Raw genomic sequence first — 115,343 nt, 5'->3', positions numbered from 1 at the left:
CGTCCCCAGTGTCGCGGAGGCCGAGGCGACGGCGGCCAGCCTGGTCGACTTGCCGATCAGGCCCTCCCACTGCCACGTCGGGAGCTCACCGGTCTCGATGTCGATCTCGGCCCACTTGACCTTGGCGCCGTACCGGTGCGCCGCGCGCAGCCACGGGGCGATGTTGGCTTCGTCGTCCAGGCGGCTGACGATGACCTCGTAGCCCAGTCCGGCCCGCGACGACGACGCCTCGGCGAGCGCCGACAGCAGGATCGCCCGGTCGGCGCCCAGCACCACACCCGCGGGTTCGACGTTGAACAGATCGGCGACCGCGGCGCGCGCCGCCTCCAGAACGGCGGCACTGCGCTGCGACGACGGGTGCGCGCCCACGGTGCTGGGACCGGACCTGCGAAAGGCCGTCGAGACCGTGGTGGCGACGGAATCGGGGATCAGCATCCCGGCGGGGGCGTCGAAGTGCACCCACCCGTCACCCAGCGAGGGGTGCAGTCCGCGCACCCGGGCGACGTCATATGCCATGTGGGCCACCTTAGAGCTTCCGCTTTTCTGCGAAACTGTGACGGTAGCGGGTGCCACAGACGTTCCGGCCAGTCGGTGGCCTCCCGAGCCAGGGCACCCGGCCAGCCATACTAGTCGAGTGGGGCTCTGGTGCGGAACGCTCATTGCATTGTTTTTGCTGATAGCGCCCGGGGCGATCATCGCACGTATCAGTCAGCTGTCTTGGCCGGTCGCTGTCGCGGTCGGCCCGGCGCTGACCTACGGCACGGTCGCGCTAGCCATCATCCCGTTCGGTGCGGTCGGAATCCCGTGGAACGGTTGGACGGCGCTCGCAACGCTTGTGGTGGTGTGCCTGGTGATGACGGTTCTGCAGCTGCTGCTGGGGCGCTACCGCGACACCGACGCCGAGGCCCGCGGCATCGGCCGCTGGCCGGCGGTGCTGGTCGCCGCCGGGGTGCTGCTGGGCGCCCTGCTGATCATGTGGGCGGCCTATCGCGGCCTGGCCACCCGGTGGCAGACCATCCCGAGCACCTGGGACGCGGTGTGGCACGCCAACGAGGTGCGGTTCATCCTGGACACCGGTCAGGCGTCGTCCACCCACATGGGCGAGCTGCGCAACGTCGAGACCCACCAGACGCTGTACTACCCGTCGGTGTTCCACGCCCTGACAGCGGTGTTCTGTCAGCTCACCGGGGCGGCGCCCACCACCGGTTACACGTTGAGCTCGGTCGCGGCCTCGGTCTGGCTGTTTCCCAGCAGCGCGGCGATGCTGGCCTGGCAGCTGCTGCGCCCCGCCTGGGATCAGTGGCGTACCGCAGGGGTGGCGGCCACCACCGCCGCCCTGTCGGTGTCGTTCACGGCGCTGCCCTACGTCGAGTTCGGCGTCGCCGCGATGCCGAACCTGGCGGCCTACGGGGTGGTGGTGCCGACGTTCGTCTTGATCGCCTCGACGCTGCGGCACCGCGACCGCATCCCATTGGCGGTGCTGGCCTTCGTGGGGGTGATGTCGGTCCATCTGACCGGCGGCTTCATCGTCGTACTCTTTCTGGTGGCCTGGTGGTTGCTGGATGTGCTGTGGCATCCGGTGCGCGGCCGGGTCGCCGACGGCGTGACTCTCGCGGGTGTGGCGGTGGGCACCGCGGCGATCCTGTTGCCGCAGTTCATCAGTGTGCGTCAGCAGGAAGACATCATCGCCGGGCATTCTTTCCTCACCCACCTCAGCAAGAAACGAGGGCTCTTCGACGCCGTCTTCCAGCACTCGCGCCATCTCAACGACTTCCCCTACCAGTACGGGCTCATGGCGCTGGCGATCCTCGGCGGCGCCATGTTCGCCTACAAGAGGATTTGGTGGCCGCTGGCGGTCTGGCTGCTGCTGGTGGTCGTCGACGTCGACGCGGGAACACCGCTCGGCGGCCCGGTCGGCGCGATAGCCGGCGCGTTCGGCGAATTCTTCTATAAGGACCCTCGCCGGATCTCGGCCGCGATCACGCTGCTGTTGATGCCGATGGCGGGGCTGGCCCTCTTCGTGGTGGTGACGGCGGTCGTCGCCGCCATCAAGCGGGTGACCGAGCGGCGAAGACGGCTCCCCGCACCCGTCTGGGCGGGGGCCACAGCGTTATTACTGGTGGCGGCGACGGTATTGACCGCCCGCCACTACTTTTATCGACACCTGGTCCTGCTGGGTGACAAGTACGACTCCGTCATCATCGATCAGCGCGACCTGATGGCGATGGCATACCTGGCGACGCTGCCCGGTGCGCACACCACGGTGATCGGCAACGCCAACACCGACGGCACAGCCTGGATGTACGCCGTTGCCGACCTGCACCCGCTGTGGACCCACTATGACTACCCGCAGCAGATGGGCCCCGGCCCCAACCGGTATATCTTCTGGACCTCGGCCCGCAAAGGCGATTCCGATCCGCGGGTGCTCGAGGCGATTAAGGCGCTCAATATCCGGTACATCTATACCAGCACGCCGACTGTCCGGGGGTTCGCCGTTCCCGAAGGACTAGTGTCACTGGATAAGTCAAAGTCGTGGGCGTTGATCTACGACAACGGCGGTGCCCGGATTTACGAATGGCGCGGAAACGGCGCAACGCCACAGTCATAGTCAACAAAGGATGGTGAAGAGTTGAGTACCCGCAACGATGACGACGGCGTCGAAATCATCGGCGGCGTCGACCCGCAGATGATGGCGATGGCCGACGACGACGACGAGCGTTCCCTGACCGACCTGGTCGAGCAGCCTGCCAAGGTGATGCGCATCGGGACCATGATCAAGCAATTGCTCGAAGAGGTGCGGGCCGCACCTCTGGACGAGGCCAGCCGCAACCGGCTGCGAGAGATTCACGCGACCAGCATCCGGGAACTGGAAGAGGGCCTGGCACCGGAACTGCGTGAGGAACTGGACCGCCTCACCCTGCCCTTCAACGGGGACGCGGCGCCGTCGGACGCCGAATTACGCATCGCTCAGGCACAGCTGGTCGGCTGGCTGGAGGGGCTGTTCCACGGCATTCAGACCGCGCTGTTCGCCCAGCAGATGGCCGCCCGGGCGCAGCTGGAAAAGATGCGCCAAGGCGCGCTTCCCCCCGGCATGGGTAAGCCGGGCGGCGCGGCCGGGCACGGTCAGTACCTGTAAGCGCACTTGAGTAGTTGATGGTGTCCGGTCCGCACATCGAGACGCACGACGCGTGGGTGGAATTTCCCATTTTCGACGCCAAGTCGCGCTCGTTGAAGAAGGCCTTCTTGGGCAAGGCCGGCGGCACGATCGGCCGTAACAGCTCCAACGTGGTGGTGGTCGAAGCGTTACGTGACATCACCATGTCGCTCGAGTTGGGTGACCGGGTCGGTCTGGTGGGCCACAACGGTGCGGGCAAATCGACTCTGCTGCGCCTACTTTCGGGCATCTACGAACCCACCCGGGGCTGGGCCACGGTCACCGGCCGGGTCGCGCCGGTCTTCGACCTCGGCGTCGGCATGGACCCCGAGATCTCCGGCTACGAGAACATCATCATTCGCGGCCTGTTCCTGGGTCAGACGCGAAAGCAGATGCTGTCCAAGGTCGATGAGATCGCCGAGTTCACCGAGCTGGGCGACTACCTGTCGATGCCGCTGCGCACCTACTCCACCGGCATGCGGGTCCGGCTGGCGATGGGCGTGGTCACCAGCATCGACCCCGAGATCCTGCTGCTCGACGAGGGCATCGGCGCGGTGGACGCCGACTTCCTGAAGAAAGCGCAGTCGCGGTTGCAGAGTCTGGTGGAGCGCTCCGGAATCCTGGTGTTCGCCAGCCATTCCAACGAATTCCTGGCGCGGTTGTGCAAGACGGCGATGTGGATCGATCACGGCGCCATCCGCATGTCCGGCGGCATCGAAGACGTGGTGCGTGCCTACGAAGGGGAGGACGCGGCCCGGCACGTCCGCGAGGTGCTCGAGGAGAACGAGCAAGTGAGTCGGGTCGAGACACCCCTGGCCCAAAGAGCATCCGGGGATGAGTGAAACCGTCGTCGCCGTCGTCGTCACCCACCGGCGCCCCGACGAGCTGGCCAAGTCGCTCGATGTGCTGACCACCCAGACCCGGCTGCCCGATCACCTCATCGTGGTGGACAACGATGCTTCCGGTGAAGGCCCGGGCTCCGGCCGGGTCCGCGATCTGGTTGCCGGCCAACCGATTCCGACCACATACCTGGGATCCCGCCGAAACCTCGGCGGCGCAGGAGGTTTCGCGCTGGGTATGCTGCATGCCCTGGCGCAGGGCGCCGACTGGGTATGGCTGGCCGACGACGACGGACGCCCGCAGGACTCGAACGTTCTGGCCACCCTGCTGGGCTGCGCCGAAAAGCACGGCCTGGCCGAGGTATCGCCGATGGTCTGCAACTCCGACGACCCCGAACGGCTGGCCTTCCCGCTGCGGCGCGGCCTGGTATGGCGCAGGCGCGCAAGCGAATTGCGTACCGAGGCGGGCCAAGACCTGCTGCCCGGGATCGCGTCGCTGTTCAACGGCGCGTTGTTCCGGGCCGCCACCCTGGACGCGATCGGCGTCCCGGATCTGCGGCTGTTCATCCGCGGCGACGAGGTGGAGATGCACCGACGGTTGGTGCGATCCGGTCTGCCGTTCGGGACCTGCCTGGACACGATCTACTTGCACCCTTGCGGATCCGACGAATTCCGCCCCATTCTGGGCGGCCGGATGCACACCCAGTACCCCGACAACGACACCAAGCGGTTCTACACCTACCGCAACCGCGGCTACCTGCTGTCACAGCCCGGCCTGCGCAAGCTGCTGGTGCAGGAGTGGGTGCGGTTCGGCTGGTTCTTCCTGGTGACCCGTCGCGACCCGCGCGGCCTGCTGGAATGGATCCGGTTGCGGCGCTTGGGCCGTCGCGAGCGGTTCGGCAAGCACGATGCTGGAGGATCCCGATGACCTTCCTGGATGCGGCGGCACAGTCGCGGACGTTCACCCGCGCCCGGGGCGATCTCGTCGACGGCTTCCGCCGGCACGAACTGTGGCTGCACCTGGGCTGGCAGGACATCAAGCAACGCTACCGCCGCTCGGTGCTGGGGCCGTTCTGGATCACCATCGCGACCGGAACCACCGCCGTCGCGATGGGCGGGTTGTACTCCAAGCTGTTCCATCTCGAGCTCTCGGTGCATCTGCCGTATGTGACGCTGGGACTGATCATCTGGAACCTGATCAACGCCGCCATCCTGGAGGGCGCCGACGTCTTCGTCGCCAACGAGGGACTGATCAAGCAGCTCCCGACGCCGCTGAGCGTGCACGTCTACCGGCTGGTGTGGCGGCAGATGATCTTGTTCGCGCACAACATCGTCATCTATGTCGTCATCGCGATGATCTTCCCCAAATCCTGGTCGTGGGCGGATCTTTCGGTGATCCCGGCGCTGGCGCTGATCGTGCTCAATTGCATCTGGGTGTCACTGTGTTTCGGCATCCTGGCGACCCGCTACCGCGACATCGGCCCGCTGCTCTTTTCGATCGTGCAGTTGCTGTTCTTCATGACCCCGATCATCTGGAACGACGACACGCTGCGTCAGCAGGGCGCCGGGCGATGGTCGAACATCGTCGAACTCAATCCGCTGCTGCACTACCTGGATATCGTTCGCGCCCCGCTGCTCGGGTCACATCAGGAACTGCGGCACTGGGCCGTGGTGCTGGTGCTGACGGCCATCGGCTGGCTGCTGGCCGCCTTCGCGATGCGCCAGTACCGCGCCCGGGTGCCCTACTGGGTGTAGCCGGCTTTAGGGCCCGTCGAGCCGCCGCGCGATCACCACCCCACGGCCGGTTTTGACAGACGAAATCCCGCGGCGCACCTGTAAGGCTCAGCCCCACCGCGGCCGGGGCGGCGTGGGATTCGGGTGCTGGCGAGAAGACACGTGAACGGCGTGGACTCCCGGTTTCGTCGACAGCTGCGCAAGAAGGCCGTCGAGGTGCGTCTTATCGGTATGCCAGTGCTGCACCGACTCCGGGTCTGCCGATATCTCCGCGAGGACACGCGTAAGTTTCTCCGACGTCTTGCTCTCCTTACCGCCGCCCGCGCTGTCTTCACTGTCGGCTGATCTGGAACCCTCTTCTCTTGCAGGGGTTTTCACCGAAGCGCGGGCAGCGGCTCCGCCGGCAACGCCACCAGCCAGACCCGCCAGCGCCATCTGGCTGAACAAGTTGCCACTTTCCGCCGCAACCATCGGTACGGCTGCCTGCCCGGCGCCCTGCAACACCGTCGCGGCCAGTCTGATCGCCGGGGTGGCCGCAGCCCAGCTCAGTGGCACCGATAACGCTCCAACCACGCCCGCGCTTCCCACGTCCGCGGCCACCGCCGACGCCGCCGCAACCGGACCCGCCACCGGCGGATACAGCACCCCGGGCACGATCGGAACGGGGACCTCGCCGGTGTTGAATCCCCGCGCCAGCAGCCCGAAACCCAAGGTGCTGGTTACCAATGCGTTCCTGCCCGGCAGGCTCGCCGGGCTCACAAACTCATACAGCCTCAGGGCCGTCCCCAGCGGGGTCGTATTCAGGCTGGCCAGTGAACTCGCCGTCGTGGGCGGATCGGGCGCGGCGGGCGCCGCGAAGGCTTGCGGCGACGAGGGCGCCGCCAGCGGCTGTGACGTCAGCTGCGACAACATCGACTGCGCGCTGGTGCCGGCGGTTTGGCCGGCCGTGGCGGATTGGGCGGCCGGTCCGTCGGGGTTGGTGGTCCGCGGCGCCGGGGTGAACGGCGTCATCTGTGCGGCGCTCGCGGACTCGCCGGCATAGCCGTACATCGTGGCGGCGTCCTGGGCCCACATGTCCGCGTACTGCGCCTCGACGGCGGCGATCGCCGGAGTGTTCTGCCCGACAACGTTGGTCGCGACCAGCTGTGCCAGCTCGGCGCGGTTGGCCGCGATCACCGGCGGTGCCACGGTGCCCGCAAGCGCCGTCTCGTAGGCTGCGGCGGCCGCCCGGGCCTGGGCCGCGGTCTGCTCGGCTTGCGCCGCGGTGGTGCTCATCCACGCCGCGTACGGTGCGGCCGCGGCCGCCATCGCCGTCGATGACGGACCCAGCCAGCCGGCAGTCAACCCCGAGATCACCGACGAATAGGACGCCGCCGTCGCGCGCAGCTGGGCGGCCAGCCCGTCCCAGGCCGCCGCGGCGGCCAGCATCGGACCCGACCCGGGACCGGCATACATACGACCGGAATTGATCTCCGGCGGCAACACCCCGAAATCCATTGCCATGATCTTCAGCCTGCTGCTACCGCGTCGGCGGACCCGGTCGCCGCACACGACTTCTCGGTGGTGCCCGGAGTGGCTGCGAATGACATCTGCATCTCCTTTGGCTGGTAGGTGTGGACGGATGGGCGGCGCACGCCGCAACGGCGGTCAGTCTTCGGGGATCACGATGATGGTTGCGGTGGTGGCGGACCCGCCCGAAATGGCGCCCCCGCCTATCTGGCGGGCAACGGTCCCCCCGGTGCCGGCTGTGGCTTTTCCCGCCAAACCCGACAGGGCCATATTGCTGAACAAGCTTCCCTGGCCTTCAGTCGCGGCCGTCGCGGGCAGGGCATCGAGGCCGGTCTGCGGCAGTACCAGGGCGAGCGGCCTCATCGCCGGTGCGGCGCTGGCCCAGCCCTGCGGCACCGACAACCCTCCGACCAACCCGGCGTGACCCAGGCCCGCCGATACCGCTCCGCCCGTGGGGGCCACATTGATTGCGGGGACAGCCTCGGCGATAGGGGATGCCGCCCGGGCGAGGGCGCCTGCGTACGCCACTTGCATGTTGTAGTTGTTGAAGGGAGCGAGGAAGGACTGGACTCCGAGGTCGTACATGGAGCCGAAAGGCGAATATATGTGCATCGGATTGAAGGGCCCGAACCCAAAAGCCAAGAGGTCATCCAGCGATGAAATCGAGGGCGGATCAGCCGCCGCAGGGGCAGCTGCCGGCGTCGCAAGGCTTTGCAGCGTCTGGGGCACCGCCGAAGCCATCGGTGGGGAGGTCTGCGCCTGTGCGGCGTTGGCTAACCCGGCGGCTTGCGCGACGGCAACGGCCTGCGCCTGGGTGCCGGATGGGTCGGTGGTACGCGGCGACGGCCTGAACGGAGCCAACTGCGCGGCGCTCGCCGATGCACCGGCATAGCCGTACATCGCGGCGGCGTCCTGGGCCCACATTTCGGAGTACTGCGCCTCGGTCGCTGCGATGGCCGGCGTGTTCTGCCCGAACACGTTGGTCGCGATCAGCGACATCAGCAGGCTGCGGTTCGCCGCGATGACGGGCGGGGGAACCGTTGCCGCAAAAGCGGTTTCGTATGCGGCGACTGCCGCCCTGGCCTGGTTGGCGGTCTGCTCGGCCTGGGCAGCGGTAGTGCTCAGCCACCCGATGTACGGCGCGGCCGCCGTCGCCATCGTGGCCGATGACGGACCCTGCCACGCGGCGGTCAGCCCCGAAATCGCAGAAGAGTAGGAGGCTGCCGTGGAGTGCAACTCGGCGGCCAGAACGTCCCAGGCCGCAGCCGCGCCCAGCAGCGGCCCGGGTCCCGGACCTGCATACATGCGACCAGAATTGATTTCCGGTGGCACCAGACCGAAATCCACCGGTTATCCCTCCCCGTCACGGTGGTGTGACCTGCGCCACATGCATTATGGACCGCGTGGGTATACCCGCGCCTGCTGCTTGCAAACGATTTTCCCGCCGCTTCTGCCCCTCCACATCGAAACCGCCGCCTCGTGAGCGGTTCGGTGGACATCCGGATACATCCCGCCGGCCGCGTTCGCGAGGCGCTGATACCGGGCCGGGGTGCCCTACTGGGTGCAGCCCGGAGGTTATCCCACGGCCGGTGTTTTTCCGAGGCTCGGGCGGCACGAGAATGCGGTAGATCCGCCGCCTTTTCAGATGGTGGCGGCGGCCTCCTCGTGGTGTCACACTGGATCGCCACCTGAGCAACCGGTCGAAAGGTCCACCGAAGTGAGCAAAAACGTCCCATCAGCAGCGGACGCCGCGCGAAACAACCTCGAAGCGGAGCTGGACCGGCTACGCCAGCGGCGTGATCGGCTCGAGGCAGAGGTCAAGAACGACCGCGGCATGGTGGGCGACCACGGGGATGCGGCCGAGGCGATCCAGCGCGCCGAGGAGCTGGTGGTGCTCACCGACCGGATCACCGAGTTGGACCGGCGCTTCCGGGACGGACCGTCATACGCCGACGCCTCGGAGACGCTGCCCGGCGGCACCGAGGTGACACTGCGGTTCGCCGACGGCGAAGTCGTCACGATGCACGTGATCTCCATCGTCGAGGAGACACCCGTCGGCGGGGAGGCCGAGACGTTGACGGCGCGCAGCCCCCTGGCCCAGGCCCTGGCCGGGCACAAACCCGGCGACACGGTGACCTACTCGACGCCGCAGGGCGAGAACCAGGTCGAGTTGATCTCGGTCAAGCTGCCCCGCTAGCGATTGCCGGGGAGTGCCGCACCTGCCCGTTAGACTCCCCTCGATGGTTGCCCCACTACCCGAGTCAGCGGCTGAAGACTCCCCGGCGCGGCCGGACCTGAGGCTGACGACGCAGGTCCTCCGGTTCGTCGTCACCGGCGGCCTGGCCGGGATCGTCGACTTCGGGCTCTACCTGCTGCTGTGGAAGGTGGTGGGTGTCCAGGTCGACCTGTCCAAGGCCACCAGCTTCATCGTCGGCACCATCACGGCGTACCTGATCAACCGCCGCTGGACCTTCCAGGCGACCCCCAGCACCGCCCGGTTCGTCGCGGTCATGGTCCTCTACGCCATCACGTTCGCCGTGCAGGTCGGGCTCAACCACCTGTGCCTGGCGTTTCTGCACTACCGCGGCTGGGCGCCCCTCGTCGCGTTCGTGATAGCGCAGGGCACCGCGACGGTGATCAACTTCGTCGTGCAGCGGGCCGTAATCTTCCGCATCCGCTGAGCAGGCCAGGCTGGAATTGCCCGCCTCCTCAGCGGGACGCCCGCGTCCCGCATCGTCAGCAGGCCAGGCGGTACCCTCTTTGACGATGTCGAGCACCAATCCCCCGACCAAGCCCGCCCAGCTGATGGGCTTCGGGCGCACCGCGCCGTCGGTGGCTCAGGTGCTCTCTACCCGTGATCCCGAGGTGATCGCCACGGCGGTGGCCCGGGTGGCCGACTCGGGCGGTCCCAAGAGTCGCGGCGTGATCGCCCGCGGGCTGGGCCGGTCCTACGGTGACAACGCCCAAAACGGCGGCGGCCTGGTGATCGACATGACCGGGCTCAACCGCATCCACTCGATCAGCGCCGACACCAGGCTGGTCGACGTCGACGGTGGCGTCAGCCTGGACCAGTTGATGAAGGCGGCGCTGCCGTTCGGGCTGTGGGTTCCGGTGCTGCCGGGAACGCGCCAGGTCACCGTCGGCGGCGCGATCGCCTGCGACATCCACGGCAAGAACCACCACAGCGCGGGCAGCTTCGGCAACCACGTCCGGTCGATGGACCTCTTGATGGCCGACGGCACCGTCCGCACCATTACCCCGGACGGGGACGATGCCGAGCTGTTCTGGGCCACCGTCGGCGGCAACGGCCTGACCGGGATCGTGCTGCGCGCCACCATCGCCATGACGCCCACGGAGACGGCCTACTTCATCGCCGACGGCGTCGCCACCAGGGACCTCGACGAAACCGTCGCCGTTCACCTCGACGGCAGCGAGGCCAACTACACTTACTCCAGCGCCTGGTTCGACCTGATCAGCCCGCCGCCGAAGCTGGGCCGGGCCGCGGTCAGCCGGGGCAGCCTGGCCACGCTCGATCAGCTGCCGAAGAAGCTGGCCAAGAACCCGCTGAAATTCGATGCGCCGCAGCTGTTGACGGTGCCGGATGTGTTCCCGGTCAGCGCGATGAACAAGCTGTCGTTCATGGCGATCGGCGAGGTGTACTACCGGCTGGGCGGGACCTACAGCGGCAAGATCCAGAACCTGTCGCAGTTCTACCACATGCTCGACCTGGTCAGCGGCTGGAATAACGCTTATGGCCCAAGGGGTTTCGCCCAACACCAGTTCCTGGTCCCGCCGGACGCGATGGACGAATTCAAGGCCATCATCCGCTGGATCCAGACCAGCGGCCACTACTCGGCGCTGAACGTGTTCAAACTATTCGGGCCGGGCAACCGAGCCCCGCTGAGTTTCCCGATGGCCGGCTGGAACGTCGCCATGGACTTCCCCAACAAACCGGGGATCAACGAGTTCCTCAACGAACTCGACAGGCGCGTGCTGGAATTCGGCGGCCGGGTCTACACCGCCAAGGATTCCCGGGTCAGCGCCGAAACCTTCCACGCCATGTACCCGCGCATCGACGAATGGATCGCCGTGCGACGCAAGGTAGATCCGACGGGGGTCTTCGCCTCCGACATGGCCCGACGTTTGGAGCTGCTCTAAATGGTGCTCGATGCCGTAGGTAATCCGCAGACCATCCTGCTGCTCGGCGGCACCTCCGAGATCGGCCTGGCGATCTGCGAACGCTACCTGCAGAACGCGCATCCGCGGATTGTATTGGCCGCCATGCCCAGCGACCCTGGCCGCGACGCCGCGGTGACGCAGATGCGGGCCGCCGGCGCGCGCGCGGTCGAGCTGATCGATTTCGAAGCCACCGAGCCCGACACCCACCCGAAGATGATCGAGGCGGCCTTCGCCAACGGTGACGTCGACGTCGCCATCGTCGCGTTCGGCATCCTCGGCGACGCCGAGGAGCTGTGGCAGAACCAGCACAAAGCGGTGTTGGCCGCCGAAATCAACTACACCGCAGCGGTATCGGTGGGCGTCCTGCTGGGCGAGAAGATGCGCGCCCAGGGCTTCGGCCAGATCATCGCGATGAGCTCGGCCGCCGGCGAGCGGGTGCGGCGGTCCAACTTCGTCTACGGCTCTACCAAGGCCGGGTTGGACGGGTTCTACTTAGGTCTCGGAGAAGCGTTGCGCGAGTACGGGGTTCGTGTCCTGGTGATCCGGCCCGGCCAGGTGCGGACCCGGATGAGCGCGCACGTCAAGGAAGCGCCGCTGACCGTCGACAAGGAGTACGTCGCCAACCTCGCGGTGACCGCGGCCGCCAAAGGTAAGGAATTGGTTTGGGCACCAGCAGCATTCCGTTATGTGATGATGGTGTTGCGACACGTCCCGCGTCCCATCTTCCGCAAGCTTCCCATCTGACCATGCGTAACGCGCTGGCCACCCTCGGCCAGATGGCTTTAGCGGTGCTGGTCGCGGTCGCCGTCGCGGCGGTCTCGCTGGTCGCCATCTCCCGGGTGCAGTGGCCGGCGTTCCCGTCGTCCAATCAACTGCACGCTCTGACCACCGTCGGGCAGGTCGGTTGCCTGGCCGGGCTGGTCGCCGTCGGCGTCGTGTGGCGGCGCTGCTCGCGCCCCCGCGGCCGGCTGTTGACCCGACTGGCCGGTGTGGCCTTCGTGTCCGCGTTCACCGTCGTGACGCTGGGCATGCCGCTGGGGGCGACCAAGCTCTATTTGTTCGGCATCTCCGTCGACCAGCAGTTCCGCACCGAATACGTGACCCGGCTGGCGGACAGCCCCGCCCTGCACGACATGACCTACCTCGGGCTACCGCCGTATTACCCGCCGGGCTGGTTCTGGATCGGCGGGCGCGCCGCGGCGCTCGGCGGCACTCCGGCCTGGGAGATCTTCAAGCCGTGGGCCATCACCTCGATCACCATCGCGGTCGCGGTGGCGCTGGTGCTGTGGTGGCGGATGGTCCGGTTCGAATACGCGCTGATCGTGACCACCGCGACGGCCGCGGTCACGCTGGCCTACGCCTCTCCGGAGCCCTACTCGGCGATGATCACCATGCTGCTGCCGCCGATGCTGGTGCTGACCTGGTCGGGGCTGCGGGCCGGGGATCGCCCGGACGCCTCCGGCCGGCCGGGCTGGGGCGCGGTGATCGCCGCCGGGATCTTCCTGGGCTGGACGGCGACCTGGTACACGCTGCTGTTCGGGTTCAGCGCGTTCACCGTGGGGCTGATGGCCCTGTGGCTGGCCGGCGTGCGCTGGCGACGCGACCGCACGACCGGCGGCCTCAGGGCCGCCCTCGATCCGCTGCGGCGGCTGGCCGTCATCGCCGGCATCGCCGTGCTGATCGCCTGCACGACCTGGTTGCCGTTCCTGCTGCGGGCGGTGCACAGCCCGATCAGCAACTCCGGCAGCGCCATGCACTACCTGCCGGCCGACGGCGCCGAACTGACCTTCCCGATGCTGCAGTTCACGCTGTTGGGTGTGGTCTGCCTGATCGGCACGCTGTGGCTGGTGCTGCGGGCGCGATCGTCGGCGCGGGCGGGTGCCCTGGCCATCGGCGTGCTGGCGATCTACCTGTGGTCGCTGCTGTCGATGCTGACCACGCTGGCACGCACCACCCTGTTGTCGTTCCGGCTGCAGCCGACCTTGAGCGTGCTGCTGGTCGCCGCCGGGGCGTTCGGCTTCCTCGAACTCGCGCAGGCGGTCGCCGCCGCGGGCCGCGACCGCGGCTGGGGTCGCGGCGTGCAAAGCTCGATAGCCCCGGTGGCCGCCGCGGTGGGCCTGGCCGCCGCGATCGCGTTCAGCCAGGACATCCCCGACGTGCTGCGGCCCGACCTGACCATCGCCTACACCGACACCGACGGTCACGGGCAGCGCGGGGACCGACGGCCGCCCAGCGCCGAAAAGTTCTACGCCACCATCGACCACGCCATCACGCAGGTGACCGGCAAGCCGCGTGACCAGACCGTCGTGCTGACCGCCGACTACAGCTTCCTGTCCTTCTACCCCTACTGGGGATTTCAGAGCCTCACCTCGCACTACGCCAACCCGCTCGCGCAGTTCGACCTGCGGGCCGCGCAGATCAACAAGTGGTCCAACCTCAAGACCGCCGACGAGTTGATCCACGCCCTGGACAGCTGCCCCTGGCCGGCGCCGACGGTTTTTCTGATGCGCCGCGGCGCCGGAGGCAACTACACGCTGCGGCTGGCCCAGGACGTCTACCCCAACCAGCCCAACGTGCGGCGCTACACCGTCGATCTGCGCGGGTCGCTGTTCGACAACCCGCGTTTCGTCGTTCAAACCGTCGGCCCATTTGTGCTGGCCATCCGCAAGCCCGGGACGTAACCACTGATGAGCACCGACACCGCGCCTCAAACGGGGCCCCGTACCCCCGAAGAACTACCATCTAGCTCCGTGAACGACAGGGAAGCCAATCACCGGATCGCCCGGCTGGTTGCTTCCGTCGCCGGGTTGCTCGGCGTGCTGCTGGCGATCGCCACCCCGTTGCTTCCGGTCGACCAGACCACCGCCCAACTGAACTGGCCGCAGAACGGCACCTTCAGCAGTGTCGACGCGCCGCTGATCGGCTACGTCGCCACCGATTTGACCATCACCGTCCCGTGCGAGGCCGCCGCCGGGCTGGCCGGCGGCAAGACGGTGCTGTTGTCGACGGTTCCCAAGCAGGCGCCGAAAGCCGTCGACCGGGGACTGCTCATCGTGCGGGCCAACAACGACCTGGTGCTGGTGGTGCGCAACGTCCCGGTGGTGGACGCCCCGTTGAGCCAGGTGCTCAGTCCGGCCTGCGAGCGGTTGACCTTCACCGCGCACGCCGACCGGGTCACCGCCGAATTCGTCGGGCTGACCCAGGGCCCCACCGCCGAGCATCCCGGCTCACCGCTGCGCGGCGAGAAGAGCGGCTACGACTTCCGGCCGCAGATCGTCGGCGTCTTCACCGATCTGAGCGGGCCGGCGCCGTCCGGCCTGAAGTTCTCGGCGACCATCGACACCCGGTACAGCAGCAGCCCCACCCCGCTGAAAATGGCCGCGATGATCCTCGGGCTGGTAATGACGGCCGCCGCCCTGATCGCGTTGCACATCCTCGACACCGCCGACGGGACCCGGCACCGGCGCTTCCTGCCCGCCCGCTGGTGGTCGATCGGTGGGCTGGACGCCCTGGTCATCGGCGTCCTGGTGTGGTGGCACTTCGTCGGCGCCAACACCTCCGACGACGGTTACATCCTGACCATGGCCCGGGTGTCCGAGCACGCCGGCTACATGGCCAACTACTACCGCTGGTTCGGCACGCCCGAGGCGCCGTTCGGCTGGTACTACGACCTGCTGGCGCTGTGGGCGCACGTCAGCACCACCAGCATCTGGATGCGGTTGCCCACCCTGGCGATGGCGCTGACGTGCTGGTGGGTGATCAGCCGCGAAGTCATGCCGCGGCTGGGCCATGCCGTCAAACAGAACCGCGCCGCGGCCTGGACCGCGGCCGGCATGTTCCTGGCCGTCTGGCTGCCGCTGGACAACGGCCTGCGACCCGAGCCCATCATCGCCCTGGGCATCCTGCTGACCTGGTGCTCGGTGGAACGCGCGGTGGCCACCAGCCGGCTGCTGCCGGTTGCGATCGCCTGCATCATCGGCGCGCTGACGCTGTTCTCCGGGCCGACAGGCATCGCCTCCATCGGCGCGCTGCTGGTCGCAATCGGGCCGCTGCGGACCATCCTGCACCGTCGCTCCGCACGATTCGGTGCGCTACCGCTGATCGCGCCCCTGCTGGCCGCGGTCACCGTCACCGCCATCCTGATCTTCCGCGACCAGACCCTGGCCGGTGAGATCCAGGCCAGCATGCTCAAGCGCGCCGTCGGGCCCAGCCTCAGCTGGTTCGACGAACACCTCCGCTACGAGCGGCTGTTCATGGCCAGCCCGGACGGGTCGGTCGCCCGCCGCTTCGCCGTGCTGGCGCTGGTCCTCGCGCTCGGGATCACGGTCGCGATGTCGTTGCGCAAGGGCCGCATTCCGGGCACTGCCGCCGGGCCGAGCCGCCGCATCGTCGGGATCACCATCATCTCCTTCGTGGCGATGATGTTCACGCCCACCAAATGGACCCACCACTTCGGGGTGTTCGCGGGACTGGCCGGGCCGCTGGGTGCGCTGGCCGCGGTCGCGGTGACCGCTGCGGCGATGCGATCCCGGCGCAACCGCACGGTGTTCGCCGCGGTGGTGCTGTTCCTGGTGGCGTTGTCGTTCGCCAGCGTCAACGGCTGGTGGTACGTATCCAATTTCGGTGTGCCGTGGTCGAACGAGTTCCCCGCCTGGCATTACGCCTTCGCCACCGCGCTGCTCGGGTTGACCCTAGTGGTGCTGCTGCTGGCGGCGTGGTTTCACTTCGTCGCCCCGGACTCCGCCAGGTTCCACGGACCGCCCAAGACCCGGCTAGGGGCACGAGCGGCCGGAATCATCCAGGCGCCCTTGGCAATTGCGACGTGGGTGCTGGTGGTGTTCGAGGTGGCATCGTTGACCCTGGCGATGACCGACCAGTATCCGGCGTGGTCGGTCGGCCGCTCCAACCTGCAGGCGCTGACCGGGAAGTCGTGCGGACTGGCCGAGGACGTGCTGGTGGAGCAAGACCCCAACGCCGGGATGCTGACGCCGGTGAACGCATCGGTGGCCGACGCCCTGGGCGCGGGACTGTCGGAAGCCTTCACGGCCAACGGGATTCCCGCCGACGTGCGCGCCGACCCGGTGATGGAACGCCCGGGCGACCGCAGCTTCGTCAACGACGAAGAGAAGACCGGCAGCAACCAGGCCGGCACCGAGGGCGGCACCACCCCCGCACCCGGGATCAACGGCTCGTCGGCCCAACTACCCTTCAACCTCGACCCCGCGCGCACACCGGTGCTGGGCAGCTGGCGCTCCGGCATCCAGGTGCCGGCCCACCTGCGGTCCAGCTGGTATCGACTGCCCCCGCGTGACAAGGCCGGCCCCCTGCTGGTGGTGAGTGCCGCCGGGCGCTTCGATCCCCGCGAGGTCCAGGTGCAGTGGGCCACCGACGACCAGGCGACGGGCGGACACCCCGGCGGCTCGTTCCAGTTCGCGGACGTCGGCGCGTCGCCGGCGTGGCGCAACCTGCGGCTGCCGCTGTCGGCAATCCCGAACTCCGCCACGCAGATTCGGTTGGTCGCCGACGACGAAGACCTGGCACCGCAGCACTGGATCGCGCTGACGCCGCCGAGAATCCCGCGGCTGCGCACGCTGCAGGACGTGGTGGGCTCCGCCGACCCGGTGTTCTTGGACTGGCTCGTCGGGCTGGCCTTCCCCTGCCAGCGACCGTTCGGTCATCAAAACGGCGTCGACGAGACTCCGAAATGGCGCATCCTGCCCGACCGATTCGGCGCCGAGGCCAACTCACCGGTGATGGACAACAACGGAGGCGGCCCGCTGGGCGTCATCGAGCTGCTGACCAAGGCGACCACGATGGCCACCTATCTCAAGGACGACTGGTCTCGTGATTGGGGCTCGCTACAACGGCTGTCGCCCTACTATCCCGACGCCAAACCCGCCCACCTACTGCTGGGGACGGCGACGCGCAGCGGGCTGTGGGGCCCGGCCCCGCTGAGACACTAAGTCGCACAACGAATTCCGCCCCGCTTCCGGCAGCAGCCGAAAGCGGGGCGGATACCGACGTCAGATCATGGCAGGGCGGCGTTGAACGGGTGCGTCAGGGTCCAGCCCGGGTTCAGGAAGTTGGCGGCGTAGTGGCGCACCGGGTGCAAGTGTCCACTGTGCGGAACGTACGGGCTCGCGGAGGCGACGGCCGGCATCAGCGATCCGGCGATCGACAAACCGATGGCGCCCAACCCGACACCCGCGGCGATGCGCAGCTTCGAAACCTTCTTGGCCTTGACGTCGGTCTGGCTGTCCGCTCCGGCGATGTTGTGCTTCATGGTGGTGATTCCTATCTGCCGTACTGTGCGTATTCGCTTAGTTTCCTGGGCCGATCTGGATGACCGGCAACACCAGGTTGCGACAGACGGCTTGCCAACTGGTTCAGAGATTCTTGCGAAATTCTTGTGACTCGAGTTAACCTGCGGCGCAACCCTTGAGACTCGATATTGATGGGTCTAGATTTGCGGTTCGCGGCCCCCGGGTTCGGGGAGCAGCTTGGACATGCTGAGCGACGGTGATCCATGACCTCCGATCTGATGACCATGGCCCGCGCCGAGCGGAGCGACCTCGCGGAATTCCTTGCCACCCTCACTCCGCAGGACTGGGAAGCACCCACCCTGTGCACCCGGTGGAATGTCAAAGACGTTGTCGCGCATGTGATCAGCTACGAGGAGCTGGGCGCGCTGGGGTTGCTGAGACGATTCGGCAAGGGCTGGGTGGTGCGGGCCAACCAGGTCGGCGTCGACGAATTCGCGGCGCTGACCCCGCAGCAGCTACTGGAATTCCTGCGCGGTCATCTTCAACCACGGGGTCTGACAGCGGGTTTCGGCGGTATGATCGCGCTCGTCGATGGCGCCATCCATCACCAGGACATCCGCCGCTCGCTGGGCCGCCCGCGGGTGGTGCCGCCCGATCGACTCGAGCGGATCCTTCCCCTGGTGCCCAGCAATCCCAGGCTGGGTGCGGGGCGCCGGATCAGGGGATTGCGGCTGCGCGCCACCGATGTCGAGTGGACGCACGGCGACGGGCCCGAGGTGACCGGTCCCGGCGAGGCACTCCTGCTGGCCATGACCGGGCGTCCGGCGGCGCTGGCCGACCTGGACGGCCCCGGGCTGGCCACGCTGGCGGCGCGAGTCCGCGACTAGCATTCAGCCCGGGCGGATTTCGAAGATGAACTCGGAGCTGCCGATCCGGATGCGATCACCGTCTTGCAGGGTGGCGCTGCGCTGCACCCGCCGGCCCCGCACGTGCACACCGTTGGTGGACTTCATGTCGGTGATCAGGAAATCGGCGCCGGTATCGATGATCACGGCGTGGTGGCGGCTCACCTCGGTGTCGTCCAGGACGATTTCATTGTCGTCGAGACGTCCGATCCGGGTGGTCACTCCGTTGAGCTGATAGTGCCGCCCGTTCTTGTCGCGTAGCCGGGCGACCACCGGAGCGTCGACCAATGCGCCCGTCGACTCCGAGCGGAGGGTGCTCTGCTTGTGGGTGGTCATCACCGCCCGCTTGCCGGCCCGCTTGGGCTGACCGGGGCCCAGCGGCTCCTGGCGCAGGATGCGCTGCTGCAGCGCATTCACCGTCGGGCCCGGATCGATGCCCAGCCCGTCGGCCAGCGCCGTCTTCAGCCGGCGATACGCACCCAGGGCATCCGACTGGCGCTCGGTGACGTAGTAGGCGGTGATCAGCTGCGCCCACAGCGGCTCGCGAAACGGATGCCGTGCAACGAGCGCCTCCAGCTCACCGATGACGCCATCGGCGCGACCGCAGGCGATCTCGGCTTCGGCGCGCGCGGTATGGCTTGCCACCCGCTCCTCGAGCAGCATGCCGGCGAACGCGTCGACGAACGCGAAATTGTGCAGGTCGTCGAGCACCGGTCCGCGCCATTCGCTCAGCGCCGCCGAGAAGTGGCCGCTGGCCTCCTCGAAGCGTCCCACGGCGGCGGCCTGGACTGCCGCCGCCTTGTGGGCACGGAAGCGGCCCAGGTCGCAATCGGCGTCGGCGACATTCAGCTGATAACCGGGCGCGGCGCTGGCGAGCACCCCGGTCGGGTGGGCCACCACGCCTCGCAGCAGCCGGCGCAGCGTGGAGATATAGGACTGGATGCTGGTGCGCGCCGCCGGCACCGGAGCCTCACCCCACACCGCATCGATCAACGCGTCGACGGACACCGGCCGGTTGCGGTGGATCAGCAGCATGGCCAGCACCGCGCGCTGTTTCGGCGCGCCCAGCGGCAGCTGAGCGCCCTCGACCGTCATCGATAACGGTCCCAGGACACCAAATCCCAGACCTGCGCTCTTCACGCGCTGTCAGCCTCCCGGGGTCGGCGGGCCGCACTCGAGGCCTCAGCCCCCCCATTTTGAACGCAAAACCGCAACCAATGCTGAATCGGCAGGCGAGTTTTGCTGTGATTCGCGCCCGGTATTACGGCGTGACCAGCAGGTGCCGGGCGCTGCGCGGCCCCGCGTCCTCATCGGACAAAGGAGCGTCGCTTACGATCGAGCCTCGTGCCCCACGACGGTAAAGAGCGATCGCAGCGGATTCCCCGGTCGGTGGCTGCCGTCGCGGGAATTGTGGGCCTGCTGCTGTGCCTGTCCGTCCCGCTGCTTCCGGTGAAGCAGACCACCGCAACGGTCCTGTGGCCGCAGGGCAGCACGGACGGGCACGTCAGCCAGATCACCGCGCCCCTGGTCTCGGGAGCGCCCCGCGCGCTGGACATCTCCATCCCCTGCCCGGACATCGCCACGCTGCCCGCCAGCGGCGGGCTGGTGGTCGCGACCTTGCCGCCCGGCGGCATGGACGCCGGGAAGAACGGGCTGTTCGTGCGGGCCGACACGGACGTGGTCGTCGTCGCGTTCCGCGACACGGTGGCCGCGGTCGCGCAACGCTCGGCCGTGGCCGCCGGGGGCTGCAGCAGGCTGCACGTCTGGGCGAACGCCGGCGCGACGGGCGCCGACTTCGTCGGCATACCGGGCGCCTCCGGGGTCCTGTCCCCCGAAAAGAAGCCCCAGGTAGGCGGCGTCTTCACCGACCTGAAAGTGCCGGCGGGGCCGGGGTTGTCGGCCCGGATCGACATCGACACCCGCTTCATCACCGCGCCCACCGTCCTCAAGGAAATCGTGATGGTCCTGGGCGCCCTGGCCGTGCTGACGGCCATCATCGCGCTCGCGGTGCTGGATCGGCGCAGCCGCGGCGGCAGCACGCTGCTCAACTGGCGTTCGCCGATCGCCTGGCTCTCCAGGTACCGCCCGGGCACGCACCTGGCCAACTGGCGGCGGGTGGGCATCGCGACGTGGATCGCCGACGCCGGGGTGATCGCCACCCTGCTGTTCTGGCACATCATCGGCGCCACGTCGTCGGACGACGGCTACAACCTGACCATCGCCCGCGTCGCCCCCGGCGCCGGTTACATCGCCGACTATTACCGCTACTTCGGCACGACGGACGCTCCCTTCGACTGGTATCTGAGCCTGCTGGCCAAGATGGCCTCGGTAAGCACCGCCGGCGTGTGGATGCGGCTGCCCGCCACGCTGGCCGCGATCGGCTGCTGGCTGATCATCAGCCACTGGGTGCTGCGCCGGCTCGGACCGGGCCGCGGCGGCCTGGCCGCCAACCGGGTAGCGGTCTTCACCGCGGGCGCGGTGTTCGTGGCGGCGTGGCTGCCGTTCAACAACGGGCTGCGGCCCGAACCGCTGATCGCCCTCGGCGTGCTGGTCACCTGGATGCTGGTGGAACGCGCGATCGCGCTGCGGCGGTTGGCCCCGGCGGCGGTGGCCATCATCGTGGCGTTGCTGAGCGCGACGCTGGCACCGCAGGGCCTGATCGCCGTCGCCGCGCTGCTGACCGGCGCACGCGCCGTCGCCCAGACGATCCGGCGGCGCCGGGCGACCGACGGATTGCTGGCACCGCTGGCCGTGCTGGCGGCGTCGGCGTCGCTGATCCTGGTGGTGGTCTTCCGCAGTCAGACGCTCGCCACAGTCGCCGAATCGGCGCGCATCAAGTACAAGGTCGGCCCCACCATCGCCTGGTACCAGGACTGGCTGCGCTACTACTTCCTCACGGTGGAATCCAACCCCGACGGGTCGATGGCCCGGCGATTCGCGGTGCTGGTGCTGCTGCTGTGCATGTTCGGCATGCTGGTCACCCTGCTGCGCCGCGGCCGGATCCCCGGCGTGGCCAGCGGGCCTGCCTGGCGGTTGATCGGCACCACCGCCTTCGGTCTGCTGCTGCTGACGTTCACCCCCACCAAGTGGGCGATCCAGTTCGGTGCGTTCGCCGGGCTGGCCGGGGCGCTGGGTGCGGTGACCGCGTTCGCCCTGGCCCGGATCGGGCTGCACAACCGCCGCAACCTGACCCTGTACGTCACGGCCCTGCTGTTCGTCCTGGCGGTGGCCACTTCCGGCGTCAACGGCTGGTTCTACGTCGGCAACTACGGCGTGCCGTGGTGGGACATCCAGCCCGTCATCGCCAGCCACCCGGTGACGACGATATTTTTGAGCCTGTCGATCGCGACCGGCCTGCTGGCCGCCTGGCAGCACTTCCGGATGGATTACGCCGGGCACACCGAGGTCAAGGACAACCGGCGCAACCGGGTGCTGGCGTCGACGCCGCTGCTGGTGGTCGCGACCATCATGGTCGTCGGCGAGGTCGCCTCGCTGACCAAGGGCGCAGTGTTCCGCTATCCGCTCTACACCACCGGCAAGGCGAACCTCGCCGCGATCAGTTCGAGTCTGTCGAAGACCAGCTGCGCCATGGCCGACGACGTGCTGGTCGAGCCCGACCCCAACGCGGGCATGCTGCAGCCGGTGCCCGGACAGACCTTCGGCCCCGATGGCCCGCTCGGCGGCGTCAACCCGGTTGGCTTCAAACCCGACGGCGTGGGCGACGACCTGAGGTCGTACCCTGTGGTGACCAAGCCGGGCGTGGTGAATTCCACCGGGTCACCCAACAAACCCAACGCCACCATGACTGACTCCGCGGGCACGGCCGGCGGCAGAGGCGCGGTCGGCGTGAACGGGTCGCATGCCGCGCTGCCGTTCGGGCTGGACCCGGCCCGCACCCCGGTGATGGGCAGCTACGGCGAGAACACCCTGGCCGCGACGGCCACCTCGGCCTGGTACCAGCTGCCGCCGCGCACCAGCGACCGGCCGATCGTGGTGGTGACGGCGGCCGGCGCCATCTGGTCGTACAAAGAGGACGGCACCTTCACCTACGGCCAACAGCTGAAACTGCAGTGGGGCGTCACCCGTCCCGACGGCACCACCCAGCCGTTGGCAGAGGTCTATCCGATCGACATCGGGCCGGAGCCGGCGTGGCGCAACCTGCGGTTCCCGCTGACCTGGGCGCCACCGGAGGCGAACGTGGCGCGCATCGTCGCCTACGACCCAAACCTGAGTTCGGATCAGTGGTTCGCGGTCACACCGCCACGGGTCCCGGTGCTCGAGACCCTGCAACAGCTGATGGGTTCGCGAACCCCCGTGCTGATGGACATCGCCACAGCCGCCAACTTCCCGTGCCAGCATCCGTTCTCCGAGCACCTTGGCGTTGCCGAGCTTCCGCAGTACCGCATCCTGCCCGATCACAAACAAACGGCGGCGTCGTCGAACGGGTGGGAGGCCAGCGAGGACGGGGGTCCGTTCCTGATCACTCAGGCGATGCTGCGCACCTCGACGATCGCGACGTACCTGCGTGGCGACTGGCATCGCGACTGGGGATCCGTGGAGCAGTACTTCCGATTGGTGCCGGCTGATCAGGCGCCGGACGCCGCAATCGAACAGGGTGTGATGACAGTGCACGGCTGGAGCCGGCAGGGACCGATTCGGGCGCTGCCATGAGCGTCGCGACCATTGAGAACCGCGAAGACAAGGCGGCCGTCCGTCAGAACGTTCGGGTGACGCGCTGGGTCGCGACGATCGCCGGGCTGATCGGTTTCATCCTGTCGATCGCGACGCCGCTGCTGCCCGTCGTGCAGACCACCGCGACGCTGAACTGGCCGCAGAACGGCCAGCTGAGCAGCGTCACCGCGCCGCTGATTTCGCTCACACCGGTCGACGTGAAGGTAACCGTGCCGTGCTCGGTGGTGCGCGCCCTGCCGCCGCAGGGCGGGGTCGTGCTCAGTACGGCGCCCAAGAAGGGCAAGGACGCCGCCCTCAACGCGTTGTTCGTGGTCGTCAACGGCAAGCGCGTCGACGTCACCGACCGCAACGTGGTGATCGCGAGCGCGGCCCGCGATCAGGTGGAGTCGCCACAGTGTCAGCGCATCGAGATCAGCTCGACGAAGGCGGGCGCCTTCGCCACCTTCGTCGGGCTGACTGATCCGGCGGGCAAGCCGCTCGGCGGCGGCTTCCCCGATCCGAACCTGCGGCCGCAGATCGTCGGCGTGTTCACCGACCTGAGCGGCCCGGCCCCGGCGGGTTTGAAGCTCTCGGCGACCATCGACACCCGGTTCTCCACCACCCCAACGACGTTGAAGCTGGCCGCGATGGTGCTGGCCATCGTGTCCACCGTCGTCGCGCTCATCGCCTTGTGGCGGCTCGATCAGCTGGACGGTCACCGGATGCGCCGGCTCATTCCGGCGAACTGGCGCACGTTCACCCTGGCCGACGTCACGGTGATCTCCGGCTTCGTGCTGTGGCACGTGATCGGCGCGAACTCGTCGGACGACGGCTACATCCTGGGCATGGCCCGAGTCGCCGACCGCGCCGGCTACATGTCGAACTACTTCCGCTGGTTCGGTAGCCCGGAGGACCCCTTCGGCTGGTACTACAACCTGCTGGCGCTGATGACGCACGTCACCGACGCCAGCCTGTGGATGCGGTTGCCGGACCTGCTCGCCGGAATCGTGTGCTGGCTGCTGCTTTCGCGCGAGGTGCTGCCCCGGCTGGGGCCCGCGGTGGCCGGCAGCAAGGCGGCGAACTGGGCGGCGGGCATGGTGCTGTTGACGGCATGGATGCCGTTCGACAACGGCCTGCGCCCCGAGCCGATCATCGCCGTCGGGTCGCTGATCACCTACGTGCTGATCGAGCGCTCGATGCGCTACAGCCGGCTGACGCCCGCCGCGCTGGCCGTCGTCACCGCCGCGTTCACCCTCGGGGTACAGCCGACCGGGCTGATCGCCGTGGCCGCGCTGGTCGCCGGCGGCCGCCCGATCCTGCGGATCCTGGTGAAACGCCATCGGCTGGTCGGCACCTGGCCGCTGGTGGCGCCGATGCTGGCCGCCGGCACGGTCATCCTGACCGTGGTGTTCGCCGATCAGACGCTGTCAACGGTGTTGGAAGCCACCAGGATTCGCACCTCGATCGGCCCCAGCCAGGCCTGGTACACCGAGAACCTGCGCTACTACTACCTGATCCTGCCCACCGTCGACGGCTCGCTGTCACGCCGCTTCGGGTTCCTGGTCACGGCGCTGTGTCTGTTCACCGCCGTCTTTATCATGTTGCGGCGCAAGCGAATTCCCGGTGTCGCACGCGGGCCGGCCTGGCGGCTGATGGGTGTCATCTTCGGCACCATGTTCTTCCTGATGTTCACCCCCACCAAGTGGGTGCACCACTTCGGGTTGTTCGCCGCGGTGGGAGCGGCGATGGCCGCGCTGACGACGGTGCTGGTGTCGCGTGAGGTCTTGCGCTGGTCGCGCAACCGAATGGCGTTCGTGGCGGCGCTGCTGTTCGTGCTGGCGCTGTGTTTCGCCACCACCAACGGCTGGTGGTACGTGTCGAGCTTCGGTGTCCCGTTCAACAACGTGATGCCGAGGTTCCACGGAATCAGCGTGAGCACAGTCTTTTTCGCACTCTTTGTGATTGTCGCGCTGTGGGCGGCTTACCTGCACTTCGCACCCAGGGACCGCGGCGAAGGGCGGCTGGCGCGGGCGCTGACCGCCGCGCCCATCCCCGTCGCGGCCGGCTTCATGGCGCTGGTGTTCATCGCGTCGATGGTGGCCGGCATCGTTCGTCAGTACCCCACCTACTCCAACGCCTGGGACAACCTGCGGGAGTTCAGCGGCGGCTGCGGGCTGGCCGACGACGTGCTCGTCGAGCCGGACAGCAATGCCGGCTTCATGGCCGCCCTGCCAGGCGATTACGGTCCGCTGGGTCCGTTGGGTGGGGTCAACCCCACCGGATTCACGCCCAACGGGGTACCGGATCGCACCCTGGCCGAGTCGGTCAAGGAGACGGAGGTGCCGCAGCCCGGCACCGACTACGACTGGGACGCGCCGACCAAGCTGAAGACCCCGGGCGTCAACGGCTCGACGATGCCGCTGCCGTATGGACTCGACCCCAACCGGGTGCCGCTGGCCGGCAGCTACACCACCGGGGCGCAGCAGCAGAGCAGGCTGACCTCGGCGTGGTACCAGCTGCCCAAACGCGACGACGGGCACCCGCTGGTGGTGGTCACGGCCGCGGGCACGATCGCCGGCAACAGCATCCTGCACGGCCACACCAACGGGCAGACCGTGGAGCTGGAATTCGGCAGGCCCGGTCCCGGCGGCTCGGTGCAGCCGGCCGGTCGCCTGGTGCCCTACGACCTGTACGGCGAGCAGCCGAAGGTGTGGCGGAACCTGCGCTTCGCGCGCTCCCAGATGCCCGCCGACGCGGTTGCGGTGCGGGTGGTCGCCGAGGACCTGTCCCTGACGCCGGACGACTGGGTCGCGCTGACCCCGCCGCGGGTGCCGGAGCTGCGCTCGTTGCAGGAATACGTCGGTTCCAAGCGGCCGGTGCTGATGGACTGGGCGGTCGGATTGGCCTTCCCCTGCCAGCAGCCGATGCTGCATTCCAACGGAGTCACCGAGATCCCGGAGTTCCGCATCACCCCGGACTACAACGCCAAGAAGCAGGACACCGACACCTGGCAGGACGGCGTCAACGGCGGCCTGCTGGGCATCACCGACCTGTTACTGCGGGCCCACGTCATGTCGACGTACCTGTCCCATGACTGGGGCCGCGACTGGGGGTCGCTGCGCAAATTCGACACCATCGCCGACGCGCACCCGGCGCAGCTCGACCTGGGCACCGCCACCCGCACCGGATGGTGGTCGCCCGGGCCGATCCGCATCAAGCCGTAGCGTCCCCAAATGCGGCGCCCGGAAATGGCTTTGCGCCGTCATTATTCACCGGTTGAATAGTGCGCTGAATTTACGGTCAGGTAATTACCGGTCAAAGGTTTAGTGTCGCCATTTACGGGTCAATACTGATTTCGCTGTGATCCATTTCACATGACGGAATAGGTGGCCCTATGCACCCGCTGACACGCCTGGGCGGCTGTACGGCCGTTCTGACCGTTCTGATCGTTCCGGCGGCGAGTGCCGCCATCGGTACCGCCACCGCCGAAGGCGGCGGTACCACCGTCGTTTTCGACAACTATCTGCGGCGTTGCGATTTCAGCAAGGTCAGCATCGCCCCCAAGGTGCCCGGCCCGATGCTCGGTGACGCCTCGGCCGTCGTCCGTACCAGTGGGTCGCGTGCCGTCGCGGAGGTGCACCTGGTCGACGGCCCCGAACCGGGCACGCATTTCGACGTCGGCCTCATTGAAGAACCCCGTCCGTCCTCGTCGACGTGTGGGCCCGGGGATCCGGGCACCGCTTTTACCGGCATGGTCACCGACGGCGCGGGAACCGCAACGGCGACCGTTGCTGACGCCATTCGGCCGGGCACCACCGGCGTGTGGGTGATTATCGAACGGCCGAATGCAAACTCGCAGAACCCGGCGGAGTTCTACACGTCCGAGTTCGTGGTGCCGGTGAGGGCATAGCCATCGCCGGCACGCCGATTGACACGACCGCGGAGCCCAAGCAGGGGCTTCGGTCCCTATCTTGACGCTCACGTCACGTGCTGCGATGGAGGTAGCCACGAGGACCTGATGAAAGGGAGCGGTGTCGGCGCCATACGGGGAGACAAGCCAGCAACCAATCGCGCCGGATGAAGCCACCGGCGACATCGGTTCGGCACTGCGTGCCGACATCCGCGACGAAATCGACACCTCGTCGGCGGCCGCCGAAGCGGCGACCCTGGCCCGCGGCTCGGCGATGCTCGTGGTGAAGCGAGGCCCCAACGTCGGGGCGAAGTTCGTGTTGAACCAACCGGTGATGACCGCCGGGCGGCATCCCGACAGCGACATCTTCCTCGACGACATCACGGTCAGCCGCAGGCATGCCGAATTCCACGGCGACAACGGTGAATTCCGCGTCGTCGATCTCGGCAGCCTCAACGGCACCTACGTCAACCGCGCAGCCGTCGACGCCGCGGTGCTGGCCCACGGTGACGTGCTGCAGGTCGGCAATTTCCGGCTGATTTTCCTCACCGCCCAGCCGAGCTGACACACCTACGGACCGCCCGCTACGCGTTACCGCGGGACGATTCGCTCGGCGCGTACCGTCTGACCCATGAGCGACTACGCCGTAGAGGCGGTGGACCGGCTGCCGTTTTCCACTGACGAGAAGGCGCAGCGCTATGCGACGGAGAACTACCGCGGGGCCGTGGGGCTAAATTGGTACCTCACCGATCCCACGCTGCAGTTCACCATGGCCTACTACCTCAAGCCCGACGAACTGGAGCTGGCCGAACGCCACTTGACGCGCATCGGTGAGCTGATGGGCGGCCCGGTGGCGCGGTGGGCCGAAGAGACGGATCGCAACCCGCCGCAGTTGCACCGCTATGACCGGTGGGGTCACGACATCAGCGAGGTGGTCATGCCGGCCTCGTTCACGCAGTCCAAGCGGGCCGTCCTAGACGCCCAGCAGGCGCTGCGAACGGAGGCGCGCGAGGCGAAGATGAGCTCGTCGCTGCCCATGTTCGCGTCGAACTACCTGCTCAACCAGGCCGATATCGGCATGGGCTGCGCGCTGGGCACCGGCGGCGGCATGGTCCAGTCGCTGGTGGCCGCCTACGCGCCGCCCGACGTCGCCGAGCATGTGCTGGCCAAATTCGCCTCCGGCGAGTGGGCCGGCGAGACGGCGCAGCTGCTGACCGAACGCACCGGCGGCTCCGATCTGGGCGCGCTGGAGACCACCGCGACCCGCGATGGGGACGCGTGGTTGTTGAACGGCTTCAAGTGGTTCGCGTCCAACTGCGCCGGGGAGGCGTTCGTCGTCCTGGCGAAACCCGAAGGCGCACCGGACTCTTCGCGGGGCGTCGCCAACTTCCTGGTGCTGCGCACCCGTCGGGACGGCTCGCGCAACGGGGTGCGGGTCCGGCGGCTGAAGGACAAGCTGGGCACCCGGTCGGTGGCCTCGGGTGAGGTCGAATTCGTCGACGCCGAAGCGTTTCTGCTGTCCGGCGAGCCCACCGATGACACCGCGGGGCCGTCAGACGGCAAGGGGCTGGGACGCATGATGGAGCTGACCAACGCCGCCCGGCTGGGCATCGCCCTGTTCGGGCTGGGTAACGCCCGCCGCGCGCTCGTTGAATCGCTGTGTTATGCCCGGCAACGCCGGGCGTTCGGCGGTGCGCTCATCGACAAGCCGCTGATGCGGCGCAAGCTCGCCGAACTGATCGTCGACGTCGAGGCCGCGCAGGCGCTGGTATTCGACGGCACCGGGGCCACCAACCATCGTCAGCCGCGCAGCATGCGGCAACGCATCGCCGTGCCGGTGACCAAGCTCAAGGTGTGCCGGCTGGGGATCACCGCGGCCTCGGATGCGATCGAAATCCACGGTGGCAACGGCTATATCGAGACGTGGCCGGTGGCGCGGCTGCTGCGCGACGCGCAGGTGAACACCATCTGGGAGGGCCCGGACAACATCCTGTGCCTGGATGTACGACGGGGGATCGAGCAGACGCGCGCACACGAGACGCTCCTGGCGCGGCTGCGCGACGCGGTGTCGGTCGCCGACGACGGTGAAGCCACCCGGCTGGTCGCCGGCCGGATCGAGGATCTGGACACGGCGATCACCGCGTGGACCAAGCTCGACAGGGAGGTGGCCGAGGCGCGGCTGTTCCCGCTGGCCCAGTTCATGGGCGACGTCTATGCCGGTGCGTTGCTCATCGAGCAGGCGGCCTGGGAGCGGGCCGAGCGCGGTGGCGAGCGCAAGGCGCTCGTCGCGTCGCTCTACGCGCAGCGCCATCTCGCCGATCGCGGGGCGCTGCGCGGGATCGACGACGACTCCGACGAGGCGCTGGAGCGCTTCGAGGAGCTGGTCGACGGCGCGTTCACGGGCTAGGACTGACCGCGGGGTTCCACCGGCCGACATCCGGCCAACTGGGACGTCGCTGGGAATCTCCTGGAGAGCGCGGGCGGGCCGGCGGAGCGGGTACGCCTACGTCCAGATGCATGGCTGTCGGTCAGGTCTGGAGGGCTGAGCAATGTCGCCCATCACCAGGGGTCCCATGGGTAGTTCGACGTCCGGGCTGCGCCTGGTCAGCCGAAAGCCGAGCCATTTCCGCAGCGGCCGGTGGTACCTGTTGGCCGACGGCGTGCTGCTGATCGGCCTGGGTGTTGCCGGCTTCGTCTCCGCCGCATTCCATCCGCACGCCCCGCCCACCGGCGCCCCCGTCCTGTGGCTCGCGTTGACGCCTTGGCACAGCGCGCTGTTGGCGGGGCTCGGTGCGCTCGCCGTGATCGGGGTCGTCCAGCGGCACGCGGCGATCGCCGCGACCGCGCTCTGCACGGTGGTGTTCGCGGCCCTGGTGATCATCGGCGCGGTCGCCGCGGCACACCATGCGCCGGGCCCGCTCGGCTTCGAGGCGCGCGACATCGTGTTGCACGGCGTGCTGGCGGCGATCAGTTTCGCCGTGCTGTATTGGCTCCTCCCGGATGTTTTGGAAGGGCCGGATTGGGTCCCGCGAAAGCAAACCGGCAATCGGGCACGCCGACGGGATAGCGGCCGCACCTGATATCACGTGCGATAGCAGACGAACCTAGACCGGGATCAACCCGTGCTTGCGGGCGGTGCGGAACCACAGCTGCTTTTCCCGCAGCAGCTTCAGCGACTTGCGCAGCAGCAGCCGGGTCTCGTGCGGGTCGATGACCGCGTCGATGAAGCCGCGCTCTGCGGCGGTCCACGGGATCGCCATGTTGAGGTTGTAGCCCTCGATGAAGTCCTTCTTGATCTGCTGCGCCTCGGGCGTGGTGGGGTCGGGGAACCGCTTCATCAGCAGCTGCGCCGCCCCCTCGGCGCCGATCACCGCGATGCGCGCGGTCGGCCAGGCGAAGTTGAAGTCGGCGGTCAACTGCCGCGACCCCATCACGGCGTACGCGCCGCCGTAGGACTTGCGGACCGTGATGGTCACCTTCGGCACGTCGGCCTCGACGACCGAGTACAGGAACCGGCCGCCGCGCTTGATGATGCCGTTCTTCTCCTGCTCGGCGCCCGGCAGGAAGCCGGGCGTGTCCACCACGAAAACGAGTGGGGTGTTGAACGCGTCGCAGAACCGGATGAAGCGCGCCGCCTTGTCGGAGGCCTCGTTGTCGATCGACCCGGACAGGTGCATGGGCTGGTTGGCGATCACGCCGACCGGGCGCCCGTCGACGCGGGCGAACCCGGTGATGATGGCCGGCCCGTGCTGCGCGGCCACCTCGAGGAAGTCGCCGTCGTCGAAGATCCGCAGCAGGATCTCGTGCATGTCGTAGGCCATGTTGTCCGAATCCGGCACGATCGAATCGAGCTCCAGATCGGTCGGGGTCGTCTCGGGCTCCAGGCCGGGGTTGATGATCGGCGGCTCGCTGACGGCGCTCGACGGCAGGAACGACAGGAAGTCGCGCACGTACTGGAACGCCTCGGCCTCGGAGTTCACCACCTGGTGGATGTTGCCGTAGCGGGCCTGCGCGTCGGAGCCACCGAGCTCGTCGAGGGTGACGTCCTCGCCAGTGACCTCGCGGATCACGTCCGGCCCGGTGACGAAGAAGTAGCCCTGATCGCGCACCGAGACCAGCAGGTCGTCCTGGATCGGCGAATACACCGCTCCCCCAGCGCATTTGCCGAAGATCAGGGAGATCTGCGGCACCAGCCCGGACAGCGCCTCGTGGCGGCGGCCCAGTTCGGCGTACCACGCCAGCGAGGTCACGGCATCCTGGATCCGCGCGCCGCCCGAGTCCTGAATGCCGATGATCGGACAGCCGACCATCGCGCACCACTCCATCAGCCGGGCAACCTTGCGGCCGAACATCTCGCCCACCGTGCCCTGGAACACGGTCTGGTCGTGGGAGAACACCCCGACCGGCCGGCCGTCGATCATGCCGTGCCCGGTGACGCACCCGTCGCCGTAGAGCGCGTTCGGGTCGTTCGGCGTCTTGGCCAGCGCGCCGATCTCCAGGAAGGTGCCCGGGTCGACCAGCGCGTGGATGCGGGCGCGGGCGCTGGGGATGCCCTTCTTGTCGCGCTTGGCGACGGCCTTCTCACCGCCGGGCTCTTTAGCCAGTTCCAGGCGGCGGTACAGCTCCGCCAGTTTCTCGGCGGTGGTGTGCTGGATGGGGGCGGGCGCCATCTCCGTCACTACTTGCCTACCTCACTCGTCTGACTGGTTTCGGCCTCCACCTTATGCAGCACGTCGGAGAGGTGAGCACCGACCTTGCCGATGATCGGTTCGTCGATCGCCTGAATGTGCTCGCCACCGATCGGCACCACCTCGAGGTCGGCCACGTACTCACCCCAGCCGCCGTCGGGCTGGCGGATCGCGTATCGCGGCTCGAACTCGATGACGTCGTCGTGGTAGCGATCGGCCATGTAGAGGGTCACGTGGCCGTCGTACGGCTCGATCTGAACGGTTTCGAGGGCGCGGTTGTCCAGGTAGGACGTCCGCTGGTGCTCGACGATGCCGCCCGGGATCTGCACGCCGCTCTGCTGGACGATGTCCAGCACGAACTTGACCTGCCCCTCGTCGTCGAGCTCTTCGAGCTGCTCGTAGGGGATCGCGGGAATCTCCACATTGAAGGTCCGCTCGGCGAACCTCGCGTACCGGTCCCAGCGCTTGCGGGTCTCCTCCTGCGTCTGCGGGATCTCCTCGCCGGCGCGCACCGTGTCGATCATCCCGACGAAGCGCACGTCTTCACCCGCCCGCTTCAAACCGATCGCGCAGGCATAGGCCAGCGCGCCGCCCAGCGACCATCCGGCCAGGATGAACGGCTTGCCCGCGTTCATCTCCAGCAGCTTCGGCACGTACTGGGCGGCCCGTTCCTGAACGGTGCCCTCCACGCGCTCGAACCCGTACATCGGGGTGTCCGCCGGCAATCGTTTCAGCAGCGGCTCGTAGACCACGGTCGAACCGCCGGCCGGGTGGAACACGAACACCGCCGGTTTGGCGCTGCCCTCGGGGCGCGCCCGCAGGGTGCGGACGAAGCCGTCGATCTGCCCGGCCTCCAGGTACTGACGGACCTTCTCCGCCAGCGCCTCGATGGTGTCCGACGTCAGGACGTCCTCGGCGGTGACGGCGCCGTCGGCGCGCTCGGAGAGCCGCTCCGCCATCTTGGCCGCGGTGTCCTCGTCAAGCTTGGGCAGCGGGTTGAAGATGCCGCCCGGCGACTTGCCGGTGACGATCGCCCAGGTGGCGAAGGTGACCCGCTCGGCGGCATCACGCGGCGGCACATCGGAATTCAGCGCCTTGGCCACCGCCTCCTGGCTGAGCGCTCCGGCCAGATCCGGCTTGGCGCCGTTGGTCGCCGCGCCCTTCGGGCCGGACGGATCCGTCGGTGGCGGCGGGATCGCCGCGTCCGACGGCGTTGGTGACGGCTGAGTCTCGGGCTCGGCCTGCGGGTCCGGCGCGGGTGCGGCGGCCGTTGTCGGCGTTGCCCCGCTGAGCAGCTGGGCCTGCTCCTTGGCGATCTCCTCGGGCGTCAACGTCTTCTGGTGCTCGTGCAGCTGCTGGACCTCGTCGCGGTGCTCGATCGCGTACTCGATCAGCTTCTCGATGGCGTAAAGATTGGCGTCGCGCACGGCGGTCAACTGGATGGGCGGCAGGTCGAAGTCGTATTCGACGCGGTTCTTGATCCGCACCGCCATCAGCGAGTCCAGGCCGAGCTCGATCAGCGGCACCTCCCACGGCAGGTCCTCGGGCTCGTAACCCATTGCGGCCGAGACGATCAGGCCCAGCCGCTCGCCGACGGTCTCGCCGGAATCGGGTGTCCATCGGCCCACGCTGGACGGCAGGTAGCGGTTGGTCAGGCTGTCCGACAGCGTCTCGGCGTCGGCCTCCTCGGCCGGCGCCTCGGGCGCCTCAACCGCGGCGGTCGTGGTCGGCGCGGCAATGGCCACCCCGGCGCCCACCGCGGTCGGCAACGCGGCCACACTCTGGCCGGCCCGCGACACCAGCGCGTCGTAGACCAGGGTGAAGGACTCGTCGATGCGGGCGTGCACCTGCACCGAGGCGCCGCCGGGGTGCCGGGTCATCGTGGTGACCAGCCGGGCGCCCGCGCCGGGCACCGCGCGCTGTTCGGAGGCCACCAGTTGGGCATCCGAAAGCACCTGGGCCGCGGCCGATCTCACCAGTGCGGCCAGGTCCGTCTCGCCGTTGCGCGGCGCGTACTCCCAGACGTGGCGCCCGTCCGGCAACGCGACGTGGGTCCCCGGCATGATCACCGAGCCGTCGCCGGAGAAATGCACGTCCAGCCAGTGCTCTTTGCGCTTGAACTTCGTCAGCGGAATGTTCGCGTAATCGTCGGGCCCCTTGGCGCGGCTGAACAGGGTGCGGATGTCCAGGTCGTGGCCGTGCACGTAGAGCTGCGCCATCGCCGAGATCATCGACTCGACATCGTCCTGCTTTTTGGCCAGCGTCGGAATCAGTTGCGCGTCATGAAGACCCGCGGCGGCGGTGGTCAGCCCGATCTGCATCAGCGCCACGGGGTTGGGCGCGAGCTCCAGGAAGGTGGTGTAACCGCTGTCGACGGCGTTGCGCACGCCGTGGGTGAAGTAGACCGAATGCCGCATCCCCTTGACCCAGTAGGCGACATCGTGGATCGGCTCGCCACCGGGCTTGATGTAGCTGCCCTCGTGCACCGTGGAGAAGATGCCGACGGTCGGGCTCAGCGGCTGGATGCCCTGCAGCTCGGCGGCGAACTCACCGAGCAGCGGGTCCATCTGCGACGTGTGGCCAGCCCCCTTGGTCTGCAGCTTGCGGGCGAAGCGGCCCTCGGCCTCGGCACGGGCGACGATCGCGTCGATCTGCTCGGGCGGACCACCGATCACGGACTGGCTGGGCGCGGCGTAGACGCACACCTCCAGGCCCGGGAAGTCGGCGAACACCGTCTTGAGCTCGTCGGCGGAGTACTCGACGAGCGCCATGAACCGGATGTACTCGCCGAACAGCATCGCCTCGCCCTCGCCCATCAGGTGCGAGCGGGACGCGATCACGCGGGCCGCGTCGGCCAGCGACAGGCCGCCGGCGAAGTACGCCGATGCGGGCTCACCGAGCGACTGGCCAATCACCGCGGCGGGTTTGGCGCCGTGGTGTTTGAGCAGCTCGCCGAGCGCGATCTGGATCGCGAAGATGACGACGTTGCTGGTTTCGATGCCGTACTCGTGCGAGTCGTCGAGGATCAGCTCGAGCACCGAGTAACCGCGCTCGTCCTGGATCAGCGCGTCGACCTTCTCGATCCACTCGGCGAAGACCTCGTTGCGCAGATACAGGCTCTTGCCCATCTTGCGGTGCTGGGCACCGAAGCCGGCCATCGCCCACACCGGGCCGCTGGTCACCGGTCCGTCGGTGCTGAACACGTTGGGTCGCTGCTTGCCTTCGGCGATCGCGCGCAGGCCCTTGATGGCCTCTTCGTGGTCGTGGGCCAGCACCACCGCACGCGAGCGGCCGTGGTTGCGCCGCGACAGCGACCGACCGATGGATTCCAGCGACGACGCCTGCCCTTCCGGGCTTTCCATCCAGTCCGCGAGCTCGGCGGCCGCGGCCTTCTTGCGCGACGTCAAAAACGCCGACACCGCGAGCGGGATCAGCGGCTTGGTCGGTTCCGATTCCTCTTGTGCGGCAAGCTCTTCCAGCGCGATCGCCTTGAGGCGCAGCGCCTCGTCGGTGACACCCGGCAGCTCGTAGTCCGGCTCGGCCGCCTCGGAAGGGTCGGGGATGATGTTGCCGAAGTCGTCGAACCGCAGCGAGTGGCTTTCCAGGGTGGGCGCCTCGGCCGCGTCGGCGGCCGGCTCACCGGCCGCGGGCTGCGGTTCGGGTTCGCGCGCGTCTTTTTCTACGACGTCGCGGGGCAGCACCTCGCGCACCACCAGGTGCGCGTTGGCGCCACCGAAGCCGAAACTGGACACCCCGGCCAGTGCGTAGCCGCCGTAGCGCGGCCAATCGCTGGCACTGTCAACGACTTTCAGGCGCATGCCGTCGAAGTCGATGTAGGGACTCGGGCCGGCGAAGTTGATCGACGGCGGCAGCTTGTCGTGCTGCAACGCCAACACCACCTTCGCCAGGCTCGCCGCACCGGCGGCCGACTCCAGGTGTCCCACATTGGTTTTCACCGCGCCCAGCAACGCCGGGCGGTCGGCCGGCCGGCCGCGCCCGACGACCCGGCCCAGCGCCTCGGCCTCGATCGGGTCACCCAGGACGGTGCCGGTGCCGTGCGCCTCGATGTAGTCGACGGTTCGCGGATCGATCCCGGCGTCCTTGTAGGCCCGGCGCAACACCTCGGTTTGGGCGTCCTGGTTGGGGGCGATCAGGCCGTTGGACCGGCCGTCGTGGTTGACCGCGCTGCCGGCGATGACGGCCAGGATCTGGTCGCCGTCGCGGCGGGCGTCGTCAACCCGCTTGAGCACGAACATGCCGCCACCCTCGGAACGGGTGTAGCCGTCGGCGTCCGACGAGAACGACTTGATCCGGCCGTCGGGGGCCAGCACCGCGCCGATCTCGTCGAAACCGAGCGTCACCAACGGGGTCAGCAGCGCGTTGACGCCACCGGCGATCGCCACGTCGCACTCGCCGTTACGCAGCGCCTGCACCGCCTGATGCGTCGCGACCAGCGAACTCGAGCAGGCGGTGTCCAGCGCCACCGACGGGCCGCGGAAGTCGTAGAAGTAGGACACCCGGTTGGCGATGATGGAGCTGGCCGTTCCGGTGATCGCATACGGGTGCGCGACCGTGGGGTCGGACACCGCCAGAAATTGGTAGTCGTTGTTGGAGAAGCCGACGTACACGCCGACGGCCTCGCCGCGCAGGCTCGATGCCGGGATGCGGGCGTGCTCGAGCGCCTCCCAGGTGAGCTCCAGCGCCATCCGCTGCTGCGGGTCGATGTTGTCGGCCTCGGTCTTGGCGACCGCGAAGAACTCGGAGTCGAAGCCCTTGATGTCCTTGAGGTAGCCGCCCCGGGTGCGCGCGGTGCCGACGCGCTGGGCGATGCGCGGTTCCTCGAGGAATTCCGACCAGCGGCCCTCGGGCAGATCGGTGATGGCGTCGCGGCCCTCCATCAGCGCCGCCCAGGTGTCGTCGGGGGAGTTCATGTCGCCGGGCAACCGGGTCGACAGGCCCACGATGGCGATGTCGACGCGCTCGGCCGGGCCGGTGCGGGTCCAGTCGGCGCTGTCGAGCTCCTCGTCGGCCACCTCGGGCTCACCCTCGATGATGCGGGTGGCCAGCGACTCGATGGTCGGGTGCTGGAAGGCCACCGCGACGGACAGGGTGACACCGGTCAGGTCCTCGATGTCGGCGGCCATGGCCACGGCGTCGCGCGACGCCAGGCCCAGCTCGACCATCGGCACCGACTCGTCGATGTCGTCGGGCGATTTCCCGACGGCCCGGCCCACCCAGTTGCGCAGCCACTCGCGCATCTCGGGCACGGTCAAATCGGTCTTCTTGGCGGGTGGCGTGGCGGGCACCTCCCCGTCAGGGCCCGGGGTCTGGTTTTCGGGGTGCTCAGTGTCAGCCATGGTCCTTAGAGATTCAGTCGGTGGAGCTGGCGAAGGCCGTCGGGGAACCGACGCCGCTTCGCAGACTGCCGTCCAGGTAGGCCGCGCGGCAGGCGCGGTGCCCGATCTTGCCGCTGGAGGTACGCGGAATCGAGCCCGCCTGCACCAGCAGCAGGTCGCGGACGGTGACGCCGTGGCGCACGGCGATCGCGGCCCGGATGTCGTCGGCGATGGGCTGGTAGTCCAGCTTGTGCGACCCGGCGGCGCGCTCGGCGACGATCACCAGCTGCTCGGAGGTGTCGTCGGGGTCGTACTTGATGCCGGTGTGCGGGTTGTCGAACACTTCCTTCGGCAGCTGGTTGGCCGGCACCGAGAAGGCGGCGACGTAACCGGTGCGCAGCGCCTTGTTGGCTTCCTGCGCCGAGTACTCGAGGTCCTGCGGGTAGTGGTTGCGGCCGTCGATGATGACCAGGTCCTTGATGCGGCCCGCGATGTAGAGGTGGCCCTCGTGGTAGGTGCCGTAGTCGCCGGTCTTGACCCACATGCCGTCGTCGGGGGCACCCTCGGCGTGCGACTGGCTGATCCGCGACTTGAGGATGTTGCGGAAGACCTCGTTGGTCTCTTCTTCCTTGCCCCAGTAGCCGATGCCCAGGTTGTTGCCGTGCAGCCAGATCTCGCCGATCTGACCGTCCGGCAGCTCGCTGGCGGTCTCCGGGTCGACGATGACGGCCCACTCGTCGACGCCGATGACGCCGGCCGAAACCTGCGGAACGGCCTTCGGCGAATCGGCGGGCACCTCGACGAAGCGCTGCTTGTTCAGCTCGTCGCGGTCGACGTGGATGACGGTGGGGGCCTGGTCCATCGGCGTGGTGGAGACGAACAGCGTCGCCTCGGCCAGGCCGTAGGACGGCTTGATCGCGGTCTCACGCAGACCATAGGGGGCGAACGCCTCGTAGAACTTGCGCATCGACGCCGGGGACACCGGCTCGCTGCCGTTGAGGATCGCCTTGACGTTGCTCAGATCCAGCGGCGGCTCACCCTCTTTGGGCACACCGCGCACCGCGGCGTGCTCGAACGCGAAGTTCGGCGCGACGGTGATGACCTCGCAGTCCGGGGCGTCCTCGGGCTTGCGCGCCATCTCGCGGATCCACCGGCCGGGCCGGCGCACGAAGGCGGCCGGCGTCATGAAGGTGAAGTTGTGGCCGATCACCGGTGACAGCAGCGCGGTGATCAACCCCATGTCGTGGAAGAACGGCAGCCAGGACAGGCCGCGGTCGGCCTCCTTGCCTTCCAGCCCATTGAGCACCTGCAGCACGTTGGTGGGCAGGTTCAGGTGGGTGATCGCCACACCGGTCGGGGTGCGGGTGGAGCCGGAGGTGTACTGCAGGTAGGCGATGGTGTTCTCGTCGGCCTCGGGCGGCTCCCAGGTGGAGGCGACCTCGTTGGGTACCGCGTCGACGGCGATGACGCGGGGGCGCTCCTTGGCCGACCGGGCGCGGATGAACTTGCGGACGCCCTCGGCGGCCTCGGTGGTGGTCAGGATCGTCGACGGGGTGCAGTCGTCGAGCACGGCGTGCAGGCGGCCGACGTGTCCCGGCTCGCTCGGGTCGAACAGCGGCACCGCGATCCGGCCGGCGTACAGCGCGCCGAAGAGCGCGATCAGGTAGTCCAGGTTCTGCGGACAGAGCACGGCGACGCGATCGTCGGGGTGGGTGACTTGCTGCAGCCGGGCGGCCACCGCGCGGTTGCGGGCGCTGAACTCCGACCAGGAGATGTCGCAGGCGACGCCGTCGCGTTCGGTGGAGAAGTCCAGGAAGCGGTAGGCGAGCTTATCGCCGCGAACCCTGGCCCATTTCTCAACGTGCTTGACCAAGTTCGTGTTGTCCGGGAACTTGATTTTTCCATTCACGATGAACGGGTTGTGGTACACCATGCCGCTCTCCTGTCACACCTGTGTTCGGTCGGCTCGGCCGACTCTTTGTTCCTAGGTCGGCTCCGCCGACGGCTTCGTTCTTCAGTCGGCTCGGCCGACGGTACATGTCTACGCGCGCGCCGGACCTCGCACGGCACCCCCTGGGCAACGCGGCGATGTGCCGGCCCCAGCCAGCATCGACCCCGACCCACGTGCGCGACAAAGGTCCGATAGCTCTTAAATTCCTCTTAATGTTACGGGGCTGCCTACGGCAGACCAAATCACAAGGTACCGCTGATCGGCATCGGCGACCGCCACCTGAGGGCTTGTGTCCCACCGTCGGAGATCATCCGTGTTTCGGTTGTGGCGCATTCGCGATCAGACCGTGAGCCCAGTTGAGCGTCCAGTCGGTCGCCGGTTCCCCGTCGATGCTCCAGCACTGCGTCGTCGCGTACAGGGCGTGGACCGGCTGACCGGCACCGCCGGCCAAGGTGTTCAGCGTGGCCGGCAGGTTGGCGATGCTGAACGCCTCCTGCGGGGCGGCGCAGATCAGGTCGCCCGGCGCGCAGATCTCATTGGTCTTGCCGTTGAGGTCGCCAAAGCCGCCGGGACGCGCACCGGTCATGGTCAGCCCCATCCCGGACAGGATGGGCACCTCGTGCAGCGTGACCTCGGCGCCCTGCCCCGGCGGGTTGGGCCCGATGTCGTTGCCCACCCCCATCTGGCGACGACCGTCAGCGATCAATGTCACACCCAACACCAAGTCGTCGTCGACGGGTCCGCGGCCATTGCCGATGTCGCTGGCGATGTCACCCGCGATCACCGCGCCCTGCGAAAAGCCCATCAACACGTAACTGGTCAGCGGGCACTTGGTGTTCATGTCGGTCATCGCCTGCACCGTCGCGCGGGTGCCCTCGGCCCGGCTGGCGTTGTAGGACATCTGCGTGTCGCCGCTGAGCGGGTTGTGGAACTGCGCGGTGTACGGGGTGGTGTAGGCCTGCAGCCGCGACGACGGGAACTGCTGGGTGAGGGTAGCGGTCACTTTGTGCAGCAGCGCGTTGGGAAATTGGATGGGGTTGGCGGGGTCGTCCTGCGCCGCGGACTCCCAGGTGCCGGGAACGTTGACCAGCAGCACGTCGGGGCACGACGCATCCTGAGACGCGGGTCGCGGCTTGTGCGGGTGCGTGGTGGTCGACGGCGGTGGCAGGACTCCGGACGGCACCGCGCTGGGCTCCGATTGGTGCCCGCGCAACAGCGTCACCGCGGCCAGGATGCCCAACAGGACGACGGCGGCGACTGACAGTGCGGCGATCCAGGCGAGGGTGCGTTGCCGTTTACGCCGCGCGCTTGTAGCCATGTTCTCCTGCCAGCAGACTCGGTGGATCGCAGCTGGGCGGTCCTCCCGACCCCTGCTGCGCCTCCTACACGGTACCGGCTCGGGCGCCCGGCTCCGTCGGGCTGGCGATCGGCGCTAGCCCGAAGTCACCGCGCTTGTGATCGGCGCTAGCGGATGGCGCCGACCCACTGCGCCCGGCTTCACCGCGCTTGCGATCGGCGCTAGCGGATGGCGCCGACCCACTGCGCCCGGCTTCACCGCGCTTGCGATCGGCGCTAGCGGATGGCGCCGACGATGTCGCCCGACATCGCGCCGAGCTGCCCCGACCACGAACCCCAGCCGTTGTCGCCGCCGCCGGGGAAATCGAAGTGGCCGTTGTGCCCGCCGTTGCTGCGGTACTGCTGATAGAACTCCCGCGAGCTGCCCATCGCCGCGCCGGCCTGGCCGATCATCGCGGCGTCGTCACCGCCCATGTTGGTCGGGCTGTAGACCCAGACGCGGGTGTTGTTCTGCGCCAGCAGCGAGGCGTGCACGTAGGGGTCGTGCCACTTCCACCGGCCCAGCTGCGGGGCGCCCCACATGCCGTTGCCGTCGACGCCGCCGAACTGCTGGAGGCCGGCCAGTATCGCGCCGTTGTAGTTGGTGCTCGACGGGTAGAGGAACCCGGACAGCGAGCCGGCGAAGCCGAAGCGGTCGGGATGGAAGCAGGCCAGCGCCATCGCGGCATAGCCGCCCTGCGAGGCGCCGACGGCGGCGTGGCCACCGGGCGCCAAGCCCTTGTTGGCGGCCAGCCAGTCGGGCAGCTCGCTGGACAGGAAGGTGTCCCACTGCTTGCTGCCGTCCTGCTCCCAGTTGGTGTACATGCTCCAGGCGCCGCCGGCCGGGGCCACCACCGAGATGCCCTTACCGGCCAGCGTGTTCATCGCGTTACCGGCGGTGACCCAGTTGCTGACGTCGGGGGCCGCGTTGAAGGCGTCGAGCAGGTAGACCGCGTGCGGGCCGCCGGCCATGAAGGCCACCGGAATGTCGCGGCCCATCGCCGCCGACGGAACCATCAGGCTTTCGTAGCCCGCCGCCCTGGCTTTGCCGAGGGTGGCGGCGGTCTGCAGCGTGAAGGCCAACCCGACGGCCAGCACGGCTACGCAGAACACCCGGAAAAGCGCCGACATACCCCGCACGACCGTCATATGCACCCTCCATCGTGTAGTCGCTGCAAGCACATTAGCCAGGGCCGTAGTTCCCCCGCGCGCCGGGTAGTGAAACACGTCACACACGCCGCTAACGACGAGCGGCGGGAACCCCGAAGGGTTCCCGCCGCTGGTCGTAACTGCTTGGCGTGGTTAGGTGCCCTGGCCGTTGCCGGCGTTAGTGGCGGCGGCCGTGGCCGGACCCGCCCCCGGGGTGGCGCCCAGCACCGACTGCAGATCAGGCTTCATCGCCTGCAGCTGCGCGCCCCAGTAGGGCCAGTCGTGGGTGCCGTTGGCGTCGAAGTTCCACACCGCGTTGTGGCCACCGGCCCCGTTGTAGGCCTCCTGGAACTTCAGGTTGCTGGTCCGCACGAAGCCCTCGAGGAACTTCGCGGGCAGGTTGTCACCACCCAGGTCGGACGGCTTGCCGTTACCGCAGTACACCCAGATCCGCGTGTTGTTGGCGACCAGCTTGCCGACCTGCAGCGAGGGGTCGTTGCGCGCCCAGGCCGGGTCGTCCTTCGGACCCCACATGTCGGCGGCCTTGTAGCCACCGGCGTCGCCCATGGCCAGGCCGATCAGCGACGGGCCCATGCCCTGCGACGGGTCCAGCAGCGCCGACAGCGAACCGGCGTAGATGAACTGCTGCGGGTGGTAGGCGGCCAGGATCAGCGCCGACGAACCGGCCATCGACAGGCCGACCACGGCGCTGCCGGTCGACTTGACCTGCTTCTGGCTCTCCAGGTAAGCGGGCAGCTCGCTGGTCAGGAAGGTCTCCCACTTGTAGGTGACGCAGCCGGCCTTCCCGCAGGCGGGCTTGTACCAGTCGGAGTAGAAGCTGGACTGGCCACCGACGGGCATGACCGTCGAGATACCGGACTGGTTGTACCACTCGAACGCCGGGGTGTTGATGTCCCAGCCGTTGAAGTCGTCCTGCGCACGCATACCGTCGAGCAGGTACAACGCGGGCGAGTTCGGGCCACCGCTTTGGAACTGGACCTTGATGTCGCGGCCCATTCCGGCGGACGGCACCTGCAGGTACTCCACCGGCAGACCCGGGCGCGAGAATGCCCCGGCGGTCGCCGAGCCTCCGACGGCGCCAATCAGGCCCGAGAGCAGCGCCGCACCAGCGGCCGCCACGACGAGCCGGCGCGGCATACCCGCCACGGCGCCGCGCAATCTGTCGACAAGCGTCATCCTTGCTTCCTCATCCTTCTTGCAGCCTCGGCGCATTTCACCGACCGGCCACTTTCTTGATTGGTCGAACTACCTGCGCGTTCCCAAATGCGCAGGAGTGCCCGTGTAGTCAACCACACGTTGTGCCATTCGGTCGCATCGAGGCGTGGCCGCCAACCGTCGAGCGGCCCTCGTACCCAGCGCTTTTCAAGTAAAACATGTGTTTAAAAGGTACCGATTTCACATGTGCTTGATGGCCATTGCCACCTGGTGAGAGGCCAAAAGTGATGTTGCTGCCATTTTTTCGTGACCGGCGCAGTGTGATTTGTTCGGCGGGTGCCGAAATTTCTTCTGCGCGACGCTTACTCACGCGGCGGGGGCGGCGCCTCCGGCGGCACCGGCAGCCCACACCGCGCGAGTTCATAGCGCGGCACACGGTCGATCCGGTACCCGGTGAACCGGAAGGAATTCACCAGGTTGGACAGGAATCGGTGCGGGGTCATCGGGGCGCGCACCGAGCTGAGCACCGCCTTGGTATCGGGGCACTGCAGCGCCGAGACGGCCTCCGCGACCCACTGCTGATCCAGATAGCCCGGGATTCCCGGCGGCACCTTCACCCAGGGGCCATCGGCGATCACCCAATCGGGAAAGAGGTTCTTGTCGTGCCCGATGCGGCCGTGCTTGAGCCGTTCGGTGTGTTGCGCAAGCGGATTCGCCAAGCCGATCTGATCGATCACCCTGACGTCGAGCCCGACATTCATGCCCACCATGCCGAGGTTGGTGAAAAACACCGCATGCTGGGGCCGTTGCGGGGATTTGTCGCCCGGCGCCGGCGGGGCCTGCGGCACCAGGTCCCATTGGATGTAATTGCCCGACGGCAGCAGCAGCGCCCCGTCGGGAGTGTTGTTGAGGGCGGTCAAGATGGCCGCCATCCGCGGATACCCCAGGTAGTCCGCGGCGGTCAGCGGATGCGCGTGGCCGGTGGCCTGGGCGTAGAAGCGGCGCTCGTCAACGATCCCGGAGTAGGTGACGTGGGTGGCGTCGTCGCCCATCCCCGGTGAATTCGCCGCCCATAGCGCCCATCCGGCCAGCCCCAGCCACAAGGCGCCGGCCGCGCCGGCGACCCAGTTCCCGGTCTCCCGCGAATAGTCCTGGCCGTCGGGCACGGCGATCGGGATCACGGCGACGGGCGCCAACAGGCAAAACAGCGGGGCAAGCAACACCCGGGCATGCATGAAGTCGCCGCCTTGCCGGATCCAGTACAGGGCCTGCAGCAGTCCGCTGACCATCACCCACGCCACCACCGCGGGCGGGCTGTGCACGGCGCGGGCCAGCCGCCCGTACTTGGGCGCCAGCGCGGGGCGCAGAAACGACGGCCGCCGGCGGGCGGCGAACAGCAGCACGCCCAGCGGCACCAGAAGCACCAGGGGGATCCACACCGCATACGGCGCGTCGAAGTTGAAGAGGTAGATCATGCCCTGGGACCACTTGTCCCCGGCCGCGTCCTTGGCCAGCGCGGTACCGGGCACCAGCAGGCCGTAGTAACCCATCCGGAAGATCTCGTAGCCGACCGGCAGGAAACCCCCGGCCACCACGACCAGCACCCGGCGGCGCCAGGTCCGCGCCGCGACCAGCATCATGATCAGCGCCAGTCCACCCATGAGCGCCAGCTCCGGCCGGACCAGCACGCTGAACCCGGCGACGAACGCCAGGGCGCCGGCGAACACCTTGTTATCCGCGCGGTTGCGCACCGGCTGCGCCCAGCACACCATCATCCACCACAGCAGCCCGAGGTAGGCCAGCGCCAAACCGCTCTCCAGCCCGGACGTGGCGAAGTCACGCGCCGGGGGCAGCGCGATGTACACCAGCGCGCCGGCGGGCAACATGACGGCCTTGCGGCCCCGCAAGCTCGGCGCATACAGCCGCGCGGCACCCAGCATCAGCAGTGCGACACCCACCACCGAGAGCGTCAGCGCGAGCGCGAGCGCCACGTATTCCATCCGCAGCGGGCCGCCGACCCAGCTGCCGACATACATCAGGTAGGTCCAGGCCGTGGAGGTGTTGGCCTCCACCCGTTCACCCTGGTTGAACACCGGTCCGTTGCCGGCGAGCAGATTGCGCACCGTGCGCAGCACGATCAGCCCGTCGTCGGCGATCCACCGCCGCTGCCAACTCCCCCAGCCGAACAGGACGGCGACCACCGCCACGCTGATATAGAGGCTGACCCGCACCATGGTGGTGTACGGAAACACCGGCCAGCCGGGCCGCCTGATCACCGGCCGGCTGCGCATCATGCGCGCTTTGAGAGCCTGCAGTTCGGGGCTAACCGAAGGCAACGGCGGCTCCGACTGTCGCGATCCACGCCAGGAACAACAGCTGCAGCACCCGGTCGCGCAGCGCGATGTCTTCGGGTTCGCCGGCCAGCCCGCCGTCCACGTCGACCGCATAGCGCAGGATGGCGATGGTAAACGGGACCATGGAGACCGCGTACCAGGATCCCGAGTGGTGGCCGCGCTCGAACGCCCACAGGCCGTAGCACATCACCACCGCGGTGGCCGACAGCGTCCACACAAATCGCAGGTACGTGCTGGTGTAGCTCTCCAGCGACTTGCGAATCGCCGCGCCGGTGCGCTCGGCCAACTGCAATTCCGCATAGCGCTTGCCGGCCACCATGAACAGCGACGCGAACGCCGCCGAGAGCAGAAACCATTGTGAGAGCGGGATCTCGGCTGCCACACCGCCCGCGATGGCGCGAAGCAGATACGCCGAGGACACGATGCAAATGTCAAGCACCGCTTGGTGTTTGAGGCCGAAGCAGTACGCCAGCTGCATGCCGAGGTAGACGGCCATCACCAGCGCCAGGTTCGGCGTCACCGTCCATGAAATGCCCAGTGCGGCCACGCCCAGCAGCACCGCAACGACATAGGCCAGCCACGCCGGCACCACGCCCGCCGCGATCGGGCGGAATCGCTTGGTGGGGTGTTCGCGGTCGGCCTCGACATCACGCACATCGTTGATCAGATAGATCGACGACGCCGCCAGGCTGAACACCACGAACGCATACCCAACGTGGCTGAGCATCTGTCCGTAGTCGTACCGGATGCCGCTGCCCAGCCCGGCCACCGGTGCGGCCAGGACCAACACGTTCTTCACCCACTGGCGGGGGCGGATCGCCTTGATCACCCCGCTGACCAGGTTGCCCGGCGGTCGGGTCACGACGTCCTCACTCATCCAGCCACACCTCTCGTGCGCGGCGCGCGATCGCCGCAACGACGGCACCCAGGGCGATGCCGAAGGCCACATCGCTGGGATAGTGCACTCCCAGCAGCATCCGAGACAACGCCATCGGCGGCACCAGGACCGCGGGCAGCGGCAGTCCGGTTGTGTTGCCCATCAGGATGGCCGCGGCGGTGGTCGAAGTGGCATGTGCGGATGGGAAACTCAGTTGGCTGGGGGTGCCGACGTTCACCGCGACGGCGGGGTCGTGCGGTCGCTTGCGGCGCACGATCCGCTTGACGATCACGGCAGCTGCGTGTGCGGCGAACGCCCCCGCCCCGGCCACCAGCCAGTCGAGGCGCCGCTTCGGAAAAAGCACCGCTCCGAGCGCGGCGACGGCCACCCAGCCGAAGCTGTGCTCACCGAAGTGCGACAGTGCGCGCGCCGCGGGCAGCACCCCGGGACGATCGCTCAATGCCGCCTGGACGGCGACCAGCGCGGCCACCTCGCCGCCCGGCGGCTCTGCTGCAGCGGCCTCAGGCATGTTCTGCAGCTGGCTGGGGGCACCGCGCGCTTGCTGGAAGCAACGCCGTCTCCCACTTCTGCTTGCTGGACAACACGGGCAGCGCGTCGCGGTACACCCGCCGCATCTCGTCGAACCGGTTCAGCAGCTGGCGCTGCCCGCGCAGCGATGCGAACAACAGCGAGAACATCTTTCGCCGGTCCCGCTGCCGGTAGACCACGCCGCAGCCGTCGGCCGTGGTGACCGTCACGCCATCGACCGTGCACAGCCGGAACCAGCGCGCGTCCTGGGTCGGCACGTTGAACTCGGGCCGGGTATGGGATTCGGTGTCGGCCTTGGTCATGTTGTGCAGGATGCCGCGGGCCAGCCGGTAGCTGATCGACACCGGGTTCACCGGCGGCTTCATCGCCTTGGTCTTGTGCGACGGCGCCGGCAATTCGCTGGCCGCCGGCAACACCACGGCGTCCGGGTACTCCTTGCGCAGCCGATGCACTTCGGGCAGACCCGATTCCAGGATCGAGAAGATGTGCTCCGGGCCGGCGAGGAAGTCGTCGATGGCCCTGTTCTGAATCGCGACCGTCGAATACTCCAGGCAGGCAAGGTGTTTCAGTGTCGCCTTGAGGTGGCTGCGGACCAGTCCGGTGATGTCGCCGTCCCAGTGCAGTGCCGCCACCACTAACCGGTTGCGCAAGTGGAAGTAGGCCTGCCAGTCGATCGCGTCATCCTTGTCGCTCCAGGCCATGTGCCAGATCGCGGCGCCGGGCAGCGTCACCGTCGGATAGCCGTGCTCGCCGGCGCGCAGACCGTATTCGGCGTCGTCCCACTTGATGAACAGCGGCAGCGGCTGTCCCAGTTCTTCGGCGACCTGGCGCGGGATCATGCACGTCCACCAGCCGTTGAAGTCGACGTCGATGCGCCGGTGCAGCAAAGCGCTCCGATCGTTCTTGTCGTTCAACGGAAATTCGGCGAAGTTGTGGTCGTACTCGGCGTGCGGTGCGGCGGTCCACATGAAGTTCGCCTGGTTGACCACCTCGCCCATGATGTGCAGGTGCGACGGCTCCTGCAGGTTGAGCATCTGCCCGCCGATCAGCGTCGGCGTCTTGGCGAACCGGTTGAGCGCCAGCACCCGCAGGATGGTGTCCGGTTCGATGCGAATGTCGTCGTCCATAAACAGGATCTGTTGGCAGTCGGTGTTTTTCAGCGCCTCGTACATCACCCGGCTGTAGCCGCCGGAGCCGCCGAGGTTGGGCTGGTCGTGGATGGACAGCCGGTCGCCCAGTCCCGCGGCCGCCGCCGCGAAGTCCGGGTGGTCGCGCACCTTGCGCACACCCTGGTCCGGGACGATGACGGCACCAATCACCTTGTCCACCAACGGGTCCGCGGTGAGGTCGGCCAGCGCGTTGACGCAGTCGGCGGGGCGGTTGAACGTGGGGATGCCGACGGCGATGTTGGCGGTTCCCGGGGCGGGCTCGGTGGCGTACCAGCCGCCGCTGATGAGGTGGACCGCGGTGTCGGTGGTGATGTCGAACCAGATCCAGCCGCCGTCCTCGAACGGCTTGAGCGCCACCTCGATCTCGACGATGGCCGGTTGCTCCTCGGTGCCGACGAATTGGCGGCCTTCCACCGAGATCCGCACCCCGGTGGCCTTCGTCCGGTACACGTCGACGCGTCCGGTTCCGGTCAGCTCCACCCGCAGCACCACCGACTGACAGATGGACCAGCGCCGCCAGTAGCTGGCCGGGAACGCGTTGAAGTATGTCGCGAACGACACCTCGGACTCTTTGCCGATCTCCAGCGACGTGCGGCTGGTCGCGTGCGCGCGCCGGGCGTTGGTCGTCGACTCCTCGAGATACAGCTTGCGCACGTCGAGCGGCTCGCCGGGACGCGGCAGGATGATCCGGGACAGCAGGCTCACGGCAGTCATTAGCGCGCGCCTTCCTCTTTGTTCTGGGCTTCCGTCAGGGATGTGCCGTCCCGCAGGTGCGGCGCGAGCACGTTGTCATACATGTTCAAGGCGCTGGCGATGGCCATGTGCATATCCAGGTACTGGTAGGTGCCCAGCCGGCCACCGAACAGCACCTTGGAAGACGCGGTTTCGGCTTTGGCCCGCGCTCGATAGGCGGCCAACAGGGCCCGGTCGGCCTCGGTGTTGATCGGGTAGTAGGGCTCGTCGTCGTCTTCGGCGAAGCGCGAGTACTCCCGCATGATCACGGTCTTGTCGGCCGGATAGTCGCGCTCGGTGTGGAAGTGACGGAACTCGTGGATGCGGGTGTAGGGCACGTCGGGGTCGTTGTAGTTCATCACCGGGGTGCCCTGGAAATCCCCGATGGGCAGCACTTCCAGGTCGAAGTCGAGGGTGCGCCAGCCCAGCCGGCCCTCGGCGTAGTCGAAGTAGCGATCCAGTGGCCCGGTGTAGACGACCGGCGCGTCGGGACTGTCCGCGCGCAACTGGTCGCGCACGTCGAACCAGTCGGTGTCCAGCCTGACCTCGATGCGGTCGTCGGCGGCCATGTTGCGCAGCCAGGCGGTGTAGCCGTCGACCGGCAGGCCCTCGTAGGTGTCGCTGAAGTAACGGTTGTCGAAGGTGTAGCGCACCGGCAGCCGGGTGATGTTGGCGGCCGGCAGCTCCTTGGGGTCGGTCTGCCACTGCTTGGCGGTGTAGCCCTTGACGAAGGCCTCGTAGAGCGGTCGGCCGATCAGCGAGATCGCCTTCTCCTCGAGGTTCTGCGCGTCGGCCGTGTCGATCTCGGCGGCCTGCTCGGCGATGAGCTTGCGGGCCTCGTCCGGGGTGAAGTACTTGCCGAAGAACTGCGACACCAGCCCCAAGCCCATCGGGAACTGGTAGGCCTGCCCGTTGTGCATCGCGAAAACGCGGTGCCGGTAATCGGTGAAGTCGGTGAACTGCCGTACGTAGTCCCAGACCCGCTTGTTGGAGGTGTGGAACAGGTGGGCACCATACTTGTGCACCTCGATGCCGGTGTGCGGCTCGGCCTCTGAGTAGGCGTTGCCACCGATGTGCGGGCGGCGGTCCACGACGAGGACGCGCTTCCCGAGCTGGGTAGCCACGCGCTCGGCAATGGTCAGTCCGAAGAATCCAGAGCCGACGACGAAAAGATCGAAACGAGCGGTCATCGGTTGCTTAGGGTATCCGACCGCGTGGCCCTAACCCATTTGGCGAGGCCATGCTGCGGCGTCGGGCCTGTGATGACGGCCGTTGCGGCGCCTGGGATCCGCGATCACAGTCGGGGTCGCAATTGCCTCACGATTCAATATCACCACTCTAGTAACACGTTCACCACTCGTACCATCGACTTTGTGTGAATCCCGCCAGTGAGGAGCGGTGGGACGCGCCGACACAACACACAGTCAGATAGAGGAGACTTCCGTGCCGAACCGACGCCGACGCAAGCTCTCAACAGCCATGAGCGCGGTTGCCGCCCTGGCAGTGGCGAGTCCTTGCGCATACTTCCTTGTCTACGAATCGACCGCCGGCAACAAGGCACCCGAGCATCACGAGTTCAAGCAGGCCGCGGTGATGAGCGATCTGCCCGGTGAGCTGATGGGCGCGCTGTCGCAGGGCCTGTCGCAGTTCGGGATCAACCTGCCGCCCGTGCCCGCCCTGAGCGGGGGTGCGGCCGGCACACCTGGTCTCGCCAGTCCCGGCCTGGGCACTCCCGGCCTCGGCACCCCCGGGCTTGGCACCCCCGGGCTTGGGACGACGGGCCTGACCAATCCGGGCGTGACCAGCCCCGGCTTGACCAGCCCCGGCCTGACGAGCCCCGGCATGGCGCCCATGACGCCCGGGCTCACCGCGCCTGGTGCGTTGCCGACCACTCCCGGTGGTGGTGTCGCGACCCCGGGCGCCGGGCTCAACCCGGCGCTGTCCAACCCCGGGCTGACCAGCCCGGCCGGAGTCGCCCCGGGCCTGGGTGGCCCGGCGCTGTCGCCGAGCGAGGTGCCGATCGACTCCGGGGCCGGGTTGGACCCGGGCGCCGGGGGCACCTACCCGATCCTGGGCGATCCGTCCACCTTCGGTAACGCCTCGCCGATCGGCGGCGGTACCGGCCTGGGCGGCGGCTCGGGCACCGGTGGTGCCAGCGGCGGTCTGGTCAACGACGTGATGCAAGCCGCCAACCAGCTGGGTGCCGGCCAGGCGATCGACCTGCTCAAGGGGTTGGTCATGCCGGCCATCACACAAGGCATGCACGGTGGCGCGGGCGCTCTCCCGGGCGCCGCGGGTGCCCTGCCGGGTGCGGCCGGTGCCCTGCCGGGTGCCGCCGCAGCCCTCCCGGGTGCCGCGGGTGCACTGCCGGGTGCCGCGGGTGCCCTCCCGGGTGCTCTTCCGGCCGCCGCGGGTGCGGCCGGTGCGTTGCCGGCGGCCGCCGGAGCAGTACCGGCGCTGCCCCCGGTCTAGTCCTTTACAAACCCTCCACAAGACGGCACCGCAGGATCATCTGCGGTGCCGTCGATTTTTGGGGGAGAAGATTGCCCGGCGCCCCGGTCGTGTCGTCCCATAGATAACATTAGGAACACACGTAACATCAGCTGGTGTCTCGCGGTCGTGCGCCAACGATGTTGCTCACCGCCATGGCGGCGACCGTCGTCCTCGTCTCGTGGCTGGCCGATTCCACGCGCCATCCCGGCGACGCCGGCCCGCCGCCGTCGCGCAGCACCCGGCTCGTCGAGCAACCGCTGGTAGGGCTGGGCGCGGGCGTCACGGTTCGCGAAATCAGTCAAGACACCCCGTTTTCCCTGGTCGCCCTGACCGGCGACCTGGCCGGCACCTCGACCCGCGTGCGCGCCCGGCGCCCAGACGGGTCGTGGGGCCCCTGGTATCAGACCGAGTATGAGACCGCGGCACCCGACCCTGGACGCCGAGAGGGCGGCGACGACTCTGCCGGGCCGGACCGCCCCAGCGTGGCGACGGAGGGGCCCCGCGGCACCGATCCGGTGTTCGTCGGCACCACCACGACCGTCCAGATCGCGGTCACCCGCCCACTCGACGCGACGGTGACCCAGCCCCCGCCGCCGAGCGAGAAGCCCGATCTGGGCTATAAGCCGGCATCCAGGGAACAACCCTTCGGGCAGAACATCTCGGCCGTCCTCATCTCCCCACCACAAGCGCCAGCCGAAACGCATTGGACACCACCGGCCGGGGTATTGATGCCCGGCCAGGCTCCCCCCATCATCAGCCGAGCGCAATGGGGCGCCGACGAGTCGCTGCGCTGCGGCAGTCCGCAGTACGACAACGGGATTCGCGCCGCCGTCGTCCACCACACGGCGGGCAGCAATGACTATTCGCCGCTGGAATCGGCCGGCATCGTCAAGGCCATTTACACCTACCACAGCAAGACGCTGGGCTGGTGCGACATCGCCTACAACGCCTTGGTCGACAAGTACGGCCAGGTATTCGAAGGTAGCGCGGGCGGACTCACCAAGGCGGTCGAGGCCTTCCACACCGGCGGATTCAACCGCAACACCTGGGGGGTGGCGATGATCGGCAACTTCGACGACGTGCCCCCCACACCGATCCAGCTCCGGACCATGGGCCGGCTGCTCGGCTGGCGCCTGGGCCTGGACGGCGTCGACCCCAAGGGCACGGTGCAGCTGGAGTCGGCCGGTAGCCACTACACCACTTTTCCGGCCGGCTCCATCGCGACGCTGCCGACCATCTTCACCCACCGCGACGTCGGCAACACCGATTGCCCGGGCAACGCCGCCTACGCGCTGATGGACGAAATGCGCGATATCGCATCACATGTCAACGACCCGCCGGAAGAACTGCTCAAGGCGCTGCAGGGCGGTGCGATCTATGACCACTGGCAGGCGATCGGCGGGATGAACAGCGTGCTGGGCTCGCCGACCTCGCCGGAAGACAGCGCAGAAGGCGATGCCCGCTTCGTCACGTTCGCCCGGGGCGCCATGTACTGGTCACCGGAGACCGGTGCCCAGCCGGTCACCGGTGCCATCTACGACGCATGGGGCTCGCAGAGCTACGAACGCGGCCCGCTCGGCTTGCCGACCAGCGCGGAAATCCAAGAGCCGCTACAGATTACGCAGAACTTCCAGCACGGCACGCTGAACTACGAGCGCCTGACCGGAAACGTCACCGAGGTCCTGGACGGCATCCCTGTTCCGCTGACGACCGAAGCCCCAAGCGGCCCAACGGTACCGGCCGAGCACTTCTCGCTGCCGTCGCACCCCATGCCCACCTAGGGCAACTTCTCCGCACCACGCAAGCGGGCTGGCCATAAGGCGGCGTTGACCGGTGCCTACGCCAGTCTCGCGCTCGAAGACGCGCTTACTTGTCCTTGATCTGAGACGTGCGGTTGGCGTTGATCTGCTCGTGGTGCGCCATGGCCCACTCGGCGAGCGCCATCACCAGCGGTAACAGCGTCCGCCCCAGCTCGGTCAGCTGGTACTCCACCCGCGGCGGCACCTCAGCGTAGGCCGTGCGGCGGACCAGGCCGTCCTCGACAAGATGCTTGAGCGTCAGGGTGAGCATCCGCTGCGAGATGCCCGCCACGGTCTCCGCCAGCTCACCGAAACGCAGCGGCCCGCCGCGGAGCGTGCCGATTACCAACAGACTCCACTTGTCACCGATGCGATCTAGTACCTCCCGGACCGCTCCGCCTTCGGGGATCCGCGCGACCTTCCGTGTGATTTGCGTCATACCGGGGCCGCCTTCCTGGATGCATACATCGGTGTGCCCTTTGTCGCAGCCCCAACGCTCACACAGGATGTGCCTACGCACAAATAGTAAGGATTGGGGAATTCGGTGGACATCGCACTTTGGACCGTGCAGGGCCTGCTCGCCGTCGTCTATCTCGCCGCGGGCGGACTAAAGATCGTTCGGTCGCGCGAGCAGCTCGTCGCGACGGGCCGGCTCGACTGGATGAAGGACAATTCTGACGCGGCAGTGAAAGCCGTCGGCGCGGTCGAGATCCTCGGCGCGCTCGGGCTGATCCTGCCCCAAGCCACCGGCATCGCCCCCGTCTTGACCCCGATCGCGGCGGTGGGGCTGGTCGTTGTGCAGATCGGCGCATTCCGCGTGCACCTGACCCGCCACGAGCGACAACCTTTGCCCGTCAACGCGATGCTCCTACTGCTCGCGGCCTTCGTCGCTATCGGCCGCTTCGCTGGCTGAAAACCCCGCGTAGCCGCGCAGAGCCGATGGCCCCAAGTGACCGAGCGCTAAAGCCACCAGCGTTCCAGCACCCGGCCCACCCCGTCGTCATTGTTGGCGGTGGTCACCTCGTCGGCGGCCGCCTGCACGTCGGGATGGGCATTGCCCATCGCCACGCCGTGCCCCGCCCACCGCAGCATCGGCAGGTCGTTGGGCATGTCGCCGAACGCCACCACCTCCTCGCGGGCGATCTTCAGTGGCCGGGCGATCTCGTCGATACCGGTGGCCTTGCTGGTGCCCGGCGGCACGATCTCGATCAGACCGTTGTTGGTGGAGTAGGTGATGTCGCCCCCGATGCCGACGTGCTTGGCCAGTTCGGCCGCCATGTCGGCGCTGCGGGCCCCGGCTCGGCGAATGAGCAGCTTGATCGCCGGAGCGCTGAGCAGATCCTGGATCGACACCTCGGTGTTGTCCGGGTTCAGCCAGGCATGCTCGTAACCCGGTGAGCTGACGAACTGGGGCGTCGCCGTGTCGTGGGCGCTTTCGCCGATGCGCTCGACGGCCAGTCCCGCGCCCGGGATGACCCGGGTGGCCAGCTCCGCCAGCTCGGCCAGGGTGTCGACGGCCAGCGTGCGGGTGGATACCACTCGGTCGTTCGCGGCGTCATAGATGACGGCGCCGTTGGCGCACACCGAGACCGGCGCGAAACCCAGCGCGTCGACGACGGGCCGGATCCAGCGCGGCGGACGGCCGGTCGCCACCACGAACTGCGCGCCGCCGGCCACCGCGGCGCGGACGGCGTCGCGGGTGCGCGGGGAGATCCTCTCGTCGTCGTCGAACAGGGTCCCGTCGACGTCGCAGGCGATGAGCGCCGGCAGGGTCATCGATACCGCCCGTCCCGGCAGCTGGCCGAACCGGTCAATGCCGCCCGCTCTGTTCCTGGCCGGGACGCGTCACGCCGTCGGTTCCGTACTTCTGCAGCCGCTCCTGCAACTCCGACAGCCGCAGGGCCCGGGAATCCTCCTGGGTGGGCGCGCTGCCACCCAACCGCCGCGGCACCCAGAATTCGTCTCTCGGATGCGGATACTCCTCCTGCACCCGGTACAGCAGGTCGTTCATCGCCGAGCGCAACAGCAGGTTGAGTTCCTCGGGCGTGCCCCGCGGCGGCAACGGCTGCCCGGCCGCCACGGTGATCGGCACCTTGTTGCGAAACACCTTCTTGGGATGGTCCTTGGGCCAGATCCGGTGAGCGCCCCACACGACGATCGGGACGATCGGCACTCGGGCGTCCAGCGCCATGCGCGCCGCGCCGGTCTTGAACTCGCGCAGCTCAAAACTGCGGCTGATGGTGGCCTCGGGGTGCATCCCGATCAGCTCGCCCTCGCGCATGCGCTGCACGGCCACGTCGTAGGCGTCGTGTCCCGACCTGCGATCCACCGGGATCAGCCGGGCGTGATTGATGACGTAGTTGACCGCCTTCACGTCGGCCATCTCCGCCTTGATCATGAAGTAGGCCCGCCGGTGGCGCTCACGGACGGCCATCAGCGTCGGCAGCCAGTCCAGGTAGCTGGTGTGGTTCTGGGCCAGCAGGGCGCCGCCGCGAGCCGGAATGTTATCCAGCCCCTGGTAGGTGAACTTGGTCCCCTGCATCGCGACCATCGGCGGGACGATCCACTCCGCTAACCGGTAGAACCCCTCGGGCATATCTTCTCCTTCGCCTACTGCGACGGCCGCTCGGCCCTTTTGGCCGAGCGGGACGCCGCCTCGGTGGCCTCCATGCGAGCGGCCTCCGCCAGGGTCGGCGCTCCGCCGCCCAGCCGGTGCGGCATCCAATGTGCCCCGGGTTCGCCCGGGTAGTCCTGTTGCGCCCGGTGCAGCAAGGTGGTCATCGAGTCACGCAGGGCAGCGTTGGTCTGCGCGATGTCTGCGCCCGCCCGTACCGGGGCGCCTATCTGCACAGTAATGGGTATTTTCGCGCGACCCACATTGCGCGGGTAATCTTTGGTCCAGATGCGCTGCGCTCCCCAGACGATCACCGGCACTATCGGGACGTCCGCTTCGACGGCCATCCGGGCGGCGCCGGTCTTGAATTCCTTGAGTTCGAAGCTGCGGCTGATGGTGGCTTCCGGATATACCCCGACCAGTTCGCCTTCGCGAAGCCGCTGCACCGCCACCGCATAGGCGGCCGCCCCGGCGCCGCGGTCCACCGGGATGGTGCGGGTGTGCTTGATCAGGAAATTGACCGGCTTGACCTGCTGCATCTCGGCTTTGATCATGAACCGCAGGCGGCGTCCCCGGCGGTGGACGGCCAGCGCGGCGGGCAGAAAGTCGACATAGCTGGTGTGGTTGATCGCCACCACGGCGCCGCCGCGCTCTGGGATCTGCTCCTCACCGCGGTAGGTGATCTGGGTGCCGGTCGTCTTCACCACCAGTTGAGCCAGCAGCTCCAACGCGCGGAAGGTCGGCTCCACCATCGATCACTACTCCGGCGCCCCTGCGGACCGGGCCCGGCGGGCTGCCCGGGCGGCCGTCTCCTCGGCCTCCAGTTGGGCCGCTTCCGCCAGGGACGGAGCCCCTCCGCCCAGCCGATGCGGCACCCAGAACTCGCCGGCCGGGTGCGGTCCGTACATTTCCTGCGCCCGCTCCAGCAGATGCTGCATGCGCGAGTGCAGCAGCCCTTTCAGTTCCTCGATGCCCAGCGTGGGCTCGATGGGTTCGCCGACCAACACCATGATCGGGACCTTGGGACGCCACAGCTTCTTCGGGTGATCCTTGGTCCAGATCCGCTGGGCGCCCCAGACGATGTGCGGAACGATCGGCACCCCGGCCTCGACGGCCATCCGCGCGGCCCCCGATTTGAATTCCTTGATCTCGAAGCTGCGGCTGATGGTGGCTTCGGGGTAGACCCCCACCAGCTCGCCGTCCTTCAGGTTCCGGACGGCGGCCTCGAACGAGGCGGCACCGTCCTGCCGGTTCACCGAGATGTGCCGCAGGCTGCGCATGATCGGCCCGGTGAACTTGTGGTCGAAGACCTCCTGCTTGGCCATGAACCGCACCTTGCGGCCCAGGCCCTGCTTGTAGGCGGGCAATCCCGCGAAGGTGAAGTCCAGGTAGCCGGTGTGGTTGATCGCGATCACCGCACCACCGCTTTTGGGCAGGTTCTCCTCACCCACGATGGTGATCTTCAGACCCTGGACGCGCCACACCAGGCGGGCGAGCTGAATGACAGTCCCGTAAACCGGTTCCACAGCACTTCAGCCTAATAGTCCCGACCGTGCGCCGCCCCGACAGCCGGAATTCCCAGGTGAACGGGCGTACCCGGGGTCGCCGACCGGACCACCGGCGGACGGCGGTGCGGGGCCGACGGTGTCTGGCGCGCGCTAAGCTCGGGGGCTGAAAAGCCGTCTCACCCGGCCGAGGCCGCAGGAGCCTTCCGTAGGTCCTCTCCTCGGCCTCAGGAAGGTATCAGTGCAGGTCACCAGCGTCGGCCACGCCGGATTTCTGATCCAGACCCAAGCGGGCAGCGTCCTGTGCGACCCGTGGGTCAATCCGGCGTACTTCGCGTCCTGGTTCCCGTTTCCGGACAACAGCACCCTGGACTGGGACGCCCTGGGCGACTGCGACTACCTCTATGTGTCGCACCTGCACAAAGACCACTTCGACGCCAAGAACCTGGCCGAGCACGTCAACAAGGACGCGGTGGTGTTGCTGCCGGACTTCCCGGTGCCCGACCTGCGAAATGAGTTGCAGAAACTGGGTTTTCACCGGTTCTTCGAGACCAGCAACTCGGTCAGGCACCGGATCAGCGGGCCCAAGGGCGAGCTCGACGTCATGATCATCGCCCTGCGCGCACCTGCCGACGGCCCGATCGGCGATTCGGCGCTGTTGGTATCCGACGGCCAGACAACGGTTTTCAACATGAATGATGCCCGGCCGGTGGATCTGGACGTGCTGGCGGCCGAGTTCGGGCACATCGATGTGCACCTGCTGCAGTACTCCGGGGCCATCTGGTACCCGATGGTCTACGACATGCCGGCCCGGGCCAAGGAGTCGTTCGGCATCCAGAAGCGGCAACGGCAGATGGACCGCGCCCGCCAGTACCTGGCCCAGGTGGGGGCGACGTGGGTGGTCCCATCCGCCGGCCCGCCCTGCTTCCTGGATCCCGAGCTACGCGACCTCAACGACGACCACGCGGACCCGGCCAACATCTTCCCCGACCAGATGGTGTTCCTGGACCAGATGCGCAGGCACGGCAACGACGGCGGCCTGCTGATGATCCCCGGGTCGACCGCCGACTTCACCGGCTCCACCCTGAATTCGCTGACCCACCCGCTGCCCACCGACCAGGTCGAGGCCATTTTCACCACCGGCAAGGCCGATTACATCGCCGACTACGCCGAGCGGATGGCGCCCGTCATCGCCGCCCAGCGGGCGAGCTGGGCGCCGGCCACCGGGGAGCCGCTGCTGGAACCGCTGCGCGCCCTGTTCGAGCCGATCATGTCGCAAAGCGACGAGATCTGCGACGGGATCGGCTACCCCGTCGAACTGGTGCTCGGACCGGAGGCCGTGATCCTGGACTTCCCGAAACGGGTTGTGCGGGAACGGATTCCGGACGAAAAGGTGCGCTACGGATTCGCGATCGCACCGGAACTGGTCCGCACCGTACTGCGCGACGGCGAGCCGGACTGGGTCAACACCATCTTCCTGTCCACCCGGTTCAGGGCCTGGCGCGTCGGCGGCTACAACGAATACCTGTACACATTCTTCAAGTGCCTGACCGACGAGCGGATCGCTTACGCCGACGGCTGGTTCGCCGAGACCCACGACGACTCGGCCTCAATCACGCTGGACGGCTGGGAGGTTCAGCGGCGCTGCCCACACCTCAAGGCCGACCTGTCGAAATTCGGTGTGGTCGAGGGAAACACATTGACCTGCAACCTGCATGGGTGGCAGTGGCGACTGGACGACGGTCGGTGCCTGACCGCGAAGGGCCACCAACTGCGGAGTTCGCGGGCGTGAACGAATCCTACGATGACGGCCTGGTCCAGCTGGACCGTGCGGCGATCACGTTGCGCCGCTATCACTTTCCCTCAGGCACATCGAAGGTGATCGCGCTCGACGCGATCCGGGGATACAAAGCCGAACAGCTGGGTCTTTTCACCCAGCGGTTCCGGATCTGGGGCAGCTCGGACTTTCGCCGCTGGCTGCCGCTGGACATCGGCCGGCCATTCAAGTCGACGCTGATCACGCTGGACGTGCCGGGCACTCGGCCCTCCCCCGCGTTCACCCCGGCGCGTCCCGACGAGTTCACCGCCCTGTTGGACGAATTGCTCAGCCAGCGCGGCTAGCCCGCGCGCGACTGCGCGAATGACCGGCCGCTGCGTCTGCCGCCCGCCACTCGAGCACAGGCGAATTGGTCCGCTTCTTCACGGGGCCGCGCGGTCGGTGAGCGCCTGGCGCGCGGCGTTGTAGCCGGGGATGAAGGTGATGCCCGGGCCGCCGTGGCAGCCCGCGCTGCCCAGATACAGGCCTTCGATCGGGATCGGCTGACCGAGGAAACCCCGCGGGCCGGGCCGGTTGGGGCCGATCTGGTTGGCATTCAGCAGGCCATGGCAGTAGTCGCCACCGGGGGCGCCGAACATCACGCCCATGTGCTTGGGGGTGAAGGTGGTGTGCCGGATGATGCTGCGCTCGAAATTCGGGGCGAGCCTGGTGATCTTGTCGATCACCCGCCGGCCCATTTCGGCCTTGGCCCGCCCGTAATCCACCTCGCCCTCGATCGGGAAGAACAGCGCGAACGCCGACGCGGCATGCTTTCCCGCGGGCGCCAGGTCCGGATCGTTTTGCGACGGGATCTGCAACACCACCGTCGGGTCGGCCGGGACGATGCCGCGCCGCGCGTCCTCCCATTGCTGCTGGACTTCCTCCGGCGTGCAGAACAGGCCGATCGAGGCCTGCATGGCCGGGTCGTTGAGCACCTGGTAGGGCGCGGCGAACTCGGGGGCCTCGTCCAGCGCGAAATGCATCTGCAGGTAGCTGCCGCGGTGATCGATGCGTGCGTACCGTTCCCGGATATCGGCGGGTAGCGCGGCGGGATCGATCATCTCGTTGAGGGTGACGTCCGGCGCGACGCCGGAGATCACGATCGGGGCGTTCAACGTCTCCCCCGCCTCGGTGCGCACCCCGGTCACCCGTCCGTCGGCGACCGCGATCCCGGTCACCCTGGTACGCAACCGGACTTCGCCGCCCTGCCGCTCCAGCACCTGGCGCAGGTGCGTGGTGAGTGCGCCGATGCCGCCGCGCAGCTTCTTCATCTGCATGGTGTCCCCGTCGGGGACGCCGAGGCCGAACGCGAGTGCGGCCGCGCTGCCCGGTGTGGATGGCCCGCGGTAGAGGGTGTTGACGGCCAGCACCGTCATCGAGCCGCGGATCGCGCCGAACTTCTCGCGATCGGGCAGGTAACGGTCCAACACGTCGGTGACCGAGCCGAACAGCATGTCGTCGATCGCTGAGCGTTCGAATTCGTTTGTGGCACAGGCATACATCTCGTCGATACTCTTGGGCGGCATGCCGGCCTCGAACCGGCCCAGCGCGCGGGTGGGCGCCTGGGCCCAGCCCATCAGCCCCGCCATGCCGTTCACCGCCTCCGCCCCGTGCACCTCGTTGAGGTGGGTGAACAGCTTGATCGGGTCGCTGTACTGGATCAGCGGGTCATCGCCGACACCGCGCACCGCAACCGACATCACGTCCAGATCGATGGTCGGCATGGTGTCCAGCCCCAGCTCGCTGACCACCTCGGCCGAGGTCGGGAACAGCACCGACCCGGCGATCTCGAACTGGTAGCCGTCGAACAGCTCGACGGTGGAGGCCATGCCGCCGGCGTAGAGCTTGGCATCCAGGCACACGGTCCGCAGTCCGGCCTTCTGCAGCAGCACGGCGGCGGTGAGCCCGTTGTGGCCCGCACCGATAACTATCGCGTCGTAATCAGTCATGTCCTGCCCTCCGGAATGGAGGCTCGCACGACGGCAAAGTTTTGTCAATTATGACGAAACTTGGCGTGCCGCCGCCGTCACCCAGGAGTCGGTGATCCCGGCTCGCAGCGTCTCCAGCGCGGCGTGGCACAGCCGGGCGAGTTCGCCGAGTGACCGGTTCTCGCCGACCATCCAGACCTCCATCGCGCCGAACACCGCGGCGGCGATGCTTCGCGCGGTCACCGCGGTGCGCACCTGTTGGTCGGCCGTGCGTTCCGCCGACCCGTCGGCGCCACGGCCGCGCCGTTGCAGTTGTGCCGCAATGGCTTCGGCGAAATCGGCCTGCACTTCCCGGATGTGGCGGACGATGCGGCCGGGGTCGAGTTCGTCCTGGCGCAGCGCGGCGATCTTGGTGACCGCGTCGACGTCGTAGGGGAACGAGAAGATGGCCGTCTGCACCGAGTCGATGATGGCTTCGTCGGCCGGTCGGGCGTCCAGGGCGGCGCGAAACCAGTGCAGCCCGGTGTAGTCGGCGAACAGCAGATCGTGCTTGGAGCTGAAGTGGCGGTAGAACGTCCGCAGCGAGACGCCGGCGTCGGCGGCGATCTGTTCGGCCGACGTGTCTTCCACGCCCTGGGCCAAAAACCGCACCAGGGCGGCCTGGCGCAATGCTTCACGCGTGCGCTCGCTGCGCGCCGTCTGGGCGGGCCGGACCATGTCAGTAAGGTACCAAGACTCCGGCCGCGCCACGGTGCCGTTGTGTCAATGTTGACAAAACTTCGCGGCGGGGGTGAGACTGCGCGCATGGTCTCGCTACTCACTCACGCGGTACTCGGACTGGCGGTCATCAGCTGGATCGTCATGGCCAACAAAGGTGTTTTCGCCCGGCCGGCCGCCGGCGCACTGTTTTCACCGATGGAAGTCGTGTACTACGTCGTCGGCATCGCGTCGGTCGCCCTCGGCTGGTACTTCAACATCACCTTCGTGCAGGAGTACGCGCACGGATCCACCAACCCGTTGTGGGGTGAACACGGCAGCTGGCTCGAATACATCAAGCTGATGTTCACCAACCCCGCCGCCAGCTCGGCCAGCCAGGATTACACGATCGCCAATGTTGTTCTGCTGCCTATCTTTACGATCGTCGACGGCTACCGCCGTGGCTTGCGCCACCCGTGGCTGTACTTCGTGTCCAGCCTGTTCACCAGCTTCGCGTTCGCGTTCGCGTTCTACTTCGCCACCATGGAACGCCAGCGCCGGCACGAACACGACCGCGCGACGGTCAACGCCTAGCCGACCGGTTTGACGGCCCGCCACCGCTGCCGGCCGCCCCTGACGTCGGTGTGGATGTCGACGAATCCGGCGGCGCGCAGGCGCCCGGGGAGGTCGGTCGGCGCGATCGGGTTGTAGGTGTCGGCGACGTGCAGCAGCCGGAACGCCCACGACGGGACGCCGTCACTACCGGCGAAAGCCCCGCCGGGTTCCAGCACCCGGAACGCCTCGGCGAAGAGGCGGTCCTGCAACTGCACGGTGGGGACGTGGTGCAGCATCGTGAAGCACACCACCGACGTGAAGTGGTCGGCGGGCAGTCCCGTGGCGCCGCCGTCGCCGTGCATGATGCGGGCCCGCTCGCCGTACCGGCGGTGCAGGCGAGCGGCCATCGCGTCGTCCACTTCGACCGCGGTGAGCGACGCGGTGCGATCGAGCAGTGCGCGCAGTGTCGCGCCGTACCCGGGCCCGATTTCCAAAGTGCGCGTGCCCAATTCGACGCCCTCCAGCGCCCACGGCAACAATTGGTCGGCCACCTCCTTCTCCCAGCCTGCTGAGCTGCACCGGCGTCGGTGTAGGAGATTCATCGCCATCGCGATCACGCCTTTCTCTGTAGTCAGGGCAAACGCTAAGCGACCGCGCGGGCTGCGGGCTTCCGATACCCTGCCTAGATATGTCGGAATTCAGCCACCACGGGCCGGCGACGTCGTCGCAGACGTTGGCGGCGGGCGCACAAATCGAACGGCACCGGCATCCGCTGCACCAGATCGTCTACCCGTCATCCGGCGCGGTGTCGGTGACCACCCCGGCGGGCACGTGGATCACGCCGGTGAATCGCGCCATCTGGATACCGGCGGGCTGCTGGCATGAACACAGGTTTCACGGCGTCACGCAGTTCCACGGTGTCGCACTGGACCCGGGCCGCTACCGCCGCGGCCCCGCGGTGCCCACCGTGCTGGCGATCAATCCGTTGATGCGGGAACTGATCATCGCGTGTTCGCAAACCGACGGCACCGACACCGACGAGCATCACCGGATGCTGGCCGTGCTGCGCGATCAGTTGCAAGCGACCGGCGTCCGGGAGCCGCTGTGGATCCCCACCCCCGTCGACGGCAGGCTGCGCCACGCCTGCGCCTTGATCGCCGAGAACCTGCGAGAGTCGTTGACGCTGCGGCAAATCGGGGACCGGGTCGGGGTCGGCCAGCGCACGCTGAGCCGCCTGTTCAGTGACGAGTTGGCCATGACGTTCCCGCAATGGCGGACCCAGGTCCGGCTGCAGCACGCCCTCGTGCTGCTCGCCGATCGGCGCGACGTCACGTCGGTGGCGGCCGAATGCGGTTGGGCCACACCAAGTGCCTTCATCGACAGCTACCGGCGAGCGTTCGGGCACACGCCCGGCCGGCCGGCGCGCTAGGCAACGGTGTCGACCCGCTGCGCCCAGCCCGCCACTAGCTGACGGGCTCCAGCACTTCGGCGCCGACGAATCCGACCAGCGCCTCGGGCACCCGCACGCTGCCGTCGGGCTGCTGGTGGTTCTCCAGGATGGCCACCAGCCACCGTGTCGTGCCCAGCGTGCCGTTGAGCGTGGCGGCGGTCTGCGGTTTGCCCGCCTCGTCGCGGTAGCGGGTGGCCAGCCGACGGGCCTGGAACGTGGTGCAGTTCGACGTGGACGTCAGCTCGCGGTAGGCGCCCTGGGTGGGAATCCAAGCCTCACAATCGAATTTGCGCGCGGCCGAGGAGCCGAGATCGCCGGCGGCGACGTCGATCACCCGGTACGGCACCTCGATGCGGGCCAGCATCTCGCGCTGCCAGCCCAGCAGCCGCTGGTGTTCGGCCTCGGCCTCGGCGGGCGTGCAGTAGACGAAGCCCTCGACCTTGTCGAACTGATGCACCCGGATGATGCCGCGAGTGTCCTTGCCGTAGCTGCCGGCCTCGCGGCGGAAGCACGTCGACCATCCCGCGTACCGCAGCGGCCCGCCGGACAGGTCCAGGATCTCGCCGGAGTGATAGCCGGCCAGCGGCACCTCGGAGGTGCCCACCAGATAGAGATCGTCGGCCTCGACCCGGTACACCTCGTCGGCGTGTGCACCCAGGAATCCGGTGCCGGCCATCACCTCCGGGCGCACCAGCACCGGCGGAATCATCGGGACGAACCCGTTCTCGACGGCGAGCCGAAGCGCCAGCTGCAACAGGCCCAGCTGCAGCAGCGCGCCCTTGCCGGTCAGGAAGTAAAACCGCGACCCGGACACCTTGGCGCCGCGCTGCATGTCGATGAGCCCGAGCGATTCGCCGAGCTCCAGGTGGTCCTTCGGGTTGTCGATCGCGGCGGGTTCGCCGACCACGTCGAGGACAGTGAAGTCGTCCTCCCCGCCGGCGGGAACCCCGTCGATGACGACGTTGGAGATCGCCATGTGCGCCGCGGTGAACGCCTTCTCCGCGTCGGCCTGGGCGGTTTCGGCGGCCTTCACCTGCTCGGCCAGTTCCTTCGCGCGCGCCAGCCTGGCCGGGCGCTCCTCGGGCGAGGCCGCGCCCACGCTCTTGCTGGCCGCCTTCTGCTCGGCCCGCAGCCCGTCGGCCGACGAGATCGCGGCGCGGCGGGCGGCATCGGCCGCCAACAGGTCGTCTACCAGCGACGGGTCCTCGCCACGGCTTCGTTGGGAGCGGCGCACGGCGTCGGGGTCTTCCCGGAGCAGCTTCAGGTCGATCACGGCCCTGAGACTACTTTCACCGCGTCCGGCCGAGTGGCGGCGCATCCACCGCGTATGCGCGCAGGACTCACATCAGTAACTTTTGTCACGCGCCTCAGGTGCTGCTGTCAGAATGGAGCGGATGTCGCAAGCGCCCGAGAAGGAACTTTCGGAAGGCCGGGTGGTCGAGTCGCCCGTCGCCTCGACCGATGAGTCGTCCGATCAGCAGCCGTCAGCCTTCCTGTGGCCGCGCAGCCTGCAGGCCCGGGCCACCCGCCGCGCGCTGCTGCTCACCGCGCTCGGCGGCCTGCTGATCGCCGGGCTGGTCACCGCGATCCCGGTCGGTGGCACCGGGTCGGGGCGGTTCCTCGACAGCAGCCCGGTGCGCAGCACCGGCACCAAGAGCGACGCCGCCTTCAACCGGGCTTCCCCCGGCGAGTGTCTGATGTGGCCGGACACCTCACCGGAGTCGGCGAGGATCGTCAACTGCGCGGACGACCACAAGTTCGAGGTGGCCGAATCGATTGACATGCGCACGTTCCCGGGCTCGGAGTACGGGCCCAACGCCGCGCCCCCGTCGCCCGCGCGCATCCAGCAGATCACCCAGGAACAGTGCGAGGCCGCCGTCCGCAATTACCTCGGTCCCAAGTTCGATCCGAACAGCAAGTTCACCGTCAGCCTGCTCTGGCCCGGCGACCGGGCCTGGCGCCAGTCCGGTGATCGCCGCATGCTGTGCGGCCTGCAGCTGCCGGGGATGAACAACCAGCAGCAGCCGTTCAAGGGCAAGGTCGCCGACGTCGATCAATCGAAGGTGTGGCCGGCCGGGACGTGCCTGGGTATCGACTCCGCGACCAACCAGCCGACCGATGCGCCGGTCGACTGCGCCGCGCCGCACGCGATGGAGGTGACCGGCACGGTCAACCTGGCCGAGAAGTTCCCCGGTGGCCTGCCCGCCGAGCCCGACCAGGACGGCTTCATCAAGGATTCGTGCACCAAGATGACGGACGCGTATCTGGCGCCGGTCAAGCTGCGCACCACGACCCTGACCCTGATCTACCCGACGGTGCCGCTGGCCAGTTGGACGGCGGGCAGCCGCGAGGTGGCCTGCAGCATCGGCGCCACGCTGGGCAACGGCGGCTGGGCCACGCTGCTGAACAGCGCCAAGGGCCAGCTGCTGATCAACGGCCAGCCGCCGGTGGCGCCGCCCGACATTCCCGAGGAGCGGCTCACCATGCCGCCGATTCCCCTTCAGCCCCCGGCCCAACCGCCGTCCAGCCAATCGAGCTCCGGGGCCGGCTCGGCGCCGGATATCCCGCCGAACAACCAGCACCTGCCCGGTCAGCAGCCGGCTCCCCAGCCCCAGCAGCCCCCGCAGCAGCAGCCCCAGCAGGCGCCGCAGCAGCAGGCGCCGCCACCGGCGGACAACGGCGCCCCGCCGGCCAATCCGGCGCCGGAGCCGCCGCCGGCACCGCCCCCACCCCCGCCTGCGGCGAACCCCGCACCGGAGGCACCACCCGCCGAGCCACCGCCGGGAGGCTAGGCGGGTGCCCGTGCGGATGGATCCGCAGCGCTTCGACGAACTGGTCTCCGACGCCCTCGATTTGATCCCGCCCGAGCTGGCCGCCGCCATGGACAACGTCGTGGTCCTGGTCGAGGATCGCCATCCCGAGGACGCCGAGCTGCTCGGCTTGTACGAGGGGGTGGCGCTGACCGAACGCGACTCCGACTACTTCGGCTCGCTGCCGGATGCCATCACCATCTACCGCGCGGCGCTACTGGACGTGTGCGAATCCGAGGAGCAGGTCATCGAGGAGGTGGCCATCACGGTGATCCACGAGATCGCTCACCACTTCGGCATCGACGACGACCGGTTGCACGAACTGGGCTGGGCCTGAAACCCCGCACGCCCGCCCGATTCCCGGGCGCGGCATCCCGGATTTGTCCGCGCCGGGTGCTATGAACGCACGTATGAGCATTGACTGCCGCGACTGCCGGGCAGGCTTAGATCACTGTCACGGCACCATCATTCGCCATGCGCTGCACCGGTCGGAATGCACGGAGCCGGGTTGCTTCAGCCCTGAGTTGTTGCCGCACGCCTTCATCATCGACTGCGACGCCGTCGGCTGCGCGTGCACCGAGGTGATCGCGCTGGCCGTCTGACCGAAAGGTCAGCCCATCGGGTCGGTGCTTGACCGAACCGCGTCCGCGACCGGGGTCGCCTCTTCCTCCGGGTAGAACGGCGGCGTCAAGGTTCCCCACCGCACGCAACTCCACCGCCCGTCCGTGATCGGGGTCAGCGCCACCGATTCGGTGTTGTCCAGGTGATTGTCCAGCGCGAACTCGGCTTCCACGCCGGCCAGCACCGCGGCGGCCAGCCGGATCGCCGCGCCGTGGCTGACCACCACGATGTCGCCGTGGAAGTCGTGGTCGTCGAGGTAGCGCAGGCGCAGCTCGGTCAGCGCCGGGAGGTAACGGTCCAGCACGTCGTTGCCGGTTTCGCCGCCGGGAAGCGCGACGTCGAGCTCGCCGTGGTGCCATCGCTGATAGATCGCGTTGAACTCGGCGACCGCGTCGTCGTCGTTACGGTTTTCCAGCCGCCCGACCTGGACCTCGTGGACACCGGCGACCTCGACGGGCGCCATCTCGAGCTGCTCCCCGATCACCGCCGCGGTCTGCAACGCCCGGGTGGCGACCGAATGCGCGAGCATCGCCGGCCGCCCCGAACCGCGGGCGAACGCGCGGGCCTGGTCGCGGCCCAGCGGGGTCAACTCCGCCCCGGGCGGGCGGGTGTCGAGCCGGCGCTCGACGTTCCCAATGGACTGGCCGTGTCGCACCAGGATCAACCGACCGCTCACCCCTGTGACCCCCGCTCGTCCGGCTTCCCGTCGCGCAGCTGCGCCAACCAGCGCGCGCCCTCGTCGGCCGACGGCGGCAGCGCCCCGGCGGGTGAGCCGGTGGGCCAGGATCCCAGGTATCGCACATCAGCACAACGACGGTGCAGTGCCTTGAGTGCCTCGGCGACGGCATCGTCGTCGATATGGCCCACACAGTCGGCGAAGAACCGGTAGGTGCCGAGTCCGGTGCGGGTCGGCCGGGATTCGATGCGGGTCAGGTCGATGCCCCGGACGGCAAATTCGGCGAGGGCGGCCAGCAGCGCGCCGGGCGCATTGTCGATGCGCAGCACCACCGAGGTGCGGTCGGCGCCGGTGCGGGCCGGCGGCGGCCCCGGCCGGCCGACCAGCAGGAAGCGGGTGCGGGCATTCGATTCGTCGACGACCCCCTCGGCCAGGGTGGCAAGTTTCCAGTGGGTGGCGGCCAGCGGCGAGGTCACCGCGGCGTCGACGCGTCCCTCGGCCACTTGCTGGGCGGCGTCGGCGTTGGAGTATGCGGGCCGCCACTGGGCATCGGCCAGGTTGGCGGCCACCCACTGTCGTACCTGGGCCGCCGCCACGCCGATGGCCGCCAGGGTCCGAACGTCGGCGGCGCTGCGGCCGGGCTTGACGACGATGCTGAACGCCACGTCCAGCGTGGTTTCGGCGAACACCTGCAGGCGTGAGCCGATGGCCAGGCTGTCCAGGGTGGGCGTCACCGAACCGTCGATCGAGTTCTCGATCGGGACGCAGGCGTAGTCGGCGCCGCCGGCGCGGACGGCGTCCAGCGCCGCGGAGGTGCTGTCGACGGGCGCGGGCTGAACTTCGCTCAGGCCGGGGACCAGACCGGCGGCGGTGATCTGCCGTAGCGCTGCCTCGGTGAACGTTCCCTCCGGACCGAGGTAAGCGATGCGGGCCACGTCCCAACCCTAGCGGCGGGCAGCCCGGACGACGCTTGCGGCGCCACCCGGCGATAGGTTAACTTAGGCTTACCTAATCGGAGGATGAGAATGGTGTTACCGATGAGCTGCCCCGTCCCGACCACCGCCGAACGGATTCGCAGCGCCTGCGTCCGCGCCAGCGGCGCGCTGCTGGCCATCGAGCACGACAACCCGGTCCCCACCCCGGTGCATCACCTGATGGACGACGGATCCGTTGCGGTGACACTTCCCGTCGCACGCGAGCGCGAGTTGACGCGCCCCATCGCGGGATCCCAGGCGCTGCTGGAGCTGACCGATTACGCGCCGCTGCCGCTGCGCGAACCGGTCCGCTCGCTGGTCTGGGTGCGCGGGCAGCTCCAGGAGGTGCATCCGACGGAGATACTCGACACGCTGGACCTGATCGCCGCCGAATGCCCGAATCCCGTCCTGCTGGACGTCGACACCCCTCGGTGCCCTGCCTCCGACGGTAAAGAACCGCGCTACACGCTATTGCGGCTCGAGATCGCCTCGGTGGTCGTCACCGACGCCACCGGCGCCGAGCCGGTCAGCGTCCCCGATCTGCTGGACGCCCGGCCCGACCCGTTCTGCGCGCTCGAGTCCAGCCTGCTGCGGCATCTGGACACCGCCCACAGCGACGTCCTGGCGCGACTGGTGTCCAGGCTGCCGGCGCCCCTGCGGCGCGGGCATGTGCGACCCCTGGGGCTGGACCGCTACGGCGTCCGGTTCCGCATCGAAGGCGACGGCCGCGATCACGACGTCCGACTGCCGTTCCACAAGCCGGTCGACGACATGACCGGCCTGAGTCAGGCCATCCGGGTGCTGATGGGTTGCCCGTTCATCAACGGGCTTCGGGCGCGCGGCTAGCCCTACGACGATGCGGCCCGCGCAGCGGGGTGCGGAGGAGTAGGGCAATCGGCCTAGCCCTGCGACGATGCGGCCCGCGCAGCGGGGTGCGGAGGAGTAGGGCAATCGGCCTAGCCCCTGCGACGATGCAGCCCGCGCAGCGGGGTGCGGAGGAGTAGGGCAATCGGCAAACGGCCTGGCCGAGATCGCGGCGTACCGGCGCGGCACGCCGCCGGGCACGTAAGTTAACCGGGTGAACGGCGACCGCTCACCGCAGCGCCGGCGGCCTCCACCCGGGAGCCCGCCCGCACCACCGCGCCCGGGACCATCTCACCCCGAACCGCCGCAGGTGATCCGCCGCCAGAGCGGCCCGCCGCCGTCGCCGACCGCGGAGACCCAGCCGCTGCTACGACCACCGCCCCCGCCCGCCGTCGCTCCGCCGCCGCCCCGGATTGCGCCGCCCCGGCCGCCTCGCATCTCCCGGAAGCGACGCAAGCTCCGCTGGCTCCGCATCGTGATGACGGTCTTGGCGGTGGGCGTGCTGCTGATCGGTGCGGGCAGCATCGCCGGCGCCGTCTGGTTCGACGACAAGCTGCACCGCGAGCAGGTGCTCACCGACTACCCCGACCGCCCCGCAACCGGCCGGGGCACCAACTGGCTGATCGTCGGGTCGGACAGCCGCCAAGGGCTGAGCGCCGAGCAGCAGCGAGACCTGGCCACCGGCGGCGACATCGGTAACGGCCGTACCGACACGATTTTGCTGGTTCACGTGCCCGGTGTCGGCTCCGGGACGCCGACGACCATGGTGTCGATACCGCGCGATTCCTATGTGCCGATTCCGGGTCACGGCAAGGACAAGATCAACGCCGCGTTCGCGCTGGGCGGTGCCCCCCTGCTGATCCAGACCGTGGAGCGGGCCACCGGGTTGCGCCTCGATCATTACGCCGAGATCGGTTTCGGCGGGTTCGCCGCGCTGGTGGACGCGCTCGGCGGCGTAACAGTGTGCCCGAAGACGGCGTTCGACGACCCGTTGGCCGGCATCGAGCTGCCGGCCGGCTGCCAAACCCTGAACGGGCGGAACGCGCTCGGCTACGTCAGGTCGCGGGACACCCCACGGGCCGACCTGGACCGGATGGTCAATCAGCGGCAATTCGTGGCCGCGCTGCTGCACCGGGCCGCCAGCCCTGCGGTGTGGCTCAACCCCTGGCGCTGGTACTCCGTGCCGCGCGCGACCGCCGACGCCCTGACCGTCGACCGCGGTGACCACGTCTGGGATCTGGCTCGGCTCGGCTGGGCGCTGCACGGGTCGACCACCACTATGACCGTCCCGATCGGGGAGTTCACCAGCGGCGACGCCGGCTCGGTGGTGGTGTGGGATCACGATGCGGCCGCCCAGTTGTTTCAGTCGTTGGCGTCCGACGCGCCGGTGCCACCCGCCACGTCGGACGAGCAGCAATAGACAGCAGCAATAGCGGTCCGCCTAGCCGCTACCCTGCAGCCACGCCTTGGTGCGGCCCGGGTGGTGCGTGGCGAGCCAGGCCACCCCCACATCGCGGCAGAAATCGATGTCCTCGTAGTCGTCGACGTTCCAGCAGTAGACCGCCCTGCCCTGAGCGATGGCGCGGTCGGCGAGCTGGGGATACTCCTTCAGCGTCGTCAGTGACGGCCCGACGGCGGTGGCGCCGATGGCCGTAGGCGCGCCGCTGGTGAGGTAACGCGCGGTCTTGCCGAGCAGCACCGTGGGCAGCAGCGGCGCGGCGCGCCGGATCCGCCAGACCGCCGACGCGGAGAACGACATCACCACCGCGCGGGACCGGTCCGCCGAGGGGGGCGCGGCGATGCCGAAGCGATGCAGCGACGCGAGCAGCTTGGTTTCCACCAATGATCCGTACCGCACCGGATGTTTGGTTTCGATGAACAGCTTCACCGGCCGATGCCAATCCAGCACCAGCGACACCAGCGCGTCCAGTGTCAACAAACTGGTGTCGCCGTGTGCGCCGTCTTCACGCCAGCTGCCGTGCCACGCCCCGTACTCGAGCTCGCGCAGTTCCGCCAGGGTCATGGTGCTGACCAGGCCGGCCCCGGTCGAGGTCCGGTCCAGCCGGCGATCGTGCACGCACACCAGATGGCCGTCGCGGGTCAATCGCACGTCGCATTCCACGCCGTCGGCGCCTTCTTTGAGCGCGAGGTCGTAGGCGGCCAGCGTGTGTTCGGGTCGTGCGGCCGACGCTCCGCGGTGGGCGACGACATAAGGGTGCCCGGCGAGCACCTCGTCGGCCCACGTCATACCCCTATGCTGCCGGTTCCTGCCCCTTCAACTCAACCGGGCCGGCCGACGCCGGTGCCGGACGGTCATCGGGAACCGCCACCCAGCGGTGCGCGGGCCGGGCGACGGGTTTGCGCTGGAATCCCTCGAAGACGCGGGTGGCGGCGGCCAGTGTGGTGGCCGCGAACAGGTACCCGAAGATCATCAGGACGGTGTTGTTGGCAATGCCCTGGGCGTCGGTGGCGAAGCTGGTCACGATGGCCGCGATGGACACGACGTAGCTGCACACCCACGCGCCCCACCACTGCAGGATGGTGCGACGCAGCCGGGCATAGTGCTCTTCGAGCAGCGCCAGCTCGATCACGTACACCGGCGCCCACAGCAGGTTGGCCAGCGGCACGACGCAGCCGGCCCAGAGCGCCCGGGTGGAGCGCTGCTCGGGCAGCCCGTGATGGCCGTACACGGCGGCGCGGCGCGCGATCATCCAGCGGATCAACAACACGCCGGAGGCGATTACCGCAGCCCCCGCGCCCACGCTGGCGAGCACGCCGAGCCAGTCAGCTCCGACGGCCACCCACGAGTTCAGCAAGGTGTTCCGGTTGATCACCAGCAGCACGTACCTCACCACGTAGACCAGGGCGGCGATGCTGAGCACCAGCACGCTGATGAATGACGCAGTGCGCACGATCTCCGCCGACGGCCCGGGCTGTGTGGGTGCTTCGGCGGCTGCGGGCGCCTGCTCGACGCGGTCGGCCAACCCCCAGCGGGGGATGACGGTGTATCGCGGCGTGGGCCCCAGGGGACGGCGGCCGCGTCGGGCCGGCGGCGCAGCGCCCGGCCGCACCGCTATCCAGCGGTAGCCCGGCGGCAATCGCGGCGGTGTGCGCTGCCACGCCGGCGCGCTCGCGGGCCGAGACGGCGACGGCACGCCCGGCGCGCCCCAGCGCGGGTCGGGTGGCGGGGCGTCCGGCGCGGGTGCCATCAGCGACCCGCGGCAGCGAGGACACCATTCACGTTGTCGGTCACGCACGTTCCAGCGCGTGCCGCACTGGGAGCACACCTGGATCACCGGACCAGACTAACGCCGTCCGGACGCGGGCCGAGGAACGCCGGCCGCGGGCCGCGCGGGTCCGTGATCGACGGGCCGCCCGAGCGGGCTCGGCAACCGACTGAGCCGCGAAAGGCTATCCACAGTTTCCACAGGTTTATCCACATGCGATTAGTGGGTACAACGGCCATTACTACAGCCTCTGGCGGCAGACCGCGGTGTCTTTGTGGATAACACCGCGGGGTTGTTGGCATGCGATAGACAGCCCGGAAGCGGACGGTGAGCGAAATGGATTGCCTACCTAAGCACCCGCCGGCCGGTCGCGCGGCGGTGATGATGGTCCGGCCGCGTCGCGCCGCCGGCTCCCGCAGCGGTCGCCCAGCCGCAGCTCAGCGGGTTATTTTTCAAGCTCGCCACAAAGCGCTATGATCGCGTTCGCGAAAAGTGTTTGTGACTCACCTCACTGACGCGAGGTGACCGGGGGTGAAAGGCGATTGATGGCCACGCAGTCGTTCGGTCCGGGGTCACCGGGCCCGTCGAAGTCGTATTGCGGCTCGCCGGCGTGGAATCACAGCTACAGCGTCGCCGCGGTGCGCGCCGGGTTGATCGCTTTGGCGTTGCTCGCGGTGCTCGCGCTCATCGTCTTGTCTTGAATCGCCCCTGAGCGGGTATCCGCGTTCCGGCTCACTAGGGTCGTTCTTGCGGAGCGCGCGGTCGTGGAGCAGGGTTGATAACGGCTGGCCGCCGTGAGGCGGCCCCGCGAGAGTGCGCGCCGGGACGAATAATCGAAGAAAGGAATGCTGTGGCCGTATATAACCTGCCCGATTTGGATTGGGATTATGGAGCGCTGGAACCGCACATCTCCGGCCAGATCAACGAGCTACACCACGACAAGCACCACGCCACTTATGTCAAGGGCGCCAATGACGCGTTGGAGAAACTCGAGGAGGCCCGGGCCAAGGAAGACTTCGGGGCGATCCTGCTTTACGAGAAGAATCTGGCGTTCAATCTTGCCGGTCACGTGAACCACACCATCTGGTGGAAGAACTTGTCGCCGGACGGCGGCGACAAGCCGACCGGCGAACTCGCCGCGGCGATCGATGACGCCTTCGGATCATTCGACAAGTTCCGCGGGCAGTTCCACGCAGCCGCGACCACCGTGCAGGGGTCGGGGTGGGCAGCGCTCGGTTGGGACACGCTCGCCAAGAAGCTGCTGATCTTCCAGGTGTATGACCACCAGACCAACTTCCCGCTCGGCATCGTTCCCCTACTGCTGCTCGACATGTGGGAGCACGCCTTCTACCTGCAGTACAAAAACGTCAAGGTCGACTTTGCCAAGGCGTTCTGGAATGTCGTCAACTGGGCAGACGTCCAGGAGCGCTATGCGGCTGCGACCTCGAAGACCCAGGGCCTGATCTTTGGCTGACTTTCTCTCGATCGGCGGGGGCGTCGCGCGGTTGCGCGGCGCCCCCGCCGTTTGTCTGAGGCCTAATCGACTGTCCGAGAACGTCTGCGCCACTAACCGTGTCGTGTTGCACGGCGCCTAAACCGCAGGCATGCTGAATTATTCGGACTTACCAGTGTGGTTATTCCAAGCGGAGGCGTCGCGCGGAGGTCGAAATGGAAACTGGGTCGGATCAGCCTATCGGGGTTTCCCCGTTCCATTCCCGTGGTGTCTTGAAAGGGTTCGTCATCTCCGGGCGGTGGCCCGATTCGACCAAAGAATGGGCGCAGCTGCTCATGGTCGCGGTCAGGGTCGCGTCGTTACCCGGATTGCTCTCCACCACAACGGTGTTCGGCGCTCGCGAGGAATTGCCGGACGAGCCCGAGCCGGGCACTGTCGGCCTCGTGCTGGCCGAGGGCACGGTTTTCGGTGAATCCGCCATCCAGCCAGGCTATTTCGCGGACCACCAGCCCCCGGCTCTCCTGATGTTGCATCCGCCTTCAGAAACTATGCCGTCGCTGCCCGAATGCACCGGGGCGGCGTCGGGATGTGTATTGCTGCCCGGATTGCCCTATCTCGGACTCGAGCATCGGGCGGCGTGGGTGGAGGCGGAAGCCGACGGCACCATCACCTCGATGGTGAGCCGCGTCGGTGTGGATCCGATCAGCCACCCTGATACGGCGATATTGGCAATGCTGCTCGCCGCGTAACGACACGCAACGAAACGCCGGAAAACAGTTCGGGATTCGGATCCCGAAAATACGGCTGACCGAACTTAACCACCCCGCTGGCGGGTGCCCAATGGGGCCATTAGCCTGGGACCGTCAGCGGAGGGGAGTAGCCCCCAATCGTCGAGTCGACATACTGGCGCACAGGCCGGCCGACGAACCGGTTCACCCGGTTGGCGAGACCTTCGACCGGGGTTCGACGACTTGTCGTCGACGACGCGTCGAAAGGTCGCCCGACATGCTCGCCGCCACACTGTTGACTCTGGGAGTGGTGTTCGTCGCCGAACTCGGCGACAGGTCGCAACTGATCACCATGACCTACGCCCTGCGCTATCGGTGATGGGTGGTGCTGGCCGGGGTGGCGCTCGCCGCGTTCACCGTGCACGGCGTTTCGGTGACCGTCGGCCACTTCCTGGGCGCTGCTCTGCCGGCCCGGCCGCTGGCGTTCGTGTCGGCCCTCGCCTTCCTCGCGTTTGCGGTGTGGGCATGGCGTGAGGGCGCGGCCACCGACGAGACCGAATCGCAGCCGCGCGAACCGCGATTCGCGTTCCTGACCGTTGTGTCGTCGTTCGCGCTCGCGGAGATGAGCGACAAGACCGCGCTGGCGACGGTGACGTTGGCCAGCGATCACGATTGGGCCGGAGTGTGGGTCGGCTCGACGCTGGGCATGGTGCTGGCCGATGGCTTGGCGATCGCCGTCGGACGGCTGCTGCATCAGCGCCTACCGGAAAAATTGCTGCACGCCGCGGCCGGCCTGCTGTTCCTGACGTTCGGGCTGTGGATGCTGCTCGACGCCGCTTTGGGCTGGCGCTGCGCGGCCGTCGCCGCGACCGTCGCCGTGGCGGTGGCCGCCGCCGTAATCGCGGTCGCGCAGATGCTGCGGCGCCGCAGAACCGTAACCCCGACCGGCACGCAACCACCGCCTACCGGCTAAGTTAACGACGCCTCGCCCGCCGGTGTCCCGGAGTCGTCTGCCGGGCGGCGCGGCGGTCCGCAAGACCGCTTTCGCATTCGGCAGCAAAGGGTGTGCTAAATCGTGCCGGATTGCCGACCCGTTGCGGTGCGATCGCCCAGCACGACTCGGCATATTTGCGTCCTCGTCAGCTGGTCATCCGCCCGCCACTTCGGAACGGGTGCCGAATTCTGCGGATAACCTGTGAGTTCCATAGAATTAGTGGACACCTCAGCGAATCAGTTAGACGCTCGTCGAGTGGGGAGTTTCTGGGTGTCAGCTATGCCCGTCGCGCTTCCCTCGAGGTTTGCACTTGGTGACGGTCATCAAGCCTCGCTAGCATGATCAGCAAATACACCTAGGTAATAGTTCACTTCTACAGCCCAGTGGAGGTCCTTCCTATGAGCACGACGTTCGCTGCTCGCCTGAACCGCCTGTTTGACACGGTGTATCCGCCGGGCCGCGGGCCGCACACCTCCGCTGAGGTCATCGCGGCGCTCAAGGCGGAGGGCATCACGATGTCGGCTCCCTACCTCTCCCAGTTGCGTTCCGGCAACCGCACCAACCCGTCGACGGCGACCATGAACGCCTTGGCCAACTTCTTTCGGATCAAGTCGGCCTACTTCACCGACGACGAGTACTACGAGAAGCTCGACAAGGAACTGTCGTGGCTGGCCACGACGCGCGACGACAATGTGCGCCGCATCGCGGTGCGCACGGCCGAGCTGTCCCCCGAGGCGCAGCGTGAGGTCATGGAGCGGGTCAACGAGTTGCGCCGCGCCGAACACTTAGACGCCTGAGGTCACCGCCTGGCACCGGCTACCGGACCTGCCCTGGAGGGCTGCCGCCCGCCGATTCCGATTAGGGTTGGCTCAGCGGATCGCGCAACCGCGAGAGCGCCAGACAACGATTGCCAGCGAGATCACCGGGGAGGCGGCCGCGAATGGGCCTGTTCCGCAAGCGAAAGAGCCGCGCGACGCGTCGCGCTGAAGCCCGCGCGATCAAGGCCCGCGCGAAGCTCGAGGCCAAACTGGCCGCAAAAAACGAGGTTCGCCGCGCCAAATCCGCGCAGCGGGCGGAGAGCAAGGCGCTGCGCGCCCAGATCAGGGCGCAACGCGACCGCGACCGCAACGCATTGAAGGTCGCCGAGGCCGAACTCAAAGCCGCGCGCGAGGGCAAGATCTTCTCACCGACCCGAATCCGCCGGGTGCTGACGGTGTCTCGGCTGCTCGCGCCGATCCTCACCCCGGTCATCTACCGGGCGGCCATCGCGGCCCGTGCGCTGATCGATCAACGTCGCGCGGATCAGCTCGGCGTTCCGCCGGCGCAGATCGGCCGATTCTCCGGCCATGGCGCCCAGCTGTCGGCCCGCATCGCCGGGGCGGAAAAGTCGCTGCGAATAGTGCAGGACCGCAAGCCCAAGGACGCCGAGACCAAGCAGTTCGTGTCCGCCATCGCCGAACGGCTCACCGATCTGTCCGCGGCGATCACCGCGGCGGAGAACATGCCGGCCGCCCGGCGCCGAGCGGCCCACGCCGCAATTTCGTCGCAGCTCGACGGGATCGAGGCAGACCTGATGGCCCGTCTCGGGCTGAGCTGAGCACCCGCACGGAAGGCAGCGCCGGGCATGTCAATCCTCACCAAATGGATCTCGCGCACCCTGAGCGCGCTCACCGTCGCCGTCGCCCTCTATCTCGCGGCGGCGGCCCAGATCCCGGCGGCGTGGGCGCACGTGCACGCCAGCAGCGACAACGCGGTGCGCGGGGCCATGGCGATCGTCACGTTCCAGGTGCCCAACGAATCGAACACCGGGGCGCCCACCACCGCGCTGACCGTCACGCTCCCGAACGTCAAGTCGGCACGCACCGAGAGCCTGCCGGGCTGGACGGCCAAGCTCGACCGTGACACCGCGTCCGGCACCGTGCGCTCGGTGACGTGGACTGCCAACCTCACCGGCGGGATCGGCCCGGACCAGTTCGGGCTGTTCCGGCTGGCGGTGCAGTTGCCCGATACCGATACCGTGAGCTTTCCCGCCACGCAGACCTACGCCGACGGGACCGTCGTGAAGTGGGACCAGCCACCCCTGCCGGACGGGAGCGAGCCCGAGCACCCGGTACCCACGCTCACCCTCACCACCGGCCCGGCGGGCGCGCACCAAAACCACGGGCCACCCGCTGCCGCGCCCGCGAGGTCGACGGTGGCCGACAACGCCGCGCGGCTGCTGGGGGGCGCTGCCCTGGTGGTCGCCGCCGCGGGCGTCGCGATCGCACTGATCCGCCGACGAACATGAGGCGCCTGGCGGTTGGCGTCTGCGTCGGCGTCATGTTCGTGATCGCCACACTGACCGCGCCGGCCGCGGCCGCACACGCCACCCGGGTCTCCACGGATCCCGCGGCCGATGCGGCGCTGGCGTCCGGGCCGCCGCGGGTCAGCGCCACCTTCAACGAGCAGTTGCAAACCACGTTCGCCGCCATGACGGTGGTCGGGCCGGACGGCAACGTGTGGTCTACCGGGGACCCCACCGTGCAGGGCGCGGTGGTCGGTATCGGCCTGCGACCCCTCGGGCCGGCCGGAACGTACACGGTGAATTACCGGGTGACCTCCGCCGACGGCCACGTGGTCTCCGGGTCATGGTCGTTTCGGCTCACCGTGCCCGGCACCGGCACGCCCGGTCCAGCCGTGGCGGGCCCGGGTGGCGGCGGCGCCCTCCCGATCTGGCCATTCGTGGCGATCGCGGTGGCCCTCGTCGCCGGCGGCGCCTGGTGGGCGACGCGCGGCAGGCGGTGAGAACAGTGGCCGGCGACCGGTGGCCGAGGCGCCGGGAGGCGTCCTGGCATGATGGGACCTTGAACCCGCTGAGCTAGGGGAACGACGACAGAGGAAGCTCAAAGGAGCGGCCGCATGGCAGACCCGCAGGACCCGACGAACAGCGCACCCGAAGGCGCCGGCACCCCGCCGGAGAAGAAACCGCCCGCCAAGGCGGTGAAGAAGACCGCCAAAGCGCCGGCCAAAAAGGCACCTGCGAAAAAGGCGCCCGCCAAGAAAGCCCCGGCCAAGAAAGCACCCGCCAAGAAATTGCCGGCGAAAAGCGCCGAACCCGCTGCCGCGCAGCCACCCGAGCAGCCAGTAGACGTGCAGCAGCGCGCCGAAAGCAACGGCGACTTGACCGCTGCCGCCAAAGATGCTGCCGCACAGGCGAAGTCCACCGTCGAGGCAGCCAACAACCCGGTCTCTCCCGCAGTCGCGGGCCCGGCGGCGAGCCAGTCTCCGCTGCCGCTGATCGTGGCCCTGGCCGTCAGCCTGCTGGCCATCCTGCTCATTCGTCAACTGCGTCGCCACTGAGCGGCAGCGTCTAACGTGTCAGAAGTGACGGTGCCATTCCGGCCGACGGCCGACCTCGTGGACAGTATCGGTCCCGACGTACGCAGTTGCGACGTCCAATTCCGCCAGCTAGGCGGCCGGGCCGAATTCGCCGGGCCGATCAGCACCGTGCGGTGCTTCCAAGACAACGCGCTGCTGAAATCGGTTCTCTCGGAATCGGGCCGCGGCGGGGTCTTGGTCATCGACGGTGACGGGTCGTTGCACACGGCGCTGGTCGGCGATGTCATCGCCGAGTTGGCCCGCTCCAACGGCTGGGCCGGGCTCATCGTCAACGGCGCGGTGCGCGATTCGGCCATGTTGCGGGGCATGGACATCGGCATCAAGGCGTTGGGCACCAATCCCCGCAAGAGCACCAAGACCGGTGCCGGCGAGCGCGACGTCGAGGTAACCCTGGGCGGGGTGGCGTTCGTGCCGGGCGAGATCGCCTACAGCGACGACGACGGGATCGTCGTCGTCGCCGCGGGCCAATGATCCGTTAAACCGCTACCGGGGCAGGCTTTTTCGCGAACTTCAGGCCATCGTCGTCGACCTTGCCGCGCCGGATGGTGCGCATGTCGAAGAAGTAGTTCTGCTTGAGCCGCCACGGTGCCCGTGATCCCGACTTGGGCAGCAGGTGCATCGAACGCCGGAAGTAGCCGGGAGTGAAGTCCATGAACGGCAGCTCGTCGACGTCGTCGCCCGGATGCTGCGGCTCGACGAAGTCAAACCCGTTGGCGTCCATGTAATTCAGCAACCGGCAGACGAACTCGGAGACCAGGTCGGCCTTCAGCGTCCAGGACGCGTTGGTGTAGCCGAAGGTGATGGCGAAGTTCGGCATGCCGGAGAACATCAGGCCCTTGTAGGTCATCAGTGAAGTCAGCTCGATGTCCTCGCCGTTGCGGGTCGGGTTCACCCCGCCCAGCAGCTGCATGTTCAATCCCGTTGCGGTGATGATGATGTCGGCCGCCAGTTCGTCACCCGAGGTGAGCTTGATGCCGGTCTTGGTGAACCGGTCGATGGTGTCGGTGACGACGTCGGCCTTGCCGTGCCGGATGGTCCGGAAAAAGTCGCCGTCGGGGGCCAGGCACAACCGCTCGTCCCAGACGTTGTAACGCGGGCCGAAATGCTTTTCGACGTCGTAGCCCTCGGGCAGGCGCCGCTGCGCCATCGTCATCAACGTCTTGCGCATGTAAGCCGGTGCTTTGCGGGACAGCTGGTACTGGAAGGTACTGAACGCTATGGCTTTCCAGCGGTTGGCCATGTGCGCGAGGTGCTCGGGCAGCAGCCGGTTGGCCTTCTCGGCGAAGGGATCGACACCCGGCAGCGAGCCGATGTAGGTCGGCGAACGCTGCAGCATCGTCACGTGACCCGCACCCGAATTCACCAGGGCGGGAATCAGGGTGATCGCGGTGGCGCCGGACCCGATGACGACGATTCGCTTGCCCGCGTAGTCGAGGTCCTCCGGCCAGTGCTGCGGATGGACGATGGTGCCCCCGAAGTCGTCGGAGCCCGGGAAGGTCGGGGAGAAGCCCTCGTCGTAGTTGTAGTAGCCGGTGCAGGCGAACAGGAATGAACTGGTGATCTCGCTGCGCCGCCCGTCGGTCTCGACGGTCACTGTCCAGCGGTTGTCGGTGTCGGACCAGTCGGCGGCCACCATCCGGTGGCGGTAGCGGATCTTGGGCTCGATCTTGTTCTCGACCGCGGTCTCCTTGATGTAGGCCTTGATCGAGGCCCCGTCGGCAATCGACTTCGCCGAGCTCCAGGGCTTGAACCGGAAGCCCAGGGTGAACATGTCCGAGTCCGACCGGATGCCCGGGTACTTGAACAAGTCCCAGGTTCCGCCCAGGTCGGCGCGGCGTTCGAGGATGGCGTAGCTCTTCGTCGGGCAGCGTTGCTGCAGGTGCCAGGCCGCGCTCACGCCGGAGATTCCGGCGCCCACGATGAGGACGTCAAGGTGCTCAGTCATGCCCGCAACGTTATCAACGCCGTGTTGAGGTAGTCAACACCATGTCGAGACTTTCGACAACGTGTAAAGTGGCGGCCGTGACTACCGTCGGTTCCGCCCGCACCCACCGAGGCAGGCGTTCGGCGCGCCCGTCCGGCGACGACCGCGAACTGGCCATCCTGTCCACCGCCGAGCAGCTGCTGCAGGAGCGCCCCCTCGCCGACATCTCCGTCGACGACCTGGCCAAGGGCGCCGGCCTGTCCCGGCCGACGTTCTACTTCTACTTCCCGTCCAAGGACGCGGTGCTGCTCACGCTGTTCGAACGCGTGATCATGGAGGCCGACTCCGCACTGGAGACCTTGGTCGCCAATCCGCCCGCCGACCTGAAAGCGTTGTGGCGCATCGGGATTAACGTATTCGTCGAAACCTTCGGCGCGCATCGCGCGGTGTCACTGGCCGCCGACGCCGCGCGCACCAATAAGGACGTCGACGACCTGTGGTCGCGGTTCATGCAGAAGTGGGTGGACCACATCACCACCGTGATCGAAGCCGAACGCGCCCGCGGCGCCGCGCCGGTGACGCTGCCGGCCCGGCACCTGTCCGCGGCGCTGAACCTGCTCAACGAGAAGGTCATGCTCAGCTCGTTCGCCGACGGGCGGCCGTCCGTGCCCAGCGACCAATTGCTCGACACGCTGGTGCACATCTGGGTCAGCAGCGTCTACGGCGACGCCTGCTGAGCACGGCCTGTCGGCACCTTATGCGAACATATGTTCGTGCGATGCGATGCGTCCATCCTGCACGCGGACCTCGATTCCTTCTACGCGTCCGTCGAACAGCGCGACGACCCGACGCTGCGGGGCCGCCCGGTGATCGTGGGCGGCGGCGTGGTGCTGGCCGCGAGCTACGAAGCCAAGGCTTACGGCGTGCGGACCGCCATGGGCGGGTCGCAGGCGCGACGGCTGTGTCCGCACGCCGTGGTGGTGCCGCCGCGGATGAGCGCCTATTCACGCGCCAGTGACGCCGTCTTCGAGGTGTTCCGCGATTGCTCCCCGATCGTCGAGGCGCTATCGGTAGACGAGGCCTTCCTCGACGTCGGTGGGCTGCGCCGGGTCAGCGGCACGCCGGTCGCGATCGCCGAGCGGCTGCGGGCCGACGTGCGCGACCGTGTCGGGCTGCCGATCACCGTCGGCGTCGCCCGCACGAAATTCCTCGCCAAGGTGGCCAGCCAGCAGGCCAAGCCCGACGGACTGCTGCTGGTGCCGCCCGATCAGGAGCTGACCTTTCTGCGGCCGCTGCCGGTGCGCCGGCTCTGGGGTGTGGGCGCGGTGACCGCCGAGAAGCTGCGCGCGCACGGCATCGTGACCGTCGCCGACGTCGCCGAGCTCAGCGAGTCCGCCCTGGGCTCCATGGTGGGCGCTGCGATGGGCCGCCAGCTGTATGCGTTGTCCCGCAACATCGACCGCCGACGGGTGACCCCCGGGGTGCGTCGGCGGTCCGTCGGCGCACAGCGGTCCTTGGGACGCGCCGGAAACACCATGTCGGCCAACGAAATCGACGCCGTGGTGGTCAACCTGATCGACCGCATCGCTGGCCGCATGCGCGTCGCCGGCCGCACCGGCCGCACGGTGGTACTGCGGCTGCGCTTCGACGACTTCACCCGGGCCACCCGATCGCACACGCTGCCGTGGGCCACGTCGTCCACGGCGCCCCTGCTGGCCGCCGCGCGCCAACTGGTCGCCGCGGCGATGCCGATCATCGCGCAGCGCGGCCTGACGTTGGTCGGCTTCGCGGTGTCGGGCATCGACCGCACCGGCTCGCAGCAGCTGATGCTGCCGTTCGCCGAGCCGAAGCACCGCATGCCGGGCGACGACATCGATGCGGCAATCGACCGGGTGCGCCGCCGCTACGGCAAGTCGGCGCTCACGCCCGCGGTGCTGCTGGGCCGCGACCCGGGCGTGGAGATGCCGCATCTGCCGGACTAGTTGGTCCCCGTCCACTCCAGCAACTTGTCCGCCGGCCAGGTGTTGACGATGCGGTCGACGGGCACCCCCGCGTCCAGCGCGCGCTGGGCGCCGTAACCGAGGAAGTCCAGCTGACCTGGAGCGTGGGCGTCGGTGTCGATGCTGAACACGCACCCGATCTCCAGCGCCAGGTTGAGCAGCCGGGTCGGCGGATCGCGGCGCTCCGGCCGCGAGTTGATCTCCACCGCGGTGCCGTGATCGCGACAGGCGGTGAACACCGCCTCGGCGTCGAACTTGGATTCGGGCCGGATGCCGCGGTTCCCCGAGACCAGCCGGCCGGTGCAGTGGCCGAGCACGTCGGCGTGCGGATTGGCCACCGCGCGCAGCATGCGCCGGGTCATCGCGGCGGCATCCATCGACAGCTTGGAATGCACGCTGGCCACCACGACGTCGAGGCGCTCCAGCAGCTCGGTCTCCTGGTCGAGACTGCCATCGTCGAGGATGTCGACCTCGATTCCGGTCAGAATCCGCATCGGCGCGAACTGCTCCCGCAAGCCCTCGATCGTGTCGAGCTGCTTGCGCAACCGCTCCGGCGACAGCCCGTTGGCGATGGTCAGCCGCGGCGAGTGATCGGTCAGCGCGCAGTACTCGTGACCCAGCGCCGCCGCCGCGGCCATCATCTCCTCGATCGGCGCCGAGCCGTCAGACCAGTTGGAATGCAGATGCAGATCGCCGCGCAGCGCGGAACGGATGTCGCCGCCACCGAGATCCTCGGCGGTAGAACGCAGTTCGATCAGCAAGTCGGGCTCGCGGCCGGACCAGGCCTGGTCGATGACCTTGGCGGTCTTGGGGCCGATGCCCGGCAAGGACTGCCAACTTTTGGCCTGCCCGTGTCGCTCCCGGGCCGCGTCGTCGAGACCCTCAATGATGTCGGCCGCGTTGCGATAGGCCATCACCCGCCGGGGGTCGTGACGGCTTCGGTCCTTGTAGTAGGCGATCTGCCGTAACGCCGCTACCGGATCCATGTCTCCAGTGTGCCCGCGCGGTGACTGCAAGCGCGGCGAAGCCGGGCGCAGCAGGTCACCGCCAAACCTTCGCGGGACTGCAAGCGCGGCGAAGCCGGGCGCAGCAGGTCACCGCCAAACCTTCGCGGGACTGCAAGCGCGGCGAAGCCGGGCGCCGCAGGTCACCGCCAAACCTTCGCGGTGACTGCAAGCGCGGCGAAGCCGGGCGCAGCAGGTCACCGCGCGCTCGAGTTTAGTTGCCCTTCATAAACACCGGCTAACGTCGATGGCATGCGATTCGCTTTCAAGACTTCCCCGCAGAACACCACCTGGGCACAGATGCTGGCCGTCTGGCAAGCCGCCGATGACATCGAGGTCTACGAGTCCGGCTGGACTTTCGACCACTTCTACCCGATCTTCTCCGACAGCAGCGGGCCCTGCCTGGAGGGCTGGACGACGCTGACCGCGCTCGCCCAGGCCACCAAGCGGCTGCGGGTGGGCACGTTGGTGACCGGCATCCACTACCGGCACCCGGCGGTACTGGCCAACATGGCGGCCGCGGTGGACATCATTTCGAACGGGCGGCTCGAGCTGGGCATCGGCGCCGGCTGGAACGAGGAGGAATCCGGCGCCTACGGCATCGAACTGGGCAGCATCAAGGAACGCTTCGACCGCTTCGAGGAGGCGTGCGAGGTGCTGACCAGCCTGCTCAGCCAGGAGACCACCGACTTCGACGGCAAGTTCTACCAGCTCAAGGGCGCCCGCAACGAGCCCAAGGGTCCGCAACGCCCGCACCCGCCGATCTGCATCGGCGGCAGTGGGGAGAAGCGCACGCTGCGGATCACCGCCCGCTACGCCCAGCACTGGAACTTCGTGGGCGGTCCGCCCGACGTGTTCGCCCACAAGCGTGACGTCCTGGCCTCGCACTGCGCGGACATCGGCCGCGACCCCAAGGAGATCACGCTCTCGGCGCATTTGCGCTTGGAGCCGGACCTCGACTACGGGAAGGTCGTCGAGGACGCCGCCGGGCTGGCCGCCGAAGGCCTGGATCTGGGCATCGTCTACCTTCCCCCGCCGCACGACCCGGCCGTGCTGGAACCGCTCGCCGAGGCGATCCGCGACTCCGGCCTATGGGATCGGTGACGGCGTTTTCCGACCACATCCGGGATCGCCCCGGCGAAGATCCCGCCGGACATCGCTGAGCAAACCCGCGGCGCGCCAGTGCGGGCGCCCGCCGGATGATCACGCACCGAAGAGCAGCAAGTCCTGCGCGGTCACCAGACGCTCATGCTTGGCGGGGAATTCACGACTTTTCACCGGGTGACGCAACCATGACCAGGCGATTCGCCCCATCCGTGTCCGAGGTAATGGGTGAATATGCACAAGAATCTCTCCTGCAATCGGTCGTTCAACCGGGAAACCGGTGTGACCCCCATGTGAGCGGGCTCACAACGGGTTATTAGACACCTACCGTCTGGCAAACAGTGGGAGACTCGCCGGGCGAGGCTGGTCGTGTTTCTAGTGTGACTGGTGTTACTACTGAAGCGGAACGGCGGTGGGCTTGACCGGCGCCGGTAGCGCGGTCGACCCCATCAGGAATCGGTCCGCCGCGGCCGCGGCCGCCCTGCCCTCAGCTATCGCCCAGACGATCAGCGACTGGCCACGACCCATGTCACCGGCGACGAAGATGCCCGGCACCGACGTGTCGAAATCGGCGCCGCGGGCCACGTTGCCGCGTTCGGTGAGCTTCACCCCGAGGTCGGTGAGCAGGCCCTCCTTCTCGGGGCCGACGAATCCCATCGCCAGCAACACCAGGTCGGCCTCGAGCTCGAACTCGGACCCCTCGACCTTGACGAACTTGCCGTCTTCCATGGTCACCTCGTGCGCCTTGAGGGCCGTCACATGACCGTCTTCGCCGACGAATTCCTCGGTGTTGACCGAGAACACCCGCTCGCCGCCCTCTTCGTGCGCCGAGGACACCCGGTACATCAGTGGGTAGGTCGGCCACGGGGTGGACGGCGCCCGCGTCTCCGGCGGGCGCGGCATGATCTCGAACTGGTGGATGACCGTCGCGCCCTGGCGGTGCGCGGTGCCCAGGCAGTCGGCGCCGGTGTCCCCACCACCGATGATGACGACCTTCTTGTCCTTGGCGGTGATCGGCGGCTCCCCGTCGGGACCCAGCACGTCGTCGCCCTGCTGCACGCGGTTGCCCCACGGCAGGTACTCCATCGCCTGGTGGATGCCGTCCAGTTCACGGCCGGGAATCGGCAGGTCGCGCGCCGCGGTGGCGCCGCCGGCCAGCACCACGGTGTCGAAGTCGGCGCGCAGTTGCTCGGCGGTGATGTCGACGCCGACGTTGACCCCGGCCCGGAATTCCGTTCCCTCGGCCCGCATCTGGTCCAGCCGGCGGTCCAGGACGCGCTTTTCCATCTTGAATTCCGGGATGCCGTAGCGCAGCAGCCCACCGACGCGATCGGCCCGCTCGAAGACGGTCACGGTGTGGCCGGCACGGGTCAGCTGCTGGGCGGCGGCCAAACCCGCCGGCCCGGAACCGACCACGGCAACCTTTTTCCCGGTCTTCTCCTCCGGCGGCAACGGCCGCACCCAACCCTCGTCGAAGGCCTTGTCGATGATCTCCAGCTCGATCTGCTTGATCGTCACCGGATCCTGGTTGATGCCCAGCACACAGGCCGGCTCACAGGGAGCGGGACACAGGCGCCCGGTGAAGTCGGGGAAGTTGTTGGTGGCGTGCAGCCGCTCGATGGCGTCGTGCCACCGATCCCTGCGCACCAGGTCGTTCCACTCCGGAATCAGGTTGCCCAGCGGGCAACCGTTGTGGCAGAACGGAATACCGCAGTCCATGCAACGGGTCGCTTGCTCGCGCAAGGTCTCGTTGTCGAATTCTTCGTAGACCTCGCGCCAGTCGCGCAACCGAATCGGGACAGGCCGACGCTTCGGAAGTTCCCGACGCGGATATTTCAGGAAGCCGCTCGGATCAGCCATGCGCGGCCGCCATGATCGCATTGTCGACATCCACACCGTCGCGTTCCGCTTCGGCGATGGCCTGCAGCACGCGCTTGTAGTCCCGCGGCATCACCTTGGCGAAGTGCCGCCGGTGTTGCGGCCAGTCACCCAGAACGCGCTGGCCCACAGCGGAATCGGTGGCATCAACGTGTGCCTGAATCATGCCCTGCAACCACTCGTAGTCATCTTCATCCAAGCTCTCGAGCTCGACCATCTCTGTGTTGAGATTGCCGGGGAATTCGCCCTGCGGGTCGTAAACGTAGGCCACGCCGCCGGACATGCCCGCCGCGAAGTTACGGCCGGTGCGACCGAGCACGACAACCTTGCCGCCGGTCATGTATTCGCAACCGTGGTCCCCGACGCCCTCGACGACGGCGTGCGCCCCGGAGTTACGGACGGCGAACCGCTCGCCGACGACGCCACGCAGGTACGCCTCGCCGCTGGTCGCGCCGAACAGGATCACGTTGCCGCCGATGATGTTGTCTTCGGCGACGTAGTCCTGGGGCGCGTCGTCCGACGGCCGGACCACGATCCGGCCACCGGACAAACCCTTGCCCACGTAGTCGTTGGCGTCACCGTAGACCCGCAGCGTGATGCCCGCGGGGACGAACGCACCGAAGCTGTTGCCCGCCGACCCGTCGAAGGTGATGTCGATGGTTCCGTCCGGCAACCCTTGTCCGCCATAGGCTTTGGTGACCTCGTGGCCGAGCATGGTGCCCACCGTGCGGTTGACGTTGCTGATGGTCGTGGAGAACCGCACCGGCTTTCCGGAGTCCAGCGCCTCGCGGCTCATCACGATCAACTGCTGGTCCAGCGCCTTGTCCAGGCCGTGGTCCTGGCGTGAGCTGCAATACAGGTCCTGGTTCATGAACGCCGATTCCGGCTCGTGCAACACCGGGGTTAGATCCAGCCGGTGCGCCTTCCAGTGCGCTCGAGCCAGCGTCATGTCCAAGGACTTGACCTGGCCGACGGCCTCGTTGAGCGTGCGGAAGCCCAACTGCGCCATGTATTCGCGGACCTCTTCGGCGATGAACATGAAGAAGTTCTCCACGAATTCGGGCTTGCCGGTGAAGCGTTCGCGCAGCACCGGGTTTTGGGTGGCCACCCCGACCGGGCAGGTGTCCAGGTGGCAGACCCGCATCATGATGCAGCCGGAGACCACCAGCGGCGCGGTGGCGAAGCCGAATTCCTCGCCGCCCAGCAGCGCCGCGATCATCACGTCGCGGCCCGTCTTGAGCTGACCGTCGACCTGGACCACGATCCGGTCGCGTAACCCGTTCAGCAGCAACGTCTGCTGCGTTTCGGCCAGCCCCAGCTCCCACGGAGCCCCGGCGTGCTTCATCGAGGTCAGCGGAGTCGCACCGGTGCCGCCGTCGTGGCCGGAGATCAACACCACGTCGGCGTGCGCCTTGGACACCCCGGCGGCGACCGTGCCGACGCCGTTCTCGGAGACCAGCTTGACGTGCACCCGCGCGGACGGGTTGGCGTTCTTCAGGTCGTGGATCAGCTGCGCCAGATCCTCGATGGAGTAGATGTCGTGGTGCGGCGGCGGCGAAATGAGGCCGACGCCGGGGGTGGAGTGGCGCACCTCGGCCACCCACGGGTACACCTTGTGCCCCGGAAGCTGGCCGCCCTCACCGGGTTTCGCGCCTTGGGCCATTTTGATCTGGATGTCGGTGCAGTTGGTCAGGTAGTGCGACGTGACGCCGAACCGCCCGGAGGCGACCTGCTTGATCGAGCTGCGCCGCCAATCGCCGTTGGGATCGCGGTCGAACCGCTTGACGTCCTCGCCGCCCTCACCGCTGTTGGACCGGCCGCCCAGCCGGTTCATCGCGATGGCCAGCGTCTCGTGCGCCTCGGCGGAGATCGAGCCGTAGCTCATTGCCCCGGTGGAGAAGCGTTTGACGATTTCGCTGGCGGGCTCGACCTCGTCCAGGGGGATCGGCGGATTGACGCCGGCCCGGAACTTGAGCAGACCGCGCAGCGATGCCATGCGCTCGCTCTGGTCGTCGACCAGCCGGGTGTAGTCCTTGAACACCTTGTACTGGCCGGTGCGCGTGGCATGCTGCAGCTTGAAGACGGTCTCGGGGTTGAACAGGTGGTACTCGCCCTCCCGGCGCCACTGGTATTCCCCGCCCACCTCGAGCTCGCGGTGCGCCCGCTCGTCCGGGCGGTCCAGGTAGGCCAGCGCGTGCCGGGCGGCGACGTCGGCGGCGATGTCGTCCAGGGTGATACCGCCGATCGGACAGCTCAGGCCGGTGAAGTACTCGCTGAGCACGTCCTCGGAAATGCCCACCGCCTGGAACAACTGGGCACCGGTGTAGGACGCCAGCGTTGAAATGCCCATCTTGGACATGACTTTCAGCACGCCCTTGCCGGCGGCCTTGATGTAGTTGTTCAGCGCCGTCTTGCGATCAATGCCTTCGATGACGCCGCGATCGAGCATGTCCTCGATCGACTCGAACACCATGTACGGGTTGATCGCCGCGGCACCGAAGCCGACCAGCGCGGCCATGTGGTGGACCTCGCGGGCGTCACCGGTTTCCACCACCAGCCCGACGTGCGTGCGGGTCCGGTCGCGCACCAGGTGGTGGTGCACCCCGGCCACCGCGAGCAGCGACGGAATGGGCGCCATCTGCTCGTCGGATTCGCGGTCGGACAGGATGATCACCCGTGCGCCGTCAGCGATCGCCGCCGACGCCTGCGCGCGCACCTCCTCGAGGGCGGCGGCCAGTCCGGCGCCACCCTCGGCGACCGGGTACAGGCAGCGAATCACCTTGGAACGCATGCCATGTGGGCGGCCGTTGACCTCGGCTTCCGGGTCGAGGTTGACCAGCTTCGCCAGCTCGCGGTTACGCAGGATCGGCTGCGACAGCGCGATCTGGTGACAGGAGCGTTCGGTGGGCGTGAGCAGGTCGCGCTCACCGCCGGTGGTGCCTTGCAGACTGGTCACCACCTCTTCGCGAATGGCGTCCAGCGGCGGGTTGGTCACCTGCGCGAAGAGCTGCTGGAAGTAGTCGTAGAGCATCCGGGGCCGCTGCGAGAGCACCGCAACCGGGGTGTCGGTGCCCATCGACCCGATCGGCTCGGCGCCGCTGCGCACCATCGGCGCGACCAACAGGTTGAGTTCCTCGTAGGTGTAGCCGAAGATCTGCTGGCGCTTGACCAGTCGGTCGTGCGGCATCCGTTTGTAGTTGCCCTGCGGCAGGTCGTCGAGCGGCACCAGGTTCCTGTCCAGCCACTCCTGGTACGGGTGCTCGGCGGCGAGCTCGGCCTTGATCTCCTCGTCGGAGACGATGCGGCCCTGCGCGGTGTCCACCAGGAACATCCGGCCGGGCTGCAGCCGCATCCGGCGGACCACCTTGGCCGGGTCCAGGTCCAGCACACCGGCCTCGGAGGCCATCACCACCAGGCCGTCTTCGGTGACCCAGATTCGCGACGGGCGCAAGCCATTACGGTCGAGCACGGCGCCGATGATGGTTCCGTCGGAGAAGGTGATCGACGCGGGGCCGTCCCACGGCTCCATCAACGAGGCGTGGTACTGATAGAACGCCCGCCGCGCGGGGTCCATCGACTCGTTGCGTTCCCAGGCCTCGGGGATCATCATCAACACCGCGTGGGCCAGGCTGCGGCCGCCCAGATGGAGCAGTTCGAGCGCCTCATCGAAGCGCGCGGTGTCGGAGGCCCCCGGCGTACAGATCGGGAACAGCTTTTCGACGTCGGCTTCCGTTCCGAAAACGTCGGTCTTGATCAGCGCCTCGCGGGCGCGCATCCAGTTTTCGTTACCGGTAACGGTGTTGATTTCGCCGTTGTGCGCGACGCGGCGGAACGGGTGCGCCAGCGGCCACGACGGAAAGGTGTTGGTGGAGAACCGGGAGTGCACGATACCCAGCGCGCTGGTCAACCGATCGTCTTGCAGATCAAGGTAAAACGCCTTGAGCTGCGGTGTGGTCAACATGCCCTTGTAGACGAATGTCTTGCCGGAAAGGCTTGGGAAGTACACGGTTTCGCGACCGGGGCCGTCCTGGCCCGGGCCCTTATTACCCAGCTCGTGCTCGGCACGCTTACGCACCACGTACGCGCGGCGCTCCAGCGTCATACCGGACGCGCCTGCCATGAACACCTGCCGGAAGGTGGGCATCGCGTCTCGGGACAACGCGCCCAGCGACGAGTCGTCGATGGGCACGTTGCGCCAGCCCAGCACCGTCAGGCCCTCGGCCTCGGCGATCTTCTCCACCGCTGCGCACGCCGTCGCCGCGTCCTTGGACGACTGCGGCAGGAAAGCGATGCCGGTGGCGTAGCTGCCCTCGGGCGGCAACTCGAAGTCCACGACCTCACGCAGGAAGGCGTCCGGGACCTGAAGCATGATGCCGGCGCCGTCACCACTGCGGGGCTCGGCACCCTGGGCACCCCGGTGTTCGAGGTTCAACAGCGCGGTGATTGCCTTATCCACAATGTCGCGGCTACGACGGCCGTGCATATCGACGACCATGGCAACCCCGCACGAGTCGTGCTCGAACGCGGGGTTGTATAACCCGACGCGCTTGGGCGTCATATGCACCTGACCCTTCACCTGAACGTTCTGCGCGGCCGTTAGCAGCGGCCCCGATGAGGTCGCACCCGGAGATTGCGGGCTAGAACTCCGTCGGTCTTGTCTCGATGGGCTGTGCCCCAGGCGGAGATGATCCTGTTAGGGATGCCCGTGCAGCTTTGAACGGTGGCCTGGAACCGGTCTCGACAAGTCGTAAAACGATATGACAATACCCGCCTGACATGCCAACTTCGTCAAGTCTAACCGCCCGCCGGTCAGCGTCGTAACTTTCGCTGCCGCCGTTGATCTTCGTTTGTGCCAATCCCCTGCCCGGGGCCACGAATTCCTTCCGTAGCCGCACCCGATCCGGGGGGTCCCGGCCCCGCGCGGCGAGTTTGCCAGCCGACGTTGCCGCGCGCTGGTCGATGTTGCTGGATGCGGGTACGGGCGTGCTCAATCCCCAGCCAGCGACGTTGCGGCGGCCCGAACCGCGCGCACCGGAGTTTGCCGGTGCGCAGATGGGGCCTGGCAGGAGATACTAAGACGGGAAGCGCTCACACCCGGCGTCGCAGGCCGGACGTGGCGCTTATCACGTAACACGTTCGTGCTGCCGGTCCATCGGCGCGACGATCGACCGCCTGGCACGCGAGGAGCCCATGAACGAGCGCGACGAATTCCTCCGGGACCGTCTGCAGCCCGAGCGGCCGGGCACCCCGGCGGCACGCCCGTCCGGACCCGCGCCGCAGCAGTCCCAGCCCGCCCCCCACGGACCCCGGTCCGCCGCCCCTCCAGCCGCCCAGCGGCCCGCTCCCCCGCTTCCGCCGTCGGCTCCTCCCGCGCCCCCACCGGCCCGGCCTTCGGCGCCGCCGCAGGGCTGGTCGCCGCCCCCTCAATCGGCTCCGGTCGCCCCGCCGACGTTCCGGCCGGCGCCCCAGCGGCCGACCCGTTCCGCTGCTGCGGCGCCGCAGGCGTCGCCCACCGGCCCGCAACCGGGTCCCCGACAGGGCGGTGAATTACCCGACCGCGGTTGGCGACGCGTCCTGCGGCTGGTCACCTTCGGCCTGGTCAAGCTGGGCCCGTCGCCGGCCCAGCAGCAGGAGGCCCAATTCGAGGCCGCCATCCGGACCCGCCTCTACGGCAATTACAAGGTCGGCGTGCTGGGCAAGGGCGGTGTGGGAAAGACGTCGGTCGCCGCGAGCGTCGGCTCGCTGTTCGCCATGCTGCGCAGACAGGACCATGTCGTGGCGATCGACGCCGACACCGCCTTCGGCCGGCTCAGCAGCCGCATCGATCCGGCGTCGACGGGTTCGTTCTGGGAGCTCACCGCGGACAAGAACCTGCGGTCTTTCGACGATGTGGTGGCACGGCTGGGCCGCAACTCTGCGGGTCTTCACGTGCTCGCCGGCGAACCGGCGTCGGGCCCGCGCCGGGTGCCCGATCCGGCGATCTACCGGGAGGCCGCGCTGCGGCTGGACCGCCATTTCACCATCTCGGTCATCGACTGCGGCTCGACGATGGATGCGCCGCTCACCCAGGAGGTCCTGCGCGACCTGGATGCGCTGATCGTGGTGTCCTCGCCCTGGGCCGACGGTGCATCCGCCGCCGCGCGGACCATGGAGTGGCTGGCCGATCAGGGCTTAACCACGCTGCTGCGGCACAGCATCGTGGTGCTCAACGACTCCGACGGTCACGCCGACAAACGCACCCGGGCGCTGCTCGCCCGCGAGTTCACCGATCACGGCCGGCCGGTCATCCAGGTGCCTTTCGACCCCCACCTGCGGCCCGGCGGCGTCATCGACGTGAGTCACGAGATGGCCCCGGCCACCCGGCGCAAATTCCTCGAAATCACCGCGACCGTCGCCGGCTACTTCGCGGCGCGTCCCGACAGCGCGAAAGACCAGCGCCCGGCGGACACGTGAGAACTAGGCCCGCGCCGACGGATCGGCGATCGCCTCGATCTTCACCACCTTGGATCCGCGGATGGTCAGCACGATGACGGCGAACAGGCGGCGCTCGCTGAAGGCCAGCAGCACCGGGGCCCCGGCCGGGCCGCTGACCAAGGTCACCTCCGGCCACAGATAGCGCAACAGGTTGGTGGCCACCGCATCTGGCCCGTGGTTGATCTGCGGTGGCGGTGCCGGATCCGCGAGGATCGTGCCCACGCCCCAGACCGTCGGGTCCAGCACGGCGGCCAACCCTTGAAGGTCGCCGTTGGCGCATGCGGTGATGAACTTTTCGGTGACCAACTGGTGCTCGGCCGGCGCCACGTTGGCCGTCTGCGGTTGCGCGGCAAGGAATTTCGATCGCGCGCGCCGCGCCAGCTGCCGGCAGGTGCCGACCGGGCGGCCCACGGTCTGCGAGATCGAATCGAAGGGGACACCGAAGACGTCGTGCAGCACGAAGGCAACCCGCTCGGCGGGGCTGAGCCTGCGCAGCACCTCGAGCAGCGCGGTGCGTACCTCGTCATCGAGGGTGATCCGGTCGGCCGGGTCGAAGAGGCGCGGCGCGGGTTGCTCTGTGACGTCGCCCGGGCGCTCGTAACGGGCGCGGGCCGAGCGGACCTGGTCCAGGCAGAGGCGGCTCGCCACCACGGTCAGCCAGCCGCGGATGTCCGCGATCTCGTTCGGTTCCGCACGTGAGAGGCGCAGGAATGCCTCCTGCGCAATGTCTTCCGCCTCGCCGACGTCGCCCAGCATCTGATAGGCGAGGTTGACCAGATAGGGGCGGTGCCTGCGCCAGGCCTCGCTGACCTGATCGCTGGCCGACGGCGACTGGTTCATGACTCTTCGACGATCTGCCGGGGCGGAAAGTTACACGTTCTGCGATGTAACTTTTCCACTTTTTGCCCCGTCGTCTCAGCAGTGCAAGAAGTTCACGGAAGGAATCTTTTCATGACCATCGTCGTCACCGGCGCGACCGGCAATGTCGGGCGTCCACTCGTCACCGAACTGCTGGGCGCGGGAGCTCACGTTCGGGCGATCACCCGCCAACCGAGAACCGCGGGATTCCCGCCGGGCGTGGAGATATTCGATTCGACCGCCGCCGCGCTGCCGGGTGCCTCCGCGGTGTTCCTGAATTCGCGGGCGCTGGGCGGGCAGTTGGAAGAGGTGGTGGCCCAATGCCGGCGCGCCGGAGTCACCAAGCTGGTCGCGCTGTCCGCGATCAACGCCGACGACGACGTCACCCGCCAACCGTCCCGGTTCCGCGGCGATCGCAACAGGGAGGTCGAACGCCTCGCCGTCGACGGCGGCCTGTCGTGGGTGAGCCTGCGGCCCACGGTGTTCGCGACGAACTTCGCCGGGATGTGGGCCGCGCAGATCCGCGCCGGCAACGTAGTGGCCGGGCCATACGCGGCCGCATCGACGGCGCCTATCGTCGAGGCAGACATCTCAAGCGTCGCAGCCCGCGCGCTGCTCACCGATGAGCTTGTGGGACAGCGGATCCCGCTGACCGGTCCGCAGGCATTCACCAACTCAGAGCTGGTGGAGGTGATCGCCGGTGCCCTGGGCCGGCCGCTGCAGTATCGCGAGATCCCCGCGGACGCGGTGCGCCAACGGTTTGTCGACCTGGGGTTCGGACCCGGCTTCGCCGACGCGTACATCGCCATGCTCGCCCAGACGCTCGACGCCCCCGCCCTGGTCACCGACGACGTGCAGAAGATCCTCGGCCGCCCGCCAATTTCGTTCGCGCACTGGGTTTTCGAGAACCGCGGCCTGTTCGACAAGGAGAAAGTAGGAATCTGAGATGACCGAACCACGTCCCCCGCGCTACCTCAAGCCCATGAACAGATTCATGATGGCGGTGCAACGGCTCGGGATTCCGACCGGGCCCGCCATGGTGCTCACCGTGCCCGGCCGCAAGTCGGGTCAACCACGCAGCACCCCGATGACCCCCTTCAACTTCCAGGGCGCCCTTTACGTGGTGGCCGGCTATCCCGGCGCGGACTGGGCGGCGAACGCCCGGGCCGCGGGCATCGGCACACTCAGCCGGGGCCGACGGTCACGCTCCGTCCGGATCGTCGAACTCTCCGCCGGCGAGGCCCGGCCGGTGCTGCGGGCGTTCCCCACCGAAGTTCCGGTCGGTGTGGCCTTTGCGAAACGATCGGGAATGGTGCGCGACGGAACGCCCGACGAGTTCGAAGCGCTGGCCGGCCGGCTCGCCGTTTTCCGCTTCGAGCCGGCGTAACCATCACCAGACGATGGCCGCCATGTCGCGGTTGTCCGAACACACGCTGCGCACGGCGGCTTGAATGTCACCCGCGGTGATGATCTGCAGATCCTCTACCGTCACCGGCTGGCCCGCACGCTTTTGTGCGACCACCCGGGTGTCCCGATAGCCCTCCGCGCGTTCGACGACGTTGCGGGCGAACCTACCGTTCTGCATGGCGTCGATGCCGTGCCGGCCGCCAGGAGTGGTGTAGTTGCGGATGGTGGTGGCCGCGTCCAGGAACGTCTCGCGCGCACCGTCGTCGAGCAGGCTGGCACGCGGCGTGGCGTAGCGGTGCGCGATCTCGACGATCTCTGCCGGCGAATAGGACTCGAATCGCAGCTTGCGGTTGAACCGGCCTGCCAAACCAGGGTTCACGGTGAGGAAGGCATCCACTTGGTCTTCGTACCCCGCACCGATGAAACAGAAGTCGAACCGGTGTGCTTCCAGCGCGACCAGGAGCTGGTTGACGGCCTCCATGCCGATCATGTCGGGTGTGCCGTCCTGATGGCGCTCGATCAGGGAATAGAACTCATCCATGAAAATGATTCGCCCGAGCGACTTTTCGATCAGTTCGTTGGTCTTGGGCCCCGATTCGCCGATGAAGTGGCCACAGAAATCGGAGCGGCGCACCTCCCGGATCTCGGGGTGCCGCACGATGCCCATGCCGGCGTAGATTTTGCCCAGGGCTTCGGCGGTCGTGGTCTTGCCGGTACCGGGCGGGCCGACCAGCAGCATGTGGTTGGTCTGCCCCTCCACCGGCAGGCCATGCTCGAGGCGCATCATTCGCACCTCGAGTTGGTCTTCCAGCGCAGCGACGGCTTCTTTGACCGCGGCGAGTCCCACCTGTTTGGCCAACAGTTTGCGCCCCTCGGCCAACAGTTCGGCGCGCCGATCGGCGGCGGCATCGTCGTCAAGCTCGTCGCGGCTCTTCGCCGACGAGGCGTCCCACCGATCGGTCCGGCTGGCGATGGTTTCCTCGTCCGTCACGACCAGGTGCAGGTTCGGGTCGGCCAGTGCCTCCTTGGCCGCCTCGGTCAGCACGCCGTTGATGGTGGCCTTGGAAAGCCAGACCTGGGCCTTGTCCTCTTCGCGCAGCTGCCGGTGCACCATCCCCCGCACGTAAGCGAGATCGGCGACGAGCAGCGGAATGTCGGCAGGGCCGATCGACGCCGTCAACACGTCGGCGTCGAAGCGTGACGACGCCTGGGTGTGCCCGATCACGTCGACCCGGTCCAACCAGTCCAAGGCAACGCGGCCCTGCCCGAGGTGGGCGGCGGCGTGAGCGGCCAACGCGCAAATCGACGCTGTCACAGCCGACATCACGATGGCCTGCGGGGGCAGCTCCTCGGCGGCGGTCAACAACACGTCCGGCCAGCGTTGTGTGCGATACATCAGAAACGTCCTGGCCAGCTGGTGCCACTGGTAATTGGTCCACGAGTCCAGCAGGTCGCGGTTGGCCAGCAGCCTGTCGGCCTCGGCATACTCCCCGGCAATCGTCAACGCGGACGCCAACGCCAGGCCGACCTGCGACGCATCAGTGACGGTGATGCCGATGTAGGGGCCCAGCTGGATCTCCGCCGCCAGCGTCTGCCCGATGCGGGTTGTCTCGCGGTGCAGCCATTCGCTGGTGGCATAGAGCTGGCGCAACGAGGCCAGGTCGTGGTCACCGCACGCGATGCGTCCCAGCCACGCGTCGGCCATCGACTTGTCGGCGTCGGTGGCAGCAACGAACTCAGGCAACGCCGCCGCCCGGCCCTGTTGACTCTTGATCGCCATGGCACGGTCGAAATGCCTTCGGGCAGTTTGTAAGTCACCCATCACGTCCCCCATCCCGAGCACCGTGGGTGTGGTCGGCGGATTTGCGGGCGGCCGCTGTCAGCCGAATCGCACGTCACCACAACCGCTACCTGCGCTCACCACACCGTGCCTCAAACTCGCCTTACCGACCCGCTACGTGCCGACCGCCATGCTCACCGGCTCGAGACTGACGTAGCGGTTCTCGGCGCGGAACATGTCCATTTCGACAAGCCAATTCTGTCCTGCTGCACTGACATTCACCACCGACGGGCCGATCTGCTCGATGATCACCTCGAAGCCGTGTCGCTGTCCGTCGGAGAGACTGGTTCCCGCGGGCGCGATGGTGATCACCGTCGCCGGTCGGGGAGTCGGCGAGATCGCCGCCTCGATAGCGCCGCCTTCGGCCGCGCCGAAGCCGTTGCCCCGTCGCGGGGCATACTCGACCACGCTCACGGTGGTCCGGGGTGCGGGGCGCGAGCTGCTGACGACACTGATCTCCGGCATTCGTACGCTGGCCCAGCGTGACATGTCGCGGGTGTGCACGCAGACCCGCTCGCCGGCACCGGCGGTGCGGATCACGATCCGTTTGGCGATCGGGTCGTCGGCGGCGACGAACACCCGCGACAGCTCACCGGCGTCGGTGACCGGCATCAGCAGCCGGTCACCGTTGCTGAGCTTGCCGATCAGCACGCCCGACGGGCCGATTTCGGTGACCAGTTGCGCGGGCAGCGGGCTGCGGCGCAGCCCACGCAGCCGCGGACGGGGACCGCACATGTTCGCGGCCGCCGCGGCCGCCTGCTCACCGTTCAGCCGACGCAGGATCACGCTGGGCGGTGTGGGCGCGGGCGTCGGCGTGCGCACGGTGACGGTCGCGGTGCATCGGGCGTCCGGAAAGACCGTGACGTTCTGGATGACCTCGTCGGCCCGCAGGGTCCACGCCTGCGACAGGTTGCGCGACGTGATCGCCTCGGCCGGATACGCATAGGTGGTCATCCAACCCGCTTCCCCGCGGATGGCTTTCCATCGCTGCGCGCTGCCCGACACCGCGTCCCCGCCAAGCCGGCGATCGAGCTCGACGAGGTCGGTGGCGTTGGCCACCTTCGCGCGCAATCCTTGGCAGCGCAACAACCCCGCAATGCGTTGTGCAACCGAAATGGCGGCGGCGCCGACGGTGGTGCGCCAGAACAGGGCCTGAGTGTTGTCCATCACCGCCAGCCGCACGATCAGCCACGTCTCCCGCCGGCCCGCGTAGGGCGGCGTTCCGATCTCCGAGTCGTACACCCGAGGGAAGTCCCCGATGGTGCCGTGCCGCGAGCCGATGGTGACGACGCTGATAGAATCCAGCTGCAGGCCCAGGGCCTGGTGCAGCATCGGCACCAATTCGACGATGTCGAGCACATTTTCGGTCTCGACGGTCACCGAGCCGGTCACCATGGTCGCCCGGTGCCCTTTGCCGAGCAACTGCACCGCGACCACGGCGACGCCGTCGTGCACGCGGACGCCGCCACCAGATCGGTTGTTGGCCACGGTGACCGGCGGAGCCCAGTCGATCGGTCGCCGGCCGCGCCGCCACAGCACGGCCCATGACCACGCCGGCTGACCCCACCAGCGCACGAAGACCAGCGCGACCCCCACCACCGCGGCAACGGCGGCGCCGATATACCCGCCGACGAGCCAGCCGGCGAACGCGAGGGCGAACACCACCCAGATGCCGACCACCCGGCGGTTGCTGCCGCTGGAGAACCCCGTCAGGTCGGCCCTCATCGTGCCCTGCGCAATCGCGCCGCGATCGCGAACACCAGCACACCGGCGGCCACGGTCCCCAAGAATCCGATGGCGATGTTGCGGGCGCGGTGGTCGGGTGGCGGGGGCGGCGGCGCCGGTGTGATGACCCGGCTCTGCGCGCCGGGGGCCATCCGCTCGCCCGGCGGAATGTTGAAGGTCAGCGCGGCGACCGGATCCACCAACCCGTACCCGACTTTATTGTCAACGCCCGCAGGCGGATTGTGCGCCGACTGGACGATCCGGTTGATCACCTGATGCGCGCTGAGGTCGGGGAATTTCGCCCGCACCAACGCCGCGACCCCGCTGACGTAAGCCGCTGAGAAACTCGTTCCCCAGAACGGCATGTTCTTCTCGCCCGGCCGCGACGGCGGGTAGGCGTTGACCGGGCCGCCGCCCTGCGGTGAGAGGCCCATGATGTGCGTCCCGGGTGCGGCCACGCCGACCCAGGGTCCCGACATGCTCTTGTCGAGCGGGGCGCCGCTGGCGTCGACGGCACCCACCGACAGGACATAGTCGGAAAACCACGAGGGCGCCGAAACGATCTTGACCTGATGCCAGTCCCGGGGATCCGACGGGTCCAACGGGTCATACGTCGGGTTGTTGTTACAGCCGGCTTCCCCGTCGTTGCCGGCGGCCGCGACGATCACCGCGTCCTTCGCGGTGGACGCGTACCACAGTGCCGCACCAAGCGCCCGTTGATCGGCCGGGGCCGCGGCGGGCAGGCACGAGGTGACCGAAATGTTGATCACCTTCGCGCCCATGTTCGCGGCGTGAACCACCGCGCGCGCAACCGAATTCAACGTGCCGGCCTTGACCTTCTCGTCGGAGTAGGGGTCTCCCGGCGGGGGGTTTACCGGCTCGAAGGCTCGTGAGGACTGCCGGATCGAGATGATGGTCGCGTGCGGGGCCACCCCCACCACCCCGTCGGGCGCTCCGGGCGGCAGCGGCGGCACCGCGGGTTCGTCGTCGGTCTGCGGATCGGGCGGCCCGTTGGACGCGGCCGTGGCGCCGCCTCCCTCCGGCGGCGGGGGCGGCGGGGGCGGGGGCGGCGGGGGGATGACCTGGGTGATCGTCACCGGCGGGGGCGGCGGTGCGGGCGCCGCCGGCGGCGGAACTTCGACCGGCGGGGGCGGAGCACCGGCGACCGGCGGGGGACCGGCCGGCGGTGGGAACGCCGGAGTGGCCGGCATCGGCCGTGGCATCGGCAAAATCCCTTGCGGCGCAGCGCCGATGATCGAGGCGACGATCGTGCCGTGGGCGTCGCAATCGGACAGCCCGTCCTCTCCCATGATGTAGTCACCACCGGGTACCACCGGTAATCGCGGGGTCGGCGACACCCCGGTGTCGATGACCGCCACGGGTACACCGTTGCCGGTGCTGTATTGCCAGGCCTTCGTGATGTTGAGCAGGTTGAAGCCCGGGGCCAGTTGCGCCACGTCGGGGTTTCTCACGGTGATCGGGCTCGAGCAGCTGTTGGCGCGGCGCATCGGCTGGTCAGATCGTGGTGGCCCGTCCGGCGGCACCATCCCCGGATCCACCGAAGGCGGTGTAACGGCAAGTGCGGCAGGGATATTGACAGACAACGCGACCAGTGCGACAGCGGCGGACAGCGCCGCGGCCTTTCTCAGTGGCGAATCCACGTGAAGAGCCCTCCCAAGGCCGCCGCCGCTGGCAGCAAGACGATGAATGCGAGCACTTCCACCCATTCCACGGTCAACCGGATGAATGGCCGAAACCTCATGGCCGGCACCAAAAGTGCGGCGGCCAAACCCAATGCGGCGAAGGTGGCCACGGCCACCGCGGGCCACATCAGCCCGCTCATCGCGTCTTTGGGCCCGGCGACGGCGTATTTGACCACTCCCGCGCACACCGCAGCGGACGCCCCGCACACGAGGGCGATGGCCTGATACTTGGCGGCGAATCCGCGCCCCTGGGTCAGGAAGATGCCCGCCACGAGTCCGGCCACCACCAGCGCCAACCACGCCCAAGGGCGTCCCGGTGTCAACACCCCCCATACCGCCGCGGGCAGCACGATCGACACCCCGACACACATGCCCACCTGGACGGCGTTGACCAAACGCGCCGAGGCGGCGATCGCGGCGCCACGCGCGGTGATGTCGGTCAGTTCGTTGTCCTCGTCCTCGGATTCGTCCTCACTGACCGGAGACACCGTGTCGACGGGCATCCCCTCGCGCCGCGCGAACAGGTCCCGGCCGGTGATCGAGCCGAAATGCGGCGGTCTGACCCGCGCCACCCACAACGCGATCAGGGGGGTCATCCGGACCAGGACAAGCAATCCGACCAGCACGCAGACCGCGAGCACCTGGGCCGAAGCCGGCCGGAACATGCGGACGGCGGCGACGGCCGCCAGGATCCCGCAAACCGTCACCACCGCGGTGACAACTGCGGTCTGCCAACGGTTTCGCGCGGTCACTCCGATGGCGATGGCACCCAGGATCACGATGACGGCGCCGATCAGTCCATGCGCCGCGCCAAGTAGTCCCGGGGGTGCGCAGGCGCCGGCGGCCGCCAGCGACAACACTGCCAGCCACGCGAACCCGCTGAACAGGTCGCGCCGCTCTTGCCACCCGCTGCGCACCACCAGCGTCGCGACCAGGAGCAGGGCGCCGACCGCTCCCGCCACCGCGGCCGGGATGGGCCCGTCGGTGAACGTCCGTGCCCGCAGGGTCAGCGCCACGATGACGCCGACCGCCATCGCGATCACCGCGACCGCCGTGTGCGCGGCCGTCAGCGGCGTCACCGGGGCAAACATCCGGTCGCCACCGTCGCGGCCCAGCCACTTGCCCATGGCCGCCAACCCCGTTGACAAAGATTCGTATTGCGGTTCGAACGACTCGCCGTCCACCCGGGGCACCAGCACCAAGGTGTCGCCGTCCTGGACCCCCAGCTCGTCGAGGCTTTTGTTGATATCGAGCCGAACGCCGTTGATCTTGTGCAGTTCGTAGCTGCCCGCCGGCAAGGCGATGCCGTCAAAGCCTTTGCGCTTCAGGTCGGCGTCGAACAGCTCGACCATTCCCTCGAAGAATCCCTCCATCGGAATTCCGGCGGGGAATACCTGGGAGCACAGATGCTTCTCGTAAGAAATGTTGACCGCACAACGCGCCGGGAAAGCGACCTTATGCGGCGCTGTCACGGCATCGACCGCTCAGCGTCAGGAATATATTTGTCCGCCAGCCCGGCGGTGATTTCGAAAAGGCGCAATCGCGACTTCTTTTTCAGCTCGTGAACCGTATCGATGATGCCACCTTTTGCGAGGTGCGGATCGAACGGCAGCACTTCGACCGTCGCCCCGACCTTGGTGAACCGCTCGGTCAAGTAAGCCAGCGCGTCCTTGTCGGTGATCTGGTCGGTGTGGTTGACAATCACCGTGCTGCGCGAGACCAGCTCGTGGTAGCCCTGCGAACGCAAATAATCCACCGCCCGCAGCACCGGACGTGAGCGGTCCGCGGTGATGCCGGAGACGAACACGAGCGTGTCGGTGTTCTCCAGCACCGGCTTCATCACTTCGTGTTCGAGGTCGGGAGAGGTGTCCACGATCATCACCGTGTGGGTGCGCCGCAGCCGCGACAGCACCCCGGAGAACATCGCGGGCACCAACGGCCTGGGCTGGTCGGAGGTACGGTTACCGGCCAGCACGTCAAGCCCGATGACGTTCTGCCCCAAGTGTTCTCGAATGTCGGCGTAACCCTGGACATCGGTGTCGTTGATGATGGCTGTGTAGTCGCCGGGCGGGGACTCGTCGATGCGGTCGGCCAGAGTCCCGAAGCCCGGGACGGCATCGATGGCAATCACGTTCTGCGGGCGGCATTCCCGGAACACGCCCCCGATGCAGGCGGCGAGTGTCGTGACGCCCACCCCTCCCTTGCCGGAGACGACCGTGATGACGTATTGCCGCCGGATGTGCCGTCGGATGCGATTTTGCAAATCCCGGTAGTGCCGTTCCCGGGGCGACTCACCCGGATTTATTTTGTGAAACGAGATGGAGTAAATGAATTTCCGCCAGCCCGACCCCGGTGGAATTTTCCGCGGTGCGGCCAGATCGGTAATACGCATGGTGTCGGATACCGAATCCGGGAAGTTGGTGCCCCCTGACGGATCCCCCCGTCTGAGCGCTCCTTCGTCCGACATATTCGGGTCATTCCAAGGGCTCGTCACGACGCGATGCTAACACGGTTGGCGATAGCGCGTTTACCCGTTCAGAAACCTTTCAAGTGCGACACGCGTTGCTATTCCAAGACTTTGGTTATCTAAGTTAGTTTCGACGCGGTTCCCGACACCTCACACCACTCGCCGATACGAATGCCACTCGTCGCCGGCGGGCAACCGCCGGATGAGGCGTTGGATCGCTCCACCGATGTCGGTGCGCGAGCCCGGCGAGAGAATCTGGTACTGACGCTGTCCCGAGGTGACGCTCTCGATGCAGATCCGGCCCGCGGGGGTGTCGACGATGGACACCGTCGAGTCGCCTACGGCTACCCGCGCCAACTCGTCCGGCCCGACCCCGGCCTGCAGCCCGACGATGTTCGCGTGGGCGGACCGCGCCGGGTCGGCGGCCGCCAGGACCATCTGCAGCTGGTCGGCGTCGAGCCGCTGTTCGAGCAGAAACGCCCGCAGGCTGGCAGTGTCGCGGACCGAGTTCAGTAACTGCTCGGTATCCAGGGTGACCGGACGCAGCGGCGCCGCCTCGGCTACACCGCACAGCCGCTCGACCTGTCCGACCAAAAGGTCGCTGGCCGAGGCTTCGTTGCCGGCCGTGCCGGCGGGATACAGACGCACCAGGTCCCCGTGGCGCTCCAACACGACCCACCACGTCGCGAACCGGCAGATCGATGCCCGGGTCGGCTCACGACCCGGGACGCCGATCATCACCAGCAGTGCGAGGTCTCGTCGCAGCAGCACCGTCAGCCACTCGCGAATCATCGGGTCGACGTTGCCGGCCTCATCGAGCGCACCGGCGGCCATCAATTCGGCGGCCGCCGGGTGGCTCCTCGCGCGCTCTGGGGTGTCCAGACGCGGCAACATCGGCCGCAGCCCCAGCTCAGGACAGGTCTGCTCCACACCGGTGACCGCTTGCAACACCCATAAGCCATCGACCGTCGTCGTCAGCATGTCGCCGTGCCTTCAGTCAATGAGTTACCCAACCGGTGGATGAGACACCAAAGGTGGGGCAAACACGCTCGGCGCAGCTGCCCCACCTCCGCTTGTCTCGGTGTCGAGCGGAACTCAGAACAGACCGGCGATGTGCTGGTCCGTGCTGATTGCGTTGTCCAGCACGTGGGAGGTGGTCACGCCGTGCTGGCGGATGGTGTCGATAAGACCCTGAAGCCCGGACAGCATCTGCGCCTGCGCCTCGAAGAAGCCCGATGCACCGTGGCCGGCGAAGAATTCCTGCAGGGCGTGCGTGCGGTTGGAGGTGTCGTCGAAAATCGATTGCAGCTGGCCGGCGCGGGAGGCGACGTCGGTGGCGAAGTCGGCTACGGCTCCCGGGTTATAGGTGATCGGGTCGGACATTGTCGAGTTCCTTTCAAAAGACCGTTAATGGAATTGCGAATGAGTGGATGGTTACGAGCCGTGGCCGCCGAAAAGCGCGCTAAACGCGTGCGAAGAATCCGCCTCGTGGCCTTCCATCAGTGCCGCCGCCTTCGAAAGTCCTTCGGCCAGCCGCGTGCCGCCGGTCAACACTTTGTTCAAGTCGTTTTGCACCTCGATTGCCGTTGCGTGCGATGCCGTCACAGCAGAACCAGACCAAGTGGACGGGTTCATCACGTTTTCCTGATTCGCGACGTATCCCTGGCCAATCCCGATCGCGTGCTCCATATTCGCCTGGATAGCGTTGGAAGCGTCGCGAAGCATTTGCGGTGTTACTTTGATTGTCACGGAATTCTCCTTCTCCGGTGGGCCGCCCCCCGTGAGGGCATGAAGCGAAGTGTATGGCGGCTATTTGGACCTGTCGATTCACCTTTCACCAGGGGGGTTGGCTTCACACTCGAGCGTCGACCACCCGCACCGTCGCCGGCTGGTCGGCTTTGTCACGGGAGCCACGATCGCCTCCCGCCCCGTGCCCCACCGGCATTCCGCCCATCGGGGCACCACCCATCGTCGTGGTCTGCGGTCGCATGGCCTCGGCGCCTAATGCCCCGGCCGGTCGCAGCCCCACCGGCCGGCCACTGGTGGCGGGCTCGAAGGCGCTGACCGGGCGGGTGAAACTGGTCGCGGGCATACCTGCGCCGCCCATGGATGCTCCGCCGCCGGCACCGGACTCCGCTGCGGAAAGCCCGGTGGTGGCAGAGACTGCCGACACCGCCGGCGTGGCCCCGCCCATGCCCATGGCGCCGGGGTTGGAGAACATGCCCATCAGCGGGTGCATCATCTGCATCGGAGTCTGCATCATCTGCATGGGCGCCTGCATCACCTGAGGGACCGCTCCGATCAGCTGCTGCGCCGGCTGCATCAACGAGCCGGCCTGACTCATGAAGTCCTGGCCGCCCGAGGCCGCCTGACCGGCTCCTTGCGTGCCCGTCTGCGCGCCCTGCATGGCGGCGCGCATGCCGTCGCCGGCCCCTTCCTCCGCCGCCGACTCACCAATCGCCGCTGCAGCCTGGGCGGGCGCGGCCGGTGATGCGCCCATGGTCGCGACCGGCGGCGGAATGGTCAGGCTTTGCGATAAGGCCGTCAGGATGGTGCCGTAACTGGCCCCGACGGCGGAGTTGTTCGGCCACATCGAGCCGAAGTACTCGAGTTCCAGGGACGTGATTCGTGGCGTCAGCGCCCCGAGAACCAGTGGGTTGATGCCGTAATCGGTCGCGGTCTCGGTGCGGTTCGCGATGCATTCGGGGGCGGGGCGCATCGAGCCGTACGCCATTTGGTACGCCGAGACCGCGGTCGAGACGACCGCCGGCTTGACGTCGACCCAGCCGGCCAATCCGTGCAGTGACGCGTTCAGTGCGGTCGCGTTTGCCGCCGAGGCCAACGATCCCGAGCCCGTCCAGCTCGCCGACGTCGCAACGGTGTTGATCGTTGACGCGATGCTGGAGCCGTGATGGGTGGCCGCCAAGGCGGTCCAGGCTGCCTGGTTAGCCAAGTGAGTGATGACACCGGCCCCCGCCTTGAGCAGCATGTCGTTTTCCTCAGGCGTACGCGCAGCCCACCCCGGATCGGCCATGCGTACTTCCCCCTTAGAACGTGCTAGCTGTTAAGCCCCGATTGCCATCGTCAAGCTGCGCATGAGCTCCGTGACGACGTAAGTGCTGGAGGCGATGCTCTGCGTGCCGGCGAACAGGCCACGCTGGGCGGCGTGCTCGGAGACTACGCCCAAGTAGCTGCCGCCGCAGGCGTTGAGCGCCGCCGCGAACATGGCCGAGTCGGGGTCGCCGCCCATCGGCAGCACTCCCAGCAGGACTGGCGCGGCCGCCGAAGCTGCTGCCTGGGTCTCTGCGCTGATGGCCGACTCGGCGCCCGCCGACGCCAGAACCGCCTCTGTCTGCACCGACGTGAAAGCTCCCATGATTTCCCTCCGAAGGCTCCACCCAAATCCACGTGCCTGGCGCCTTAGTGTAATGCGGTTTGACTGATCTTGTATTCACAACAGTTTTGGCCGCACTCAAGGCCCCCGGAATTCGGTTAAGCAGGGCTGGCCCAAGCCCGAAAACGCTGGATTCCCACAAGGAATCGGTGATAAACCTCAGTCGCCACTCATGACCCGGAAGTCACAAATGCACCTTGGTCACCGTCAGGTCATCACACCCTGGCCATTTCATCTGGTCGCGGTCGTGATGGCATCCGGCTTCGAGTTTGATGCCGAACGGGTCGTACCAAAAGGTGGCGTAATAGTGGCGGGGATATTGCGGGAAATGGCGAGGCGCGGGCATGACGGCGCCGCCGATTTTGACGCCATGGTCATGCACCGCGTGCACCGATGATCGGCGTCGCGCAACAAACGCCAGGTGTTGTAGACCGGTGCGCGGCGGTGAATACTCATGCGACTCACCCGCTGGATAAAAGAACAGTTAAGTGCCCGGCCTGTTTTCGGCGGGTCGATAGGCAAATTCGTCGTCGACATGAAGAACGGCGTGAAGCCGACGAGGGGCATCAGGGGCGTCGTCCTACCGTTTTGCTGGCGGCCGGCCGCTACGCCGGGCCACGCCCATCGCCGGCCAACCGCAGCAGCAGCCGGGTACCGCCGAGCGGGCTGGTCTGCAATGCCGCTGTGCCGCCGTGCAATTCGGCCTGCTGGGCGACCAGCGCAAGGCCCAGCCCCGAACCCGAGCGCGAGGCCGTCGAGCCGCGGGCAAAGCGTTCGAAGACGGTTGCGCGTTCGGATTCGGGAACGCCGGTGCCGTCGTCGTCGATCGCGATCTCCACGCCCTCACCGGAACTGCCGACGGTGAGCAGGATCTTGCCGGCGTTGCCGTGCTTGACGGCGTTGGCGATCGCGTTGTCGATCACCAGCCGAAGCCCCGTGGGCAGCCCGATCATCAGCACTGTCGGCGAGGGCACCAGCGACACTTCCACATCGGGGTAGATGCGCAGCGCGTCGTGAGCGGCACGATCCAACAGTTCGGTGATGTCGAAAGGGACGAAATCGTCGACGGTGGTCAGTTCGCCCTGGGCCAGCCGCTCCAGCGCGGTCAGGGTGGCCTCGATGCGGCTCTGGGTGCGAATGACGTCACCGATGACCTCGTGACGCTGCTCGGGCGGCAGGTCCAGGGTGGACAGCACCTCGAGGTTGGTGCGCATCGCGGTCAACGGTGTGCGCAGCTCGTGGGAGGCGACCGCGGCGAAGTCGCGTGCCGACTCGAGGGCGGCCTTGGTGCGCTGCTGCTCCTTACCGATGCGGGCCAGCATTCCCTCGACGGCTTCGGCGATCTCGACGGCCTCCCGCACGCCGCGCACCTGCACCTCGTCGGGACTCGACTGCGCATTGATCGCCCGGGCCTGCTGTGCCAACAGCAGGAACGGATTGACCATGATCAGCGAGATCACCCAGCCCACCACGACGGTGCCGCCGATCACGCTGGCACAGATCAACAGCACCCGCAGATGCAACTCGTTGATCCGGTGCTGGGCTTCGGCCAGCGGCGCGGCCAGCGCGATGGATGCGGGACCCGCGGTGAAGGTGCGGACGCGGTACTTCACCCCGTTGATGGTGGTGTTGGCGTAGCCGTCGGGCAGCTGGGGCACCACGATGCTGCTGGGCACCGACACGGTGGCCCCGCCGATCCGCGCGGTACGCACCAAGTTGCCGTCCGGCGCGGGACGGTCCGGACTCGTGTGCTCCGCGTTGTTGAGCAGGCTGCTGATGTCGCCCAGGCTGCTGACCGAATCAAGCCGGCGGTCGAGCTGGCTGTACTGATCGTTGGTGACGCCCACCCACACCCAGGTGCCCAGCAGGACGACCAGAGTCATCACCGATAGAGCGGCAACGATGACGATGGTGCGCAGCGACAGCACTCGCATCGGCAGCTGTACACGCGGTAGGACGCGAATGTCAGGCTCCTTCAGTGGTCGCTGGTTGACGGTGGGGGCGCGGCCGACCAGGCGGACCTGGTCAACCAACCCGCCTACAACCCTCACAGCAGTACCGGCCCGGCACGATCAAGCGCAGTGGTGTTTCGCAAGAATTTAACGCTAGCCGCATCGCCTTCCTTCTCCTCCGTCACGTGCCGAAACCGGGCCGATTTTGCCCCGACCTCGGTGAGTGAGTACTCTCTCACCATGCTCGCCTCCGGACGTGACCGGTTGCTGTCCGCAGCGCTGCGGCTCTTTGCCGCCAAGGGCTACGCGGCGACGTCAGTGGCCGACATCCAGCGGGAGTCGGGTCTGGCGCCCGGCTCAGGCGCGCTCTACAAGCACTTCGGCTCCAAGCGCGAGCTGCTGGAGGCGGCGGTCGCACACCGGATCGACAGCATCGTGGCCGCGCGCGAGGAATACGACGCCGGGCAGCCGGGCAGCGTTGAGCGGGCGGTGCGCATCGCCGGCCAGTTGATCTGGAGCAACCTCAAACAGAGCGAGGATCTGCTCAAGGTCATGCTGCGCGAGCCCGACGAGCTCGGCGATCTCGATGAGAAGACGTGGCAGGTGATCACCGACAACGCCTATCAACGCTTCGCCGACGAACTGGCCGCATCGAATCGGTCGGGCCGCACCAGCATTCCCGATCCCGAAGCGGCCGCGGCCGTCGCGATCGGGTCGCTGTCCTACGCGGCGACGTTGCAAGCGCTGACCGGTCGCCTACCCGGCAACACCGACGAAGACCGGTACTTCGAGGCGTGGGTGAACCAGACCGTCAGCGTCCTCGCGCAGTACACCAACCCCCGAAAACCGTTGAACACCAATGATTCAGGAGAGCAGCTGTGACCTTTTCACTGCAACTCAGCGAAGACGTGATCGAAGTTCGCGACTGGGTGCACCAGTTCGCGGCCGACGTCATCCGTCCGGCCGCGGCCGAATGGGACGAACGGGAGGAAACCCCGTGGCCGGTGATTCAGGAGGCTGCAAAGGTCGGCCTGTACTCCCCCGACTTCTTCGCGCAGCAGGCCGCCGAAGAAACCGGGCTGGGGATGCTGACCGCGTTCGAGGAGATGTTCTGGGGCGACGCCGGCATCGCGCTGTCCATCATGGGCACCGGCTTGGCCGCGGCGGCGTTGGCGGGCAACGGGACTCCCGAACAGCTGGGGCGCTGGCTTCCCGAGATGTTCGGTACGCCCGACGAGCCCAAGCTGGGTGCCTTCTGCTCATCGGAGCCCGACGCGGGTTCTGACGTCGGCGGCATCCGCACCCGTGCGCGCTACGACGAGGCCGCCGGCGAGTGGGTGCTCAACGGCACCAAGACGTGGGCCACCAACGGCGGCATCGCCAACGTGCACATCGTGGTGGCCTCGGTCCATCCGGAGCTCGGCACCCGCGGCCAGGCCAGCTTCGTCATCGGGCCGGACACCAAAGGCCTGGCGCAGGGACAGAAGTTCAAAAAGCACGGGATCCGCGCTTCGCACACCGCCGAGGTGGTGCTCGACAACGTCCGGCTGCCCGAGGACGCCATCCTCGGCGGCCGGGAGAAGTTCGAAGCGCGAATCGCCCGGGCCAAATCCGGTGCCTCCACGGGTGGCCAGGCGGCGATGAAGACCTTCGAGCGTACCCGGCCCACCGTCGGCGCGATGGCCGTCGGCGTGGCGCGGGCCGCCTACGAGTATGCCCTCGAATACGCCTGCCAGCGTGAGCAATTCGGCCGCAAGATCGGTGAGTTTCAGGCGGTGGCGTTCAAGCTGGCGGACATGAAGAGCCGCATCGACGCGGCCCGCATGCTGGTGTGGCGGGCCGGCTGGATGGCGCGCAACAACCAGAGCTTCGACTCGGCGGAGGGCTCGATGGCCAAGCTGGTGGCCAGCGAGACCGCGGTCTACGTCACCGACGAGGCCATCCAGATCCTGGGCGGCAACGGCTACACCCGCGACTACCCCGTCGAGCGGATGCACCGCGACGCAAAGATCTTCACGATCTTCGAAGGCACCAGCGAGATCCAGCGGTTGGTGATTTCCCGGGCGGTGACCGGCCTGCCCATCCGTTAACGGGCGCACAAGCCACCGGCGTCTGCTAGCTTCTGCGGCACACCAACCGTTAGGGGCTGACGTGAAGCGTGCGGTCATCGCGGTGCTCGGATTCGTGATGGTCGGCTGCTGCGCGGGGGCGCCGCCCCGGGCGTTTGCGGACAAGCCGGCCTGCACGGCGTCGGCGTGTGCCTTCCTGTCGCCGTCACGCAATATCAGTTGCGAAGTCGACTATCAGCGGGGTGCCGGCATCCCCGATGAGACCTACTGCCAGACCAACGAGCCACCGGCGTCCGTGCGCCTGTCCACGACCGGGGTCGTCACCAACTGCACGGGTGTCTCGTGTCTGGGCAACGCGGGAATCGGGACGCCGGTGCTCGCCTACGGCCAAACCGCCGGCGTCGGTCCCTTCACCTGCGTCTCCCAGACCGACGGCGTCACCTGCACCGTGGACTCGGGCCGCGGATTCACGATCTCCAACGGGGGGATCACCCCCATCGGGTGACCGCGTCCACCCGGCGCGACATGATGGCCGGATGACCACCGAGATCCGGGTTCTCGACACCGAGGACGACCTCATCGCCGCGGCCGGCTTGTTTCGCACCGCAATGGTGGGTCTGCCGCCGATGACGAACCTGGCGCCCGGCCAGATCACCAAGCTGCTCGAGCCCGGCCGCACCGTCGGCGCCTTCGTCGATCAACAGCTGGTGGGCACCGCGGACGCCGTGACGAGCACCCTGACCCTTCCCGGCGGAGCCGCCGTGAGCCATGCCGCGGTGACTCATATCGGAGTGCTGCCGTCGTTCACTCGACGGGGCATCGCCACCGAATTGATCCGGCACCAGCTGAACGATGTCGCGGCGCGCGGCGAGGTGGTCGCTTCCTTGCGGGCATCGGAGGCCACCATCTACGAGCGGTATGGCTACGGGGTGGCGAGTTCCTTCCAGAGCGTGGAGATTACGACCGCGCGGGCGGCTTTTCGCCCCGGTGTCGGGTCAGGTGGTCCGGTGCGATTGCTCGGCGCCGCCGAAGTCTGGGACATCTTGCCCCGCATCTATGACGCCCACCGCCCGTCCCGCCCCGGCACCATCGACCGACCCGGCGTATGGTGGGAGAGCGCACGACGGCGCACCGAATCCTTTTCGGGCGCTTGGTATGTCGCCGTGCACGGCGAACCTGGCGCTGAGTCCGGCTTCGCCCGCTACCGGCCCATCGATACGGATAACTGGTTCATTAGCGACCAGCGCAGCGTCGTGGTCGAGGATTTCTTCGCGCCCACCACGGACGCCTACGTCGGGTTGCTGCGGTTCCTGCTCGGCCTGGATCTCGTTCACCGAGTGATGTTTTGGATGCTGCCCGTCGACGACACGCTGCACTGGCTGTTCGCTGATCGCCGCGCCGTGCAGGTCACCGCCGTGCACGACGAAACGTGGCTGCGGGTCATCGATGTGGAGCGGGCGCTCGCCGCACGATCCTACGCCGGCGATGGGACAGTCACCGTCGCGGTGAACGACCCGTTGTTGCAGCGCAATTCGGCGAGCTACCTGATCTCCGGCGCCGGCGCCGAACCGACGACGCGGCGCGCCGACATCCGCGTCGGGATCGAGGGATTGGGTGCCGCGCTGCTGGGCGGTACGAGCTGGCGTAGTCTCACCGCCGCCGGTCTCGCCCGGGCCGACGAAGCGGGGGCGCTGGACGTGGCCGATGAACTGTTCGCGGTTCCCGAGCCGCCGCACGCCGGAACGTTCTTCTGAACGGAACTGACACGCGATCCGTCGGACAGCGCGGCGCTCAGCGGCTCGGTTGTGACCGCTGCATCACCAGACGTACGCCGGCCGCCACCAAGTCGGGCTGGTGGACTTGGATGAAGTGGTCGCTGCCGGTCGCGATCAGGTGCGGCGTCTGCGGTCGCAACGCGATCAGATCCGCCGAGGCGTCTCGCCACACCTGTTCCAGGTTGGCGCCCTGCTCGGGTGAGACGGTGCCGGGAATCGCGAACGGTTCCGTCCGGGTCAGCACGACGGTGGGGACGGGCGGCAGGGCGGGGGCCGCGCCTACCTGGGCGACGCTCTTGTCGATGTCGATCTCCTCAAACGAGGGAGAATTCGCGAACTGGGGCAACGGCCGGTCCAATGCCTGGCGATAAGCCGGCCAGTCCGGTCCCAACAGGCCCGGTATTTCCACCGGGAAGGCATCGACGAAGGCCAGTGCCCGCACCTGATCGGGGTAGGTCTGGGCATACAGCCTGATGAACAGCCCGCCCAGCGAGTGCCCGACCAGGACGTACGGCCCTGGAAGGTGGGCGGCGGCCAGTAGCGCATGCAAGTCGCCGACGACGTCGCGCGCGGTGCGCGGCATCGCAACCGGCGAACTGCGGTCGCTGATGCTGGGCGGATCCGGATAGCGCAGGGTGCCGGGCCGGTCGTAGGCGCAGACGCGGTGGTCGGCGGCCAGGGCGGGCAGCACGGCCGGACCTGTTGCCGGCGCGGCGGCGTCGGAATAATCCCACGGATCCGACGAGTTGTGGTAGCCGGACTCCAAAATGACTGTAGGCCCGCCCTTTCCGCGGCATTCGAGATATAGGTGGCGGCCGTTGCCGATCTCGATCGGGCCCGCGAACCTACCGCCTGCCGCCGGCGCATCACTGCCGTGGGACAGTCCGCCGCACCCGGCGAGTGCAACCGCCAGCACGATATGCGCCGCGATGTTCCAGCTCTTCCGCACTGCTCGCATCGCGTTATTGTGCGGGTAACCCGGCGCTACGTGAAGCGTGGCGCGACGACGGCACCGGCGCGTCCTTCGGTCCTTCGCACCGGGCCCGCCATTCGGGGCCTTGCGCCGGATCGCTGAATTTAGCCGCGGCGCCGCACGATACGGGTCTCCACAGCGCCCAAGGCCCCGTCGGTGAGCTTGCCTAAACCGGCCAACAGCACGATCGCCAACAGCATCACGTCGGTGCGACCGGTGTTTTGACTATCCAGGAGCAGGAACCCGAGTCCCTTCGAGGACGCGATCAGCTCGGCGGCCACCACGAAAAGCCACGCGTTCGCCAAGCCCAGCCGCAGCCCGTTCACCAGCTCGGGAGCCGCGGCCGGCAGCATCACCGTGGTCAACAGCGAGGCACCCTGGCGCCCGTAGGCCCGCCCGACCTCCAGTAGGTGGGGATCGATATGCGACAGCGCCGACGCCGTCGTCGTATAGACCGGAAAGAACGCCCCGATGGCCACCATCATGATCTTCGGCGTCTCGTCGATGCCAAACCATAAGAGCAGCAACGGTACCCACGCCAAGGACGGCACGGTGCGCAACGCCGCGAGGGTCGGAGCCAGTAGCCTGTGCACGTTGACCGACAGCCCGACCAGTGAACCCAGCGTGAGCGCGATGCCCGCACCGGTCAGGTAGCCGACCAGCACCCGCCTACCGCTGGCTTTCAGATGGGTCCACAGATCGCCGTGCCGCAGCAGCCCGTCCAGCGCGGACACCACGTCGCCGGGCGGCGGCAGCTGGCTGGGCGCGAAAAACCCGGTCACCGAGGTAGCCAGCTGCCAGATGAGCAGCAGCAGCAGCGGAACGATCAGCCCCACCGCCGCCCGCGGTAGCTTCGCCAGCCGCCGGGACTTCGGCGTCAGTGCGCTTGCTGGATGTACTTCGGCTCGATCAGCGTGCTCAACGCGTTTCGGCCGGCGTCGTCGGATTTGATGTCCGAGTCGGCCAGCGCGAGCGGCTCCACCCGGGTCAGCACCGCGCGCTGCGCATCCCCCGGCACCGGGTCGATGTCCACCAGCGTCCGGGTCAGCTCCTCCTGCGCCACGCTCAACGGTATGTTCGCCTGCGAGGCCAGCAGTGCCGCCAACTCGTCTGGGTGCGCCTTCGCCCACTTTCGGGCCTCCTCGTAGCTGTCGACCACCGCCTGAAGAGACTCCGGGTGGTTGGCGATGAAATCCTCGCGGGCATTCAGAAAGCCGTAGGTATTGAAGCTCGGGTTGCGGTAGATGAAGCGGGAGGCTTGCTGCTGGATGGTTTCCGCGATGAACGGGTCCAAACCGGACCAGGCGTCGACGTTGCCGCGCTCCAGGGCGGTTTTGCCGTCGGCGTGCTGCAAGTTGACGATCTCGATGTCGCTCGGCGAAAGACCCACTGTCGCAAGCGATTGCAGCAGGAAGAAATACGGGTCGGTGCCCTTGGTGACGGCGACCTTCTTGCCTTTCAGGTCGGCGACCGAGTGGATGGGTGAGTCCTTGGTGACCACCAGAGCAGTCCATTCGCCCCCGGCGTACAGGTCGACCGCCTTGATCGGCGACCCGTTGGCTCGTGCGACCAATGCGGCTGAGCCGGCGGTGGATCCGACGTCCAGTGCCTTCGACCGCAGCCCCTCGTTGGCCTTGTTGCTGCCCGCCGACAGCACCCACGTGACGTGGTAGCCGCGGTTCTCCAGCAGGTGCTGATCGCGCACCACCAGACTCAGCGGGCTGTAATAGGCGTA

95 protein-coding genes and 4 pseudogenes (2 of these 99 cut by a window edge) are annotated in these 115,343 nt (G+C 67.9%); 50 read left to right on the top strand and 49 right to left on the bottom strand.

Annotated elements, in window-relative coordinates:
- A protein-coding gene (locus ACIUM1_RS16070; RefSeq protein ID WP_406813647.1) for a cysteine desulfurase-like protein crosses the window boundary here: on the bottom strand, positions 1-516 show its start. The gene continues 681 nt to the left of window position 1, outside the view; only the first 516 of its 1,197 coding nucleotides appear in the window; it begins with the start codon at positions 514-516; its stop codon lies off the left edge, out of view.
- A 118-nt stretch (positions 517-634) separates the two neighbouring features.
- On the opposite strand from ACIUM1_RS16070, the gene ACIUM1_RS16065 reads away from it, so the two are divergent.
- The 5 genes from ACIUM1_RS16065 (at position 635) to ACIUM1_RS16045 (ending at position 5,748) form a co-directional block, all read left to right on the top strand.
- Positions 635-2,608, top strand: a complete 1,974-nt coding sequence (locus ACIUM1_RS16065; protein WP_406813646.1) for a DUF6541 family protein — start codon at positions 635-637, stop codon at positions 2,606-2,608.
- A 78-nt stretch (positions 2,609-2,686) separates the two neighbouring features.
- Positions 2,687-3,136: a bacterial proteasome activator family protein gene (locus tag ACIUM1_RS16060; protein WP_406817703.1), complete on the top strand. Its 450-nt coding sequence runs from the start codon at positions 2,687-2,689 to the stop codon at positions 3,134-3,136.
- A gap of 17 nt (positions 3,137-3,153) precedes the next feature.
- Entirely contained in the window at positions 3,154-3,996 is an 843-nt protein-coding gene (locus tag ACIUM1_RS16055; protein WP_406813645.1) for an ABC transporter ATP-binding protein, read from the top strand.
- A complete protein-coding gene (locus ACIUM1_RS16050) occupies positions 3,989-4,921 on the top strand; it encodes a glycosyltransferase (RefSeq protein WP_406813644.1) in 933 nt (310 codons plus the stop codon). Before ACIUM1_RS16055 ends, ACIUM1_RS16050 begins: the two co-directional genes overlap by 8 nt.
- Entirely contained in the window at positions 4,918-5,748 is an 831-nt protein-coding gene (locus tag ACIUM1_RS16045) for an ABC transporter permease (protein ID WP_406813643.1), read from the top strand. The genes ACIUM1_RS16050 and ACIUM1_RS16045 overlap by 4 nt, the downstream gene beginning before the upstream one ends.
- An 87-nt stretch (positions 5,749-5,835) precedes the next feature.
- Here the strand turns inward: ACIUM1_RS16045 and ACIUM1_RS16040 are convergent, their stop codons facing one another.
- Together ACIUM1_RS16040 and ACIUM1_RS16035 are read right to left on the bottom strand one after the other, a co-directional pair.
- Positions 5,836-7,224: a PPE family protein gene (locus tag ACIUM1_RS16040; RefSeq protein ID WP_406817702.1), complete on the bottom strand. Its 1,389-nt coding sequence runs from the start codon at positions 7,222-7,224 to the stop codon at positions 5,836-5,838.
- A gap of 150 nt (positions 7,225-7,374) precedes the next feature.
- Complete coding sequence (locus tag ACIUM1_RS16035; protein ID WP_406813642.1) at positions 7,375-8,583, bottom strand: PPE family protein; 1,209 nt, start codon at positions 8,581-8,583, stop codon at positions 7,375-7,377.
- 370 nt (positions 8,584-8,953) lie between these two features.
- On the opposite strand from ACIUM1_RS16035, the gene ACIUM1_RS16030 reads away from it, so the two are divergent.
- The 6 genes from ACIUM1_RS16030 (at position 8,954) to ACIUM1_RS16005 (ending at position 17,378) form a co-directional block, all read left to right on the top strand.
- Positions 8,954-9,433 (top strand): GreA/GreB family elongation factor, encoded by a 480-nt coding sequence (locus ACIUM1_RS16030; protein WP_406813641.1) that lies wholly within the window; start codon positions 8,954-8,956, stop codon positions 9,431-9,433.
- Positions 9,434-9,476: 43 nt separating this feature from the next.
- Positions 9,477-9,917 carry a GtrA family protein gene (locus ACIUM1_RS16025; RefSeq protein ID WP_406813640.1) on the top strand — a complete coding sequence of 147 codons (441 nt, stop codon included), beginning with the start codon at positions 9,477-9,479 and terminating at the stop codon, positions 9,915-9,917.
- Between the two features lie 85 nt (positions 9,918-10,002).
- Positions 10,003-11,394 (top strand): FAD-binding protein, encoded by a 1,392-nt coding sequence (locus ACIUM1_RS16020; RefSeq protein ID WP_406813639.1) that lies wholly within the window; start codon positions 10,003-10,005, stop codon positions 11,392-11,394.
- Positions 11,395-12,159 carry a decaprenylphospho-beta-D-erythro-pentofuranosid-2-ulose 2-reductase gene (locus tag ACIUM1_RS16015; RefSeq protein WP_406813638.1) on the top strand — a complete coding sequence of 255 codons (765 nt, stop codon included), beginning with the start codon at positions 11,395-11,397 and terminating at the stop codon, positions 12,157-12,159. It begins immediately after the preceding gene.
- A 2-nt stretch (positions 12,160-12,161) separates the two neighbouring features.
- Positions 12,162-14,096, top strand: coding sequence for a galactan 5-O-arabinofuranosyltransferase (locus tag ACIUM1_RS16010; RefSeq protein ID WP_406813637.1), 1,935 nt, complete (start codon positions 12,162-12,164; stop codon positions 14,094-14,096).
- A 6-nt stretch (positions 14,097-14,102) separates the two neighbouring features.
- A complete protein-coding gene (locus ACIUM1_RS16005) occupies positions 14,103-17,378 on the top strand; it encodes an arabinosyltransferase domain-containing protein (protein ID WP_406813636.1) in 3,276 nt (1,091 codons plus the stop codon).
- A gap of 65 nt (positions 17,379-17,443) precedes the next feature.
- Here the strand turns inward: ACIUM1_RS16005 and ACIUM1_RS16000 are convergent, their stop codons facing one another.
- A complete protein-coding gene (locus ACIUM1_RS16000) occupies positions 17,444-17,698 on the bottom strand; it encodes a hypothetical protein (RefSeq protein ID WP_406813635.1) in 255 nt (84 codons plus the stop codon).
- A gap of 243 nt (positions 17,699-17,941) precedes the next feature.
- Between ACIUM1_RS16000 and ACIUM1_RS15995 the strand changes: the two genes are divergently transcribed.
- Positions 17,942-18,565 (top strand): maleylpyruvate isomerase family mycothiol-dependent enzyme, encoded by a 624-nt coding sequence (locus ACIUM1_RS15995; protein WP_406813634.1) that lies wholly within the window; start codon positions 17,942-17,944, stop codon positions 18,563-18,565.
- A 3-nt stretch (positions 18,566-18,568) separates the two neighbouring features.
- Here the strand turns inward: ACIUM1_RS15995 and ACIUM1_RS15990 are convergent, their stop codons facing one another.
- The gene (locus ACIUM1_RS15990) at positions 18,569-19,723 is read right to left on the bottom strand and encodes a BTAD domain-containing putative transcriptional regulator (protein ID WP_406813633.1); all 1,155 of its coding nucleotides are present in this window, start codon (positions 19,721-19,723) and stop codon (positions 18,569-18,571) included.
- A 204-nt stretch (positions 19,724-19,927) separates the two neighbouring features.
- Between ACIUM1_RS15990 and ACIUM1_RS15985 the strand changes: the two genes are divergently transcribed.
- From ACIUM1_RS15985 to ACIUM1_RS15960, 6 genes are all read left to right on the top strand, one after another.
- A complete protein-coding gene (locus ACIUM1_RS15985) occupies positions 19,928-23,254 on the top strand; it encodes an arabinosyltransferase domain-containing protein (protein ID WP_406813632.1) in 3,327 nt (1,108 codons plus the stop codon).
- Entirely contained in the window at positions 23,251-26,478 is a 3,228-nt protein-coding gene (locus tag ACIUM1_RS15980) for an arabinosyltransferase domain-containing protein (RefSeq protein WP_406813631.1), read from the top strand. The genes ACIUM1_RS15985 and ACIUM1_RS15980 overlap by 4 nt, the downstream gene beginning before the upstream one ends.
- Before the next feature lie 170 nt (positions 26,479-26,648).
- A complete protein-coding gene (locus tag ACIUM1_RS15975; protein ID WP_406813630.1) occupies positions 26,649-27,164 on the top strand; it encodes a hypothetical protein in 516 nt (171 codons plus the stop codon).
- Between the two features lie 121 nt (positions 27,165-27,285).
- On the top strand, positions 27,286-27,729 hold the full coding sequence (locus ACIUM1_RS15970; protein WP_406813629.1) for an FHA domain-containing protein: 444 nt from the start codon (positions 27,286-27,288) through the stop codon (positions 27,727-27,729).
- Between the two features lie 66 nt (positions 27,730-27,795).
- The gene (locus tag ACIUM1_RS15965; protein WP_406813628.1) at positions 27,796-29,571 is read left to right on the top strand and encodes an acyl-CoA dehydrogenase family protein; all 1,776 of its coding nucleotides are present in this window, start codon (positions 27,796-27,798) and stop codon (positions 29,569-29,571) included.
- 166 nt (positions 29,572-29,737) lie between these two features.
- Complete coding sequence (locus tag ACIUM1_RS15960) at positions 29,738-30,244, top strand: DUF4383 domain-containing protein (RefSeq protein WP_406813627.1); 507 nt, start codon at positions 29,738-29,740, stop codon at positions 30,242-30,244.
- Between the two features lie 24 nt (positions 30,245-30,268).
- Here ACIUM1_RS15960 and ACIUM1_RS15955 read toward each other — a convergent pair whose 3' ends face one another.
- From ACIUM1_RS15955 to glf, 11 genes are all read right to left on the bottom strand, one after another.
- Positions 30,269-31,834 (bottom strand): acyl-CoA carboxylase subunit beta, encoded by a 1,566-nt coding sequence (locus ACIUM1_RS15955; RefSeq protein WP_406817701.1) that lies wholly within the window; start codon positions 31,832-31,834, stop codon positions 30,269-30,271.
- A gap of 8 nt (positions 31,835-31,842) precedes the next feature.
- Positions 31,843-37,209 (bottom strand): polyketide synthase Pks13, encoded by a 5,367-nt coding sequence (pks13, locus tag ACIUM1_RS15950; RefSeq protein WP_406813626.1) that lies wholly within the window; start codon positions 37,207-37,209, stop codon positions 31,843-31,845.
- Positions 37,210-37,222: 13 nt separating this feature from the next.
- Positions 37,223-39,121: a long-chain-fatty-acid--AMP ligase FadD32 gene (gene fadD32 / locus ACIUM1_RS15945; RefSeq protein ID WP_406813625.1), complete on the bottom strand. Its 1,899-nt coding sequence runs from the start codon at positions 39,119-39,121 to the stop codon at positions 37,223-37,225.
- A 325-nt stretch (positions 39,122-39,446) separates the two neighbouring features.
- The gene (locus ACIUM1_RS15940; RefSeq protein WP_406813624.1) at positions 39,447-40,457 is read right to left on the bottom strand and encodes a cutinase family protein; all 1,011 of its coding nucleotides are present in this window, start codon (positions 40,455-40,457) and stop codon (positions 39,447-39,449) included.
- A 254-nt stretch (positions 40,458-40,711) separates the two neighbouring features.
- Positions 40,712-41,614, bottom strand: a complete 903-nt coding sequence (locus ACIUM1_RS15935) for an esterase family protein (protein ID WP_406817700.1) — start codon at positions 41,612-41,614, stop codon at positions 40,712-40,714.
- A gap of 162 nt (positions 41,615-41,776) precedes the next feature.
- Positions 41,777-42,820, bottom strand: a complete 1,044-nt coding sequence (gene ag85A / locus ACIUM1_RS15930) for a diacylglycerol acyltransferase/mycolyltransferase Ag85A (protein WP_406813623.1) — start codon at positions 42,818-42,820, stop codon at positions 41,777-41,779.
- Between the two features lie 341 nt (positions 42,821-43,161).
- Positions 43,162-45,135 carry a terminal beta-(1->2)-arabinofuranosyltransferase gene (gene aftB / locus ACIUM1_RS15925; protein ID WP_406813622.1) on the bottom strand — a complete coding sequence of 658 codons (1,974 nt, stop codon included), beginning with the start codon at positions 45,133-45,135 and terminating at the stop codon, positions 43,162-43,164.
- Complete coding sequence (locus tag ACIUM1_RS15920; RefSeq protein ID WP_406813621.1) at positions 45,122-46,030, bottom strand: decaprenyl-phosphate phosphoribosyltransferase; 909 nt, start codon at positions 46,028-46,030, stop codon at positions 45,122-45,124. The genes aftB and ACIUM1_RS15920 overlap by 14 nt, the downstream gene beginning before the upstream one ends.
- A complete protein-coding gene (locus ACIUM1_RS15915; protein WP_406813620.1) occupies positions 46,023-46,559 on the bottom strand; it encodes a phosphatase PAP2 family protein in 537 nt (178 codons plus the stop codon). The genes ACIUM1_RS15920 and ACIUM1_RS15915 overlap by 8 nt, the downstream gene beginning before the upstream one ends.
- Positions 46,552-48,462, bottom strand: coding sequence for a glycosyltransferase (locus tag ACIUM1_RS15910; protein WP_406813619.1), 1,911 nt, complete (start codon positions 48,460-48,462; stop codon positions 46,552-46,554). The genes ACIUM1_RS15915 and ACIUM1_RS15910 overlap by 8 nt, the downstream gene beginning before the upstream one ends.
- Positions 48,462-49,670 (bottom strand): UDP-galactopyranose mutase, encoded by a 1,209-nt coding sequence (gene glf / locus ACIUM1_RS15905; protein ID WP_406813618.1) that lies wholly within the window; start codon positions 49,668-49,670, stop codon positions 48,462-48,464. The genes ACIUM1_RS15910 and glf overlap by 1 nt, the downstream gene beginning before the upstream one ends.
- Before the next feature lie 253 nt (positions 49,671-49,923).
- On the opposite strand from glf, the gene ACIUM1_RS15900 reads away from it, so the two are divergent.
- Both ACIUM1_RS15900 and ACIUM1_RS15895 read left to right on the top strand, forming a co-directional pair.
- On the top strand, positions 49,924-50,952 hold the full coding sequence (locus ACIUM1_RS15900) for a PirG (RefSeq protein ID WP_406813617.1): 1,029 nt from the start codon (positions 49,924-49,926) through the stop codon (positions 50,950-50,952).
- A 131-nt stretch (positions 50,953-51,083) separates the two neighbouring features.
- The gene (locus ACIUM1_RS15895) at positions 51,084-52,754 is read left to right on the top strand and encodes an N-acetylmuramoyl-L-alanine amidase (RefSeq protein ID WP_406817699.1); all 1,671 of its coding nucleotides are present in this window, start codon (positions 51,084-51,086) and stop codon (positions 52,752-52,754) included.
- A gap of 85 nt (positions 52,755-52,839) precedes the next feature.
- Here the strand turns inward: ACIUM1_RS15895 and ACIUM1_RS15890 are convergent, their stop codons facing one another.
- The gene (locus ACIUM1_RS15890; protein WP_406813616.1) at positions 52,840-53,211 is read right to left on the bottom strand and encodes a winged helix-turn-helix transcriptional regulator; all 372 of its coding nucleotides are present in this window, start codon (positions 53,209-53,211) and stop codon (positions 52,840-52,842) included.
- A gap of 93 nt (positions 53,212-53,304) precedes the next feature.
- Between ACIUM1_RS15890 and ACIUM1_RS15885 the strand changes: the two genes are divergently transcribed.
- Positions 53,305-53,685, top strand: a complete 381-nt coding sequence (locus tag ACIUM1_RS15885) for a DoxX family protein (RefSeq protein ID WP_406813615.1) — start codon at positions 53,305-53,307, stop codon at positions 53,683-53,685.
- Between the two features lie 47 nt (positions 53,686-53,732).
- Here the strand turns inward: ACIUM1_RS15885 and ACIUM1_RS15880 are convergent, their stop codons facing one another.
- The 4 genes from ACIUM1_RS15880 to ACIUM1_RS15865 are packed head-to-tail and all read right to left on the bottom strand — an operon-like array spanning position 53,733 to position 56,912.
- Positions 53,733-54,548 carry an HAD family hydrolase gene (locus ACIUM1_RS15880; RefSeq protein WP_406813614.1) on the bottom strand — a complete coding sequence of 272 codons (816 nt, stop codon included), beginning with the start codon at positions 54,546-54,548 and terminating at the stop codon, positions 53,733-53,735.
- Between the two features lie 34 nt (positions 54,549-54,582).
- A complete protein-coding gene (locus ACIUM1_RS15875) occupies positions 54,583-55,368 on the bottom strand; it encodes a lysophospholipid acyltransferase family protein (protein WP_406813613.1) in 786 nt (261 codons plus the stop codon).
- A gap of 14 nt (positions 55,369-55,382) precedes the next feature.
- Positions 55,383-56,138 (bottom strand): lysophospholipid acyltransferase family protein, encoded by a 756-nt coding sequence (locus ACIUM1_RS15870; protein ID WP_406813612.1) that lies wholly within the window; start codon positions 56,136-56,138, stop codon positions 55,383-55,385.
- Between the two features lie 6 nt (positions 56,139-56,144).
- Complete coding sequence (locus ACIUM1_RS15865; RefSeq protein WP_406813611.1) at positions 56,145-56,912, bottom strand: lysophospholipid acyltransferase family protein; 768 nt, start codon at positions 56,910-56,912, stop codon at positions 56,145-56,147.
- Between the two features lie 220 nt (positions 56,913-57,132).
- Here ACIUM1_RS15865 and ACIUM1_RS15860 point away from each other — a divergent pair, with 220 nt between their 5' ends.
- Together ACIUM1_RS15860 and ACIUM1_RS15855 are read left to right on the top strand one after the other, a co-directional pair.
- On the top strand, positions 57,133-58,683 hold the full coding sequence (locus tag ACIUM1_RS15860; protein WP_406813610.1) for a Rieske 2Fe-2S domain-containing protein: 1,551 nt from the start codon (positions 57,133-57,135) through the stop codon (positions 58,681-58,683).
- Positions 58,680-59,012, top strand: a complete 333-nt coding sequence (locus ACIUM1_RS15855) for a hypothetical protein (RefSeq protein WP_406813609.1) — start codon at positions 58,680-58,682, stop codon at positions 59,010-59,012. Before ACIUM1_RS15860 ends, ACIUM1_RS15855 begins: the two co-directional genes overlap by 4 nt.
- 78 nt (positions 59,013-59,090) lie before the next feature.
- On the opposite strand, the gene ACIUM1_RS15850 is transcribed toward ACIUM1_RS15855, so the two are convergent.
- The gene (locus ACIUM1_RS15850; RefSeq protein ID WP_406813608.1) at positions 59,091-60,656 is read right to left on the bottom strand and encodes a phytoene desaturase family protein; all 1,566 of its coding nucleotides are present in this window, start codon (positions 60,654-60,656) and stop codon (positions 59,091-59,093) included.
- Positions 60,657-60,704: 48 nt separating this feature from the next.
- Positions 60,705-61,352: a TetR/AcrR family transcriptional regulator gene (locus tag ACIUM1_RS15845; protein WP_406813607.1), complete on the bottom strand. Its 648-nt coding sequence runs from the start codon at positions 61,350-61,352 to the stop codon at positions 60,705-60,707.
- Positions 61,353-61,439: 87 nt separating this feature from the next.
- Here ACIUM1_RS15845 and ACIUM1_RS15840 point away from each other — a divergent pair, with 87 nt between their 5' ends.
- Positions 61,440-61,925 (top strand): DUF2834 domain-containing protein, encoded by a 486-nt coding sequence (locus tag ACIUM1_RS15840; RefSeq protein ID WP_406813606.1) that lies wholly within the window; start codon positions 61,440-61,442, stop codon positions 61,923-61,925.
- Here the strand turns inward: ACIUM1_RS15840 and ACIUM1_RS15835 are convergent.
- Positions 61,922-62,494 carry a class I SAM-dependent methyltransferase gene (locus tag ACIUM1_RS15835; protein ID WP_406813605.1) on the bottom strand — a complete coding sequence of 191 codons (573 nt, stop codon included), beginning with the start codon at positions 62,492-62,494 and terminating at the stop codon, positions 61,922-61,924. The two genes, ACIUM1_RS15840 and ACIUM1_RS15835, sit on opposite strands and share 4 nt — an antisense overlap.
- A gap of 80 nt (positions 62,495-62,574) precedes the next feature.
- Here ACIUM1_RS15835 and ACIUM1_RS15830 point away from each other — a divergent pair, with 80 nt between their 5' ends.
- Positions 62,575-63,315, top strand: a complete 741-nt coding sequence (locus tag ACIUM1_RS15830) for an AraC family transcriptional regulator (RefSeq protein WP_406813604.1) — start codon at positions 62,575-62,577, stop codon at positions 63,313-63,315.
- Between the two features lie 34 nt (positions 63,316-63,349).
- Here the strand turns inward: ACIUM1_RS15830 and serS are convergent, their stop codons facing one another.
- Entirely contained in the window at positions 63,350-64,609 is a 1,260-nt protein-coding gene (gene serS, locus ACIUM1_RS15825) for a serine--tRNA ligase (RefSeq protein WP_406813603.1), read from the bottom strand.
- A 112-nt stretch (positions 64,610-64,721) separates the two neighbouring features.
- Here serS and ACIUM1_RS15820 point away from each other — a divergent pair, with 112 nt between their 5' ends.
- The 3 genes and pseudogenes from ACIUM1_RS15820 (at position 64,722) to ACIUM1_RS15810 (ending at position 66,748) form a co-directional block, all read left to right on the top strand.
- Positions 64,722-66,128: a septum formation family protein gene (locus tag ACIUM1_RS15820; RefSeq protein ID WP_406813602.1), complete on the top strand. Its 1,407-nt coding sequence runs from the start codon at positions 64,722-64,724 to the stop codon at positions 66,126-66,128.
- A gap of 4 nt (positions 66,129-66,132) precedes the next feature.
- Positions 66,133-66,556: pseudogene (locus ACIUM1_RS15815) on the top strand (metallopeptidase family protein); the annotation flags it as partial.
- Positions 66,557-66,748 (top strand): hypothetical protein, encoded by a 192-nt coding sequence (locus ACIUM1_RS15810; RefSeq protein WP_406817698.1) that lies wholly within the window; start codon positions 66,557-66,559, stop codon positions 66,746-66,748.
- 8 nt (positions 66,749-66,756) lie between these two features.
- Here the strand turns inward: ACIUM1_RS15810 and ACIUM1_RS15805 are convergent, their stop codons facing one another.
- Positions 66,757-67,443 (bottom strand): histidine phosphatase family protein, encoded by a 687-nt coding sequence (locus ACIUM1_RS15805; RefSeq protein ID WP_406813601.1) that lies wholly within the window; start codon positions 67,441-67,443, stop codon positions 66,757-66,759.
- Positions 67,440-68,378 (bottom strand): prephenate dehydratase, encoded by a 939-nt coding sequence (pheA, locus tag ACIUM1_RS15800; protein WP_406813600.1) that lies wholly within the window; start codon positions 68,376-68,378, stop codon positions 67,440-67,442. Before pheA ends, ACIUM1_RS15805 begins: the two co-directional genes overlap by 4 nt.
- Before the next feature lie 90 nt (positions 68,379-68,468).
- Between pheA and ACIUM1_RS15795 the strand changes: the two genes are divergently transcribed.
- The gene (locus ACIUM1_RS15795; RefSeq protein WP_406813599.1) at positions 68,469-69,263 is read left to right on the top strand and encodes a DUF2470 domain-containing protein; all 795 of its coding nucleotides are present in this window, start codon (positions 68,469-68,471) and stop codon (positions 69,261-69,263) included.
- A gap of 232 nt (positions 69,264-69,495) precedes the next feature.
- The gene (locus ACIUM1_RS15790; protein ID WP_406813598.1) at positions 69,496-70,701 is read left to right on the top strand and encodes an LCP family protein; all 1,206 of its coding nucleotides are present in this window, start codon (positions 69,496-69,498) and stop codon (positions 70,699-70,701) included.
- Between the two features lie 21 nt (positions 70,702-70,722).
- On the opposite strand, the gene ACIUM1_RS15785 is transcribed toward ACIUM1_RS15790, so the two are convergent.
- Positions 70,723-71,529 carry a glycerophosphodiester phosphodiesterase gene (locus ACIUM1_RS15785; protein WP_406813597.1) on the bottom strand — a complete coding sequence of 269 codons (807 nt, stop codon included), beginning with the start codon at positions 71,527-71,529 and terminating at the stop codon, positions 70,723-70,725.
- A 4-nt stretch (positions 71,530-71,533) separates the two neighbouring features.
- The gene (locus tag ACIUM1_RS15780) at positions 71,534-72,577 is read right to left on the bottom strand and encodes a DUF4328 domain-containing protein (RefSeq protein ID WP_406813596.1); all 1,044 of its coding nucleotides are present in this window, start codon (positions 72,575-72,577) and stop codon (positions 71,534-71,536) included.
- 476 nt (positions 72,578-73,053) lie between these two features.
- Here ACIUM1_RS15780 and ACIUM1_RS15775 point away from each other — a divergent pair, with 476 nt between their 5' ends.
- From ACIUM1_RS15775 to rraA, 10 genes and pseudogenes are all read left to right on the top strand, one after another.
- Positions 73,054-73,209 (top strand): hypothetical protein, encoded by a 156-nt coding sequence (locus tag ACIUM1_RS15775; RefSeq protein WP_406813595.1) that lies wholly within the window; start codon positions 73,054-73,056, stop codon positions 73,207-73,209.
- A 149-nt stretch (positions 73,210-73,358) separates the two neighbouring features.
- Positions 73,359-73,982, top strand: coding sequence for a superoxide dismutase (locus ACIUM1_RS15770; protein ID WP_406813594.1), 624 nt, complete (start codon positions 73,359-73,361; stop codon positions 73,980-73,982).
- A gap of 194 nt (positions 73,983-74,176) precedes the next feature.
- On the top strand, positions 74,177-74,710 hold the full coding sequence (locus tag ACIUM1_RS15765; RefSeq protein WP_406813593.1) for a peptidase: 534 nt from the start codon (positions 74,177-74,179) through the stop codon (positions 74,708-74,710).
- A 256-nt stretch (positions 74,711-74,966) separates the two neighbouring features.
- Positions 74,967-75,650, top strand: a pseudogene (locus tag ACIUM1_RS15760) (TMEM165/GDT1 family protein); the annotation flags it as partial.
- A 431-nt stretch (positions 75,651-76,081) separates the two neighbouring features.
- Entirely contained in the window at positions 76,082-76,480 is a 399-nt protein-coding gene (locus ACIUM1_RS15755) for a transcriptional regulator (RefSeq protein ID WP_406813592.1), read from the top strand.
- A gap of 143 nt (positions 76,481-76,623) precedes the next feature.
- The gene (locus tag ACIUM1_RS15750; RefSeq protein ID WP_406813591.1) at positions 76,624-77,280 is read left to right on the top strand and encodes a DUF6474 family protein; all 657 of its coding nucleotides are present in this window, start codon (positions 76,624-76,626) and stop codon (positions 77,278-77,280) included.
- A gap of 27 nt (positions 77,281-77,307) precedes the next feature.
- A complete protein-coding gene (locus tag ACIUM1_RS15745) occupies positions 77,308-77,970 on the top strand; it encodes a YcnI family protein (protein ID WP_406813590.1) in 663 nt (220 codons plus the stop codon).
- Entirely contained in the window at positions 77,967-78,467 is a 501-nt protein-coding gene (locus ACIUM1_RS15740; protein ID WP_406813589.1) for a copper resistance protein CopC, read from the top strand. The genes ACIUM1_RS15745 and ACIUM1_RS15740 overlap by 4 nt, the downstream gene beginning before the upstream one ends.
- Positions 78,468-78,581: 114 nt before the next feature.
- Positions 78,582-79,022: a nucleoid-structuring protein H-NS gene (locus tag ACIUM1_RS15735; protein ID WP_406813588.1), complete on the top strand. Its 441-nt coding sequence runs from the start codon at positions 78,582-78,584 to the stop codon at positions 79,020-79,022.
- A 24-nt stretch (positions 79,023-79,046) separates the two neighbouring features.
- Entirely contained in the window at positions 79,047-79,532 is a 486-nt protein-coding gene (gene rraA, locus ACIUM1_RS15730; RefSeq protein WP_406813587.1) for a ribonuclease E activity regulator RraA, read from the top strand.
- 4 nt (positions 79,533-79,536) lie between these two features.
- Here the strand turns inward: rraA and ACIUM1_RS15725 are convergent, their stop codons facing one another.
- On the bottom strand, positions 79,537-81,006 hold the full coding sequence (locus ACIUM1_RS15725; protein ID WP_406813586.1) for a flavin-containing monooxygenase: 1,470 nt from the start codon (positions 81,004-81,006) through the stop codon (positions 79,537-79,539).
- A 41-nt stretch (positions 81,007-81,047) separates the two neighbouring features.
- Between ACIUM1_RS15725 and ACIUM1_RS15720 the strand changes: the two genes are divergently transcribed.
- Both ACIUM1_RS15720 and dinB read left to right on the top strand, forming a co-directional pair.
- Positions 81,048-81,722 (top strand): TetR/AcrR family transcriptional regulator, encoded by a 675-nt coding sequence (locus tag ACIUM1_RS15720; RefSeq protein WP_406813585.1) that lies wholly within the window; start codon positions 81,048-81,050, stop codon positions 81,720-81,722.
- A gap of 30 nt (positions 81,723-81,752) precedes the next feature.
- Complete coding sequence (gene dinB / locus ACIUM1_RS15715) at positions 81,753-82,967, top strand: DNA polymerase IV (protein WP_406813584.1); 1,215 nt, start codon at positions 81,753-81,755, stop codon at positions 82,965-82,967.
- Here dinB and ACIUM1_RS15710 read toward each other — a convergent pair.
- Positions 82,964-83,971, bottom strand: a complete 1,008-nt coding sequence (locus tag ACIUM1_RS15710; RefSeq protein WP_406813583.1) for a PHP domain-containing protein — start codon at positions 83,969-83,971, stop codon at positions 82,964-82,966. The two genes, dinB and ACIUM1_RS15710, sit on opposite strands and share 4 nt — an antisense overlap.
- Positions 83,972-84,241: 270 nt before the next feature.
- Here ACIUM1_RS15710 and ACIUM1_RS15705 point away from each other — a divergent pair, with 270 nt between their 5' ends.
- On the top strand, positions 84,242-85,093 hold the full coding sequence (locus tag ACIUM1_RS15705) for an LLM class F420-dependent oxidoreductase (RefSeq protein ID WP_406813582.1): 852 nt from the start codon (positions 84,242-84,244) through the stop codon (positions 85,091-85,093).
- A 393-nt stretch (positions 85,094-85,486) separates the two neighbouring features.
- On the opposite strand, the gene ACIUM1_RS15700 is transcribed toward ACIUM1_RS15705, so the two are convergent.
- Positions 85,487-86,953, bottom strand: coding sequence for a glutamate synthase subunit beta (locus ACIUM1_RS15700; protein ID WP_406813581.1), 1,467 nt, complete (start codon positions 86,951-86,953; stop codon positions 85,487-85,489).
- Complete coding sequence (gene gltB / locus ACIUM1_RS15695; RefSeq protein ID WP_406813580.1) at positions 86,946-91,529, bottom strand: glutamate synthase large subunit; 4,584 nt, start codon at positions 91,527-91,529, stop codon at positions 86,946-86,948. Before gltB ends, ACIUM1_RS15700 begins: the two co-directional genes overlap by 8 nt.
- Before the next feature lie 632 nt (positions 91,530-92,161).
- Between gltB and ACIUM1_RS15690 the strand changes: the two genes are divergently transcribed.
- Complete coding sequence (locus tag ACIUM1_RS15690) at positions 92,162-93,424, top strand: MinD/ParA family protein (RefSeq protein WP_406813579.1); 1,263 nt, start codon at positions 92,162-92,164, stop codon at positions 93,422-93,424.
- A 3-nt stretch (positions 93,425-93,427) separates the two neighbouring features.
- On the opposite strand, the gene sigI is transcribed toward ACIUM1_RS15690, so the two are convergent.
- Positions 93,428-94,285, bottom strand: a complete 858-nt coding sequence (gene sigI / locus ACIUM1_RS15685) for an RNA polymerase sigma factor SigI (RefSeq protein ID WP_406813578.1) — start codon at positions 94,283-94,285, stop codon at positions 93,428-93,430.
- Between the two features lie 111 nt (positions 94,286-94,396).
- On the opposite strand from sigI, the gene ACIUM1_RS15680 reads away from it, so the two are divergent.
- Both ACIUM1_RS15680 and ACIUM1_RS15675 read left to right on the top strand, forming a co-directional pair.
- Positions 94,397-95,248 carry an NAD(P)H-binding protein gene (locus ACIUM1_RS15680; RefSeq protein ID WP_406813577.1) on the top strand — a complete coding sequence of 284 codons (852 nt, stop codon included), beginning with the start codon at positions 94,397-94,399 and terminating at the stop codon, positions 95,246-95,248.
- Between the two features lies 1 nt (position 95,249).
- A complete protein-coding gene (locus tag ACIUM1_RS15675) occupies positions 95,250-95,690 on the top strand; it encodes a nitroreductase family deazaflavin-dependent oxidoreductase (protein WP_406813576.1) in 441 nt (146 codons plus the stop codon).
- A gap of 3 nt (positions 95,691-95,693) precedes the next feature.
- Here ACIUM1_RS15675 and eccA2 read toward each other — a convergent pair whose 3' ends face one another.
- The 12 genes and pseudogenes from eccA2 to ACIUM1_RS15615 all read right to left on the bottom strand — a co-directional run bounded on the left by eccA2 (position 95,694) and on the right by ACIUM1_RS15615 (position 108,773).
- Entirely contained in the window at positions 95,694-97,544 is a 1,851-nt protein-coding gene (gene eccA2, locus ACIUM1_RS15670) for a type VII secretion system ESX-2 AAA family ATPase EccA2 (protein WP_406813575.1), read from the bottom strand.
- Between the two features lie 120 nt (positions 97,545-97,664).
- On the bottom strand, positions 97,665-99,275 hold the full coding sequence (gene eccE, locus ACIUM1_RS15665) for a type VII secretion protein EccE (protein WP_406813574.1): 1,611 nt from the start codon (positions 99,273-99,275) through the stop codon (positions 97,665-97,667).
- Positions 99,272-100,936, bottom strand: a complete 1,665-nt coding sequence (gene mycP / locus ACIUM1_RS15660; protein WP_406813573.1) for a type VII secretion-associated serine protease mycosin — start codon at positions 100,934-100,936, stop codon at positions 99,272-99,274. Before mycP ends, eccE begins: the two co-directional genes overlap by 4 nt.
- Positions 100,921-102,450: a type VII secretion integral membrane protein EccD gene (eccD, locus tag ACIUM1_RS15655; protein WP_406813572.1), complete on the bottom strand. Its 1,530-nt coding sequence runs from the start codon at positions 102,448-102,450 to the stop codon at positions 100,921-100,923. Before eccD ends, mycP begins: the two co-directional genes overlap by 16 nt.
- Complete coding sequence (locus tag ACIUM1_RS15650; RefSeq protein WP_406813571.1) at positions 102,447-103,472, bottom strand: MinD/ParA family protein; 1,026 nt, start codon at positions 103,470-103,472, stop codon at positions 102,447-102,449. Before ACIUM1_RS15650 ends, eccD begins: the two co-directional genes overlap by 4 nt.
- Before the next feature lie 123 nt (positions 103,473-103,595).
- Positions 103,596-104,426 (bottom strand): ESX secretion-associated protein EspG, encoded by an 831-nt coding sequence (locus tag ACIUM1_RS15645; protein ID WP_406813570.1) that lies wholly within the window; start codon positions 104,424-104,426, stop codon positions 103,596-103,598.
- A gap of 114 nt (positions 104,427-104,540) precedes the next feature.
- Entirely contained in the window at positions 104,541-104,828 is a 288-nt protein-coding gene (locus tag ACIUM1_RS15640; protein ID WP_406813569.1) for a WXG100 family type VII secretion target, read from the bottom strand.
- A 51-nt stretch (positions 104,829-104,879) separates the two neighbouring features.
- Positions 104,880-105,170 (bottom strand): WXG100 family type VII secretion target, encoded by a 291-nt coding sequence (locus tag ACIUM1_RS15635; RefSeq protein WP_406817697.1) that lies wholly within the window; start codon positions 105,168-105,170, stop codon positions 104,880-104,882.
- A gap of 127 nt (positions 105,171-105,297) precedes the next feature.
- Positions 105,298-106,479, bottom strand: coding sequence for a PPE family protein (locus ACIUM1_RS15630; RefSeq protein WP_406813568.1), 1,182 nt, complete (start codon positions 106,477-106,479; stop codon positions 105,298-105,300).
- Between the two features lie 105 nt (positions 106,480-106,584).
- A pseudogene (locus ACIUM1_RS15625) lies at positions 106,585-106,821 on the bottom strand (PE domain-containing protein); the annotation flags it as partial.
- Between the two features lie 202 nt (positions 106,822-107,023).
- Positions 107,024-107,409 (bottom strand): annotated as a pseudogene (locus ACIUM1_RS15620) (hypothetical protein); the annotation flags it as partial.
- 35 nt (positions 107,410-107,444) lie between these two features.
- Complete coding sequence (locus tag ACIUM1_RS15615; protein WP_406813567.1) at positions 107,445-108,773, bottom strand: sensor histidine kinase; 1,329 nt, start codon at positions 108,771-108,773, stop codon at positions 107,445-107,447.
- 258 nt (positions 108,774-109,031) lie between these two features.
- Between ACIUM1_RS15615 and ACIUM1_RS15610 the strand changes: the two genes are divergently transcribed.
- From ACIUM1_RS15610 to ACIUM1_RS15595, 4 genes are all read left to right on the top strand, one after another.
- Positions 109,032-109,673 carry a TetR/AcrR family transcriptional regulator gene (locus tag ACIUM1_RS15610; RefSeq protein ID WP_406813566.1) on the top strand — a complete coding sequence of 214 codons (642 nt, stop codon included), beginning with the start codon at positions 109,032-109,034 and terminating at the stop codon, positions 109,671-109,673.
- On the top strand, positions 109,670-110,881 hold the full coding sequence (locus ACIUM1_RS15605; RefSeq protein ID WP_406813565.1) for an acyl-CoA dehydrogenase family protein: 1,212 nt from the start codon (positions 109,670-109,672) through the stop codon (positions 110,879-110,881). The genes ACIUM1_RS15610 and ACIUM1_RS15605 overlap by 4 nt, the downstream gene beginning before the upstream one ends.
- Positions 110,882-110,942: 61 nt before the next feature.
- On the top strand, positions 110,943-111,365 hold the full coding sequence (locus ACIUM1_RS15600; protein ID WP_406813564.1) for a hypothetical protein: 423 nt from the start codon (positions 110,943-110,945) through the stop codon (positions 111,363-111,365).
- 31 nt (positions 111,366-111,396) lie between these two features.
- Positions 111,397-112,614, top strand: a complete 1,218-nt coding sequence (locus ACIUM1_RS15595) for a GNAT family N-acetyltransferase (RefSeq protein ID WP_406813563.1) — start codon at positions 111,397-111,399, stop codon at positions 112,612-112,614.
- 37 nt (positions 112,615-112,651) lie between these two features.
- Here ACIUM1_RS15595 and ACIUM1_RS15590 read toward each other — a convergent pair whose 3' ends face one another.
- The 3 genes from ACIUM1_RS15590 to ACIUM1_RS15580 all read right to left on the bottom strand — a co-directional run.
- The gene (locus ACIUM1_RS15590; protein WP_406813562.1) at positions 112,652-113,593 is read right to left on the bottom strand and encodes an alpha/beta fold hydrolase; all 942 of its coding nucleotides are present in this window, start codon (positions 113,591-113,593) and stop codon (positions 112,652-112,654) included.
- 119 nt (positions 113,594-113,712) lie between these two features.
- A complete protein-coding gene (locus ACIUM1_RS15585; RefSeq protein WP_406813561.1) occupies positions 113,713-114,444 on the bottom strand; it encodes an ABC transporter permease in 732 nt (243 codons plus the stop codon).
- Positions 114,445-114,485: 41 nt separating this feature from the next.
- A protein-coding gene (locus ACIUM1_RS15580; RefSeq protein WP_406817696.1) for an aliphatic sulfonate ABC transporter substrate-binding protein crosses the window boundary here: on the bottom strand, positions 114,486-115,343 show its 3' portion. Its footprint extends 108 nt past the window's final position; 858 of the gene's 966 nt are visible here — the last part of the coding sequence; the start codon falls outside the window, past its right edge; it ends in the stop codon at positions 114,486-114,488.

Origin of the sequence: Mycobacterium sp. M23085 (assembly GCF_045343915.1) — a bacterium.
Classification (GTDB): Bacteria; Actinomycetota; Actinomycetes; order Mycobacteriales; family Mycobacteriaceae; genus Mycobacterium.
Note: the sequence above shows the minus strand (reverse complement) of the source record. Positions and strands in the feature narration are given on the sequence as shown.

What these genes read in the sequence shown, in the direction of transcription:
- ACIUM1_RS16060 (WP_406817703.1), top strand. Translation starts at nt 2,687, where the DNA reads ATGATGGCGATGGCCGACGACGACGACGAGCGTTCCCTGACCGACCTG.
- ACIUM1_RS16055 (WP_406813645.1), top strand. Translation starts at nt 3,154, where the DNA reads ATGGTGTCCGGTCCGCACATCGAGACGCACGACGCGTGGGTGGAATTT.
- ACIUM1_RS16050 (WP_406813644.1), top strand. Translation starts at nt 3,989, where the DNA reads ATGAGTGAAACCGTCGTCGCCGTCGTCGTCACCCACCGGCGCCCCGAC.
- ACIUM1_RS16045 (WP_406813643.1), top strand. Translation starts at nt 4,918, where the DNA reads ATGACCTTCCTGGATGCGGCGGCACAGTCGCGGACGTTCACCCGCGCC.
- ACIUM1_RS16040 (WP_406817702.1), bottom strand. Translation starts at nt 7,224, where the DNA reads ATGGATTTCGGGGTGTTGCCGCCGGAGATCAATTCCGGTCGTATGTAT.
- ACIUM1_RS16025 (WP_406813640.1), top strand. Translation starts at nt 9,477, where the DNA reads ATGGTTGCCCCACTACCCGAGTCAGCGGCTGAAGACTCCCCGGCGCGG.
- ACIUM1_RS16020 (WP_406813639.1), top strand. Translation starts at nt 10,003, where the DNA reads ATGTCGAGCACCAATCCCCCGACCAAGCCCGCCCAGCTGATGGGCTTC.
- ACIUM1_RS16015 (WP_406813638.1), top strand. Translation starts at nt 11,395, where the DNA reads ATGGTGCTCGATGCCGTAGGTAATCCGCAGACCATCCTGCTGCTCGGC.
- ACIUM1_RS16010 (WP_406813637.1), top strand. Translation starts at nt 12,162, where the DNA reads ATGCGTAACGCGCTGGCCACCCTCGGCCAGATGGCTTTAGCGGTGCTG.
- ACIUM1_RS16005 (WP_406813636.1), top strand. Translation starts at nt 14,103, where the DNA reads ATGAGCACCGACACCGCGCCTCAAACGGGGCCCCGTACCCCCGAAGAA.
- ACIUM1_RS16000 (WP_406813635.1), bottom strand. Translation starts at nt 17,698, where the DNA reads ATGAAGCACAACATCGCCGGAGCGGACAGCCAGACCGACGTCAAGGCC.
- ACIUM1_RS15995 (WP_406813634.1), top strand. Translation starts at nt 17,942, where the DNA reads ATGACCTCCGATCTGATGACCATGGCCCGCGCCGAGCGGAGCGACCTC.
- ACIUM1_RS15980 (WP_406813631.1), top strand. Translation starts at nt 23,251, where the DNA reads ATGAGCGTCGCGACCATTGAGAACCGCGAAGACAAGGCGGCCGTCCGT.
- ACIUM1_RS15975 (WP_406813630.1), top strand. Translation starts at nt 26,649, where the DNA reads ATGCACCCGCTGACACGCCTGGGCGGCTGTACGGCCGTTCTGACCGTT.
- ACIUM1_RS15965 (WP_406813628.1), top strand. Translation starts at nt 27,796, where the DNA reads ATGAGCGACTACGCCGTAGAGGCGGTGGACCGGCTGCCGTTTTCCACT.
- ACIUM1_RS15960 (WP_406813627.1), top strand. Translation starts at nt 29,738, where the DNA reads ATGGGTAGTTCGACGTCCGGGCTGCGCCTGGTCAGCCGAAAGCCGAGC.
- ACIUM1_RS15955 (WP_406817701.1), bottom strand. Translation starts at nt 31,834, where the DNA reads ATGGCGCCCGCCCCCATCCAGCACACCACCGCCGAGAAACTGGCGGAG.
- pks13 (WP_406813626.1), bottom strand. Translation starts at nt 37,209, where the DNA reads ATGGCTGACACTGAGCACCCCGAAAACCAGACCCCGGGCCCTGACGGG.
- fadD32 (WP_406813625.1), bottom strand. Translation starts at nt 39,121, where the DNA reads ATGGTGTACCACAACCCGTTCATCGTGAATGGAAAAATCAAGTTCCCG.
- ACIUM1_RS15940 (WP_406813624.1), bottom strand. Translation starts at nt 40,457, where the DNA reads ATGGCTACAAGCGCGCGGCGTAAACGGCAACGCACCCTCGCCTGGATC.
- ag85A (WP_406813623.1), bottom strand. Translation starts at nt 42,820, where the DNA reads ATGACGCTTGTCGACAGATTGCGCGGCGCCGTGGCGGGTATGCCGCGC.
- ACIUM1_RS15920 (WP_406813621.1), bottom strand. Translation starts at nt 46,030, where the DNA reads ATGAGTGAGGACGTCGTGACCCGACCGCCGGGCAACCTGGTCAGCGGG.
- ACIUM1_RS15915 (WP_406813620.1), bottom strand. Translation starts at nt 46,559, where the DNA reads ATGCCTGAGGCCGCTGCAGCAGAGCCGCCGGGCGGCGAGGTGGCCGCG.
- ACIUM1_RS15910 (WP_406813619.1), bottom strand. Translation starts at nt 48,462, where the DNA reads ATGACTGCCGTGAGCCTGCTGTCCCGGATCATCCTGCCGCGTCCCGGC.
- glf (WP_406813618.1), bottom strand. Translation starts at nt 49,670, where the DNA reads ATGACCGCTCGTTTCGATCTTTTCGTCGTCGGCTCTGGATTCTTCGGA.
- ACIUM1_RS15890 (WP_406813616.1), bottom strand. Translation starts at nt 53,211, where the DNA reads ATGACGCAAATCACACGGAAGGTCGCGCGGATCCCCGAAGGCGGAGCG.
- ACIUM1_RS15880 (WP_406813614.1), bottom strand. Translation starts at nt 54,548, where the DNA reads ATGACCCTGCCGGCGCTCATCGCCTGCGACGTCGACGGGACCCTGTTC.
- ACIUM1_RS15875 (WP_406813613.1), bottom strand. Translation starts at nt 55,368, where the DNA reads ATGCCCGAGGGGTTCTACCGGTTAGCGGAGTGGATCGTCCCGCCGATG.
- ACIUM1_RS15870 (WP_406813612.1), bottom strand. Translation starts at nt 56,138, where the DNA reads ATGGTGGAGCCGACCTTCCGCGCGTTGGAGCTGCTGGCTCAACTGGTG.
- ACIUM1_RS15850 (WP_406813608.1), bottom strand. Translation starts at nt 60,656, where the DNA reads ATGACTGATTACGACGCGATAGTTATCGGTGCGGGCCACAACGGGCTC.
- ACIUM1_RS15845 (WP_406813607.1), bottom strand. Translation starts at nt 61,352, where the DNA reads ATGGTCCGGCCCGCCCAGACGGCGCGCAGCGAGCGCACGCGTGAAGCA.
- ACIUM1_RS15840 (WP_406813606.1), top strand. Translation starts at nt 61,440, where the DNA reads ATGGTCTCGCTACTCACTCACGCGGTACTCGGACTGGCGGTCATCAGC.
- ACIUM1_RS15835 (WP_406813605.1), bottom strand. Translation starts at nt 62,494, where the DNA reads ATGGCGATGAATCTCCTACACCGACGCCGGTGCAGCTCAGCAGGCTGG.
- ACIUM1_RS15830 (WP_406813604.1), top strand. Translation starts at nt 62,575, where the DNA reads ATGTCGGAATTCAGCCACCACGGGCCGGCGACGTCGTCGCAGACGTTG.
- ACIUM1_RS15820 (WP_406813602.1), top strand. Translation starts at nt 64,722, where the DNA reads ATGGAGCGGATGTCGCAAGCGCCCGAGAAGGAACTTTCGGAAGGCCGG.
- ACIUM1_RS15810 (WP_406817698.1), top strand. Translation starts at nt 66,557, where the DNA reads ATGAGCATTGACTGCCGCGACTGCCGGGCAGGCTTAGATCACTGTCAC.
- ACIUM1_RS15795 (WP_406813599.1), top strand. Translation starts at nt 68,469, where the DNA reads ATGGTGTTACCGATGAGCTGCCCCGTCCCGACCACCGCCGAACGGATT.
- ACIUM1_RS15785 (WP_406813597.1), bottom strand. Translation starts at nt 71,529, where the DNA reads ATGACGTGGGCCGACGAGGTGCTCGCCGGGCACCCTTATGTCGTCGCC.
- ACIUM1_RS15775 (WP_406813595.1), top strand. Translation starts at nt 73,054, where the DNA reads ATGGCCACGCAGTCGTTCGGTCCGGGGTCACCGGGCCCGTCGAAGTCG.
- ACIUM1_RS15765 (WP_406813593.1), top strand. Translation starts at nt 74,177, where the DNA reads ATGGAAACTGGGTCGGATCAGCCTATCGGGGTTTCCCCGTTCCATTCC.
- ACIUM1_RS15755 (WP_406813592.1), top strand. Translation starts at nt 76,082, where the DNA reads ATGAGCACGACGTTCGCTGCTCGCCTGAACCGCCTGTTTGACACGGTG.
- ACIUM1_RS15750 (WP_406813591.1), top strand. Translation starts at nt 76,624, where the DNA reads ATGGGCCTGTTCCGCAAGCGAAAGAGCCGCGCGACGCGTCGCGCTGAA.
- ACIUM1_RS15745 (WP_406813590.1), top strand. Translation starts at nt 77,308, where the DNA reads ATGTCAATCCTCACCAAATGGATCTCGCGCACCCTGAGCGCGCTCACC.
- ACIUM1_RS15740 (WP_406813589.1), top strand. Translation starts at nt 77,967, where the DNA reads ATGAGGCGCCTGGCGGTTGGCGTCTGCGTCGGCGTCATGTTCGTGATC.
- ACIUM1_RS15735 (WP_406813588.1), top strand. Translation starts at nt 78,582, where the DNA reads ATGGCAGACCCGCAGGACCCGACGAACAGCGCACCCGAAGGCGCCGGC.
- ACIUM1_RS15725 (WP_406813586.1), bottom strand. Translation starts at nt 81,006, where the DNA reads ATGACTGAGCACCTTGACGTCCTCATCGTGGGCGCCGGAATCTCCGGC.
- ACIUM1_RS15720 (WP_406813585.1), top strand. Translation starts at nt 81,048, where the DNA reads ATGTCGAGACTTTCGACAACGTGTAAAGTGGCGGCCGTGACTACCGTC.
- dinB (WP_406813584.1), top strand. Translation starts at nt 81,753, where the DNA reads ATGTTCGTGCGATGCGATGCGTCCATCCTGCACGCGGACCTCGATTCC.
- ACIUM1_RS15710 (WP_406813583.1), bottom strand. Translation starts at nt 83,971, where the DNA reads ATGGATCCGGTAGCGGCGTTACGGCAGATCGCCTACTACAAGGACCGA.
- ACIUM1_RS15705 (WP_406813582.1), top strand. Translation starts at nt 84,242, where the DNA reads ATGCGATTCGCTTTCAAGACTTCCCCGCAGAACACCACCTGGGCACAG.
- ACIUM1_RS15700 (WP_406813581.1), bottom strand. Translation starts at nt 86,953, where the DNA reads ATGGCTGATCCGAGCGGCTTCCTGAAATATCCGCGTCGGGAACTTCCG.
- gltB (WP_406813580.1), bottom strand. Translation starts at nt 91,529, where the DNA reads ATGACGCCCAAGCGCGTCGGGTTATACAACCCCGCGTTCGAGCACGAC.
- ACIUM1_RS15690 (WP_406813579.1), top strand. Translation starts at nt 92,162, where the DNA reads ATGAACGAGCGCGACGAATTCCTCCGGGACCGTCTGCAGCCCGAGCGG.
- sigI (WP_406813578.1), bottom strand. Translation starts at nt 94,285, where the DNA reads ATGAACCAGTCGCCGTCGGCCAGCGATCAGGTCAGCGAGGCCTGGCGC.
- ACIUM1_RS15680 (WP_406813577.1), top strand. Translation starts at nt 94,397, where the DNA reads ATGACCATCGTCGTCACCGGCGCGACCGGCAATGTCGGGCGTCCACTC.
- ACIUM1_RS15675 (WP_406813576.1), top strand. Translation starts at nt 95,250, where the DNA reads ATGACCGAACCACGTCCCCCGCGCTACCTCAAGCCCATGAACAGATTC.
- eccA2 (WP_406813575.1), bottom strand. Translation starts at nt 97,544, where the DNA reads ATGGGGGACGTGATGGGTGACTTACAAACTGCCCGAAGGCATTTCGAC.
- eccE (WP_406813574.1), bottom strand. Translation starts at nt 99,275, where the DNA reads ATGAGGGCCGACCTGACGGGGTTCTCCAGCGGCAGCAACCGCCGGGTG.
- ACIUM1_RS15645 (WP_406813570.1), bottom strand. Translation starts at nt 104,426, where the DNA reads ATGCTGACGACGACGGTCGATGGCTTATGGGTGTTGCAAGCGGTCACC.
- ACIUM1_RS15640 (WP_406813569.1), bottom strand. Translation starts at nt 104,828, where the DNA reads ATGTCCGACCCGATCACCTATAACCCGGGAGCCGTAGCCGACTTCGCC.
- ACIUM1_RS15635 (WP_406817697.1), bottom strand. Translation starts at nt 105,170, where the DNA reads ATGCTTCGCGACGCTTCCAACGCTATCCAGGCGAATATGGAGCACGCG.
- ACIUM1_RS15630 (WP_406813568.1), bottom strand. Translation starts at nt 106,479, where the DNA reads ATGGCCGATCCGGGGTGGGCTGCGCGTACGCCTGAGGAAAACGACATG.
- ACIUM1_RS15615 (WP_406813567.1), bottom strand. Translation starts at nt 108,773, where the DNA reads ATGCGAGTGCTGTCGCTGCGCACCATCGTCATCGTTGCCGCTCTATCG.
- ACIUM1_RS15610 (WP_406813566.1), top strand. Translation starts at nt 109,032, where the DNA reads ATGCTCGCCTCCGGACGTGACCGGTTGCTGTCCGCAGCGCTGCGGCTC.
- ACIUM1_RS15595 (WP_406813563.1), top strand. Translation starts at nt 111,397, where the DNA reads ATGACCACCGAGATCCGGGTTCTCGACACCGAGGACGACCTCATCGCC.
- ACIUM1_RS15590 (WP_406813562.1), bottom strand. Translation starts at nt 113,593, where the DNA reads ATGCGAGCAGTGCGGAAGAGCTGGAACATCGCGGCGCATATCGTGCTG.